This window comes from Clostridium sp. DJ247, from assembly GCF_014231265.1.
The window spans coordinates 1-99868 of record NZ_JABAIW010000009.1; the positions used below are offsets into that span (position 1 = coordinate 1).

The 99868-nt window shown below is 30.9% G+C and carries 92 protein-coding genes, 3 tRNA genes, 1 pseudogene and 1 other annotated feature; of the genes and pseudogenes, 21 read left to right on the top strand and 75 right to left on the bottom strand.

Features of this window, described 5'->3' with window-relative positions:
- Positions 1-251: 251 nt before the first annotated feature.
- Positions 252-467, bottom strand: a binding site (T-box leader).
- Between the two features lie 83 nt (positions 468-550).
- The 20 genes from HGI79_RS05355 to HGI79_RS05445 form a co-directional block, all read right to left on the bottom strand.
- Positions 551-1852: a hemolysin family protein gene (locus HGI79_RS05355; protein WP_185649638.1), complete on the bottom strand. Its 1302-nt coding sequence runs from the start codon at positions 1850-1852 to the stop codon at positions 551-553.
- 304 nt (positions 1853-2156) lie between these two features.
- The gene (locus HGI79_RS23160; RefSeq protein ID WP_278046684.1) at positions 2157-2282 is read right to left on the bottom strand and encodes a hypothetical protein; all 126 of its coding nucleotides are present in this window, start codon (positions 2280-2282) and stop codon (positions 2157-2159) included.
- 208 nt (positions 2283-2490) lie between these two features.
- The gene (gene fliY, locus HGI79_RS05360) at positions 2491-3627 is read right to left on the bottom strand and encodes a flagellar motor switch phosphatase FliY (RefSeq protein WP_185649639.1); all 1137 of its coding nucleotides are present in this window, start codon (positions 3625-3627) and stop codon (positions 2491-2493) included.
- Between the two features lie 2 nt (positions 3628-3629).
- Positions 3630-4580, bottom strand: coding sequence for a flagellar motor switch protein FliM (locus tag HGI79_RS05365; protein ID WP_185649640.1), 951 nt, complete (start codon positions 4578-4580; stop codon positions 3630-3632).
- 43 nt (positions 4581-4623) lie between these two features.
- Positions 4624-4980 carry a response regulator gene (locus tag HGI79_RS05370; protein WP_185649641.1) on the bottom strand — a complete coding sequence of 119 codons (357 nt, stop codon included), beginning with the start codon at positions 4978-4980 and terminating at the stop codon, positions 4624-4626.
- Between the two features lie 400 nt (positions 4981-5380).
- Complete coding sequence (locus HGI79_RS05375; protein WP_185649642.1) at positions 5381-5980, bottom strand: manganese catalase family protein; 600 nt, start codon at positions 5978-5980, stop codon at positions 5381-5383.
- Positions 5981-5998: 18 nt separating this feature from the next.
- Positions 5999-6271 (bottom strand): spore coat protein CotJB, encoded by a 273-nt coding sequence (locus HGI79_RS05380; protein WP_185649643.1) that lies wholly within the window; start codon positions 6269-6271, stop codon positions 5999-6001.
- Between the two features lie 13 nt (positions 6272-6284).
- Positions 6285-6533 carry a spore coat associated protein CotJA gene (locus HGI79_RS05385; RefSeq protein ID WP_207725717.1) on the bottom strand — a complete coding sequence of 83 codons (249 nt, stop codon included), beginning with the start codon at positions 6531-6533 and terminating at the stop codon, positions 6285-6287.
- A gap of 498 nt (positions 6534-7031) precedes the next feature.
- Positions 7032-8279 carry a Zn-dependent hydrolase gene (locus HGI79_RS05390; protein WP_185649644.1) on the bottom strand — a complete coding sequence of 416 codons (1248 nt, stop codon included), beginning with the start codon at positions 8277-8279 and terminating at the stop codon, positions 7032-7034.
- A gap of 20 nt (positions 8280-8299) precedes the next feature.
- Entirely contained in the window at positions 8300-9253 is a 954-nt protein-coding gene (locus tag HGI79_RS05395) for a 2-hydroxyacid dehydrogenase (RefSeq protein ID WP_185649645.1), read from the bottom strand.
- Positions 9254-9320: 67 nt separating this feature from the next.
- The gene (gene allE, locus HGI79_RS05400) at positions 9321-10085 is read right to left on the bottom strand and encodes a (S)-ureidoglycine aminohydrolase (RefSeq protein WP_185649646.1); all 765 of its coding nucleotides are present in this window, start codon (positions 10083-10085) and stop codon (positions 9321-9323) included.
- Positions 10086-10515: 430 nt separating this feature from the next.
- The gene (hydA, locus tag HGI79_RS05405; RefSeq protein ID WP_185649647.1) at positions 10516-11886 is read right to left on the bottom strand and encodes a dihydropyrimidinase; all 1371 of its coding nucleotides are present in this window, start codon (positions 11884-11886) and stop codon (positions 10516-10518) included.
- A gap of 46 nt (positions 11887-11932) precedes the next feature.
- On the bottom strand, positions 11933-13006 hold the full coding sequence (locus HGI79_RS05410) for an ABC transporter substrate-binding protein (protein ID WP_185649648.1): 1074 nt from the start codon (positions 13004-13006) through the stop codon (positions 11933-11935).
- A 44-nt stretch (positions 13007-13050) separates the two neighbouring features.
- Complete coding sequence (gene allB, locus HGI79_RS05415; RefSeq protein ID WP_185649649.1) at positions 13051-14406, bottom strand: allantoinase AllB; 1356 nt, start codon at positions 14404-14406, stop codon at positions 13051-13053.
- 105 nt (positions 14407-14511) lie between these two features.
- A complete protein-coding gene (locus HGI79_RS05420) occupies positions 14512-15561 on the bottom strand; it encodes an ABC transporter substrate-binding protein (protein WP_185649650.1) in 1050 nt (349 codons plus the stop codon).
- 85 nt (positions 15562-15646) lie between these two features.
- Positions 15647-16522 carry an ABC transporter permease gene (locus tag HGI79_RS05425; RefSeq protein WP_185649651.1) on the bottom strand — a complete coding sequence of 292 codons (876 nt, stop codon included), beginning with the start codon at positions 16520-16522 and terminating at the stop codon, positions 15647-15649.
- Between the two features lie 15 nt (positions 16523-16537).
- Positions 16538-17278: an ABC transporter ATP-binding protein gene (locus HGI79_RS05430; RefSeq protein ID WP_185649652.1), complete on the bottom strand. Its 741-nt coding sequence runs from the start codon at positions 17276-17278 to the stop codon at positions 16538-16540.
- A gap of 83 nt (positions 17279-17361) precedes the next feature.
- Positions 17362-18609, bottom strand: coding sequence for a M20 family metallo-hydrolase (locus HGI79_RS05435; RefSeq protein ID WP_185649653.1), 1248 nt, complete (start codon positions 18607-18609; stop codon positions 17362-17364).
- A gap of 602 nt (positions 18610-19211) precedes the next feature.
- On the bottom strand, positions 19212-19994 hold the full coding sequence (locus HGI79_RS05440) for an IclR family transcriptional regulator (RefSeq protein WP_185649654.1): 783 nt from the start codon (positions 19992-19994) through the stop codon (positions 19212-19214).
- Between the two features lie 467 nt (positions 19995-20461).
- Positions 20462-21877 carry a glycoside hydrolase family 68 protein gene (locus HGI79_RS05445; protein ID WP_395939514.1) on the bottom strand — a complete coding sequence of 472 codons (1416 nt, stop codon included), beginning with the start codon at positions 21875-21877 and terminating at the stop codon, positions 20462-20464.
- 417 nt (positions 21878-22294) lie between these two features.
- Here HGI79_RS05445 and HGI79_RS05450 point away from each other — a divergent pair, with 417 nt between their 5' ends.
- The gene (locus HGI79_RS05450; protein ID WP_185649656.1) at positions 22295-22549 is read left to right on the top strand and encodes a hypothetical protein; all 255 of its coding nucleotides are present in this window, start codon (positions 22295-22297) and stop codon (positions 22547-22549) included.
- Between the two features lie 213 nt (positions 22550-22762).
- Here HGI79_RS05450 and HGI79_RS22465 read toward each other — a convergent pair whose 3' ends face one another.
- Positions 22763-23278 (bottom strand): hypothetical protein, encoded by a 516-nt coding sequence (locus HGI79_RS22465; RefSeq protein ID WP_207725718.1) that lies wholly within the window; start codon positions 23276-23278, stop codon positions 22763-22765.
- 257 nt (positions 23279-23535) lie between these two features.
- On the opposite strand from HGI79_RS22465, the gene HGI79_RS05460 reads away from it, so the two are divergent.
- A complete protein-coding gene (locus HGI79_RS05460; RefSeq protein WP_185649657.1) occupies positions 23536-26493 on the top strand; it encodes an HAD-IC family P-type ATPase in 2958 nt (985 codons plus the stop codon).
- Positions 26494-26566: 73 nt separating this feature from the next.
- Here HGI79_RS05460 and HGI79_RS05465 read toward each other — a convergent pair whose 3' ends face one another.
- Positions 26567-26893: a hypothetical protein gene (locus tag HGI79_RS05465; protein WP_185649658.1), complete on the bottom strand. Its 327-nt coding sequence runs from the start codon at positions 26891-26893 to the stop codon at positions 26567-26569.
- A 126-nt stretch (positions 26894-27019) separates the two neighbouring features.
- On the opposite strand from HGI79_RS05465, the gene HGI79_RS05470 reads away from it, so the two are divergent.
- The gene (locus tag HGI79_RS05470; protein ID WP_185649659.1) at positions 27020-28048 is read left to right on the top strand and encodes an ABC transporter substrate-binding protein; all 1029 of its coding nucleotides are present in this window, start codon (positions 27020-27022) and stop codon (positions 28046-28048) included.
- 93 nt (positions 28049-28141) lie between these two features.
- Here HGI79_RS05470 and argJ read toward each other — a convergent pair whose 3' ends face one another.
- Positions 28142-29374: a bifunctional glutamate N-acetyltransferase/amino-acid acetyltransferase ArgJ gene (gene argJ / locus HGI79_RS05475; RefSeq protein ID WP_241428148.1), complete on the bottom strand. Its 1233-nt coding sequence runs from the start codon at positions 29372-29374 to the stop codon at positions 28142-28144.
- 346 nt (positions 29375-29720) lie between these two features.
- Between argJ and HGI79_RS05480 the strand changes: the two genes are divergently transcribed.
- Entirely contained in the window at positions 29721-30263 is a 543-nt protein-coding gene (locus HGI79_RS05480; RefSeq protein ID WP_185649660.1) for a GNAT family N-acetyltransferase, read from the top strand.
- A 127-nt stretch (positions 30264-30390) separates the two neighbouring features.
- On the opposite strand, the gene HGI79_RS05485 is transcribed toward HGI79_RS05480, so the two are convergent.
- The 4 genes from HGI79_RS05485 to HGI79_RS05500 all read right to left on the bottom strand — a co-directional run bounded on the left by HGI79_RS05485 (position 30391) and on the right by HGI79_RS05500 (position 35802).
- Positions 30391-34686 (bottom strand): 2-hydroxyacyl-CoA dehydratase, encoded by a 4296-nt coding sequence (locus tag HGI79_RS05485; protein WP_185649661.1) that lies wholly within the window; start codon positions 34684-34686, stop codon positions 30391-30393.
- A 474-nt stretch (positions 34687-35160) separates the two neighbouring features.
- A complete protein-coding gene (locus HGI79_RS05490) occupies positions 35161-35373 on the bottom strand; it encodes a hypothetical protein (RefSeq protein WP_185649662.1) in 213 nt (70 codons plus the stop codon).
- The gene (locus HGI79_RS05495; protein ID WP_185649663.1) at positions 35357-35494 is read right to left on the bottom strand and encodes a hypothetical protein; all 138 of its coding nucleotides are present in this window, start codon (positions 35492-35494) and stop codon (positions 35357-35359) included. Before HGI79_RS05495 ends, HGI79_RS05490 begins: the two co-directional genes overlap by 17 nt.
- Before the next feature lie 134 nt (positions 35495-35628).
- Positions 35629-35802 carry a hypothetical protein gene (locus HGI79_RS05500; protein WP_185649664.1) on the bottom strand — a complete coding sequence of 58 codons (174 nt, stop codon included), beginning with the start codon at positions 35800-35802 and terminating at the stop codon, positions 35629-35631.
- Between the two features lie 284 nt (positions 35803-36086).
- On the opposite strand from HGI79_RS05500, the gene HGI79_RS05505 reads away from it, so the two are divergent.
- The 3 genes from HGI79_RS05505 (at position 36087) to HGI79_RS05515 (ending at position 38142) form a co-directional block, all read left to right on the top strand.
- A complete protein-coding gene (locus HGI79_RS05505) occupies positions 36087-36842 on the top strand; it encodes an ABC transporter ATP-binding protein (RefSeq protein ID WP_185649665.1) in 756 nt (251 codons plus the stop codon).
- Position 36843: 1 nt separating this feature from the next.
- Complete coding sequence (locus HGI79_RS05510; RefSeq protein WP_185649666.1) at positions 36844-37644, top strand: ABC transporter permease; 801 nt, start codon at positions 36844-36846, stop codon at positions 37642-37644.
- A 138-nt stretch (positions 37645-37782) separates the two neighbouring features.
- Positions 37783-38142 (top strand): tetratricopeptide repeat protein, encoded by a 360-nt coding sequence (locus tag HGI79_RS05515; protein WP_185649667.1) that lies wholly within the window; start codon positions 37783-37785, stop codon positions 38140-38142.
- 76 nt (positions 38143-38218) lie between these two features.
- Here HGI79_RS05515 and HGI79_RS05520 read toward each other — a convergent pair whose 3' ends face one another.
- The 4 genes from HGI79_RS05520 to HGI79_RS05535 all read right to left on the bottom strand — a co-directional run bounded on the left by HGI79_RS05520 (position 38219) and on the right by HGI79_RS05535 (position 42952).
- Positions 38219-39088 carry a polysaccharide deacetylase family protein gene (locus tag HGI79_RS05520; RefSeq protein ID WP_185649668.1) on the bottom strand — a complete coding sequence of 290 codons (870 nt, stop codon included), beginning with the start codon at positions 39086-39088 and terminating at the stop codon, positions 38219-38221.
- A gap of 82 nt (positions 39089-39170) precedes the next feature.
- Positions 39171-40355 carry a transglutaminase family protein gene (locus HGI79_RS05525; RefSeq protein WP_185649669.1) on the bottom strand — a complete coding sequence of 395 codons (1185 nt, stop codon included), beginning with the start codon at positions 40353-40355 and terminating at the stop codon, positions 39171-39173.
- 149 nt (positions 40356-40504) lie between these two features.
- The gene (gene recX, locus HGI79_RS05530) at positions 40505-41365 is read right to left on the bottom strand and encodes a recombination regulator RecX (RefSeq protein ID WP_185649670.1); all 861 of its coding nucleotides are present in this window, start codon (positions 41363-41365) and stop codon (positions 40505-40507) included.
- 354 nt (positions 41366-41719) lie between these two features.
- Positions 41720-42952, bottom strand: a complete 1233-nt coding sequence (locus tag HGI79_RS05535) for a pitrilysin family protein (protein ID WP_185649671.1) — start codon at positions 42950-42952, stop codon at positions 41720-41722.
- A gap of 383 nt (positions 42953-43335) precedes the next feature.
- On the opposite strand from HGI79_RS05535, the gene HGI79_RS05540 reads away from it, so the two are divergent.
- Genes HGI79_RS05540 through HGI79_RS05550 form a run of 3 tightly spaced genes read left to right on the top strand, consistent with a single transcriptional unit; the run spans position 43336 to position 45739 of the window.
- Positions 43336-44910 carry a DEAD/DEAH box helicase gene (locus tag HGI79_RS05540; protein WP_185649672.1) on the top strand — a complete coding sequence of 525 codons (1575 nt, stop codon included), beginning with the start codon at positions 43336-43338 and terminating at the stop codon, positions 44908-44910.
- A gap of 51 nt (positions 44911-44961) precedes the next feature.
- Entirely contained in the window at positions 44962-45549 is a 588-nt protein-coding gene (locus tag HGI79_RS05545; protein ID WP_185649673.1) for a flavin reductase family protein, read from the top strand.
- Positions 45550-45598: 49 nt separating this feature from the next.
- Positions 45599-45739: a hypothetical protein gene (locus HGI79_RS05550; protein ID WP_185649674.1), complete on the top strand. Its 141-nt coding sequence runs from the start codon at positions 45599-45601 to the stop codon at positions 45737-45739.
- 367 nt (positions 45740-46106) lie between these two features.
- Here the strand turns inward: HGI79_RS05550 and HGI79_RS05555 are convergent, their stop codons facing one another.
- From HGI79_RS05555 to HGI79_RS05570, 4 genes are all read right to left on the bottom strand, one after another.
- On the bottom strand, positions 46107-47819 hold the full coding sequence (locus tag HGI79_RS05555) for a diguanylate cyclase (protein WP_185649675.1): 1713 nt from the start codon (positions 47817-47819) through the stop codon (positions 46107-46109).
- 80 nt (positions 47820-47899) lie between these two features.
- On the bottom strand, positions 47900-48037 hold the full coding sequence (locus HGI79_RS05560; RefSeq protein WP_185649676.1) for a cyclic lactone autoinducer peptide: 138 nt from the start codon (positions 48035-48037) through the stop codon (positions 47900-47902).
- Entirely contained in the window at positions 48027-48704 is a 678-nt protein-coding gene (locus HGI79_RS05565; RefSeq protein WP_185649677.1) for an accessory gene regulator ArgB-like protein, read from the bottom strand. The genes HGI79_RS05560 and HGI79_RS05565 overlap by 11 nt, the downstream gene beginning before the upstream one ends.
- On the bottom strand, positions 48691-49167 hold the full coding sequence (locus HGI79_RS05570; protein ID WP_185649678.1) for a hypothetical protein: 477 nt from the start codon (positions 49165-49167) through the stop codon (positions 48691-48693). Before HGI79_RS05570 ends, HGI79_RS05565 begins: the two co-directional genes overlap by 14 nt.
- 300 nt (positions 49168-49467) lie before the next feature.
- On the opposite strand from HGI79_RS05570, the gene greA reads away from it, so the two are divergent.
- The gene (greA, locus tag HGI79_RS05575; RefSeq protein WP_185649679.1) at positions 49468-49935 is read left to right on the top strand and encodes a transcription elongation factor GreA; all 468 of its coding nucleotides are present in this window, start codon (positions 49468-49470) and stop codon (positions 49933-49935) included.
- Between the two features lie 87 nt (positions 49936-50022).
- Here greA and HGI79_RS05580 read toward each other — a convergent pair whose 3' ends face one another.
- The 4 genes from HGI79_RS05580 to HGI79_RS05595 are packed head-to-tail and all read right to left on the bottom strand — an operon-like array spanning position 50023 to position 53790.
- Positions 50023-51156 (bottom strand): ABC transporter permease, encoded by a 1134-nt coding sequence (locus HGI79_RS05580; RefSeq protein WP_185649680.1) that lies wholly within the window; start codon positions 51154-51156, stop codon positions 50023-50025.
- A complete protein-coding gene (locus HGI79_RS05585; protein ID WP_185649681.1) occupies positions 51156-51944 on the bottom strand; it encodes an ABC transporter ATP-binding protein in 789 nt (262 codons plus the stop codon). The genes HGI79_RS05580 and HGI79_RS05585 overlap by 1 nt, the downstream gene beginning before the upstream one ends.
- 12 nt (positions 51945-51956) lie before the next feature.
- Positions 51957-53108 (bottom strand): HlyD family secretion protein, encoded by a 1152-nt coding sequence (locus HGI79_RS05590; protein WP_241428149.1) that lies wholly within the window; start codon positions 53106-53108, stop codon positions 51957-51959.
- Entirely contained in the window at positions 53098-53790 is a 693-nt protein-coding gene (locus tag HGI79_RS05595) for a TetR/AcrR family transcriptional regulator (RefSeq protein ID WP_185649682.1), read from the bottom strand. Before HGI79_RS05595 ends, HGI79_RS05590 begins: the two co-directional genes overlap by 11 nt.
- A 362-nt stretch (positions 53791-54152) precedes the next feature.
- Here HGI79_RS05595 and HGI79_RS05600 point away from each other — a divergent pair, with 362 nt between their 5' ends.
- Positions 54153-54803 carry a hypothetical protein gene (locus tag HGI79_RS05600; protein WP_185649683.1) on the top strand — a complete coding sequence of 217 codons (651 nt, stop codon included), beginning with the start codon at positions 54153-54155 and terminating at the stop codon, positions 54801-54803.
- Between the two features lie 121 nt (positions 54804-54924).
- On the opposite strand, the gene rd is transcribed toward HGI79_RS05600, so the two are convergent.
- Complete coding sequence (gene rd, locus HGI79_RS05605; protein ID WP_185649684.1) at positions 54925-55086, bottom strand: rubredoxin; 162 nt, start codon at positions 55084-55086, stop codon at positions 54925-54927.
- Positions 55087-55308: 222 nt separating this feature from the next.
- Positions 55309-56652, bottom strand: coding sequence for an FMN-binding glutamate synthase family protein (locus HGI79_RS05610; protein WP_185649685.1), 1344 nt, complete (start codon positions 56650-56652; stop codon positions 55309-55311).
- A gap of 263 nt (positions 56653-56915) precedes the next feature.
- Here HGI79_RS05610 and HGI79_RS05615 point away from each other — a divergent pair, with 263 nt between their 5' ends.
- On the top strand, positions 56916-57560 hold the full coding sequence (locus tag HGI79_RS05615) for an undecaprenyl diphosphate synthase family protein (protein ID WP_185649686.1): 645 nt from the start codon (positions 56916-56918) through the stop codon (positions 57558-57560).
- Positions 57561-57656: 96 nt separating this feature from the next.
- Here HGI79_RS05615 and HGI79_RS05620 read toward each other — a convergent pair whose 3' ends face one another.
- Both HGI79_RS05620 and cooS read right to left on the bottom strand, forming a co-directional pair.
- Positions 57657-58010 carry a cupin domain-containing protein gene (locus HGI79_RS05620; protein WP_185649687.1) on the bottom strand — a complete coding sequence of 118 codons (354 nt, stop codon included), beginning with the start codon at positions 58008-58010 and terminating at the stop codon, positions 57657-57659.
- 11 nt (positions 58011-58021) lie between these two features.
- Positions 58022-60151 (bottom strand): anaerobic carbon-monoxide dehydrogenase catalytic subunit, encoded by a 2130-nt coding sequence (cooS, locus tag HGI79_RS05625; protein WP_185649688.1) that lies wholly within the window; start codon positions 60149-60151, stop codon positions 58022-58024.
- Positions 60152-60291: 140 nt separating this feature from the next.
- Here cooS and HGI79_RS05630 point away from each other — a divergent pair, with 140 nt between their 5' ends.
- Complete coding sequence (locus tag HGI79_RS05630; RefSeq protein ID WP_185649689.1) at positions 60292-60459, top strand: DUF3787 domain-containing protein; 168 nt, start codon at positions 60292-60294, stop codon at positions 60457-60459.
- 334 nt (positions 60460-60793) lie between these two features.
- Here HGI79_RS05630 and nifJ read toward each other — a convergent pair whose 3' ends face one another.
- Positions 60794-64321 (bottom strand): pyruvate:ferredoxin (flavodoxin) oxidoreductase, encoded by a 3528-nt coding sequence (gene nifJ, locus HGI79_RS05635; protein ID WP_185649690.1) that lies wholly within the window; start codon positions 64319-64321, stop codon positions 60794-60796.
- A gap of 253 nt (positions 64322-64574) precedes the next feature.
- On the opposite strand from nifJ, the pseudogene HGI79_RS05640 reads away from it, so the two are divergent.
- Positions 64575-64889, top strand: a pseudogene (locus HGI79_RS05640) (cation transporter); the annotation flags it as partial.
- A 113-nt stretch (positions 64890-65002) separates the two neighbouring features.
- Here HGI79_RS05640 and HGI79_RS05645 read toward each other — a convergent pair.
- The 5 genes from HGI79_RS05645 to HGI79_RS05665 all read right to left on the bottom strand — a co-directional run bounded on the left by HGI79_RS05645 (position 65003) and on the right by HGI79_RS05665 (position 68651).
- Positions 65003-65197 carry a DUF1858 domain-containing protein gene (locus HGI79_RS05645; RefSeq protein ID WP_185649691.1) on the bottom strand — a complete coding sequence of 65 codons (195 nt, stop codon included), beginning with the start codon at positions 65195-65197 and terminating at the stop codon, positions 65003-65005.
- 127 nt (positions 65198-65324) lie between these two features.
- Positions 65325-65873, bottom strand: coding sequence for a bifunctional adenosylcobinamide kinase/adenosylcobinamide-phosphate guanylyltransferase (gene cobU / locus HGI79_RS05650; RefSeq protein WP_185649692.1), 549 nt, complete (start codon positions 65871-65873; stop codon positions 65325-65327).
- 363 nt (positions 65874-66236) lie between these two features.
- Positions 66237-66986, bottom strand: a complete 750-nt coding sequence (cobS, locus tag HGI79_RS05655) for an adenosylcobinamide-GDP ribazoletransferase (RefSeq protein ID WP_185649728.1) — start codon at positions 66984-66986, stop codon at positions 66237-66239.
- A 77-nt stretch (positions 66987-67063) separates the two neighbouring features.
- Positions 67064-67651 (bottom strand): alpha-ribazole phosphatase, encoded by a 588-nt coding sequence (gene cobC, locus HGI79_RS05660; RefSeq protein ID WP_185649693.1) that lies wholly within the window; start codon positions 67649-67651, stop codon positions 67064-67066.
- Between the two features lie 454 nt (positions 67652-68105).
- The gene (locus tag HGI79_RS05665) at positions 68106-68651 is read right to left on the bottom strand and encodes an NADH peroxidase (RefSeq protein ID WP_185649694.1); all 546 of its coding nucleotides are present in this window, start codon (positions 68649-68651) and stop codon (positions 68106-68108) included.
- 782 nt (positions 68652-69433) lie between these two features.
- On the opposite strand from HGI79_RS05665, the gene HGI79_RS05670 reads away from it, so the two are divergent.
- Positions 69434-69859: a Fur family transcriptional regulator gene (locus HGI79_RS05670; protein ID WP_185649695.1), complete on the top strand. Its 426-nt coding sequence runs from the start codon at positions 69434-69436 to the stop codon at positions 69857-69859.
- Between the two features lie 37 nt (positions 69860-69896).
- Here the strand turns inward: HGI79_RS05670 and HGI79_RS05675 are convergent, their stop codons facing one another.
- On the bottom strand, positions 69897-71129 hold the full coding sequence (locus HGI79_RS05675; RefSeq protein ID WP_241428150.1) for an ABC transporter substrate-binding protein: 1233 nt from the start codon (positions 71127-71129) through the stop codon (positions 69897-69899).
- A gap of 119 nt (positions 71130-71248) precedes the next feature.
- Between HGI79_RS05675 and HGI79_RS05680 the strand changes: the two genes are divergently transcribed.
- Positions 71249-72187: a VCBS repeat-containing protein gene (locus tag HGI79_RS05680; protein ID WP_185649696.1), complete on the top strand. Its 939-nt coding sequence runs from the start codon at positions 71249-71251 to the stop codon at positions 72185-72187.
- A 151-nt stretch (positions 72188-72338) separates the two neighbouring features.
- On the opposite strand, the gene HGI79_RS05685 is transcribed toward HGI79_RS05680, so the two are convergent.
- Positions 72339-73292 carry a YafY family protein gene (locus tag HGI79_RS05685; RefSeq protein ID WP_185649697.1) on the bottom strand — a complete coding sequence of 318 codons (954 nt, stop codon included), beginning with the start codon at positions 73290-73292 and terminating at the stop codon, positions 72339-72341.
- Positions 73293-73586: 294 nt separating this feature from the next.
- On the opposite strand from HGI79_RS05685, the gene HGI79_RS05690 reads away from it, so the two are divergent.
- The 4 genes from HGI79_RS05690 (at position 73587) to HGI79_RS05705 (ending at position 75268) form a co-directional block, all read left to right on the top strand.
- Positions 73587-73841 (top strand): hypothetical protein, encoded by a 255-nt coding sequence (locus HGI79_RS05690; protein ID WP_185649698.1) that lies wholly within the window; start codon positions 73587-73589, stop codon positions 73839-73841.
- 197 nt (positions 73842-74038) lie between these two features.
- Positions 74039-74242, top strand: coding sequence for a hypothetical protein (locus HGI79_RS05695; RefSeq protein WP_185649699.1), 204 nt, complete (start codon positions 74039-74041; stop codon positions 74240-74242).
- A gap of 200 nt (positions 74243-74442) precedes the next feature.
- On the top strand, positions 74443-74631 hold the full coding sequence (locus HGI79_RS05700; protein WP_185649700.1) for a hypothetical protein: 189 nt from the start codon (positions 74443-74445) through the stop codon (positions 74629-74631).
- A 58-nt stretch (positions 74632-74689) separates the two neighbouring features.
- Positions 74690-75268: a hypothetical protein gene (locus HGI79_RS05705; RefSeq protein ID WP_185649701.1), complete on the top strand. Its 579-nt coding sequence runs from the start codon at positions 74690-74692 to the stop codon at positions 75266-75268.
- Between the two features lie 69 nt (positions 75269-75337).
- Here the strand turns inward: HGI79_RS05705 and HGI79_RS05710 are convergent, their stop codons facing one another.
- The 24 genes from HGI79_RS05710 to HGI79_RS05825 all read right to left on the bottom strand — a co-directional run bounded on the left by HGI79_RS05710 (position 75338) and on the right by HGI79_RS05825 (position 99752).
- Positions 75338-76138 carry a CPBP family intramembrane glutamic endopeptidase gene (locus HGI79_RS05710; RefSeq protein ID WP_185649702.1) on the bottom strand — a complete coding sequence of 267 codons (801 nt, stop codon included), beginning with the start codon at positions 76136-76138 and terminating at the stop codon, positions 75338-75340.
- Between the two features lie 106 nt (positions 76139-76244).
- Entirely contained in the window at positions 76245-76832 is a 588-nt protein-coding gene (gene yihA, locus HGI79_RS05715) for a ribosome biogenesis GTP-binding protein YihA/YsxC (RefSeq protein WP_185649703.1), read from the bottom strand.
- 14 nt (positions 76833-76846) lie between these two features.
- The gene (gene lon, locus HGI79_RS05720) at positions 76847-79168 is read right to left on the bottom strand and encodes an endopeptidase La (protein WP_185649704.1); all 2322 of its coding nucleotides are present in this window, start codon (positions 79166-79168) and stop codon (positions 76847-76849) included.
- A 190-nt stretch (positions 79169-79358) separates the two neighbouring features.
- A complete protein-coding gene (lonB, locus tag HGI79_RS05725) occupies positions 79359-81038 on the bottom strand; it encodes an ATP-dependent protease LonB (RefSeq protein ID WP_185649705.1) in 1680 nt (559 codons plus the stop codon).
- A 153-nt stretch (positions 81039-81191) separates the two neighbouring features.
- Positions 81192-82481, bottom strand: coding sequence for an ATP-dependent Clp protease ATP-binding subunit ClpX (clpX, locus tag HGI79_RS05730; protein WP_185649706.1), 1290 nt, complete (start codon positions 82479-82481; stop codon positions 81192-81194).
- Positions 82482-82501: 20 nt separating this feature from the next.
- Positions 82502-83086, bottom strand: coding sequence for an ATP-dependent Clp endopeptidase proteolytic subunit ClpP (clpP, locus tag HGI79_RS05735; protein WP_185649707.1), 585 nt, complete (start codon positions 83084-83086; stop codon positions 82502-82504).
- 150 nt (positions 83087-83236) lie between these two features.
- The gene (gene tig, locus HGI79_RS05740) at positions 83237-84529 is read right to left on the bottom strand and encodes a trigger factor (protein ID WP_185649708.1); all 1293 of its coding nucleotides are present in this window, start codon (positions 84527-84529) and stop codon (positions 83237-83239) included.
- Between the two features lie 173 nt (positions 84530-84702).
- Positions 84703-85497, bottom strand: a complete 795-nt coding sequence (locus tag HGI79_RS05745) for a sugar phosphate isomerase/epimerase (protein ID WP_185649709.1) — start codon at positions 85495-85497, stop codon at positions 84703-84705.
- A gap of 45 nt (positions 85498-85542) precedes the next feature.
- The gene (locus HGI79_RS05750; RefSeq protein WP_185649710.1) at positions 85543-86352 is read right to left on the bottom strand and encodes a hypothetical protein; all 810 of its coding nucleotides are present in this window, start codon (positions 86350-86352) and stop codon (positions 85543-85545) included.
- A 236-nt stretch (positions 86353-86588) separates the two neighbouring features.
- Positions 86589-89777, bottom strand: a complete 3189-nt coding sequence (gene carB, locus HGI79_RS05755; RefSeq protein WP_185649711.1) for a carbamoyl-phosphate synthase (glutamine-hydrolyzing) large subunit — start codon at positions 89775-89777, stop codon at positions 86589-86591.
- Between the two features lie 529 nt (positions 89778-90306).
- Positions 90307-91368: a glutamine-hydrolyzing carbamoyl-phosphate synthase small subunit gene (gene carA / locus HGI79_RS05760; RefSeq protein WP_185649712.1), complete on the bottom strand. Its 1062-nt coding sequence runs from the start codon at positions 91366-91368 to the stop codon at positions 90307-90309.
- A gap of 256 nt (positions 91369-91624) precedes the next feature.
- Positions 91625-92206: an orotate phosphoribosyltransferase gene (gene pyrE, locus HGI79_RS05765; protein WP_185649713.1), complete on the bottom strand. Its 582-nt coding sequence runs from the start codon at positions 92204-92206 to the stop codon at positions 91625-91627.
- A gap of 110 nt (positions 92207-92316) precedes the next feature.
- Positions 92317-93213 (bottom strand): dihydroorotate dehydrogenase, encoded by an 897-nt coding sequence (locus tag HGI79_RS05770; RefSeq protein WP_185649714.1) that lies wholly within the window; start codon positions 93211-93213, stop codon positions 92317-92319.
- Positions 93214-93247: 34 nt separating this feature from the next.
- Complete coding sequence (locus HGI79_RS05775) at positions 93248-93988, bottom strand: dihydroorotate dehydrogenase electron transfer subunit (protein ID WP_185649715.1); 741 nt, start codon at positions 93986-93988, stop codon at positions 93248-93250.
- Positions 93989-94014: 26 nt separating this feature from the next.
- Entirely contained in the window at positions 94015-94887 is an 873-nt protein-coding gene (pyrF, locus tag HGI79_RS05780; RefSeq protein WP_185649716.1) for an orotidine-5'-phosphate decarboxylase, read from the bottom strand.
- Between the two features lie 20 nt (positions 94888-94907).
- Positions 94908-96089 carry a dihydroorotase gene (locus HGI79_RS05785; RefSeq protein WP_185649717.1) on the bottom strand — a complete coding sequence of 394 codons (1182 nt, stop codon included), beginning with the start codon at positions 96087-96089 and terminating at the stop codon, positions 94908-94910.
- 302 nt (positions 96090-96391) lie between these two features.
- The gene (locus HGI79_RS05790) at positions 96392-96823 is read right to left on the bottom strand and encodes an aspartate carbamoyltransferase regulatory subunit (protein ID WP_185649718.1); all 432 of its coding nucleotides are present in this window, start codon (positions 96821-96823) and stop codon (positions 96392-96394) included.
- Positions 96824-96846: 23 nt separating this feature from the next.
- On the bottom strand, positions 96847-97767 hold the full coding sequence (pyrB, locus tag HGI79_RS05795; protein WP_185649719.1) for an aspartate carbamoyltransferase: 921 nt from the start codon (positions 97765-97767) through the stop codon (positions 96847-96849).
- Between the two features lie 330 nt (positions 97768-98097).
- The gene (locus HGI79_RS05800; RefSeq protein ID WP_185649720.1) at positions 98098-98340 is read right to left on the bottom strand and encodes a DUF3343 domain-containing protein; all 243 of its coding nucleotides are present in this window, start codon (positions 98338-98340) and stop codon (positions 98098-98100) included.
- Between the two features lie 174 nt (positions 98341-98514).
- A complete protein-coding gene (locus HGI79_RS05805) occupies positions 98515-98694 on the bottom strand; it encodes a hypothetical protein (protein WP_185649721.1) in 180 nt (59 codons plus the stop codon).
- A gap of 59 nt (positions 98695-98753) precedes the next feature.
- Positions 98754-99323: a xanthine phosphoribosyltransferase gene (locus tag HGI79_RS05810; protein WP_185649722.1), complete on the bottom strand. Its 570-nt coding sequence runs from the start codon at positions 99321-99323 to the stop codon at positions 98754-98756.
- A 158-nt stretch (positions 99324-99481) separates the two neighbouring features.
- Positions 99482-99558, bottom strand: a tRNA-Arg gene (locus tag HGI79_RS05815).
- A 40-nt stretch (positions 99559-99598) separates the two neighbouring features.
- A tRNA-Gly gene (locus HGI79_RS05820) sits at positions 99599-99672 on the bottom strand.
- A 5-nt stretch (positions 99673-99677) separates the two neighbouring features.
- A tRNA-Gly gene (locus tag HGI79_RS05825) sits at positions 99678-99752 on the bottom strand.
- Positions 99753-99868: the final 116 nt, after the last annotated feature.

Below are 99868 nucleotides of genomic sequence, written 5' to 3' on the forward strand. Positions count from 1 at the left end.
TTTTAATCAGTCTAAAGTTCGTGTTTAAGAAAATCTAAGAACCTTATATAAACTCGCTACGCTCAAACATATATAAGATTCTAAGATTTTCTAAAGCACTTCACTAAGACTGACAAAAAAGTTTTTAAATGTGCTTCAGTTTTGTCAACATATTCCTATGTATAAATTAAATTTAAGTTATGGGTATCTATATATTAGTTAAACATATACTTTAAGTTACTATTTTAAAAAACAAAAAGGGAATCCATCCATAAAAGGACGAATTCCCGCGTTACCACCTTTTTTCCTGCATAACTACAGGCTCTTAATATCCATAACGGTTAAGATAACCGCCTTTACCTACTAAAGTTCAGCAAAGAAGCTCCAAAGCTACCTTCGAAATAACCCGCATAGAAAGTCTTTCAGCTAATAAACTTTCCTCTCTTAATACTTTTATTATTTCTACTCCTCTTTTTCATAGCAATTTAAATAATTATATTTGACATTTAAGTATTATTATATCGTTAATTGGTAAAGTGTCAAGTATATTCTTTACTAAAAATATCTATGTCTATGAGACCTCTTTATCAACCTTCCTTATTAAAACCTGATGTACTCTTTTCCGATCACATTTATCTACTATAAATTCATATTTTTTATACTGAATTTTATATCCAATCTGTGGCGAAGTTCCTATTTTAGAGTAAATCCACCCTCCAATGGTATCGATATTTTCTGCCTTTATATTAATATTTAAGAGATTATTAATATCATCTATAAGCACTTTTCCATTTATAACATAACTTCCATCTTCTAATAGATGAATTTCTTCCGTTCCTTCATCAAATTCATCTTCAATCTCACCAACAATTTCTTCTAGGATATCCTCAATGGTTACTAATCCTGCAGTTCCGCCATACTCATCAATGATTACGGCTATATGTTCCTGCTCTTTCTGAAACTTTTTAAATAATACGCTGATAGACATATGTTCAGGTATAGACATTATGTTTCTAATTATTGTATTTAACTGTTGTTCTGTTCCTTCAATTTTCATTTTATATAGATCTTTTATGTGAACAAATCCTATAATATCATCTTTGCTATTATTACAAACTGGATACCTAGTTAACTGTTCTCTCATTGCAATTTCTAAAATTTTATCAAAATCATCTTTTTTATATATGCAAACCATATCAGTTCTTGGTATCATTATATCTTTTACAGTTTTTTCGGAGAAATCAAAAATATTATCAACCAGGGTTAACTCTGTTTGATCTATCAATCCATGTCTATAGCTTTCTTCCACTAATAATTTAATTTCTTCATCTGTATGTGCTATTTCATGTTCATCAACTAAAGAAATACCAAATATTCTTAATATAAAATTGGTACTATGATTAAATACCCAAATTATCGGATAAGTTATTTTATAAAAAACTAATAAAGGCATGGACGTTATTAGCGCTATCTTTTCAGTGCTTATAATTGCTAAAGACTTAGGAGCTAGCTCACCTAATATAATATGAAACGCTGTTATAATAGTAAAAGCAATTATAACTGATATAGAATGTATAGTAATTTCAGATAGGTTAAAAAAACTAAATAAAGGCATAAGTAGTTTAGCTATAGCAGGCTCACCTATCCATCCTAATCCAAGTGAAGCAAGAGTGATTCCTAATTGACAAGCAGATAGATAAGAATTTAAATCGTTAACAATTTTTCGAGTATATTTAGCTCTTTGATTTCCTTCTGTCATCAAAGTTTCTATTCTTGATTTTCTTATCTTTACCATAGCGAACTCTGCAGCTACAAAAAAACCATTCATAAAGACAAGTAACAGTATAAGAATAATATTAAGTAACACTTGCATGTAAGAATAACTCCTCCTCCAAATAAAAACTTTACTTTTAAAGTTTACTCCTAAGAGTAAAACAACTGTATTATATCACATTTTCTAAAATATTAAAATGTTTTATAATTTTAAATATTTAAAATTTGTAATTATAAAAGACTTAAAATATGTTTAAAGAAATATTTAAACATATTTTAAGTCTTCTATAAAAACATTTATATAATAACAGATAACTATAATACTATAATATTTTTATACTTATATAAAAATATCTTTATTTAATTTTATCTAATTTCTTATGGTTGTACATTTTAATACCTATCTAGAACTTATCACCATGTATGCATAATTCTTTCTTGCTTACCTTTTCTTTGACTATTTCAAGTGCTTGTTTCACCGTATACCCTTTAAAGTATAATTCTACCACCTTATTCACAGACTTATCCAAAATTAAAAGCTCCTTTCTTATGTTATAAATCTATATATTTTATTTTAACATAATATACAATATTTGGATATAGCCATATTTAAAGTTTTATCAATGAGAAAACAATAATTTTTGCTGTATAGTAAAAAGACACTCTATTGAGTGCCTAATTACAAATTTCATCATAATAGTATAATTAAGTGAATATCTTTTAATAGTAAAACAAGTTTTAAATATTATCCTTATTGATATCTATTATATGTATACCTAAGTTACCATTTACCTCCACTACTTCTCCATATGCGATTATCTTCCCATTAACATGTAACTCTACCGGCTGATCTGCTACCTGATTTAACTCAAGTAAAGTTCCATTGTTAAAATTTAAAATTTCTTTTATACTACGTTGAGCATTTCCTAAAACAATTTGTATATTCAAGGGTACATCAAATAAAGAATTAGTGTTTTTAGAGAAATTGTCAGAATCAGCAAACTGTTTATATCCAACTTTTTGAACTTTGTAATCTAAGGAATTATTATCTAAAGAATAACTACTTACTACATTTTCTTCTGATTCTGATTCATTCATTATGATAGCTTGTTCTTTCATCTTTTCCACAGCGTCTTGCTTACTTTCAATTACTATATCAGTAGGTGGATTATCAATAACAGGTTCATCAACAGTTTCCGTACCCATCATTATAGATATTATTTTTTGTGCTGTTTCCATTGACAATACCTGCATAATAACACTGTCTATTAAATTCTCTACATTTAGTTTAAATGCTACTTGAATAACCTCTTCCTCTTCTTGAATATCATCTAACATCTCTGAAGTCATAGAATCCCAAATCTTTGATTTTGGAGGAGAAATATCTACTTTTCTTGCAAACAGGGTTGCCATTGATGTAGCTGCTGAACCTATCATTAGATTCATAGCTTCTGAAACAGCACTTTCTTCTATTTCTGACAGGGTTTCAGAAGAAACCTGTCCAGTACCACCCATCATTAGATTAGCTACTATAGCCGCATCTGAAACTTTCATAAGTAAAACATTCTTTCCCGCAATTCCAGTAACATATTTTATTTCTAAAGCAATATTAGGTATTTTAAAACTCTCCCTCATGTTTTTTAGTGTTGTAACCGAGATAACAGGAGTTGTTATATTTACCTTTTTACCTATCATATCCGATAGTGCTGTAGCAGCGGAACCCATTGATATGTTACCAACTTCACCCAATACATCTTTTCCAATATCTGTTAAAGCAATAGTTTCAGACTTATCATTGCTTGTACTTATTTCTTCATTACTAACATTACCTTCTAATAAAGCATTGATTTCTTCTTGAGAAAGTCCATTACTCATACTTACACATCCTTCTCTAAACAATCTACTATTTTAACTGCCTTACGGTTACGTATTAAACCTACTTCACCATTAAAACAATATTTTTCTTCCACTAATATACTTACTTTATTTTTATACCTTTTATTTGTGCTTAAAATCGTTCCTTTTTGTAAATCCATAATTTCTCCTAAAGATAGCTGTATATTATCTAGTATTACTTTTATATTTAAATTTGCATTACCAAATTTGTTATTTAACTCAAACTCAGAAACTTTATTCTTTAGTTCTAATTTTTCTAAATACTTTTCTATGCTTAAATAAGGAATACATATATTAAAGAAAGTATTTATTTTACCAATACTTATAGAAAATGATGCTAAGGCAACAGATTCATTATTACTAAATAGTTTAATTTTAGCTGGATCAATTTCTAAATACTCGATTTCTGATTTAACTTTTAAAACTTTACTCCATGCTTTTTCTAGATACTCTATAAAGTTTCTTGTTATTTGCATGGAAATATTTTTGTCATTTTCAGAAAACTCTATTAAACTTAGTTTCTTACTCCCATCTCCACCTAGGAAAATATCTACAATTTGAAATACTAAACTAGGACTTGTTTCAAACAGTAAATATCCCTCTAATGGATTTAACTTAAATACAGTTACAACAGTAGGATATGAAATGGAACGCATAAATTCTTCATAACGTATTTCTTGTATAGATTCTAAAAAAACTTTTATCTTTAAATTTTTGAACATGCTGGAAGATATGATCTGAGTATATTCCTTGTGAATATACTCTAATATCTGCATATCTTTATCAGCGAATTTTAAGCTATCCTCTAACACAGTAGAAGTAACACTACTTTCATTAGCAGAATTATTGTTGCCATCTTCCTCAATTGTTTCACCAGCTGCCAAAGCTGCTAACAGAGCATCTATTTCACTTTGAGATAAAACTTCTGCCATATTAAACCCTCATTTCACTATTTTTAAAACAAACTTTAAATAGTTATAATACTTTTTTAATAGCTTCTAATACTCTGTCTCCTTGAAAAGGCTTAACAATAAAATCTTTTGCACCTGCTCGTATAGCTTCCATTACCATATTCTGTTGTCCCATAGCACTACACATTATTATTTTAGCCGTGGAGTCAATAGCTTTAATTTTCTTAGTTGCTTCAATACCATCCATCTCTGGCATTGTGATATCCATTGTTACTATATCTGGTCTTTGATTTTGATATAGTTCAACAGCTTTTACTCCATTTGCCGCCTCACCTATAACTTCAAATCCATTTTTCTCTAATATATCTTTTACCATCATTCGCATAAATGCTGCATCATCCACAATAAGAACTTTATACATTATCTCCCAACCTTTCACCAATTTGATAAGTAGCTAGACCATCTTGATATCTTTACTCTTGTCCAAGGTTTATTAACTAATCTTATTATAACAAAATATTAATACATTATTTTTTAAATTCAATAATTAATTGTAAAAATTTAAAGGTTTCATAGTTTGAACCAAACACATTAATGAAAAAAGGGTTTATTAAATTTTAAACTTATTTATAAATTAGTAAAAATCCCCTAGATCTCTCTAGGGGTAAAACTTTTAATAACTTATTAAATTGTATAATGGTAGCTAAATATTATAAATTAGTAATTCGAATATACTTAAAGCCACTATATACGAAAAACTTAGTTTGGTATATTAAATGCTAAGTATAATAGATCAATACAAAACAGTGGAATACTGAAAGTTATTTCATAAAATCAGGTTTGGGCATTACAAATAAATGTGGCTCTTGTAAGTAATCTTGAACAATTCTGAGAGCTTCACCAAATCTTTGGTAGTGTACAACTTCCCTTTCTCTAAGAAACTTTAAAGGTTCAATTACATCTGGATCATCTGCCATATTAAGCAGCCATTCATAGGTTGCTCTAGCTTTTTGCTCTGCTGCTAAGTCCTCGTTAAGATCAACAATAGGGTTACCCTTTGATTGTATATATGCAGCTGTAAATGGAACGCCATTAGCATCTACGGGATAAATTCCTTTGTCATGATCTGCATAATATGCTGCTAATTCTGTACTTTCAATCTCTTCAACACTTGCATCTCTAGTCAACTGATGAACTATGGACCCAACAATTTCAAGGTGTGCTAATTCTTCCGTACCTATATCGTTTAATGTTGCTATGGCTTGAGGTGTAACCATTGAGAATCTCTGACTTAAATATCTTAAAGATGCAGCTAACTCCCCATCAGGTCCCCCGTATTGTGTAATAATTACTTTAGCCATTCTAGGATCTGGATTTTTTATTTTTACAGGAAACTCAAGTTTTTTTTCGTATAACCACATGTTCTATAGCTCCTTTCATTATAGCCTAAAATTGGCTTCATATTTCCAAGGCCATGGCTCATTTATCCACTGCCATGGTGAATGACTAAATGACTTGTGTTCTGATAACATTCCAAAAAAGTTTTCGTATTGTTGCTTTAAAGCTTGTGATTGCATTACAAATGTATTGTATTTTACAATGGAATCCTGATCTTCTGGATGGGTATTAAGATATAAATGTAAATCCTCTATCATAAAATCTACAGCAGTAATTTGCTTTAAAAGCTCCATTTTGTTCATTGTGTTCTCCATAACAGCTCCCCCTTTACTTGTAACTATCTTCATCTCTTTTATATTTTTTATCTTTTTTCTTATAAGGACTATAAAGCTCTGGAAAAGCAGTTCCCATTTTAAGAGCCTCAATAGGAGGGAAGAGAGTGCAAAGCTTTTGGTAAGGAACATACGCAGCAGCTAATCGGACATTTCTTATCACAGTCTCCTGCGGAATACAGGGATTCACTGGTGAATAAATATTGTTTGCCATATCATATTCTGTTTTTTTAATGTTATCCATAATATTAACTTTATTCTCCTCGTATATTAATGCTACAATTATATTTTATTCCAATCATATATTTTGGTTACAATAAATATAATATTAAGTTGAAATTTTTCTTGATAACTTCTATAGATAACCATGCCCGAAATTTAACTTATACTCCGAGATATATTACCATGTTTCGTCACGTTAAATATTTTTAATTAGTCTAAAGTTCAAATTTGAGAAAAATCTAAGAACTTTGATAAACTCGTACCTCAAACATATCTAAAGTTCTAAGATTTTTTCTCAAATTTTCACTAAGACTAATAAAAAAATATTTAAATGCGACTTCAACATTAGTAATATATCTCTACGTATAAGTTAAATTTAAGTTGTGGTTATCTATGATACAACTATCATAATTATAAACACTACTATATAATAAGACCGTACTGTATTTTCACAGCACGGTCTTAAATAAACTAATCTTCATTAAATTAGTTACTAGTTTTCTATGTAAATTTTCCACTTTTATTCATTAGCAAGTTTTAATAATGCATCTGCAAGTATATCTGTTCCCTTGGCAATATCTTCATAATCACTCCATTCATCAGGATTATGGCTTATACCATCTTTGCTAGGTACAAATATCATTGCTATAGGCGCAAATCTACCAACCATCATAGAATCGTGAAATGCACCGCTTACCATTTTATGATAGGATATATTATTACTACTACAAATTTCTTCTAACATTTTAATAATCTTTTCATCGGAATGGGTAGGAATATCATCGTTAATTTGTTGAATTTCAATAATTACTTCTCTCTTTTTCTCTACTTCTCTAATAAATTCCATCAACTCTTTTATCAACTTACATTTTACTTCATAATCACTATCTCTTACATCAATAGAAAAGTTAACTTCTCCTGATATAACATTTGAAGCGTTTGGCAAAACTTCCACTCTTCCTACTGTTGCCACAGTATCTTCACTAGCGGATGCCTTTGCAAGTTCTTCTAATTTTAATGCAATTTCACAGCAAATCAAAAATGCATCATGTCTTAAATTCATAGGTGTGCTTCCCGCATGTGTTTGTTTACCTTTTACCACTACCTCAAAGTTTGTTGGCGCTGAAATAGTTTTTACAATTCCAATTGGTAATCCTAAAGTTTCTAATACACCACCTTGTTCTACATGTAACTCTACAGCAGCGTGAACATCACCTTTTTTAACAGGAATTTCATTAAATTTAGATAAATCATATCCTAGGCTTTCTAAAACATCTGCTAAAGACTTGCCTTCGTTATCTTTTAGTTCCTGTGCTTCCTCCAGAGACAAGCTGCCTGCCATGGCCCTACTGCCAAGACAACCTAATCCAAATCTTGTAGGTTCCTCTGAAGTATAAACTATTACTTCAATATTACGTTTATGAGATAGTCCTGACTCCTTAATAAGTCTAGCAGCTTCAATGCCCGCTACTACACCTGTCATACCATCAAACATTCCAGCATTAATAACAGTATCAATATGAGAACCTGTCCAAACTGGAGGTAAATCTGGATTACTTCCTTTTAATGTTCCGAAAATATTTCCTATAGAATCCTCTCTTATGCTAAGTCCAACTTTCTTCATCTCTTCTTTAATATAATTTCGAGCATTTACTTCAGGCTCCGTAAAGAGTATTCTAGTTGTACCATTTTCAGGGTCTGAATTGAAGGTATTTAATTTTTCTAAACTCTCTCTTATATTAGATGATGAGGCAGCTTTAAGAATCATATCTTGTGTTCCTTTCTTTATTAGTTAATCAAGTTTTGAGGTGTCCCTTGAAGCCATTTATCAATATTGTCAAATACTATTTGTGCACGAATATAAAGTGCTTCATGAGTTGCAAAGGCAACATGTGGTGTTAAAACAGTATTTTTAGCACCTACAAGAGGATGTGTACTTGCTATTGGTGGTTCAATTTCAAACACATCGATACCTGCACCAGCAATTTTCCCTTCATTTAGTGCTTTTGCCAGCGCTGTATTATCTACAACTGGTCCTCTTGCTGTATTTATTAATATAGCTGAAGGTTTTAAAAGTGATATTCTTTTTTCATCAATTAAGTTTTTAGTACTTTCATTAAGTGGTACATGTAGTGATATAATGTCACTTTCCTTTAGGAGTGTATCCAAATCAACATATTTTATCCCCTTATCAGCTGCTTCTGCCTTTTTGCTTCTGCTGTATGCTAAAACTTCACAGCCAAATGCCTTTGCTATTTCAGCTACTCTTAAACCAATAGCTCCTGTTCCAACAATTCCAAACTTTTTATTAAATAATTCATAACCTACAAGTCCATTTTTAGTTTTTTCAGTTCTTGTTGCATTATCACATGGTACAATATTACGAAGTACTGATATTGCAAGTCCATATACAAGTTCTGCTACTGCATTAGTTGAGTATCCTGCTGCATTACAAACAGTAATTCCTCTTTCTCTGCATATGTCCATATCAACATGGTCAACTCCTGTAAATGCAACAGATATCATTTTTAGGTTAGGACAGTTTTCAATAACTTCTTTTCTGAATGGCAAGTTTGATAGCATAACAATATCAGCTTGTGCTGCTCTTTCAATTAATTCCTTTGTGTCTTCTGTTCTAGTATCATGATAAACAAATTGGTGTCCTTGCCTTTTAAATTTCTTTGCAAGCTCACTAATTTTTTCTTTACTAACTCCTAATGGTTCTATCATAACAATATTCATAAATAAAATCCTCCTAATTTTTTACTTAGTCATTATTTCTTACTAATTATCTTTTTGTATTATATATTTATAAAATTACATCTCTATTACAATCTTTAGAATATATATATGTAAAGTTTTCTCTTCCTACACCGTAAGAGGCTTGTGCAACATATGGTCCAAACCACACAAAATCTCCTTTTTTAATCGTAGTCCATTGATCATCTAGGAAATAAACTCCTTGACCCTCTAGCATATATGCACCATGCTCCTGAACATGAGTTTCAACAAATGGATGACAGCCTCCCGGTGCAAAAGATAAAATATGCATATTCATATCAAAACCTAATTCTGTTGGAAGTAAATCCTTTATAAAAACATTTTCCATATCATCATAATTTCTGTATTCAATGTCATTTACATTACCCCAAACTACTCTTGAACTATATCCTTCAATAGGAATGTAAATCTGCTTATATAATAGTATATTTGCAGTTTGTTCTGATGTATTTTTAAACTCAATACCTGTTCCTGATGGAGAATAAGCATAACCCCCAGTAGTAAGTTCCTTCTCTTCTCCATCAACTGTCACATTAACTTTTCCATCTATACAATAAATAAAGGTTTCAATGTTGTATTCTTCACCAAATTTTTTAGTTGTTTTTGCTCCTGGTGCAGCGCTGATTATATATTGTACAAAACTAGCTCCAATTTTAGGAGAAGATACTATACTAATCCTACAGCCTTCAATTCCAGGTATAACATTATTAACAAGACCTTCTGGCGGAATAACTGCATATACACCATGTTTTACTATTGCTCTAGTTGATAAAATATCCTTAGGGTATCCCATAAAAAACCTCCATCCTGTTTTACATAGCTTTATTGTAAAACATCCTTTTTATTTTTTATTTATATCTAAAATATAGGATTATAAACAACTGTCATTACACTCAAGATGATTTCATATATCGAAATTCAATTTCATAACATTCACATATTCATATATACTTTAGCATACTACAATATAATATCTAAAATTTACATTACATATACAATTAATAATTTCACATATTGAAATTCAATTTCTCTATAATTCAAATAAAAAACCTTAGAATATATTGTATTTTTAATTATATTATATACTTTCTCTTTTCACAATACTAAAGTTATCATTTTTTTCATAACTTTTCTTTTTAACATTTTACTATCCATCTGGGGCTTTAAGAGGAAATCTTGACCCCCCATATAGATATTTGCTATTAGTTCTAAATATTTTATATTTACAAGCTTATTTTATCTCTTTTAATAAATTGTCCATATCCTTTTTTACCTATAAATTTTCCGTCTTCAACTAATATCTGTCCTCTTACTGCTGTAGTTATAGGATAACCCTTTAATTTTTTGCCCTCAAATAAAGTGTAACCACTTTTCATATGCAAATTAGTTGATGTCAATTCCACATCTTTCTTAGGATCAACTATTACAAAATCAGCATCTTTTCCTATTGTAATACTACCTTTATTGGTAAGCCCGAATATTTTCGCAGGGTTAGTACTAAGCACCTTTACCATTTTTTGTAATGATATTTTATTATTTTGTACTCCTTCTGAAAATATCAAAGGCAGTAATAGCTCTATTCCTGGAATTCCTGCTGGTATTTTTGTAAAGTCATTAGCAACTTGATTCTTTTGTTCTTTAGTAAATGGGCAATGATCTGTAGATATAATCTTTATTGTACCTTTGTTTATGCCTTGCCATAAGGCTTGTTTGTCTGCTTCAGAACGCAAAGGCGGGCTCATTAAATAATTATTTGCTTCAGGTTCATTGTAAATACTTTCATCTAGAAGTAAGTAATGAGGACATGTTTCAGTAAATATATTAAATCCTTCTTCCTGTGCTTGCTTTATCTTTAACAATCCCTTTTCTGTAGATAAATGATAAATATATATTGAAGAATCTAGTTCCTTACAAAAATCAATTACTCTTCCTATAGCTTCAGTTTCTGCAATAACAGGTCTGCTATATTTATAAAACTTCATACTAGTTTTACCAGAGTTAACTAATGACGATGAAGCATATTCTATTATACTGTCATTTTCCGCATGAACTCCTACAAGAACTCCATATTCTTTTCCCTTTTTTATCAATTCATATAAATACCCATCTTCTACCATGAGTTTTTCCTTGCTATAAGTCATATATACCTTTATGCTGTTTACACCAAAAGAAAGTATATCAGGTATCTCTGCTATAGTATTAACATTTACATCAGTAAATGCAGCATGAAGACTGTAATCTATATATACATCATTATCTGCAGATTGTTTTTTGTTTTTTAAACACTGGAGAACAGATTCTCCTCTTTCTTGCACCGCAAAGTTAACTATGGTAGTAGTTCCACCAAAAGCTGCTGCCATTGTTCCATCTTCAAAGTTATCACAGGTATATATGTCTCCACATTTTTGCTCTAAATGAGTATGCACATCTATTACTCCTGGCAGTACATATTTCCCCTCAGCATCTATAACCTTTTTTGCATCCTTTTCATTAATAGAACTGAATGTACAAAACTTACCATTATCGATACCTATGTCACTTTTAAATATTTCATCAGCTTTCACTACGACAGCATTTTTTATTAACAAATCCATGCTTATACCTCCACAACGAAATTGCATGATTACCTTTTGTTTTTTTCTACTTAATTGAATCCAGTTTCACCTTATCTGGGCTTACTTCTTTTAATAATGAAAAGTCTGTTAAGTCTTTAAACTCAGGTTTCTTTCGGATATTTTTTTGTTCTAACATAAAGCTGGACATTTCATTTACTCCATTATATATAGTGTTATCCACCTGCATAGTATAAATATTTTCATCCATCATCTTTTTTAGGTCATTTTTATCAATTTTAAACTCTTTTGATAAAATATCTATTGATTCATCTCTGTGTTCATTTATAAACACTGTTGCTTTATCTAAAGCTCTAAGCACTGCTTTTACAGTATTTGGATTTTTCTTTAAGAAATCTTCACTAACTTGGAACGTACTTATAAAGTTTAACCAATCAACATCTCCTTTTTTCTCAGGTAAATATGATTTTTTACCGCTGAAAAGAATCTTACCGCCTACTGCAGATGCTTTTGTAACCCATGGTTCCCAACAAGCCATTGCATCTATATCTTTCTTATCTAAAGCTGCGATTTGATCAGCAGGTTGCAGATAAACAAATTTAATTTTGCTAATATCAACCCCTAATTCATCACACATCTTTTTTATAGCAATATAAACTCCAGAGCCTGGTGCCATACCTATTTTCTTGCCTTCTAAATCCTTTGCACTGTTTATAACTAAATCTTTTCTTATTACAAGTGCTTGTGTTCCTCCTATGTTAGCAACTGGTGCTACAAGCTTTACAGGAATATTACTTGCCACAGATGAAGTAACTGTATAGTTTGTTTCAAAACTTAGTGGTGCACTTCCACCTGCTATCATAGGTCCTATTTCAGGTCCAGATTGAACAAACTTGTTTTCTACATCAATTCCTTCTTCTTTAAAATAACCTTTTTTCTCTGCAATAACCTGTTGTGCTGATATTTGTGGATCAATTACTCCCCATAATGTTATTTTTTTAGTTTCTACCTGATTAGATTTATTCTGTGTATTTTGCTCAGAGACACTACCCTTATCTTTTGCTCCACATCCTGAAAGCAATAAGGTTCCTGTTAATGTTGCTCCTAATAATAATGACATAATCTTTGGCATCTTTTTCATAGTAATTCCTCCTCTTTTCCGCTTAAATAAAATTTATTAAAATTCTACTCAATTCTCTTAATTAATTTTCCATAACCTTGCTTTCCAGTAATCTGTCCTTCTGATGCTATTATTTCTCCCCTTAAAATTGTGCATACTGGGAGTCCTCTGCCTTTAGTACCTATAAATGCAGAAATCTTATTTAAATATTTTAGGTTATCTGCTGTAATTTCCCATTTTATCGTAGGATCTAATAACACCATGTCCGCATCGTAACCTTGTTTTAGCTCTCCTTTTTTACCAGCCATTCCAAAAACCTCAGCAGCATTCTTTGACATTGCACGAGCAATTAAGGAACAATGCAGACCTCTTTTTACTACTGTTTGATCAAACATTATTTGTAGTCCGCTCTGTAATCCGCTTATTCCTCCCCATGCCTTAAAAGCACCTTCTGCTTCAGATTTTTCATACTCTGCGCATGGAGAATGGTCACTTACTATCATGTCAAGAGTTCCATCATATATGTATTGCCAAAGTCTTTCACTATCCTCTGCTGAACGTAATGGTGGAGCACATTTAAGAAGCATTCCTCTTTCTACAAAATCTTCTTCATTAAATATAAGATAATGAGGACAAGTCTCTGCTGTAATCCTTACCCCTTGGGCTTTTGCAATCTTAATTTCTTCAGCTACCTCTGGATGACTTACATGACAAATATGAACTCGAGTTCCCATTTCTCTTGAAAGCTCTATAATATTCTTAACTGCAATTAGTTCAGCCACAAGAGGGCGTGAATTAAGAAAATCTGAGCGAGATACCTTCCCACTTTCTATAGCCTGTTCCTGTTCATAGGATATAATGCTATAATCTTCACAATGAAATCCCGCCACACCATCAAAATTCTTTATTATAGACAGTGCCTTTCTAACTTTCCCCAAATCAAGAGAGGTATAATCGCTGCTCACTGGTGATAAAAAACATTTAAAAGCTGCAGCACCACTATCATTAAGTCCCTGAATATCGGGTAAGTTATAATTTGTAAGACCACCCCAGAAGGCATAATCAATAAAAGCTCTTGATTTAACTGCTTGGTACTTATCGGAGAATATTTTACAGTTTGTTAAGGCAGGCTCATTTTGCAGCGGCATATCTACAACTGTTGTAACACCACCTACAGCCGCAGCCTGGGTTCCATGAGCAAAATCCTCTCGCCAAGTGAAACCTGGCTCATTTAGATGTACATGCACATCAATAACACCTGGGAATAAATATTTTCCACTCCCATCTATAATAGTTTGTGCGTTTTCACTAGTTTCTGCAGGCAAAATTTCTGCTATTTTCCCATCTTTAACTGCAATACTGCCTTTAAAAACATCATCTGACCCTACAATCATAGTGTCTTTAATAAGCAAATCAAACATAATACTCCTCCTATTATACCATTAGCATTTTAATGATTTAGGAAGTAAGCAGAAATAATTGCCTGCTTTTCTCCCTATAAAATTATTGTTATATTTTTTGTCACTTTATTTAGTAACTGTAACTAAATCAGGTTTAGCTGTACGTAGAGCATCTGGAAAACCATAACTATAAAAATCAGGAACAGCTTTTATATTATTCATATCTTTCATAAATTTAGCCATTGTATTTGCACCATCAACAAATTGTTGATCAAATTTCATGGAATATGTATTTTTACTCATAATTCTCTTACAATCTTCTTTAGAAATATTAATCTCCTTAGACACAATTTCAGCAGCCTTGTCTGGATTTTGATTTATATAATCCGTTGCCTTATTCAAAGCCTTTAAGAATTTTACTGTCTCTTCTGGATGCTCGTTATAGAACTTTTCTGTAGCCTGTACTGTCATGTAGAAATCTATCCAATGAACTGGACCCTTTTTCTCAGGTAAATTAGATTCTGTTCCGCTAAATAAAATAGTTCCACCACTAGCTACTGCCTTTCCAACCCAAGGTTCCCAAACAGCCATTGCATCAATATCTCCTTTTTCAAGGGCAGATAACTGATCCGCAGCCTGTAAATTTACAAATTTAATTTTATTGATATCAACATTTAATTCTTTGCACATATTTCTAATTGCAATTAATACCCCTGCACCAGAAGTCATACCAATTTTTTTGCCTTCTAAGTCTTTTGCAGATTTTAATTCAAGTCCTTTACGAGCTACAACAACCTGCGTTCCTCCTGCATTTGCAACTGGGGACAGAACCTTAATTTTAACATTGTTTGCAGCTACAGCAATATTGTTATAAACCGATCCAAAGCAAATTTGTGCAGTACCACTTGCAACTAGCGGAGCATTTTGATCTGGACCAGACATAAGATGATTTTTTACATTTAAGCCTTCCTCTTTGAAATATCCCATTTTATCAGCAATAATTTGTTGTGCAGATACCTGTGGATCTAACTCTCCATATGCATCAATGGTTATAGAATTATTTGCTGACTTTACTGCTTTGTTACCATCCGATGAACAACCAGTAAATATTAGCCCCATTATAGCAACAGACATAATAACAGATAAAGCTTTCTTAGCACTAAAATACTTTTTCATTTACATTCCTCCAAAATATTAATTAATGTATTACATTTATTACCGAAGAACAACTGGCTATAATACTAGTATTAACAAATTATTTTTATTGCTCAACAGCACCTTGCAATCCGTCTTTTTTCCATTTGAATAGTATCCTTTCAGCTACTGTTAAGGCATAATTAAACAATGTATAAAGTAATCCTATTAAAGTAACGGCCATGAACATATCACCCATTTTAAACCAGTTTCTTGCATTTACTATAATAAACCCAAGACCTGCACTGGCACCCATCATTTCTGCAACTACTAAAGCTGAAAAAGTAAGAGCTAAACTAACACGCATACCAACAAAAATATTTGGAAGTGCAGCTTTAAGTATAATTTTTCTAAATATCTGGTGTTCATTTGCTCCTAAACTCATAGCACTACGAATCCACTTAGGATTTACTCCTCTAATACCATCTACAGTGTAGGTAAGCTGTGGCATAAATGTTGCATAAGCAATTAAAGATATTTTTGATATTTCTCCTATTCCAAACCATATAATGAATATTGGAAGAAATGCGTATACTGGAATTGGTCCTATCAAATTGAAGATAGGATTTATCAAGTCATCAAGTAGCTTTGATCTACATATTAGAATACCTAACACTGTTGCTACAATAGTACCTAGGATAAAACCAAGTAAAGCTCTTACTACACTTACAAATAGCTGAGGAAGCAATGTTCCATCTTTAATATATCCTATAGTAGTTTCACAGACAGATATTGGCGAAGGTAGAAACAGCGGATTGAACCATTGAAAATTCTCATTTAACATACTTATAATCTGCCATGTTATAAAAAATAAAACCAAAGAAAATGCCTGAACAAACTTAGACTTATGAAATTTCTTCTTTTTTTTGCCTTTCAACACAGCACTGTTTCCTTTAATTGCAACATCACTCTGACGTTCTTCCTTTAATACATCCTCTTTCATGGTATACCTCCTCAATTAATTTGTATCTAATAAAATATTTTCAAGAAGTTTAGCATAATGAATAAATTTATCATCACTAGCTACTCTCGGCCTATCAATTTCAATTTTTTCGTTAAAACAAATACGTCCTTTTTTCAAAACTATGACTCTATCTGCTAAATAAACAGCTTCTGAAATACTGTGTGTAATCATAATTATTGTCTTTTTTGTTTCTTTCCATATCCTTAATAATTCTGTTCTCATATTTTCTCTAGTCATGGCATCAAGAGCACCTAATGGTTCGTCCATAAGCAGCAGCTTAGGATTGGTTGCCAAAGCTCTAGCAATACCAACACGCTGTGCCATACCTCCTGAAAGACTGCCAGGATAGTTATTTTCATAGCCTTTGAGACCAACCATATCAATTAGCTTCCTAGCAAGTTCCTCTGCATCTTTTTGACCAGCAAGCTTAGGTCCGAAGGCTACATTTTCGAGCACAGTGCACCAAGGAAATAAAGCATGCTCTTGAAACACTACCCCTCTATCAACTGATGGCTTTTCTACTAACTTACCTGCTACATGAATCTCACCTTTATCTGGTTTAATAAACCCTGCAAGTAAATTCAAAAGAGTTGATTTTCCGCAGCCACTCTTACCAAGTATACATATAAACTCATTTTCTTCAGCTTCAAAATTAATATCATCTAAAACATAATTACGGTCAAGATCCTGGTCTTCATAGGATTTATATAAATTTTTAACAACAACACTTGACATAAAATTCACCTCTTAACTATAAAATATTATTGTATTATTTCATAAAAATGTTTATAGGCTTTATCTAATCTATTTACAAGTCATTACTTTTCATTCAAATTCAATAGAAGACTATAAACAACATCCACGGCTTTAGCTAGATATTCGTAGTCTGTCCATTCCTCCTTGCAATGACTTCTTCCTTCTTTACTTGGAACAAATACCATTGCTGTATCCACATGTTTACCCATAACAAGGGAATCATGCCCAGCACCACTATCAATTTTTTGATAATTATAATCTTTCGCTGTACAAATTTTTGATAGTTCATTGATGAAATCATCATTTAGTTTTGTAGGCAGTTCTGATAGTTTTGGTGTTATTATGTATTTGGTATTATGTTCAGCACATAACATTTCAACCTTTTCTCTTATTCTTTTAACAATTGTCTCTATGGATTTGTTATCTTTTGATCGTACATCCAAGCTAAATTCTACTTTCTCAGGAACTATATTTATTGCATTAGGGAAGGTCTTTAAATAACCTACTGTTGCAACTGTTCCATTGCCTTCTTCTCTTGCCCAATCCCCTATATTAGCTATAACCTTAGATGCTATTTCCATGGCATCCACCCTCATATTCATCGGGGTAGTACCCGCATGATCTGATCTCCCAAATATTTCAACAATATATCTCTGCATACCTACAATGTACTCTACAATACCAACGTCTTTTTTGTTATTTTCAAGTATAGGGCCTTGTTCAACATGAATTTCAATAAAGGATTTAATTGAATCAGCTGTTCTAGCCATATCAGTAATTTTTTCTGGCTTTAAACCGTACTCAGTCATAGCCTGGTAAACCGAAATATTATTCTCATCTTTATACTTTAGCAAGTCATCTAAGGTTACCATTCCTAACATTGCTTTAGAACCAAAGAAACCTGTTCCAAATCTTAATCCTTCTTCGTCATTGAGTCCCATTATTTCCAAAGGATACTTAAGTCTTATATTGTTCTCCTTCAACCTACGTGCTATTTCTAATCCACAGACAATTCCAGCAATACCATCAAAATTCCCACCATTTTTTACTGAATCATAATGTGATCCTATTATTATAGAAGGAGCATTAACCTCGGTACCTTTGTATTTTCCAATAATAGAACCTGCATAATCTTCATATACATCAAGACCTATATCTTCCATAGCATCTCTAATATAGGATACAGTTTTTCTTGCTTCCAAAGAAAATGGTAATCTTGTTATCCCCTCTCCAGCAGTAGCTGTAAAACATAACAAATTTTCTAAGTGCTGCTTAACTTTTAACTCAATTGACTTTAAATCACTTATCATTTTCTATTACCCCTAACCTAATTTCGTATATTGAAATTTAATTTCACTGTTTTTACATGATATATATTTTGTCTCCTCTAGTGTAATGCTAGAAATCACATATCAATACATAAAATTAATTTCGTATATTGAAATTTAATTTCTATATAATTCTAATAAAAAAATTATAGCCACATTGTATTTCTAGGTTCATTTTCTATACTCCTAACATTAAATTTCACATATTGAAATTTAATTTCTATATAAACCCGAAATTTATAGCTATATTTTATTTTTAACTTCATAGTTATTGTGTTTTTAATTATATTGCATATTTTCTCTTTTTGCAACAAGAAAATTATTATTTTCTCTCAAATAGATATATTTTTTTAATAATTTATCAATATTACCACTTAATTTATCAAAATAATTCAAAACCCATGATGATTGGCTAAAAGACTTCTTGCAACTATCTCGACTGATCTTTCACCAATTAGCATGGTCCAGCTTTGCTGGACGACAAAATAAAAAAGATTGAAAATACAGTTGTATTTTCAATCTTTTTTATTTCAATCTATTTTTTATTATCATTCTGATAAAAACTATCATGAATATAGTAATATCTAATAACCTAGTGTACTGGAAATACTTTTCGCTACCTCAAAAATATGTTTTATATTATTGTTGACAAAATCGTCAGTAATTTTAAAGATTGAACCAGTAACACTTATTCCAGCAACAGTTTTACCTGTATAATCTTTTATTGGAACCGCCACACATCTAGCACCTATTTCACACTCTTCATTATCAAAAGCATAACCTAATTTTGATATTTCTTTTAGTTCTTCCATCAAGCTTTCTTTAGTTACAAATGTATGCTCAGTAAATTTAGTAAGGCCCTTTTTTTCTATCATTTCATCTATTTCTTGCTCACTTTTGTCTAAGAGCATTAGCTTTCCCACACCCGTACAGTGCATTGGGGCAATATTACCTATTCTTTGCATAGTTTTTAACATTTGATCTGGCCCATCAACAACATCAATATATATCACCGTCATATCCTTTTCTATTGCAAGACATACTGATTCTTTAAGTTTTTTGGATAAAGCTATTAAATACGGCTTGGCAATATATGATATTGGATTATTTGATTTTACTTTATTTGCAATAGCACATATCTTAAAAGTTAAATAGTATTTTAATGTTTCTTGATCTTGTTCCACATATCCACTCTGCATCAATGTATATAAAAATCGCAAAGCTGTAGTTGGATGCATATCAAGTTCTTCTGCTATTTGTTGTAGTCTTATCGGTTCTCTATTTTCTGACATTAACTCTATTATTTTAAAAACTTTTTCCACAGACTGATTACTGCTAACAGATTTATCTAATTTAGCTCTTACCAACTTAGTTTACACTCCTTAATTTATTCTACACAATATAAAATAACAAATTATTTTTAATAAATTATTTCTAATTATATCATTTTTCAGTTATAAATCTACAATTATTTTAAATTCATTTAACTTTTCTGTCAAATAACTTATTTCTATCACTTAGTTCTATCATTAGTAAATAAACTTCCTTTGATACTTTCCTTTCACTTATTTCAATTAATTATAGAATTTAAAAAATATAAAATGTATATTATACTTTAAGAAGTTGTACATAGATATAATCCGTTTTTAAGATAGTTTAATCTACAAAAATAGAGATTTATTTGTAGAAAAATGCCGATATTTATCGGCATCTTTCATAAGTCTCTTAATATTTTTCAATTTTAAATTTTTAATCTTATTTTACCCGATGACTACCCTCTCTAGTACTCTCATCTGATTCAAGTGTCATTTTATAATTTTTTAGATGATGATTATTACTTATCAATTGTAAGTTGTCCTTGTTCAGGTATGCTATTTGGTACAACTGATGTTTTTGATCCTTCAATGTTAAGTAAAAAGCTTGGAGCAAAGGTAGAATGATGTTCTGTATAGAACCCTCTATTTGTCATATAACTTGTTATTACTACGTTATTACCGTCAGCTTGCGGTACAGCAAAGTGAGAGTAAGTAAATGTAGGGTCAGCAGGGTCAAGATTCATATTTAATACAAGACCAGTTTTATTTAATGGTTTGAATGGTCCTGTTAAAGAATCTGAAACGAATCCTAACATGTAGATATCTTTAGCATTTATTCCGTCAATAGTCATTTTAGCTCCTCTTGAATCTGTGAATAAATACCATTTACCATTCATTTTAAACACGTTTGCACGTTCAATTTCATCTGTTACTGTATTTGATGTAATTAATGGTTTCATTACTTTTTTCAATGTATAGTCATCGTTTAATTCAATGATACCTAGTGCTCCATTAGCTAAAGAAGCGTCATGTTTTTTAGATCCAACTAATAATTTATCTTTTTCTGACTGGAAGAACACTTCACTTCCACCATAGAAAGCTTTATTAAATAAAGATTCATCTCCTTGGTATCCATCTTCTGTTCCTGTATTAGCTTCAAAAACAAGGTATTTATGACCATTGTCTTCAACATAGTGAGGATCTCTTAAAGTATGGTTATCACCTGAAAGAAAAGCTCCCTCATCGATAAATTGTTGAACATTTTGATATATTGTACCATCTCCACCATCAAAGATAGATTTGTGATCTGATAAACCATCAATTTTAAGGGTATCAACATCAGGTTGAGATAAATTGATTTGAGCTGTTGTTAATGTTTGCTTGCTATATCCTGTTCCACCATCTTCTGGGGCACCTGAAAAATCCGTATAGAATAAACGAACTTTTCCATCAGATGTCAAGGTTGCAGAACCTGACCACTCTTGTGTCTGATACTTAAGAATAGGGTCATTTGAATCTAGTTTATCACTATCCTTAAATACTCTACCAGCATTTTTCCAATTATCAATGGAATTCTCACCTATCTTTTTATAGAAAAGATATATAGATGTATCATTTCCATTTTTAGGGTCACCTGCTAAAGCAAAAACAATTTCGTATCCATTATAATTTGCCACTGTTTCATCAGCATTTTGTAATGGCCAGCTATCCCATACATCTAAATCTATTAAATTACCATACTTATCATAACCTTTTGCCGAAGATATGTTTTTTATTGTTGATGGATCAAATTTAGGTACACTAAATTGTGCACTATTTTGCTGTTCAGGTATTTTTGACATGTCATAGCGAGTGATATGGGAAATGTCATAAGTGTCTTTGTAATCCATACTGCTGCTTGCAGCAAAACTTTGCTGAGCATTACCTATAAACAACTAGAAATTATAGAACCAATTAAAACATACTTTGCAACTTTTGACTTAATTATTACTTAAACCTCGTGAATAATTGTTTTTTCTTTTTAATAATAAATATAAATTTTGTTTCAAATTTTTTACCCCCCTTTTAATACATTATACATATTCGTATGCTTTAAATCTTTTTTGAGGTAATTTAAAAAATAAATTAAATTTATTTTTTTATTCTTTATAACTATTCGCCTATTTCCAATTATTCCACCATTTCATAATAATAAAAATTTTTATAAAAAGCATTTTAAAAGATTTTATCATAAACCATATACCTTGTCTTATATAATAGTAGTGAAAGCTTATATTATATATGGAGTTAAAAATATTAAGTTGTTTAGATTTATTAAGACAAAACGTTTTATAAAGGAGTGCATATTATATATGAGTAAGAGACTTAACAAGAAAAGAGAAAAGTTTAAGTTAAAAAAATTTCAACTAAAAATGATTGAAGCAGTAAATTTAGGACTTAACACTTTTGATTTTTCTGGTAAAACATATATGTTATCCTACTCTAATAATTTCGCTCAAACACTTATCGATCATAGGATATTATATAGAATTGATATTAACAAGAGACCTCAAATAAAGAGGATTAAATTAGGAGATTTAAAAATTTTAATTAAGTATCTAACTTAATGATCTCTACTGACAACTTCAGTGCTGAATATGTTCTAAGAACTAATGTTTTTAAGGATATATTTAAATTATGTCTAGTAGAATACATGTTATATAACTACTAGACTTTTTTGTTATAAAAGATTGGCTTTATATATCATAAAATACCCATGATATTTTCGCCAATTTTTTATATTAAATCTATATGGTATAAGCATTACTCACATATTTATTCTAAAGGTCATTCATAACAGTCATTCTTTTTTTTGTGCGTTGATATTGAGCCTCCGCAATTATGTCTTCAACACCTTCTTTAAATCCACCTGCTGTTTTTATAGTCTTATCTGTTATAGTTAGAACTGAACTCACCGTTCCTACTGCTAGCTTCCGTAAAGGATTAAATAAAGCCTTTTTTATTGAAAAATTAGCTTTATAATCTTTATTTTTTAATTCTTCACCTTTTATCCCTTTATTGGTATTACCAATGTTTTCGAGTTTAAGAAGTATATTTTTGACATTTGTATTAACTTCCTTAAAGTTTTCATTCATAACTTTAATGCTATCATTTAGCTTAGAATTTTCATCTTTAACTTCCTGTATGCTGTTATTTAAATGCTGATACTTTCCCTGAAGGTTCTTAATATCTTCCTCCATTTTTATATATAATTCTTTATGTTTAGCTCTAGAGTAATCAATATTTTTCTGGAGATTTTTTGTATTGTCTATTTTTGTTTCAATATCTTTATCCATAGTTTTCGCACCTCTTCCTAAAATTAAAAGTATAAATATTATTAGCAAAATTACTTAAACAATACATCAGTATTAATCTATATATTTTTTATTAAACACTTTACAATGAAGGTTTAATAAAAATAATGTTAAATTCAAGTTAAAAATTAAGAATATTTGAATGTTTTTTTGGAAAACATATCTTAGTGTTTTTTTACTAAATTAAGTAGTCTAATATATTATTAGCTTAAAGGAAAGGTGATGGCAGGTTGAAATATATGATTAACCATAGCGCTAAAAATAAAGAATTACAAAAAGATATTTTATATAAAAGAATTAGGATACCCATTAAATCTGTTTATAGAAATCCTGTTATGTCAGAACATATAACTAAATTTATTAAATCCATAGCAGGAATAAAAGAAGCAACAGCCAATCCCATAACTGGAAAAGTGCTTATTATATTTGATGAAAATATAGTATCTGAAGGCAAAATAGAAAAACAAATCAACTTATATTTAAATAAATCTAAAATAACTTATGATTCTAACATAATAGAATTTAATAATTTCCGCCAAGAGATTGCACTACCAATAGCTATTGAAGGCACTAGCCCTTTGGTATTAAACGATAATTCAACATACTGGCATGCTCTTGCAAAAAACGAACTTGAGCCTATGCTTAAAACTAACTTTAGTACCGGTCTAACCAATAAAATAGCTAACAACAAAATTAAAGAATTGGGCTTAAATATACTGTCTGAAAAGAAGAGAAGCTCACTAATATCTAAGTTTCTAGAAAACCTTAATGACTTTTCAGTAAAGTTGCTTTTAGGAGTTAGTACAATCTCTTTCTTCTTAGGTCAGATACCTGATGCTATAGCTATACTTGGAATAGTATTTATAGAAACTATTCTTGGAACTACTCAGCAATATAAGGCTGAAAAATCAATGTATTCTTTAAAAGATATGCTTGTGCATAAAGCAAAAGTCCTCAGAGACGGTAAAGAAATCTATATTGATGCAAAGTATCTCGTTACTGGTGATATAATTCTAATAGAATCAGGTGATAAAGTTCCTGCTGATGCTAGGATAATTGAATGTAATGACTTAAAAACTACAGAGTCATCTCTAACCGGTGAATCTACTCCTGTAATCAAATCCATAGACATGTGTAATAAGTATGCTGAGCTTGGAAGCCGACATAACATGTTATTTATGGGCACTAATGTTATATGCGGAAGAGGAAAAGCTGTAGTAGTAGCTACTGGAATGAATACTGAAATCGGAAAAATTGCAACTATGCTTCAGAATATAAAATCAGAAGCAACACCACTTCAAATTAAGATGCAAAACTTTACTGGAAAACTAACTAAGATATGTTTGATTTCCTGTGCAATTATTGGAGGTACTGCCTTACTAGCAGGCAGTAGTTTTGCTCAAGTGCTAACTACCTCAGTAAGCTTTGCTATAGGTGCTCTTCCAGAGAGTCTTCCTGCTGTTGTTACAGTTGCAATGGCACAAGGTGTTCAAAGAATAACTAAGCAAAATGCAATTGTAAGAAAGCTTACCTCCGTAGAAACCTTAGGCTCTACTAATGTTATTTGTTGTGACAAAACAGGTACACTAACTATGAATGAAATGACAGTAAAAAGAATATATATGGATAAGTGTCTATATTCTGTGACTGGCTCAGGCTATAATCCTAAGGGGCAGATTGACCTTTTGGAAGGTGACCCAACTAAAAGAGCAAGTCTTGAGAAGTTACTAACTGCAGGAATACTCTGCAATAATGCTTCATTATCCAATAATAATGACAAGTGGGTAGCCCATGGGGATCCTACAGAAGGAGCTTTAATAACTGCTGCTGGCAAATTTGAATTGAATGAACATATAATAAAAGAAACTAATCATCGATTAAGAGAAATTCCCTTTGATAGCTGCAGACGTTTTATGACAGTGATTATAGAAAATTCTGATGGTAAGGTGGCTTATTGTAAGGGTGCCTTAGATTGTGTGATAGAAAAATGTAGAACTATTTATGATGACGGAACAGAGAAATTGTTAACATCTACTGATAAAGAAAAGCTGCTATCTATGTGTGATGAAATGAGTAAAGATGCACTTAGAGTATTAGCATTTGCATATAAAAAATTAGATAATAAATCCACTGGGGACATTGAAAATAATTTTGTTTTCCTTGGCCTTGTAGGTATGGAAGATCCACCTAGAGAAGGAGTAAAGAGTTCTATACAGAAATGTCATAACTCCGGAATTAAAGTGGTAATGATTACTGGTGATTATAAGAATACTGCAGCTGCCATTGGAAGAGAGCTAGGTTTACTTACTAATGGAATTGTTATATCCGGGCCTGAGCTAGATAGCATGAATGATGAAGAACTAGATTCTAAAATATCAAAAATACAAATTTTTGCAAGAACTTCTCCTGAACAAAAACATAGAATAGTTAAGGCATTTAAGAGATTTGGATATGTAGTTGCTATGGCAGGTGATGGAGTTAACGATGCACCGGCAATAAAAGAAGCAAACATCGGTATTGCTATGGGAAGCAATGGAAGTGATGTTGCTAAGGATGTGGCATCTATAACTCTTGTTGATGATGATTTTTCTACAATAGTAAAAGCTATTGAAGAAGGTAGAACTGTCACTTATAATATAAAAAATTCTATGAAATATTTGTTAGCAGGCAATCTAGGAGAAATAATTGCTATTGCTCTTGCTTCGGCTATGGGTGGAATCTTACCACTTATTTCTATTCAGATATTATGGATAAATGTAATTTCAGAAAGTATTTTAGGTTCAGCATTGGCTGTAGAGCCTTCAAGTGAAGATGTTATGAGTTACCCTCCAATTAAAAAATATGAACCATTAGTCACCAAGGAACTAGGTACTCAAATTATTAGAAGAGGCGTTGGAATAGGGTTAACTACCTTTGCAATATTTGAAGGATCTATGTTGTTAGGTGCAGGATTAAATAAAGCAAGAACCTTGGCATTTACCAATTTAGTTTGTTCTCAGTTTGCCAATATATATGACAGTAGAAGAAACAAAAGAGCTTTCCCTAGTAAATACATGAATATTGCGGTTGCTTCATCCATGGTTATGTTACTTGGTACAATGTATTTACCTTTCTTAAGTCCATACTTTGGAACACAATCGTTAACATTATTGGATTGGAGTGCTGTAGCAGGAATGACTATGCTTAGTAGAACATAAAACAGTATGTATACTATATAACTATATATGATAAACGGATGTACTACCTAAATGGTTGCACATCCGTTGTTTTTTAAATTTTAAACTTAGCTACAAGTTCATTTAACTTATTCACAATTGTTCTAAGATTTTCTCTGTTCTCTGCTATAGTTTCTATGGCATTTGCTTGTTCTTCCATAGATGCTGAAACTTCTTCAGTAGAAGCTGCTGCCTGTTCAGATATTTCTTGGATTGCTTTTACAACATTCTCTTTATGATTGTTAACTTCGCCGACTCTAGTCATAAGGTCATCAATATGCTCAATCATTTTTGTAATTGAATTTCCAATAGTATTAAATGATTTTTCTGCTTGGTTCATTGATGAGTTAGCTTCTTGACTTACTTTATCAGCATTATCCATATTTATTTTTGCATTGTTAATTTCAATTTGTATGTCCTTAGTGTTAGTTTAAATATAATTTTTTAACATAAGTACTCATGCTTTCATAGTATAAATTAATATTAAATTTTCTATGGAGGAGAATTTATGAAAAAGAAACGATTATGTATCTACTCTATGCTATCTATTTTTGTGCTTATCGTTACTATATTTACTGGTTGTGGACAGGATAATAAGGCTACCCAAAGCTCTGTAACTGTAAAACTTAATGAGGTTACTCGTTCTGTTTTTTATGCACCAATGTATGCTGCAATGAGTCAAGGATTCTTTGAAGAAGAAGACATAAATATAGACTTAACAACTGGAGAAGGTGCAGATAAAACTATGCAACAAGTTTTAAGTAAAAGCGTAGATATAGGTTTTGCTGGACCAGAACAAGTAATATATATATATAATCAAAAAAGAGAAGACTATCCTGTACTATTTGCCCAACTAACTCAAACAGATGGTTCGTTTCTTGTTGGTAGACATGAGGAAAAGGACTTTAACTGGGAATCTCTAAAAGGAAAATCTGTAATTGGCGGAAGACCAGGTGGAGTTCCTGAAATGACTTTTGAATATGTTCTAAAAAAACATGGTTTACAACCTGGCAAAGACTTAAATGTTATAACAAATATTGCATTTGCTGCAGTTACAGGTGCCTTTAAAGGTGGAACAGGAGATTACGCAACTCTATTTGAACCAAATGCAAGTATGCTTAAGAAAGTAAATTCTGGATATGTAGTAGCTTCTGTTGGCAAAGAAGCTGGTGAAATTCCTTATACTTGCTTCTTCTCTACTAAGTCATATATAGAAAAAAATCCTCAAACAATAGAAAAATTTACCCGTGCTATTTATAAGGGACAATTGTGGGTTCAAAAACATAGTGATGAAGAAGTTGCAAAATCTATAAAGCCATTTTTCCCTGGTACTGATGAAGATATATTAGTATCTGTAGTTAAAAACTACAGAACTATAAATGCTTTTGCTGCTGCTCCAGTACTTAAAGAAGAAAATTTAAATAGACTTATGGATATAATACAATCTTATAAAGCAAATTTAATTCCTGAAAGACCAGGCTTTGATAAGATTGTAAATAATACCTTTGGTGAAAAAGCTATAAAAGATATAAAATAAATTTTTTGAATGAATGTTGTTTTTCCAACGTTCATTCAAAACTTAGCATATACACATAGCATACAAATAATATACAAGATTTTTCTTTGCTCTTTATTTAAGGTAAGCATTTGCTCTAACATAATCAACACCTAAATCGCATCCCCATGCTGTAGCACAGCTCTCTCCGTCTTTTAAGTTAACTAATATTTTAATACAATCCGTTGAAAGTATTTTTGTAGCTAAATGCTTATCAAAAGCTGTTCCAATACCATCCTTTACTATTTGCAATTGCTCTACAGTACTCTTTATAAATATATCCAATTTATTCAGCTCGTAGTTTGCTCCAGAATAACCCAATGCACATAATATTCTTGGCCAATTTACAACATTTCCAAATATTGCACTTTTTATAAGGTTTGAAGTAATTATTGCTTTTGCACATTTTATTGCATCATCTAAGCTCTTTCCATTTATGACTTCAACTTCTAGCATCTTAGTAGATCCATCTCCATCCTTAGCAATCATTTTAGCAAGCTCAACATTAACTAAGTCAAGTGCATCACAAAAAACTTCGTAATTTTTCCCTTTGCAATCAATTATCTCATGATGTGAAACTCCATTTGCCAGTACTATTACCATATCATTAGTACTTGTATCCCCATCAACTGAAATCATATTATAAGATTTATCCACACTAGCTTTTAACGCCTTATTAAGTAAATCCTTTGATATTTTTGCATTTGTAACTATAAATGCTAGCATGGTTCCCATATTAGGGTGTATCATAGTTGAACCCTTTGCCATGCCACTAATCATTACTATCTCCCCATCAAGTTCAAATTCAACTGATATAGTCTTTGTAGTTGTGTCTGTGGTTAAAATGGCTTCAGCAGCATCTGTACCTACATTATCAGATAACAACAAACAAGCTTTTTCAATTCCTGGCACTATGCTATTCATAGGGAGAGGGACTCCTAAAATCCCTGTTGAAGCAACTAAAACTTCATCAGTAGATAGCTTAAGACAATTTGCCGCTGTTTCAACCATTTTGTATGCATTTATAAGACCCTCTTCACCAGTACATGAATTAGCATTTCCACTATTAATGACTATTGCTTGTGTGTTATCATTTTTAATATTCTTCATATTAACAATAAGAGGAGCTGCTTTTGCTTTGTTTCTAGTAAATACTGCTGAGGCGGTAGCTTTATGTTTGCTATATATTATACATAGGTCTTTTTTTTCATCTTTTTTGATGCCAGCTGATATACCTGCAGCTAATATTCCAGGTATATCAGTAATTGTTTTCTTATCTAATACCTTCATATAATCATCTCTTTTCATAAAATTTATTATATTAGTATTTGATACTAAAGTTATGGCTATACTACCTAATATTGTAATAATTATTCTTAATATTAAATATAAAGTGAAACTTGAATCAGATGAGGTTTTTGACCTCACCTGATTCTTAGTTGAACGAATCCAGTAACGTAGCCGCTCTTTACTCCCACTTTAGAGAAGATGGGAGTATTAGAGCTAGTAGTCATCGGATAAATGCTTTCTCATTATGAACAGATTTTTTGACTTCACGAGAATTTTTAATAGTATTTTGAAGAATATTAGGTTGTTAGATGTAGCAGTCATGAGATAAAGCGCATTAAAATATATTACTAGAGGAGTCTTAATTATGTACGTTGGAAAAAAGGTAAGATTAAGAGCATATAGAAAAGAAGATATAAATCTACGGCTAAGCTATATAAATAACCCAGAAATTGAGAGACTTTTAGTTGCAGATATACCATACCCCATATCCTTACACGAAGAACAAAAATGGTTTGAATCCATTTCAGCTTTTAATGATACATACAAATTTGCTATTGAAACACTTGAAGATAACCAGTTTATAGGCGGTTGTAGTATTAATGCTGTGGACTGGAAAAATAGTGTTGTTACTGTAGGAATATTTATAGGAAATATAAATTTTTGGGGCAAGGGATATGGAACAGATGCAATGAAAATTCTTCTCTCTTTTATATTTCTGCAAATGAACATAAATAAAGTAAGACTGATTACCTACTCTTTTAATGAGCGTGCAGTTAGGTGCTACAAAAAATGCGGATTTAAAACAGAAGGAATTTTAAGAAAAGAGATGTATAGAGACGGAAAATACCATGATAAGATTGCAATGGGAATTTTAAAAGAAGAATTTTTAACAGTAAATAATTTATAATAATCTTTATTCTTAAGAATAAAGATAGAAAAGAACCTATGGTAAATATTCACTAATAAAATAGTCCTATTAAATAGAAATTTAATTCTATTTAATAGGACTTTCTAAACAATAATATATACTATTTTTAAATTTTCTTTTTGCCATCCTCAGCTGCTATTTGTTCCTTTATCTCACTATGCGTTTCCTCTTCTGATTTTTCTAGTGATTTAAATGCCACAGAAAGCATTAACTTTAATCTATTTAACTGATTTACTTCACTGGCACCTGGATCATAGTCTATAGCTGCTATGTTAGTACCCGGGTATCTCCTTTTTAGTTCTTTTATCATTCCTTTACCTGTTACGTGATTTGGCAGGCACGCAAAAGGCTGCATACATACTATATTAGGAACCTTACTCTCTATCAGTTCTACCATCTCAGCTGTCAAGAACCAACCTTCACCAGTTTGATTTCCTAAAGAAACAATTGCGGATGCACCTTCTGCCAGCTTCTCAATGGTTGATGGGGGTTCAAATCTTTTACTGTTTATTAATGCATTTCTCAGGTGTCTTCTATAATACTCAATAATTTTTATGAATACATCTTTAGTAACCTTACTCATTCTAGTTCCAGATAAATATTCATATTTAAACTTAGCATCGTAAGCACAATACAAGAAAAAGTCTATTAAATCAGGAACTACAGCTTCTGCCCCTTCTTTTTCTATTATATCAACAATATTATTATTGGCTGTTGGATGGAATTTAACTAGAATTTCTCCAACTACACCAACCTTTGGTTTCTGTACAGTATTGATCTCTAAGTTATCAAAATCCTCTACTATGGAATAAATATTTTTCTTAAATTCTTTATGGTTTCCATTTCTAACATTTTCTTTACACTTTTCGATCCATTTTTCGTATAATATATTTGCAGAACCTGGGATTTTTTCATAAGGTCTTATTTTATATAAAACTCTCATAAATAAATCTCCATATAATAAGCCTATTATAGCTTTATTAAGAACACCAGGGGTAATTTTAAATCCTGGATTCTTTTCCATGCCTATTAAATTTAGTGATATTACAGGGATATTAGACATACCTGCATCCTTTAAGGCTTTTCTTAAGAATCCTATATAATTTGTGGCTCTACAACCTCCCCCTGTCTGAGACATGATAACTGAAACATTGTTTACATCATACTTTCCTGATTTTAGTGCTTCAATTAATTGCCCTACAACAATTATAGATGGATAGCAAGCATCATTATTTACATACTTTAATCCTTCATCAACAGCTTTTTTATCCGCAGAAGGAAGAACTTCTAAATTATATCCTGATGCCTGAAAGGCTTCCTGTAGAAATTGAAAATGTATAGGTGACATTTGAGCACAAAGGATAGTATGCCTTTTTTTCATTTCTTTAGTAAATACTACTCTTTTATTTTCTTGTAATATTTTATGTGCTTTAAATCCACTGCTATCTCTTTCCTCTAAAGCAGCCTTCAATGAACGAATCCTTATTTTTACAGCACCTAAATTGCTTCCTTCATCTATCTTCAAAACTGTATATATTTTTTCATAACCATTTAATATTTCCTGTGCTTCATCAGTAGTTACAGCATCTAAACCACAACCGAAGGAATTTAACTGTATAAGTTCTAAGTTATCCTGGGTTGCTACAAAGCTTGCAGCTGCATATAGTCTTGAGTGATATACCCACTGGTCTACCACTCCAAGAGGTCTTTGTACAGTTCCTAAATGTGCTACAGAATCCTCAGTAAGCACCGCCATATCATAAGCTGTAATTATATTAGGTATACCATGATTTATCTCCGGATCTACATGGTATGGTCTTCCTGCCAAGACTATACCTCTTTTCCCAGTACTTTTTAAATATTTAATTACTTCTTCACCCTTGTCTCGTATATCCTTCTTAACCTTGCTGTCCTCTTCATAAGCTTTTCTTACAGCCCTAGCAATTTCTTCTTTAGCTATATTAAAGCTTCTAAATTCATCATAAAGTCTTTCCATAAGTCTACTTTCGTTATCTAAGGGTAAGAATGGATTCATAAATGTAATATTTTCATCTCTTATGACATCCATATTATTTTTTATAACTTCGGGATAGGATGTTACCATAGGACAATTATAGTTGTTATCCGCTTCTTTTTGTTCCTTTTGTTCATATGGAATACATGGATAAAATATAAACTTTATTCCTCTATCTACTAAACTCATTATATGTCCATGCACTATCTTCGCTGGATAGCATGCAGATTCCGAAGGTATAGTTTCTATTCCCAATTCATATATCTTTTTAGATGAGCGGGGAGATAACTCTACTCTAAAGCCTAAATCGCTAAAGAAGGTAAACCAAAACGGATAATTCTCATACATATTAAGTACTCTCGGAATTCCAACAGTTCCTCTTGTGGCTTCTTCCTTCTTTAGAGGTGTATAATATGAAAATGTTCTTTTGTATTTATAGTCATATAAATTAGGTATATCATTAATCTGGTGCTCACTGCCAGCTCCTCTTTCACATCTATTACCTGAAACAAATTCTTTTCCATCTGAGAATTTATTTATAGTCATAAGACAGTTATTGGCACACTTACCACATCTTTTCATAGATACTTCTGTATTAAACTTATCTAATTGATCAGCTCCTAATAAACTAGTATTATAGCCTTCCTTGTATCTTTCTCTAGCTATTAAACTTGCACCGAATGCTCCCATAAGACCAGCTATATCAGGTCTTACTACATGTCTTTCCGAAACTAGTTCAAAAGCTCGCAATACAGCGTTGTTATAAAAGGTTCCACCTTGTACAAGTATCTTTGTACCTAAATTCTTGGGATTTCTTACTTTTATAACTTTAAATAAAGCATTCTTTATTACTGAATAGGATAACCCTGCAGAGATATCCCCTACTGATGCTCCCTCTTTTTGAGACTGCTTAACCTTTGAATTCATAAATACTGTACACCTGGAACCTAGATCTACAGGCTTTTTTGAATATAGAGCTGCTTCTGCAAAATCTCTCACATCCATATTCAATGAATGCGCGAAAGTCTCAATAAATGAACCACAGCCAGATGAACAAGCTTCATTCAGCATTATGCTATCAATTACACCATCTTTTATCTTTAGACATTTCATATCCTGTCCACCAATATCTACGATAGCATCTACTCCTGGTTGAAAGAAATCTGCCGCTTTATAGTGAGCTACAGTTTCTACTTCGCCGATATCTAGAGAAAGGGCAGATTTTATAAGTGCTTCACCATATCCAGTAACTGCAGAATTTATAATCTTAGCTCCTTCTGGAAGTTTGCTATATAAATCTTTTAATATCTTAACAGCTGACTTTAGGGGACTCCCCTCATTACTTCCATAGAAAGAATAAAGTAGATTTCCTTCCTCATCGATGAGCGCAGCTTTAGTTGTTGTAGACCCTGCATCTATTCCTAAAAAACAACGTCCTTCAAATTTACTTAGCTCTCTTTTTTTAACAATATATTTATCATGTCTTTGTGTAAACTCTCGTAATTCATTCTCATCTTTAAAAAGAGGTCTAAGTGTTTCAACTTCATCACTTGATGCACTTTCTAACTCTGGGAGTTTATTCACTAGTAAATTGAAAGACATTACATTTTCTTTTTTAGACGCTAAGGCAGCCCCCATAGCAACAAACAATTGTGGATTCTTTGGGAAAATCACTTGTTTTTCAGTAAGTCCTAGTGTGTCGATAAATCTTTTTCTAAGCTCAGATAAGAAAAATAATGGCCCTCCTAAAAAAGCTACATTACCTTTAATAGATTTACCACAAGCAAGACCACTAATTGTTTGATTTACTACAGATTGAAATATTGAAACAGCAATGTCCTCTTTAGCTGCCCCTTCGTTCAATAATGGTTGAATATCTGTTTTTGCAAAAACTCCGCATCTAGCTGCAATGGGATAAATAACCTTGTATTTTTTTGACATTTCATTTAACCCTTGTGCATCGGTTTGAAGTAGTGCTGCCATCTGATCTATAAAAGCTCCTGTACCACCAGCACAACTTCCGTTCATTCTTTGATCTATTCCATTATCAAAAAAGGTTATCTTAGCATCTTCGCCACCAAGTTCTATTGCAACATCCGTATTTGGAATAAATCTTTCTATGGTGTTGGTACACGCTATTACTTCTTGTATAAAAGATATATTTAGCCACTGGGATACAGATAACCCTCCTGATCCTGTTACCATTATTGTAATATTAGAATCTTTAATACAATCATAAGCTTCTTTTACCACACTTATTATAGTACTTTTTATATCAGAATAATGTCTCTGATACTTACTATATACTACGCTATCTTTGTCATTACAAATCACAATTTTTACAGTAGTCGACCCAACATCAAGACCTATATGAAATAATTCTCTCATAAACCATATCACCTTTTTACAAATTAATAAGTTAATAAAAATTATCCTGTTACTCACAACTACTAATTACTTTTCCTAAGTACTACGTATATATTTTAATACAATTCTTCATATCACTAGATACAATACTAGTATTTTTATAATTGTCTATTTAATTCAAGTATTTATTAATAATATTATATAATATGAAAACAAAAAATAACCATACAATATAAATACACGGTTATTATGGGATTTTCAAAATTTATAAATAGACCTGTTATATTATTAGTTGTGCTTTATATCTTTAAATATTATAACATGTATAATTAAATTCTCACAACTCTTACCTTGAAAAACTGTTGTTTTATATTTTAACACTATGTTAAGTTAACTCATATAATAATCTATAATACTTTTAAATAAGGGTGATTTTTTCAGTAAATTACAAATAAATTTGGCACCTAGTTTCCTAAGTGCCTTTAAACTAAGTATTTAACTCACGTTTTCTACAAAAGCATGTCCTGTTACAAAATCTACCAAACATATGCTTTCTTTATATGTCTTGCTTTTTACAGTTATAAATTTTTCATCTTTATATACAACACTTCCACTTACATATCTATTTGTATTATATGTTACTTTTAATCCTATCTTAACTTCTTGTCCTACTGTAATATCTGATATTCTTTTATATTTTTCTTTCATACTTTTTTACCATTCCTTCCAGTTCTTCACTACTTACACTACTTTTCACCTTATTAATGGCATCTTTTATTCTGTATCCTTTAAAGTATAAAATTATTATTTCTTTTATAGCACTTTCCATTTTGCAATCCCTCCATATCATTGAAGAATATGAACGTTATCAGCACATTAGTACTATAATCTTTTATTTTTTAAATTATTTTTTAATTTTTAATTGTTTGCAATTCCTAAGTATGTTGTTCTATATTTTCTTATCTAGCAGTTATCATTAAATTCGGAGTTTTCGGCCAGGTTTTTTAGCCACCCTGAGTTTTCTGTAAACTTATCCCAAAATATATCTATTAGTACTTTTGTTTTATTAATACTTGCCTGTTCTAATGCTTCAGGATTTATTATTTCCACCTTTATTTTCTCCTTCTTACGCGGCATAATAACTCTCCAAAATTATTGCTTATTAGTGCCTATGCTTCTTAGCGATTATCTTACTCTATATTCTATATGCTTCTTAAACTTAAGCTGTTACTCATTTATATGGTTCCTAACTAAAAATTTAACTTATACGTAGGAATATGCTGCCAAAACTGATAGCACATTTAAAAACTTTTTTATCAGTCTTAGTGAAGTGTTTTTGAAAATCTGTTGTTTTATATTTTAACACTATGTTAAGTTAACTCATATAATAATCTATAATACTTTAAAATAAGGGTGATTTTTTGAGTAAGTTATGTGTCAATCATATTTATATGAACTATCATTCGTTAACAAATTCAACTAAAGCTATAGAAGATGTAACATTTGCCGTAGAAGAAGGTGAATTCTTAAGCATAGTAGGTCCTTCTGGATGTGGAAAATCAACCCTGCTGAATATAATTGCTGGTCTTTTAAAACCATCACACGGTGAAATATATATTGATGGCGAAAAATCAACTTCTATTTCCATTAAAGTTGGTTATATGTTTCAAAGGGACCAATTATTTAATTGGCTAACGGTTTGGGACAATATATTATTAGGCCTAAAAGTTCAACATAAATCCATAAATGATTATAAAGAAAAGATATACACATTACTTTCTGAATACGGGTTACTAGATTTTAAGCTTCATTATCCTAACCAACTGTCTGGTGGAATGAGACAAAAAGTAGCATTGATTAGAACCCTTGCCTTAAACCCCGAAGTTCTTCTCCTAGATGAACCTTTTTCAGCTCTAGATTATCAAACAAGACTTAATATAAGTGATGAAATCTTTAAAATAATAAAGAAAGAAGGAAAAACAGCAATAATGGTAACACATGATATAGCAGAGGCTATTGCTATGTCTGATAGAGTAGCAATTCTAACCCAAAGACCTGCTAAAATAAACGAAATTATTGATATAAAATTTTCAGCTCCCCATAATTCTCCCTTAAAATGTAGAGAAGAACCTGAGTTTAGAATTTATTTTAATAAAATATGGAAGGAGTTGAACTAGAATGATTGATACTTCAAAAGAACATGAGTTGTATATTAGAAGTGTAAAAAAACGTAACAGACTTATAGTAATTACAAGAATACTAATTCTAGTAGTATTCTTTGCTTTATGGGAAATTGCTGGTGATTTAAAATGGATAGACCCCTTTCTAACAAGTACACCATCTAGAATGCTGAAAACATTAGTAAAGCTCTATAATGAAGGAGGTTTATTTACACATATTTTTGTTACTTCTTGGGAAACAATACTAGGATTTCTTCTTGGAACAACATTAGGTACTTTAGTAGCTATTCTTCTATGGTGGTCAGACTTTATTTGTAAGGTTTTAGATCCATATCTTGTTGTTCTTAATGCATTACCCAAAGTAGCTCTTGCACCTATAATTATATTTTGGGTTGGAAATGGAATTCCTGCAATAATTATAGTAGCATTATTAATATCTATAGTTGTAACAATAATTACAGTACTAAACGGTTTTAGAGAAGTAGATGTGGATAAAATAAAGTTACTTAAAACTTTTGGTGCTTCTAAATTACAAATTTTAAGCCATCTTATAATTCCTGCGTCAATTCCAACTCTAGTTTCTGCTTTAAAAATAAATGTAGGGCTTTCATGGGTAGGAGTTATAATGGGTGAGTTTCTTGTGGCAAAAGAAGGACTTGGTTTTCTAATAATATTTGGAGGCCAGATTGCTCAATTGGACACTGTTATGCTTAGTATATTGATACTATCTATTATTGCATACATTATGTACTTAATTGTGGATTTCCTTGAAAAAAAATTTGTGATTAAACAACATTAAAATAATAAAGTAGCTCAATAATTTGTATAAAAAACTCAAACATGGTTATTATTTTTAACGGAATACTTTTCTTAATAAATGAATATAAATTATTACGCAGATATAAGCATTTTTATAATAACCCTAAGGAGGATTAAAATGAGCTACTTCCAAAAAGCTAATGATTATTACAATGCAAAAGAATATAGAAAAGCTTTGGATATGTATGAAAAAGCTATAAAATCTAAGGATAATGAAGCTTCTTCACTATATAATTCTGCAGTTTGTTTTATAAAATTAAAAGAGTATATCAAAGCTATTCCTCTTCTGAAATCAGCTATAAATCTTAAAAGAGAGAGTAAGTACTTTTTCAATCTTGGATATTGTTATACTATGTTAAAAGATACTAAAAAAGCCTTAATATATTTTAATACAGCTTGGAGTCTAAATAATGATGATACTGATTGTGAGAAAGCTATAAATGTCATAATAAAAAACTACTTATCAAAATCAAAATAAAACATATATTATTGACATATCTTAATCAACGTATAAAAAATGCAACATGAATGTTAAAATTCATGCTGCATTTTTACTATTTTAAAGTCTCAAATACATAACCTTTAGACTTTAAATATTCTATAACTTCTGGGAGAGCTTGTACAGTTGTAGCCTTAGCAGGTGCATCATGCATTAATACTACTACATGATCTTGAGTTGTATATTTTTTCAACTCATTTACTAAGCTACTTACAGGTACACTACTATGTTCTGCATCACCAGTTAAGTCATTCCAATCTATATGATGATATCCAGCATTTTTTACAGCTTCTCTAAAAGGTGCAAGCTTGTTGCCAAAGGAACCTCCTGGAAATCTTACAAGTTTCAAATTATAATCATTACCAAGTATGGTTTTAATAACTTTTTCACCCTTGTCCAAATCATTTACAAAGTTACTAGGACTTGAGTATATATATTTCATGTTATGTGAATAAGTATGATTAGCTACAACGTGACCCTCTGATGCTTCTCTCCTTAGTAGTTCACTATTTTGTTCTGCACTTTGTCCAATAACAAAAAAAGTTGCTTTAATATTGTAATTTTTTAATATATCAAGTATTTTTGGTGTATTATTAGGTGATGGTCCATCATCAAAAGTTAGATATGCAACTTTTCTTCCATCAGCTTTATATGGATCAAAAGGAGCTGTATCATTTTTATTTTCACTTTTATTTTCATTATTGACTATACTTTCTCTCTTATTCATTGATTCATCAGCATTTTTCTTCTGTTGATCCTTTTGTGTAGTGTCAGCAGCACTTACTACTACATTCTTTTTATGCGGTACTTTGCTACCTATAAAAAAGCCTAGTGAAAATAAGATAAGCAATGATACTACTGAAAGAACAGCAGTTCTTCTTTTTCTGCGTTTATTCTTTGTGATTCTTTTCCCATATTTTTGCATGTCCACCATCTCCTATATCCTTTGTCAACACAATTATACACCTTTCTTACAAAAATCTATATTAAATTTAAATTAATTCATTTTACCATTCTCCAGCAATCTGCGCATTCTTATGGTCTACCCCAAATCTTTTACTATCAAAGTAGTTTCCACCTTTATAAAAAGTTGTATCAACATTTATCCATTTTCCTTCTTCAGGTACATATACTTGATTCCAAGCATGGCTTACCCAACTTATTCCATTAAAACCTTCACCAGTGATGAGCCTAACTTTAATATTGTTTGCTCTACACATAGCTACATACAAACATGAATAATCAAAACAAATTCCTCTACCAGTATTAAACGTAGGAATAGCTCCAGACTTTACATTAAAATCATTATTTAATACTTTATTTGCTTTTTCATGATCGTAGACTATATTGTTTCCTATCCAATTGTATATAGTCTTGGCTTTATTCTTAGTGGTACTTTCTTTAGCAGCAAGTTCTTTTGCAAATTTATCAATTTCTGCATCTGAACTTATTCCCTCATCTAATGTAACTCCATTATAATATACTATGGACTTACCTTTAATTGTTGCTCTTTCTTTTCCTGGAACGCTTGGCTCACTTTCCCTAACTACGATTCTAAAGGAATTATTTATTATATTAGGTAGTTTTTTAGCTATTGTTGAGTTTGTAACAGGTATTATAATTTGCTTACATATTAAATTATAAGGTTTTGATGTTTCCAAGTACTTGTCTAATATGCTGGTTGTATTAAATATTGATATTATATTTAATACAAAGGCTACTATCATAACATAACATATAGACCTTGGAAATTGGAATATCATTCCAGTTATTCTCTTAAACAAATTACTTTTTGAACTTAAAAACCGCTCTATGCTATCTAAAATAGGATAAAAAGTTACATAACATATAAGGTCAAAAAGTAATTTTATTATCTTATAAAAAACAAATATAATTATAGGCATTACTACAGTATATATTATAAAATTATTATTATCTATATACTGTATAGCAGTGGAAGGTATAGACTTATATATTTGTTCATATATTCCGGCATCGTGTTGTATAAAAATCTTTTTACCATAATAAACTCCTAATACCAGTCCAATTATAAAAGATATACTCCTATTTACTTCATCAATATCATCCTTTAAATCATGTGATGAGAACTTAAATAAAAATCCTTTAAGGAGAGGATATGAAAAAATTATTACTAACATAATGGTTACAGGGTTCATACTCACATCCATCATTAATAATCACCTCTTATCAATACATAATATAATTGTTTTATAAATATATCTAACAAATCATTTTATTCGATAATTACCCGCTCTAATACTCCTGTCTTTATCTGATTCAAATTTCATTTCATGACTACGCTAATTTTAAGAGGTTTTTGTTAAATATAAGAATTCTCCACAATAGACTTTAATACTAATTTTATATCCTCCCAAGAATATCCTCTACGCAGCAGATATTCACTTAGTTTCTTATATGCTTTTTTATTATCACATTCAGATTTCATTATAATTCTATATCTCTTTTCTGCAAGTTCATATAGTGTACCAATTTCCTTATTTATTCTGATAGTAGCTGCTTCATCCTCACTTATACTGCTTATATCCTCATTTATGACTTTATGAAGAACTTTTTCTATTACATCAAAATTATATCCATTTCTAGCTAAATAATCTCCTAGTTTCTTATATATTTTTCTAGAATCTGTCTCGCTCTTAGCTATAATTCGATATTTTTTCTGTGCCAGTTTTAATGCAGCATTTTTTTCAGTATTATAATCTACATTACCTAGGTAACTATTAATTAGCTCTTCACTTATTCCTTTTCTTATTAAATCATATTTTATCTTATTTCTACCATAAGACTTTAACTTATCTTTTACATACATTTCTACATATTTTTCATCATTAAGTAGGTTATATTGCTTTAGAAAATTTATTGCTTTAAATATAGTTTTTTCATCATATTCTTTTTGCACTAATTTATCTAAAACTTGTTTCTCTGTTTTATATGACCTCTCAATAATTTTAAGAGCACTATTTTTGCACTTTATGTAGTTATCCTCATCTACTAATTCTTTCAAATACTCTACATCAACTTTCTTACCTTTTATAAGATTATGTGTATAAACAAGCTCAATACTACATCCTAATAAAAACTCATCATTGACAAATATATTTACCCTATCCTTATTCTTTTTCTGCTGTTCAACCTTAGTAATAACCTTATCTTTATTATTCATATTAACATCATCCTATGCTTTATTTAACTAAACTCAAAACCGACTACAATATAATTCTTACCCTCTCACCACTTTGTATTCCTATATAGATACTCATAGCTTAAATTTAACTTATACGTAGGGATATATTACCAATGTTGAAGTCACATTTAAATATTTTTTTATTAGTCTTAGCGAAAATTTGAGAAAAAATCTTAGAACTTTAGATATGTTTGAGCATAGCGAGTTTATCAAAGTTCTTAGATTTTTCTCAAATTGGAGCTCTAGACTAAATAAAAATATTTAACGTGACGAAACATGGTAATATATCCTGGAGTATAAGTTAAATTTCGGGCATGATTATCTATATGACCTTTATTCATTGCTTTTTAGTATATGTACAGTAGGATTATTGAAAACCTTCCTAGCTACATTATATATATCTTCTTTTTTTATTTTTTCTAAATCTCTCATGTCACTAACGAATTTTAAAATATCTTCCTCATCAATCATTTGATGGAGTACATAATTCCCTGTATCAGTGGAATCTTCTAGAGTAAATGCTACTGCTGTTTTTAGAACTTTTTTCATAAGTCCTATAGTGCTTTCATCAAAAATAACCTGTTCGTTCTTTATTTTTTCAATACACTGATCTATAACTTTAATTGCTTCCTCTACATTTTCTTCAGATACAGCAGTATAAATATACAAAGTCTTAATGTGATTTGTTAAATCTAAATCTGTATAAACATCGTAAGCAAGTCCCCTTTGTTCTCTAAGTTCTCTAAATAAAATAGAGTTAGCGCTTTCTCCAAACTTATGATTTAATATTCTAAGAGCTAACTCTTCATCTTTGGATATATTATGAAAAGTATATAAATAAATAATGGTACTTTGTTCTATATTTTTTTTATATGAAACTTTCTTGCCTGGTATATTATTTTCTACAATTACATTTCTTCTCTCAAATTCTTTTTGTAACCAATCATTAAAATACTTACAAACTATATCAGTGACGTCACTGTGCTCAAAAGGTGATACTATGGATATGCAACAATTATTTGGCAAGTAATACTTATTATAAAAATCTAAAAGTCTTTTTCTTGTAAATTTATTGATAGTTTTTTCACTACCAATTGTCTCATATCTTAATGGACTTTTAGTAAAAGCCATTTCATTTACCTTTTTATAACTATAATCCTCTATATCATCTTTACTTGTCCTTATTTCAGCAAGTATTACATCTCTTTCTTTCTCTAGCTCATCTTCTGGAAAGATAGGATTTATAATCATGTCTGCAAGTAATTCTACTGATTTCTCTAACCCCTCACTCAAGGCTGTAATACTATACACAGTACAATTGTTATCTGTATATGCATTATACTCTCCTCCTAGTTCCTCTAGATTAAAGTTTAGTGTTTCATTGTTTCTAGATCTAGTTCCCTTAAAAAGCATATGTTCAATAAAATGTGATATTCCTTTTTCACTAGTTTCTTCATAAATAGCCCCCATTTTAATTCCTATATGCAAAGACATGATTTGGGTATCTTTCTTAATTGTAGTTAGTCTTATACCATTAGATAAAACCTTTTGTACAGCATCGAACATAAAAGTATCTCCTTCAATCTACTAACATATTATTTAAACAATTATATTCTTAAACATTTACTTATAACCAAAAATAGATAATATTAATATACGTATAAGTAATTTAATTAATAATTGATTTAATAGTAGCCTTTATATTTAAACCTTTCTTCTTAAATAAGTAATGCAAAACTCTTTCTATATACTTATTAATTTTATTATTACATTTAATTTTTATTACTTAATATATTATAAATTATGTACTTAAAAATAAAAAGCCCTCACTATCCTAAAGGAATTTTTTAACTATATGCTAAAAATTTATAATTAAAATTTGCTAATAACCCAATACTATGTTATGATAGAATTTGTTTTTGTATTATAAGATAGAAAGAGGAATTTCAATGGAAAACTTAAAATTTAGTAACTTAAATCTTGATAATAAGGTACTTCAAGCTATAGATTCTATGGGATTTGAAGAGCCATCTCAAATTCAAGCTGAAGCAATACCTGTGGTTCTAGATGGTCACGATCTAATAGGTCAAGCACAAACTGGAACTGGTAAAACTTTAGCATTTGGTGCTCCTTTAATAAGTAAAATTCAAAAAAATGGAACTATTTCAGCTTTAATTCTTGCACCAACTAGAGAACTTGCAATTCAGGTCAATGATGAATTAGGCCGTATTTCAAAATTCAAAAAACTTCATTTACTCCCTGTGTATGGTGGTCAGCCTATTGAAAGACAAATTAAATCTTTAAAAAATGGAGTAGACATAGTAGTTGGAACACCTGGAAGAATATTAGACCATATAAAAAGAAATACTATTGATCTTAGTAATGTAGAATTTTTAGTTATGGATGAAGCTGATGAAATGCTTAATATGGGTTTCATAGACGATATTGAAGAAATTATAAAAATGTTAGGTCCAGATAGACAGACCCTTCTTTTTTCAGCTACAATGCCTGATCAGATAAAAAGATTAGCGACTAAATATATGAAAAAAGAAGCTAAACACATTAAAATAGCTAAAAGTTCTCTAACTGTAGAAAGAATAAAGCAATATTATTATGAAATAAAAGCCAGAGATAGATTTGAATCATTATGTAGAGTTTTAGATGTTGATGAGCCTTCAAGTGCTATAATCTTCTGCAAAACTAAAAGAGGTGTAGATGAGTTAGTGGAATCTATGCAATCTAGAGGTTATAACGTTGAAGGAATGCATGGTGATATGGGGCAAAATCAAAGACTTAATACTCTTAGAAAGTTTAAAGAAAACACATTAGATTTCTTAGTTGCCACTGACGTAGCCGCAAGAGGTATTGATGTTGAATCTGTAACTCATGTTATAAATTATGACTTACCTCAGGATATAGAGTCTTATGTTCACAGAATAGGCAGAACAGGAAGAGCAAATAAGGAAGGTACTGCTTATTCACTAGTAACTCCTAGAGAATACATATTATTAAAACAAATTGAAAAATTTACAAAAAGTAAAATTAAAAGAAAAGAAATACCTACAATAGATGAAATTTTTGAGACAAAATATAAACATATTATAAGAGATATAAAGAAAACTTTAGAGGAGAATAACTACAATAACTTTATTCCTGTTGCTACACAGCTAGATGAGGATTATAATCTTGTAGATGTAGCTGCTGCTTTAATGAAAATAACCTTTGATAAACAAATTAGTTTCGACTACACTGAAAATTCTATAAGCAGTGAAGATAATGTAAGATTATTTTTCTCCGTTGGCAGAAAAGACAAACTTAATCCAAAAACTTTACTTAAGTTTCTTGATGAAAGCTCAGATATCGACACAAGAGAGGTTGGAGATATTGATATCCTTGAAAACTTTACCTTCATCAATATTCCTGAAAGACTTGTGGATGTAATTATGAAGAAAAGCAGTGGTAAGAGACTTCTAGGTAGAAAAGTTAACGTAGAAATAGCAAAAAGTAAGAAAAACCACAAATAAATATTTGTGGTTTCTTTACTATATAAACTTATGAAGAGAGGAAGAAAGTATATGCCTAAAATATCTTTTAAGGGTAGTTCTATGTTGAATCCAGTCCCATCAGTGCTTATAACATCTAAAAATACTGATGGTAAAGTAAATGTATTCACTGTAGGTTGGATAGGAACTGCATGCACAAGGCCACCTATGATAACTGTTGCAATACGCCCTGAAAGACTATCATATGAATATATAAAGAATACTGGTGAGTTTGTTGTAAACCTGCCTACCAAAGACTTAGTTCGTATTGTTGATTTTTGTGGAGTGAGATCTGGAAAAAATATTGATAAGATAAGTCATTGCAATTTAACTCTGGAAGAAAGTAAAAAAATAGATGTTCCTTCAATAAAACAATGCCCTGTAACAATGGAATGTAAAGTAAAAAACATTACACCCTTAGGAAGTCATGACCTCTTTTTAGCTGAAGTTTTATCAATAAATGTAGAAGATAACTTAATAGACGAAAATGGAAAAATTCATCTAGAGAAGGCTAATTTAATCTGTTATTCTCATGGCGAATATTTTTCACTTTTGCCTAAGCCATTAGGTAAATTCGGGTATTCTGTTCAAAAAAAGAAAAGTAATAAAAATAAAAAATAATGCTATAACTTATCCCACCTACATAAAATTATGTTAGGGGGGATGCTTAATGTCAAATTTCAAAAAGCTATTAATAACTTTAATAATTATACTAATTGTTGAAATTATATTTATATACACAAGATATAAAATGTCTCAAGATATTAACGAACTTAATATAGTTAACACTCCCCTAAACTGTAGAATATAAAAATAAATATAGATAACCACGCCCGAAATTCAACTTATACTACGTAATATGCTGCCAAACTTCGGCACGTTAAAAACTTTTAATCAGTCTAAAGTTCGTGTTTTAAGCAGAGAGCCAAAATCTGTGATTTTGTGCGAATCGCTTACTCATCTGACGTAAGGAAGAGGAGTTTCATATAAAATAAGAAGCTTTGATAAACTCGTACCTCAAACATATCAAAGCTTCTAAGATTTTCAAAAAACACTTCACTAAGACTAGTAGAAAAGTTTTTAAATGTGCCTTCAGTTTTGGCATCATATTCCTACGTATAAGTTAAATTGTTTTCACAAATTATTTTATTTAAAAAGTAAATACATTTATAATTTTTCTAATTTTTATCAAAGGAAGTTATACTATCAAATTTATCTTTATTTTCACTAACAACTTCTATAAATTTCTCTGTAATGCTAGGATCAAATTGAGTTCCACTACACTTTTTTAATTCCACAATGGCCTCTTCGTAGGTCTTTCGAATATTATACGGCCTATTTGAAGTCATAGCGTCAAAACTATCTACTACAGTTAACACTCGGGCAAGATAAGGTATTTTATCTCCCTTTAGTTTACAAGGATATCCGGTTCCATCATATCGCTCATGATGATGCAAAATAAGAGGTTTTATATTTTTTAAGGATTCCACCGGCTCTATAAGTTCTACCCCATTAGCAGGATGCTGCTTTAGTATCTCCCATTCTTCGTAGTCTAAACGCATTCTTTTATTAAGAATCTCCTTAGAAATATTAATTTTACCTATATCATGTAAATAAGCACCGTATTTCAATATTTGTTTATCTTCTTCACTTAATCCCAACTTCTTAGCTAATAATTTTGCAAACATGACCACTCTTTCAATATGTCCATAAGTATACCTATCTTTGGCATTAATTATACTAACTAATGTTTTTATGGATGTTATAAGATCTATATGTTCTTCCTCTATATCCTTTTTCAATTCTTCTAAAACTGAATAGTAAGTTTCAACTCTATTTTTATTAAAAAACTTAGCTCTATACAGGGCATCATCAGCACTATTAACTAAATCTATTTCATTTTTAGCCTTAGACGGAAATGTGGAAACTCCTACTGAAACTGTAATCTTTCCATTTGGTTGATTCTCTTCTCCTTCAAATTTCCATTGTTCCACTGCTAATCTTATTCTTTCTGCAATAATCAGAGCATCACTTTCACTAGTATTTGGAAGGACAACAGTAAACTCTTCTCCTCCATATCTAGCAACAATATCATCTTTTCTTACATTACTTTTTAGTATAAAACCAATTGTCTTTAAAATTTCATCACCTTTTTGATGTCCATATAAATCATTATAGTGCTTAAAATAATCTATATCCATTAACATCAGCGAAGTTGAGATATTTCTTTCCTTTGATTTAATAATTTCATTCTTTAACGAATCTTGAAAAAACCTGTGATTATAAACATTGGTTAATCCATCTATATTTGCTAGTCTAGATAAACTCTCTGCATATTCACTTTCTGTTTTTACATAATACCCCAGTATCCATGCCATAATAACAAATACTCCACATAAAATCAAATCATTTTCAAAATACTGATTTACATTGGAGTTATTACCAAAAAATAAGTCTATAGATAATACTATTGCTGATGATATTGTAGAAATCATAGTTCCATACTTTAAACCAGACTGTATTGTAGAGGTGATGATAAGAAATAGGAAAAGAAATTTATATTGACTTTTATGTGCTTCTGATATAACAATAAATACTGTGAAAATTAACATAAAAACAAAATCTTCAGAGATTCTTAAAAATTTATGATTTTTTAATTGAATTTTTTTTACAGAAAATATAAACCATATTAAATAAATTAATGCAAGTATACATGCTGATACTCCTAATGGTATTATGCTAAGAAGGTATCTACTGTCTATTTCAGAAAACTTTTTAACTGTAAAAAAACCATTAAAAATTATTATTCCACAAAAAAGTAATGAAATTAATTTCACGATAGATATAATTTCGTATATTCTTATTTGTCTACTATTTAGTATCTTATTCATATCTTCACCCCCCAATATTTTATAATCTTTTAGATAAATAACAAAAGGTAAAGATTGAAAAATCAACCTTTACCTTTATGTTATTTATCTCTTAAACATTTTGGTTCTTTTGGTTGATAGAAACTATATCCGCATGCTGATGCAGATGTTGCAACAGCAAAGAAAGTAAAGATTGAAGCTCCTAACATAAGTATGGTTTTAACTGCTTTATTTCTCATTTTTTTCACCTCCCCAAGTATAGCTAATATTATTTAAAAATGTATCTATTTTTAATAACACTTTATGTCCTTTAGGAATAAGCGTTATGATTTGCCATAATATCCCAAAATATATACAAAAAATTGTTGATAAATATAAATTAATCTTAAATTTAAAATAAAACATTGTTAGCATTATAATAATTAAATTTAAAATAATAAGTACATATATAGAGTTTCTTCTCATTAACCTTCTTTTTTCGGGTTTTGTAATAGGTTTTGCTTCACTATCAACTGGTGCCAACTTCCATACGCTATAATAAGCAAATATAAAGACTATAATACCTATAATTATAGTAACATTTATGCTTATACCATAAATAGCATTTTGTATAACTAATGCTAGTCCTACTGATACTAATGTTCCTATTAGTGCACATCTATTAGGTGAACTAGAATGAGCACCACCTGAGTATTTTCGCAAAAAACCAATTGTTATAGAGATAACTATAGCTTTTATTGTTACACCAAAAATAGTACCAAATAAAATTACTAATAGAATACACCATAGTGTTTGAATTAAATTAAAAACTCCATATGCGATGACTTCCTCTTGATCCTTATCTAAATTTAAAGGATAAGAAATTTTATTAGCGATATTGTTTGATAATTTCTCAATTAGAAACATTTTTAGGAACCTTTCTTAAATATACATTTTTAGTATATATAAATATTATAATTATAGCAAATAGTAACAGAGAAGGAGAAAAATATAATAGCTTCATTAAATGATTTTTCATTATTGTATCTAAATTTTTTTTAAATATATCTGTTATAATAAATGCGTTAACCCATTCACAAGTATACATCAAAATTGCTGAAATTAATCCTGCTGATAAACTTTTAATGATATCAATTTTATTTATAGTAACAGTTGTCAACATATATATTATAAGAAGTATAATTGTATGTACCCCAAAGTGAATTGGCAACATTCTAACTAAGTATGTTATTACTGATAAAACAATTGAAGATATACAAAAGCTTTTCTTATCAATAACCTTACTAGAAAAAGCGTATCCTGCAAAAATTAATGTAAATGATTCCGGAATAACCCTAAATAAAAATTCCAATATTGATAATTTTAACATAAAGTACCTCATTCATATATTTTTCAGCTTATTTATACAATATAATAATTATATCACTGTTTTTTTAATATGAACATAATATAATTGAAATTTAACATTTTTTTTGTGATTAAATAGTTTTCTTATGGCAAATATTAGAATTAGACATTTAGAAAAGATATACTATGTAATTTTTTCATTATTTATAACCATTCTTGTATTATCTCATTACTGATATTATAATTATCTAGTAATGCAGACAATGAGTAAAAATTATTCAGATAAACATTATAAAACTAATATATGAATAGGTGGTTTAATATGCGTAACTTGATGTTAACTGAAGCAGGAAAGAAAAAGTTAGAAGAAGAATTAGAATATTTAAAAACAGTGAAAAGAGTAGAAATCAAAGCTGCTTTAAAAGCTGCCCGTGCACAAGGCGACTTAAGCGAAAATGCTGACTATAGTGCTGCTAAAGATGATCAATCTTTAACAGAAACAAGAATTATGGAACTTGAAGAACAGATAAAAAGTGCCGTAATAATAGAAAGTTCTGAAGAAGAAGGTTTATTCGACATTAATAAAACAGCCTTAGTAAAATTTTATGATATGGATGATACAGAGGAAGTTACACTTGTTAGCTCCGTTGAAGCTGACGCCAAAAACATGAAAATAAGTATAGAATCTCCGCTAGGCAGTGTATTATATAAGTTAAAAGTAGGGCAAAAAGCTACTGTTACTTCACCAGATGGTGATTATGACGTAGAAGTTATAGAACTATTGTCATAAAAATAAGATTCACCCCGCTGTAAATATAGAGCTGGAACTTTTAAATTTAAAAGTTCCGTATCTATATCCTAGGAGTGAATCTTATTTTTAATCTAAAGTTTTACTAAACTTTTTCAAAGTGACTGCAACAATAACAAATATTAATATTGATAAGGATATTATCTGAGGTATTAGATAACTAAAACCTACACCTTTAACCATTATGCTTCTCAATATCTCTAAAAAATACGTCATTGGTATAATGTTACTAATATAATATATCAGCTTAGGCATAGCCTCTCTCGGAAACATAAATCCCGAGAGAAGTACACTTGGCAATATCATAGCTAACGACGCTTGCATAGCTTGGAGTTGAGTTTTTGCAACTGTTGATATAAGCATCCCCATAGCTAGTGAACATATTAAGAATAATGTTCCTAATAAAATTAGTAAAGCTAGACTACCTTTTACTACTACTCCGAATATTATATATCCTAATATTAGTGTCAATATCATATCTAGAAATCCAATAACTGTATAAGGAATGAGCTTTCCAAGAATTAACTCCAACGGTGTAACTGGTGTCATTATAAGTTGTTCCATGGTTCCTTTTTCTCTTTCTCTTACCATAGCAAAAGCTGTTAGTATAACCGTTATATTTTGTAAAATTAATCCTATTACTCCTGGTATATTAAATTTACTGCTTTCCATAGTTGGATTATAAAGCACAAGGGGTTTTAAGTTAACTCCTATATTGCTCTGTTTATCTAGCCCTGATCTAGTAATTTCTATTTGCTTTAAATTAACTGAATAATTATTTCCAATCAGTATGGAGTATGATGTGGCCGTTCTGGCTATGGTTGGATCTGAACCATCAACAAGTACTTGAACTTCTGCAGTAGTATTACGTCTTAAATCTCTAGAGTAATTTGGTGGTATTACTAGTCCAACTTTTACTTTTCCTAAGCTTATATATTTTTCTACATCTTCAGGAGAATCTACCGCACCATAGATTTTAAAATAGTCTGAATTGGTAAATTTGCTTATAAGTTCTCTACTCTCTATAGTTTTGCTGCCATCATATACGGCTAAGCTAACATCGTTAACATCAGTATTAACAGCAAATCCAAACAACAAGAGCATCATTATGGGCATTACTATTGCAATTGCAAGACTAGCCTTATCTCTTCTTATGTGTATAAATTCTTTTTTTGTTATTGCTATTAGCCTCTTTAGTTTCATTATCCTTCACCTCTATCTTTTGATAGTTTTAAATCATTGAATGAGGATATGATTTCTTTATTTGAAAGTTCTTTAACATAATTTATAAATATATCTTCTAGATTATCTGTCTTATGTTGCGCATAAAGATTACTTGGAGTATCTATAGTAATAAGCTTGCTATTATATATAAAACCTATAATATCACATACTGATGCCTCGTCCATATAATGGGTAGTTACCAAAACTGTCATACCTTCAGTTACTAGATTAGTGATAGTATGCCAAAACTCTCTTCTTGAAACTGGATCAACCCCCGCTGTAGGTTCATCTAGTATTAAAAGACTTGGGTTATGAATAAGAGAGCATCCTAATGCCAGCCTTTGTTTCCATCCTCCTGATAAAGTACCTGCCAAGCTCTTTTCTTTTCCTTGAAGATTTGCCATTTGAATTAATTCTTTTTTTCTTTTTTCCAATGTATCTTTTGACAGCATATATATATCCCCATAAAAGTCCAAATTTTCTTCTACTGTTAAATCTTCATATAAGCTAAATTTTTGAGACATATACCCTATATTTTGCTTAATATTTTCTGATTCCTTTACTAGATTATAGCCTAGAACCTTACCCTCTCCCGAGGTTGGTCTAAGTACACCACATATCATTCTAACAGTGGTTGACTTTCCTGATCCATTAGGTCCTAAAAATCCGAAAATTTTTCCTTTTGGTATATCAAAAGATACGTTATCTACTGCTGTAAAGCTCCCAAATTGTTTTGTAAGATTTTTTATAGAAATGGCATATTCCATAATAGGCCTCCATTATTTTAAATTTACATCAAAAAGCATACCAGGTTTTATAACATCTAAGTTATCTAGTATTTTTATCTTTACTTCATATACAAGTTTCATTCTATCCTTCTTCGTAACTATATTCATAGGCGTAAATTCTGCTTCTGGAGAAATATATGTTATTTTACCTTTTATGTTTTTGTCCTTTAAGAAATCACTTTTTAAACTCACTTCTTTATCTAGCTTGATTTTAGGAAGAATACTTTCTGGAACATAAATTTTAATCCATATATTATTATTATCTAAAAGTGTGACTACTGAACTTCCAGGTGTTATATACTCTCCAGCCTTAAAGTTAACAGTTTCTATAACCCCACCTGTTGATGCTGTAATATTGTTCTTACCTAAGGTAAGTTTAGATAGCTCATAATTATTTTTAGACTTTTCTAGGCTATATTGTGCTGTATTTTTCTCTCTTTCAGTTGCCCCATTAACTAATAGATTTAACTTTTGGCTAACCTGATTAAGTTGAGCAATATAGCTATTTGCCTGGGCTTGTGAACTATCTACAGAACTTTTAGCATTATTCAGTGCACTATAGGTGTTATCTAGGTCATTTTTAGCTGCATCCACGTTATACTTAGATTCTGCTCCACTTTCATAAAGTTTTAGAGTATCATCATATTTTTTCTTCTTATATTCATAATTTGTTTGTGCAGTACTAAGATTATTTTGAGCTGTTTGTAATGCAGCTTTACTTTGATCAATTAGAGCTTGGATCTGTTTCACTTGTGCCTCCTGAGCTTTTATTTCTTCAGCTCTGTTGCCTTCTTGTATTTTAGCTAATTCATTTTCTGCATTTTTTATAGAAGTTTCAGCATCTTGTAGTCTTAAAGAATCTTCATTAGAATCAATAGTTGCTATTAAATCTCCAGACTTTACTACATTTCCTTCCTTTAGCTTAATATCTTTTATCTTTCCTGCTATTTCTGCTGATATATTTATTTTATCAGCTTCAGCTGTACCATAATATATAAATTCATTAAAGTTTTTATTTTTCATTGAATTTATTAAGAATAATGCTGAAACTATAACTCCCGCTAATATAAGAAGTATTATTGGTTTAAAAACTTTTTTGTTACCCAAAGTTCTCACTTCCTTTTTAGAAATTTCAGTTTTCATGATTTAGAACCCCATTTAAGAGCACATCCACAATTTTTTTTATTTCTTCCTCATCATCACCTCCAACTTTTAAGTGGTCGGGAAAAGCATTTGTTAAAATTATATATCCTAAAAGTAAACTTAACATTGTTCTTGTAATTAATGCTGGTTCTAAGTTTCTAAATGTTTTCTTTTCTATATTTTCCTCAACAAAAGAATTAATAAATGGAAATAATTTAGGTGCTATGTTATTCCTAATTGTTTCTAATAATTCTGGATGATATAACGACTCAACAAATACAGTTTTAATTAAGGATGAATTTTTTTCTACTAAATGCAATCTATCTATATATAGATTTTTAATAACCTCATCAATTGGTTTATTCTCCTTGTTCTTTACAATAGATTCAGCTGATTTAATAACTAAAGGTCTTAAAAACTTTGTAATTAATGGTATTAAAAGACCCATAAGTATATGTTTTTTGGTCTTATAGTATCTAAATATAGTTCCTTCTGCCACCTCTGCTTCCTTTGCAATTTCACTTGTTCTGCTGCCATCAAATCCTTTTTCTGCAAATACTTTTGTAGCGGCTTCTAATATTCTCCATTGTCTTTTAGTCATTTCTTCTTCTGATACATCTTCTGACAAGAATAGTTTTTCTATAGAATCTTTATTATTTTGATTTTCGTTATCTGGCTTCATATTATTCCTCCTGAGTAATAACATTCACATATATGAGTACTCACTTTATAAAAATGAGTACTCACTCATTTCAAATTTATTACATTATTTAGACTTTGTCAACTAGTTTTTCGCATTATAATAAAGTGAAACTTGAATCAAATGGAGTTTTAACTCCACCTGATTCTTAAATGTTAAAAGTATACACACTGCCTTCTGCTCATACCATGAAAGTATTAAAGATAACGGATAATTTTAACTGTCGGTAACCTATGTTACGGAAAAAAATAAATGTTTATAATATAATAAATTTCATAAAATAAACTTTAGAAAAATATATAGTTAAACCTATTTTAATTTCATATTACGAAAGGGGTAAATAAATGAGTAGATTTTTAGCACCTATTCACACATGGTTATTTAATAAAATAAAATTACATGAGGATTTAGAACTTACATTAGTTAACGCTTATAAAGAGAAATACGGAGAAGAAATTTATACTATTTATAATAGTATAAAATCAAAATACGGAGCTCCTACAGAAAATAAACCTATAGAAGATTTGATTGATGTAGATAACATCCATGGATGGCTTCAAAACAAGATATCCTTGACAGAAACAAGAGCAGCTGCACTTTTAACTGAAATCTCTAACAAAAACAATGAAGATAACATTAGCTTAGCTGTTGAAATTTACTCTGAGCAAGGACGTAAATGTGCTGAAGAAGCAAAAGAAAAATATGAAATTAATAATGCATCTGAAATATATCAAGCATTAAATAATTATGTTATAGAAGGTATGCCTTGCGATAGGGTAAATGTAGTCACTGTAGATTCAGAAGAAAAACTACAATGGGAAACTGAGAGATGTTTACACAAAAATTATTGGGAATCTATTAACGGAGATGTAAGCTTATTCTATAAATTAAGAGATGCATGGATTAAGTCCTTCGTAGAAAATGTAAACAGTCGTTTCTCATACAAAGCATCTCGTTCAGAATCAGAGATGATACATGAAATATTCAAAAAATAATCTGAAAGTTATTACCTAGCTCCGTCTAAACTTTAAGTGCCAGAGTACTTCTGAATTATAATATAAAATATAATTTTAAAAATAAACCCTCTAGATTTATTCCTAGAGGGTTTAAAGTATTCTATTCTTGAACTTCAAATTGATCTTTACCTACTCCACATAGAGGGCATACCCAATCATCAGGTATATCTTCGAAAGCTGTACCTGCTGCTACTCCGTTATCAGGATCTCCTTCCTCTGGATCATAAATATATCCACAAGCTACACATAAATACTTTTTCATTATATCCTCTCCTATCTAATTTAAAATTTTCATATAATATTAATAGTTAAGTTAACTATGTTTTATACTTATATTCTAATACTTTTAAGTATTTATCTCAATATTATAATCATAATAATACTCTTTTAATAGATATTATCTGTAGAACCCCTTTATCTTTTACATTTAGTAATAACTTTTGTGGCATTCAAATATTAATTATGATACGCAAAATTTTAAATGTTATACATTTTCAGGATAACTTGAATATCCTGCATATCCTACACCTAAACATTGAGATAAGTCTTTATCAACTGTTACCAAGTCGTTAGTTGATAATTGTGTAAAGCTTGTTTTTCCCATTGCTATAAGAGCATATTTCATTTCTTCTAAACAAGAATTTAAAAAGTTAGATAGAGTTTTTGAACCTTTATCTATATCTAATTCATCAGTTAACTTTCCATTATATACAACAAGCTGTGGTGTAGGCTCATTTGGAGTTGCTTTTACAGCTTGAGCTTGAAGCATTGCTACTAATGCTATAGACCCAATATATACAGCACTTGCACCTAAAGCTAACGCTTTTGTAAAATGCCCTGGTGTACTTAGCCCTCCAGCTAGTATGATGTCATATTTATCTTTTACACCCTTTTTTTCTAGATATCTAACTGTCCTAGATATAGCATATAGAGTAGGAAGACCCATATCATCTTGAAGAATTGTAGGTGAGCCAGCTGTTCCTCCTTCAGCACCATCGATAGTAATGAAATCTGCATTGGTTTGAATTATAACATCTAAATCTCTTTCAATAAAATGAGAAGCTGCAATTTTTATTCCTATAGGTACTTCATAATCTTTTTTTAGTTTGTTAACTAGATCTATAATCTCATTTGGAGAATTTATCTCTTCAAATCTTGATCCTCTATAAGCAGGTGAATGCTTACCCAAGTGCCATGTATCTCTCATATGTTTTCCTATCTTGTTTGCTGGTATAGTTTTATGTACTGCACCTCCCCAAGCGCCCTGTCCTAACTGCACCTCTATGGCATCCAGCTGTGATAACTGTTCAATGGTGCATAAAGCCTTATATCTATTAAATTGGCCTATTAAAAGTTTAGCTGTCTCTCTTTCTTCATGGGATAGTGCTGCTTCACCAGTATTGGTAGCAGTTCCTGAAAGACTTGCACCCTTGGCTAATGCAATTTTTGCCTCTAAACTAAGTGACGCTCCATAAGACATTCCAGTAATTAAAATAGGCATTGAAAGCTCCAATGGCTTTTTTGCATTTTTCCCAATTATAGTTTTTGTATCTATAGCTCCTTCATCTTTAGTTGGAAGAGAAAATAGTTGAGTTGGGTTTAGAAATAGTTTATTCCAAGGGGATTGGACATTAGGACTGCCATAAGACCTATCTAATGATTTTCCTGTTTCTCCTCTTATAGATGCTTCTATAATAGATTGAATTGATAACTTTTGAGCTGCAGTGATCATCACATAAAGATTCTCACTATACTGATCTGTTAACATTTTTTTTAATATGTTATCAGTAGTTTCGTTGGTAATAGTTCTAATCAAGCTTTGCAACATAATACTCTCTCCTTCTTATGCTTTACTCTGAATTCGCTCAGCTAAGAACCAGGTTAGGTTAAAACCCCGTCTGACTCAAGTTTCACTTTATAATTATTTTGCTTTAATCTATGGTGAAATATGTAACTCTAAACGAGAAGTTCATAAAAAATCTTTTATATCTACTTCATTTACTTATTACAGGATATAAATGGTTTTTTAGAATAATTCTTCGTACTATTGGTAATACTTTCATTAGTATTTCATATGGAGGTGGATATTTTATGAGAATCCCAAACCACATTGGCATAATACCAGATGGAAATAGACGATGGGCTACTGAAAACGGATTAACCAAAGAACAAGGTTATGGACCTGGACTTAGACCTGGAATGGAACTTTTTAAAATTTGCAAAGAACTTGGTATAAAGGAACTAACTTACTATGGTTTTACTACAGATAACACTAAAAGACCTTCAATACAAACTAAGGCATTTACACTAGCATGTATAAAAGCAGTACAAATGCTTACCAAAGAAGATGCTTGTTTACTTGTTGTTGGCAATACTAGCTCTCCTATGTTCCCTAAAGAACTGCTACCCTTTACCACACGAAAACAGTTTGGTAAAGGAGGTATAAAAGTTAATTTTTTAGTTAACTATGGATGGGAATGGGATTTAGGCGAAGTTAACAATATGGATACCCGTAATAGAAACACAATAACAGGATATTTAAAATCATTTGATATAACTAGAGTAGATTTAATAATAAGGTGGGGAGGTCGCAGAAGACTTAGTGGTTTTCTTCCTGTTCAATCTGTTTATTCTGATTTTTATATTATAGATGATTACTGGCCAGACTTTAAGCCTTCTCATTTCTTCGATGCGCTTAGTTGGTATGATAAACAAGATGTTACACTTGGTGGTTAAATAGCTCTTAATTTATATTTATACCTAATTCTTGCTTTAAAAAGAAACACTATAAAATTTATTGAATTCAAATAAATTTTACAGTGTTTCTTTTAATCATACATTTCCTATTTCTTTTGCATAGGCACTAGGAGAAGGTCTAGGAGCTAATACAACAAAGCAAGACATATTTTCATCTGTATTACTCTTGAGACTAAAAGTCTCCTTTCCTTCACAGTATACTACGTCTCCGGAAGTTATACTGCTTACTTCCCCATCTACAGTTAACTCTCCTTTTCCTGTTAGTACATGTAATACTAGATCACTTTTTTCATGTTGATGCGGAGGTATCTCCTGCCCGCTTTTAAGATTTAAAATAAAAGATAGTATCTTTTCTTCATTAAACAAGGTTCTTTTAGTAAATGTATTATCTAAGAAAGCCACTTTGTCAGCTATTTTTTCAAGTTTCACTAACCTTCACCTCAACTTAACCCTAATTCTTTACGCTTCTTCTCAATGTGATCAACATATATTTGAATAGTTTTTTCTGCATCTAATTCTACTACAACTTTTCCTAATCCTAGAGTTTCAGTAGTCTCAGTAAGAGTTTTTACTACTACATCACTACCTGTAATAGATGGAACAGGGGCAACATGCACTAGCCAACCTAACGCTACTGCAGTACATGCATCAGCTACAGCCTTCTGCTCTAAATATTCTGGAGCACCTATAACTAATGGTAACATATTTGTATCTACATCTAATTCATCAGCAATTTCCTTTGCAGTATGAGTCATTTTACCTATATCAACGCATGCACCATAGCTTAATACTGGTGGTATTCCTAATTGCTTGCAAACTGCTTTTAGCCCTTCTCCTGCTTCATCTGCTGCTTTTGGATCAGTTAGCCCAGTGTACTGCATAACGCTGGAAGTACATCCACCAGAAAGTACTAGTATATTATTTTCGATTAATCCTTTGGTTATTTTAAATATGTTACTTCCACCCTGACCATATCTTGCAGTGGTACAACCTACAATAGTTGCAATACCTCTGATATTACCATTAACAATTTGCTCTATTAGCGGCTTAAAGCTTCCTCCAAGTGCCCCTTTTACTGACTCTGTGCTGAATCCAACCATACAATCTGAAACATATGGTGGAATATGAGTTTTTCTATTCTCAGCTTTACGAGCTTTAAAGGCATCTAGAGCTTTATCTAAAGCTTTTGCTGCTTGCTCCTTCATCTTTTCAGGTACAAAATCTAAAGTTTCGGTTCCTTGAAGCTTTATTACTGGGTGTACACTTAGTAATTTAGTTCCAAAGCGTTTTGCATATATAGGCAGTGTTGGTACTGTACAATTATAATCGAACATAAATAAATCAACTACCCCTGTGGCAAGCAAATACTCTTCTGATAACCACTCACCTTCTTGCCCTGTATATGCCTTTTGATTATGAGTACCTTCATAATTCATTAGCTGTTGACCTTCACAAACATGACCGAGTATCTGTATACCATCTGCTCCAGCCTCCTTAGCTTTTTGTTGCCATTCATCACTAGAAGCTAAGTCAATAGCTACATGAGCAAGTAAAGGCATATGTCCATTAGCAATAACATTTATCATATTTGTCTTTAATAATCCCATATTTTGTTGTTTCTTAGCTATCTCCTGAGTTCCCATTAGTATTTCTTGTAGGATATCAAGCATAAATAATCCTTGATACTCGTTTGCTATACCAAGTCTTACGCTATTTAATAAAAACTCAACTGGATCTGAAGTAAAGTTTGTCATACATCTTGTTTGTGCAAAGGCTACTTCACTATAGCCTCCACCTGGAAATAAGCCTAACTTATTCCACAATTCTTTACGTCTTGTTGGGGCAAAAGCTTCAACAGTTTTTGAAGGAACGTGAAATGGAGCGTGTATATCGTTTATAACCCACTCTGCAAATTCTACTGCCAATTTTTCTATAGGTTGATTAGCATCAAGACCTGCCATATCAGCATACTTTTTCAATTTTTCTGCATCCCTTATTTTTAATCCACTCTCTGGGTGTTCTCCAGCAGCCTTAAGAGTTCTTGCAGCCTGATGGGCATGAAAAATATTTGCAGAGGTTCCTATGGTAACATGCCTATACATGAAGTTTCTTGCAACCATTGTATGTCTGTCTACACCACAAGTTCCTCTAGGAACCTTCTCACTAATACGACAAGGTCCATTAGCGCATAATTGACATGATAATCCTTCTATACAAAATTTACATTGAATAGGCTGCTGTTGTGAAAAACGATCAAAAACATTAGTCATTCCAGCTTTATGTACAACTTTATACATATCTCTCATAGCAGGGTCAATTATAACATTAAGAGGATATCCATCTTTTCCTTGATCATCTTTATTCTTTATCTGCTCTCTCTGTAATCTATGAACCTCTTCCATAGATGTTGACTTTTCAATAACACCGTAGTCAACCTTCACTGTATCATGTAAATCATCATGTTCATTGGGATCATTTGAGTCTTTTACTTTAGTTGCAATGGTATGATTTTCACCACTCATAGTTTCTGCGCTTCTTTGATAAGAATCTTTAATATCTTTGTCTGACATTTATACTCCTCCTTATATTTGTTTCTAATGTAGTTTTTTCATAATAAGTAATGAATATACGTTAAATTAATTTTATAAATTTATATTTTTACTTATATCATTATTATTATTTGAAAATAATAGTATAAAGGAGGGATAGTATGGCAAAAAATGATATAAAACAACGTTTTATGGGAATACCAGTAGAAAGTCATGATACTGCTGCTTGGGCTAATATGGAAAATACCAAACCAGTATCAAATGTAAATTTACCTAGTGAAACTGAGGTTAGAAATGCAAAAGAATACGTAGACACAAATGAGAAGTAAGTAGTAAAAGGTTGGTGATTTGCTCACCAACCTTTTTTATAATTATTTCTATATTGAAATATATAGATACCTATAGCTTAAATTTAATTTATACTTAGGTATATATTTCCAATGCTGAAGTCACATTTAAATATTTTTTTATTAGTCTTAGCGAAAATTTGAGAAAAATCTTAGAACTTTAGATATGTTTGAGGTACGAGTTTATCAAAGTTCTTTGTTTTTTCTCAAATTTGAGCTTTAGACTAATTAAAAATATTTAACGTGACGAAACATGGCAATATATACCGGAGTATAAATTAAATTTCGGGCATCGGTATCTATATACTTATAGTATCTAATAGTTCATTTCTGCTAAACGCCTATAGAAATCATATCTTTCCTTAGCATTTTTCTCAGCTTCATCAAACATTTGGTCTGCAACTTCTGGGAATACATTCATTAATGAAGAATATCTTATTTCTCCGTGTATGAAATCCTTAAATGGTTTTGTAGGTTCTTTTGAATCTAAAGTAAATGGATTCTTTCCTTGTTCCTTAAGCATTGGATTATATCTATACAAATGCCAATATCCAGATTCCACTGCTTTCTTTTCTTCAGCTATACTAGTTCCCATACCAGATTTTATTCCATGACTTATACATGGAGCATAGGCTATAATAAGAGAAGGTCCCTTATACTTTTCAGCTTCTGTTATAGCTTTTATAGTATGATTCATATTTGCCCCCATTGATATTTGAGCAACATATACATATCCATATGTCATGGCCATAGCACCAAGGTCTTTCTTTCTTACCTTCTTTCCTGCAGCTGTAAATTTAGCTACTGCTCCAGTTTGTGTAGATTTTGAAGATTGACCTCCAGTGTTTGAGTAAATTTCTGTATCCATAACAAATAGATTTACGTCGTCTCCCATGGCAAGTACTTGATCCACACCACCAAATCCAATATCGTATGCCCAACCATCTCCACCAATTATCCATTGAGATTTTTTGATTAGATAGTCTTTTCTATCCATTATTTGTTTTATTAAATCATTTTTGCTAAGATCATATCCTTTTAATAATTCTAAAATATTTTTTGAGGCTTTTCTAGATTCATCTCCATCCTCTATAGCATTTAACCATATATTAAAGGCTTCAATTATTTTATCTTCACCTTCTAGCGAAGTTATATATTGCTTCATTAGGTCTGCTATCTTTTCTCTTATTTGTTTAACGCCTAAGTACATACCATATCCATACTCTGCATTATCTTCAAATAATGAATTTGACCATGCTGGCCCTTTTCCTTCAGCGTTAGTGGTATATGCTATTGATGGTGCACTAGCTCCCCAAATTGATGAACAACCTGTAGCATTTGCAATCATCATTCTATCTCCATATAACTGAGTCAAAAGCCTTATGTAAGGTGTTTCACCGCATCCTGGACAAGCCCCATTAAACTCTAATAACGGTCTTACAAATTGGCTTCCTTTTAATGTCTTTGGATCCATTACATCATCTTTAGCTGTAACAGTCATTGCAAATTCCCAATTTTCTGCTTCCATTTCGATTTCTTGATCTGCTGGTTTCATTATAAGGGCTTTACCTGGAGCAGGACATACATCTGCACAGTTACCACATCCAGTACAATCTAGTGGGGCTACTTGAATACGGAATCCATAGTTCTCCAAACCTTTTCCAGCTGCCTTTTTTGTTTTAAATGTATCTGGAGCTCTTTTAATTTCATCTTCATCTAATAAAAATGCTCTTACTGTAGCATGAGGACATATATATGCACACTGATTACATTGAATGCATTTATCTATCTGCCATTCAGGTACCATCACAGCGATTCCTCTTTTTTCATATGCTGTAGTACCCAGTGGATATGTTCCATCTTCCATACCTACAAAGGCACTTACAGGTAGTTCATCCCCTTCATGTTTTGCCATTGGTATTTGAATATCCTTTATAAAATCTGGTACTTCTTTTGTTGGTCTAGCCTCGTCTTTTGCATCTGCCCAAGAAGCTGGTACATTAACTTTAACTAAAGAATCTATACCACTATCTACAGCTGCTTTATTCATTTCAACAATTTTCTCACCCTTTTTACCATAGGTTTTTTCTATAGATTTTTTTAAATATTCAACAGCATCTTCTATAGGTATTACGTTGGTTAGCTTGAAAAAGGCAGATTGCATAATCATATTTATTCTTCCACCTAAACCAATTTTACCTGCAATTGATATGGCATCTATAACATAAAAATTGATATTATTCTTAGCAATATAATTTTTTAATGTTGCTGGTAATTTATCTTCTAAATCCTGCTCATTCCAAGGGCAGTTAAGTACAAAAGTTCCACCTTTTTTTAATCCTTTTAATAAATCAAAATTATATACAAAGGATTTATTGTGACAAGCAATGTAATCAGCGTTATATACTAAGTAAGGTGACTTTATAGGTTTCTTTCCGAATCTTAAATGAGATACTGTTGATCCTCCAGATTTTTTACTATCATAAGAAAAATACGCTTGAGCATACAGATCTGTATTGTCACCAATGATTTTAACAGCAGATTTATTAGCTCCTACTGTACCATCAGAACCTAGTCCCCAGAACTTACAGCTTATAGTTCCTTCCGGTGTTGTTTGGATGATGTCTTCTTCAGGAAGAGATGTATTTGTAACATCATCAACTATACCAATAGTGAAATTATCTTTTGGAGTATCTTGCTTTAAGTTTTTATAAACAGCTAATATTTGTGATGGTCTTGTATCTTTTGAACCTAATCCATATCTACCACCTATAATTAAAGGTTTATTTTCAGATTTATCAAATACTTTGACTACATCTAAATATAATGGTTCTGCTAAAGAACCTGATTCTTTAGTTCTATCTAATACAGCTATTTTTTTTACAGTCTTAGGCAATACATCAAAGAAATACTTAGTTGAAAATGGTCTATATAGATGTACTCTAATAACACCTACCTTTTCTCCTTTTTCTGATAAATAATCTACAGTTTCATCTATAGTATCACACACAGATCCCATTGCAACAATTATGTATTCAGCATCTTGAGCACCATAATAATCAAAAGGATGGTATACTCTTCCCGTAACTTTTTCTATTTCTCTCATATAGTTTTCAACTATATCTGGTACTGCTAAATAAAATGGATTTGAAACCTCTCTCCCTTGGAAATAGATATCAGGGTTTTGGGCTGTTCCTCTAGCTACTGGATGTTCAGGATTTATAGCTCTATCCCTAAATTGTCTTATAGCTTCATAATCTACAAGTTTACTAAGTTCTTCATACTCTATAGTCTCTATTTTTTGATATTCATGTGAGGTTCTAAATCCATCAAAAAAATGTAAAAATGGAACTCTTGATTTTATAGCACTTAAATGTGCTATGCATCCCAAATCCATGGCTTCTTGAACACTAGAAGATGCTAAAAACGCAAATCCTGTTTGTCTTGTAGCCATAACATCCTGATGGTCTCCAAAAATTGATAACGCATGTGTTGCAATAGCACGTGCAGTTACATGGAATACCCCAGGAAGATGCTCTCCAGCAATTTTATACATATTAGGTATCATTAATAGTAGACCTTGTGATGCCGTATATGTAGTTGTTAACGCGCCTGCTTGTAATGAACCATGAACAGCACCAGCAGCTCCTGCTTCTGATTGCATTTCAACAACTTTAACTGATTGACCAAATATATTTTTTTTACCATGTGCTGACCATTCATCCACACCTTCCGCCATGGGAGTTGATGGAGTTATTGGGTAAATGGCCGCCACATCTGTAAATGCATAGGATGCATAAGCTGCAGCTTGATTTCCGTCCATAGTCTGCATATTTTTCTTCATAAAATTAATCCTCCTAATCTCTTTAGTGTATCATTCATTCTTTCTTCTAATTTATTATTTGATACTAGAGGATTCTCATACATAAAAATTAAAAATAATGTAAAATCTTATTTCAAATTACTTTATTATTTAGATTACTTTATAATACTTCATAAATATATTTGAAACTTTAGTTAAAAATAATAGTACTTCTATAACCAGTTATTCATTATCAATTGATAAAAAGGAGGAATTTCATTTGAACGCTAAAGTAAAAGTTGCAAAACAGGAAGATTCCATAGCATTAGAAGCTGATGCTCTCCACTTGAAAGTAGATATCTATACTTCTCTTGGTGTTGGTAGTGGACTACTTCTTATATGGATTACAGGTTTAACCTTCCTAGACCCAATAGTTGCTATAGTAGTTGCATTGTTTATTCTAAAAGAAGCCCATGATATTTGTGATAACATAGAAAATGAATTGGAGAGCTCATTAAGAAATACCCATGTTATGATTCACATAGAATCCTGCACAAGAGAATGTAATTTAGAAGGATGTAATAATAGGCAATTTTATAAAAATAATTAAAAATATATAACGTGACGAAACATGGTAATATATCTGGTGGTATAAGTTAAATTTCGGGCATGAATATCTATAAAAAAACCACAGCATAACACTGCGGTTTTTTTATGTATTAATTATTCTACTGAGTTTAAAGCATTTACTAATCTATCAAGATCTAATGCGTGAACCTGTGCTGCCTGCTCAAGTGTTTCTGCTTGAGATGAAGGACAACCAACACATCCCATACCAAAGCTCATTAAAACTTCGGCATACTTTGTATTTATTCTGATTATTTCCCCTATTGTCATATCCTTTGTTATCTTTGCCATATTCTATACCTCGCTTCATTATTATTTATTGTATATTTTTATTATATACTAATTATATATTTTTATTATATTGCAATTCTTTATTAAGTGCAACAAAGCACTTTTTAGTTAAATAGTAACTTTTATGTTACTTTAACTTTAGAGGAAATCCACAAGAAACCAAGTAGACCTCATCACTTTGCAAACCAATATACTGATTTATACTTCCTAATATATCACTAAATATTCTTCCAAGCTTATACTCGGGCACTAAACTCCATCCAACTTCATTAGTTACAATTATCAAATTTTTATCTTCTTTTCTTGCTGCCTGTATCAGCTTTTCAATCTCACTCTTTACATAATTACTAAGCTTTTCTACATCTTCCGAACACATATTTTCAAAATCATAATTTTTATCAAACATCAAATTTGTAATCATAGTACCTATACATTCTAACATCACATATTTATGTTTGTCTTTTTCTAACATATAATTTAATTCTCTATAACCTTCAACTGTTCCCCACTTAGGGTTTCTTCTTATCTTGTGTTTTTCAATTCTTTTTTCCATTTCTTTATCTGTTACTATTGCTGTAGCAATATAAAGCACATCATCCGTATCTTCTAATAACTTCTCCGCAAAAGTACTTTTACCACTTCTACTTCCACCAGTTACTAATATTACTTTTCCCATTTTCATTCTCCTAACATATATATTGTCCTTAACACATAAACACCCACATCTTAAATTTAACTTATACGTAGGGACATATTACCAATATTGAAGTCACATTTAAATATTTTTTTATTAGTCTTAGCGAAAATTTGAGAAAAAATCTTAGAACTTTAGATATGTTTGAGGTACGAGTTTATCAAAGTTCTTTTATATTATGAAACTCCTCTTCCTTTCGTCAGAGGAGTAAGCGATTCGCACAAAATCATAGATTTTGGCTCTCTGCTTAAATTTGAGCCTTAGACTAATTAAAAATATTTAACGTGACGAAATACGGTAATATATCCCAGAGTATAAGTTAAATTTCGGGCGTGGTTATCCATATCAACCTAACATTATAGCAATTAAAATTAGTGTTAATATTTCTACTAACTCATTATTTGCCCCAAGAGTATCTCCAGTTAACCCATTAATTTTTATATTGCAATAAAAATTAAACAAGAAGCTTAGAGCTAATGCTGATATGGTCAGAATTATTACGTGCCTTGGATTCATTATTAATATTAAAATCCCTATGGTAATTACAATACCAATAACAAACTGCATTTTTCCAAAATTCCCTACAAAAAAGTTTCCTGTACCATTACTTTTTGCACTTTTGCCAACTGAAGCTAAAAATAGAATTGAAAGCCTGGCTATTATAGGTACTACGATTATTGCTATTGAAAAATTTGGAACTATAAATACCAAAAGTGTATACCTTAGGAGAAAATCTATTACTATTACAATACAAGCATAAGTTCCTATTCTACTATCTTTCATTATTTCAATTATCCTACCACTACCCTTAAATGCAAAAAATCCATCACAGGTATCCCCTAATCCGTCTATATGCATGGCACCTGTAACTATAACTCCAACTAGTAAAATAAGTACTATAGATGTGCTTACAGGCAAAACCTTTATAAGCATTTTATATATTAACCATTGTATAATACCCACTATAAACCCTATGATTGGAAGAAACACAGATCCTCTTCTAAAATTATGTTTCTCACAAGGTAAATTTATGTTAACTGGTATTCTAGTAAAAAACTGAAGCATCAATAAAAAGTTACATATAGTTTCTTTTATTACTAATAAAAATTTACATTTAGTCTTTTTCATTTAACTATGTACCTCTCTTGTAGTTGTTATATATTTATAGAGTTCTACACATGCGTAATACTATCTATGTAAAGATTATCATACTCATATTTAATTATAGTTATATCCCCAGTTTCAGAACCAAATTTCCAAAAAAAATCTAAGTTATCACCTAAAATATAACAGTATATAGATCTGATCACTCCTCCGTGAGTTACAATAAGCACATTTTCCTGATTTAGTTTTAATATATCATTCATAAATTCTTTTACTCTCTTATAAAGCTGTATATAGCTTTCCCCCCCCGGTGGAGAAAGTTTTTTCCAATCATCACACCACTGCTTACACTGACTAGGATAAAGTGTTTTTATCTGTTCGTAGCTCTTACCCTCAAACACTCCAAAGTTTGTCTCATTTATCCTTTTATCTTTAATAAAGTTATATTTTTTATCCCTCAACAATATTTTAGCTGTGTTTTCTGTTCTTTTTTTTTCACTTATGTATACACTACTAAAATTAACATCTTTAATAAGTTGCCTTGCTTTTTCTGCCTGTATTATTCCATTTTCCGTAAGCTCTACATCTAAACTTCCATAGTAGCATTTGTTCTTATTATATTCTGTTTCTCCATGCCTTACAAAATACAAATTCATGGCATATCTCCTTATTTGTAGAATTAGCTTATGTAATAAATATAATTTTAACCTATAGCTTAAATTATACAAGAAAAATTTATATTACTCAAACTTTATAAAGTGAAACTTGAATCAGATGGAATTTTGACACCACCTAATTCTTAGTTGAACGAATCCATGGACGTAGCCGCTCTTTACTCCCAGTTAAGCAGACATACAAAATCTGTGATTTTCATATGGTCGCTTACTCTGTGAGTACTCCTCTGACCATAGGAAGAGAAGTTTCATATAAAGATGGGAGTATTAGAGCGGGTAGTCATCGGATAAACATAGTTCTTGATTTTAGTCAGAGCTTATCTATGACCACAGGACAAATTACCGATTATTTCCAACAAATGAGGTGAAAATTTTTTTATTACAAAAATAAAAAACACCCGTTAACAATAAAATAACGGGTTGTCCTATTTTAATTTTATTTAAAATATCTGTTTAATAAACCTTTAAATGCAGCACCATGTCTTGCTTCATCTTTACACATTTCATGTACTGTATCATGTATTGCATCATAGTTTAGTTTCTTAGCTAATGTAGCTAAATCTTTTTTGCCTTGACAAGCTCCATGTTCTGCTTCTACTCTCACCTCTAAGTTTTTCTTTGTGTCAGCAGTTACAACTTCTCCAAGTAGTTCTGCAAACTTAGCTGCATGTTCAGCCTCTTCGAAAGCTATTCTCTTGTATGCTTCAGCTACTTCTGGATATCCTTCTCTATCTGCTTGACGGCTCATTGCAAGATACATTCCTACTTCTGTGCATTCACCTACAAAGTTTGCTTTTAATCCTTCTATTACTTGTGGATCTATATCTTTTGCTACTCCTATTTTATGTTCATCAGCCCAAGCTAACTCACCTTCAACTTTTTCTATAAACTTATCACTTGGAGCGTTACATTGTGGGCACTTCTCTGGTGCAGCTTCCCCTTCATGAACATATCCACATATTGTACAGACAAATTTTTTCATTTTTATTTCCTCCCCATTAAAATTAAAATTTTTAATTTTATTCACTAAATACCAGCCTACTAGAGCTCTCTAGCTTTACCTAAGTAAGTGCTCTTATACTCTGTATAACGGCTTCTGCCAACGAATTTGATTTAACTAATAGTGGGTTTCATAATCAAAATCCCATAAAAGTGGAATTTCACTTTATTTTTTTAAATATATGTAATACTCATTGACAATAATTATTATATAATACTTATTTGGTTTTTGCAAGTCATTTCCAAAAGTAATTTTCCTTATGAATTTAAAGCTCTACAAAAAATTCATTTAGAGCTAACTTGAGTATTAATTAAGCTATATGGCACGTATCAACCGTTAACTTATGATTTGTAGAAATGATAGTAAATGAATAAAAAAAAAGAACAGAAAACCTGTCCTTAAATAAATGAAAAACGAACATGAACTATTGTTAATTTCTTAACACTTACATATTCATTCTATCATAATATTATTAAAAATCAACAATTTTATTTCAAAAAATAAAAGAATACCAAGTATTTTAGTTACTTTTTTTTACATTTTTTTAAAAATAAGTTGCTTACTTTTTAACAATTACCATTTTCACAAAATATATTATTAAATTTTTTTAATAATATATTTTTCAGATTTAATTTTTATATTTTATTCAAAATGACTTATATGTGACTTATCTCAAATAAAACAAGATTTCCTATAAAATTACTTTTGACAATTAATAATTTTTATTATATAGTATAATTAATTATATAGTAAGGATGGTGTATATGAATAACTTATCTGGTATTTTTAGGGAAAAAAAGTTAAAGCTTACTCCTCAACGTATAGCTGTATATAAGTATTTACAATCAACATGCGAACACCCATCTGCCGAAACTATTTATAAAGCTCTTCAACCTGAATACCCTACTATGAGTTTAGCTACAGTGTATAAAGCTCTAAAAACTCTTGTAGAAGTAGATTTAATACAGGAGATTAATGTAGGTGAAGGCAATTTTAGATATGATGGCAATGTGCATCCTCATCCACATATTCAATGTTTAGATTGTGGTAGAGTTGAAGATATTATAGGAATAAACTTTTCTGATCTAAATGATAAAGTTAAAGATTTTACTGATTACGATATTTTAACTAGCAAAGTATATTTTTACGGCATATGTAAAACTTGTAAAGAAAGTGCTAATAATAACTAATTATATCACAAAAATAAAAGAGCAGTTAACAGCTCTTTTATTTATATGCATCATCTACAGCTTCCTCCCATTCTTTTTTAGTAATCTTTCCATTTATCATTTGCTCTAGTTTAGATGCTATACTACTTTTTAATCTTTCAGGCATATTATAAACAAAAATTACACTATCCTCTGTACTATTCTCAAGATGTTTTACAATACTAGTTTTAAGTTTGTCATTTATACTACTATTAGCTTTCTTGTTTCCAGATATAAATCCTTTCTTTACAAGCTTTTTTTGCAGTTCTTCTCCAAATATATATTTTATAAAATTACTTACTTCTTCTCCATTCTTATCATTTATATGAGTACAAATTATAGCATTACAAATAATAGGTACATTTATTCTCAATGCTGGGTTATCTACATTTTCTTCAATAATTTTTAAGTTATCACCTTTCAGACTATTGGCATAATATGATGAACAAACAATTAAGGGTATATCTCCTTTGACAAACTTATTTATGCTAGTTTCATTTCCGATTTCAAAAGTATTTTTATTGATACCAGCACCTTTTATCCAATCTCCGATGGTATCGAAAGCTTGCTGCATTTCCTTTAAAGATTTATAAGCATCTGCTCCGCTGTCGTATTTACTCTCAAGCTTTCTCATACTTACTCTATTTACAAATATATATGAAGACAATCCAATATTTACATCTAAGTCTTCCGTAAGCAGCACTGGAATACTAGAAGAGCTAACATTTATTTTCTTTAATACATCCTTCAAATCATTCATAGAAGATGGTATTTTTACATTTAATTTATCTAAAGCATTTTTATTATACAAAATTTCTATAGTATATGGTATCAGTGCCATTCCATAGTATTTATCTTCAACTCTGCCATAAGCACTAATTATTCTGTAATATTTATCATTTATTTTAGTATCCTCATAATAATTTCCCATATCACTGAGGAATCCTTTTCTGCTCAGTTTTAACATATTATTTCTTGAGGTGATTATTATATCATTTTCATTACTCTTCCCTATATCTTCTTCTATATTTCCACCTAATGCATTGGTAATATTAATTTTCGATTCTGGATTATCTTTTTTATATTCATCAGTTATAAACTTAATTATGCTTGTGGATTCTTTATCCTTAAGATCCATATATATATTTAATTGCTTGCCCTTTGCTGCCTCTTTATTCATGCCACAACCATTTATACTTGTAATAAACACTATTAACAGGAAAGTTATAAAGCTTTTTTTATAATAAAGCATATTTTTCTCCTTCCTTCATTTACTTATTTATGAATTCTATATAAAATAATTCTGAATTTATTTTGTGCATAATAATTAAATATATAATAGCTTCATATAATTAAGTGGGGGTGAAATGTATGAAATTTAGGGTAATATTTCTAAAGAAAAAATATATCTATTTTGTTTTATTGACATTTATTCTTATAATATTGTTGGTTATTTTACAACTTTCTAAAAGATATTCTTCAACCTTTAATAATGTTTCTGAAAATAAAATTATAAAGGCTGACTTTAACGGTGATGGAAAGGATGACACGTTATACGTAAGAAGAAATAATGATAAATATGACTTAGCCGTTAAGATTAAGGATAGAAACTTTCCCATTAATGCTGATAAAAGTTCTCCGCCTATAGGTCCATATTCCTCTTATTGGCCAATGAGAATTACTCTTATGGATGTGTCCAGAGATAAAATTCCTGAAATTTTTATACAATCTTCGAGTAAAGATAACTCTCTTCAACACATATTTATTTGGAATGATGGAAAATTTGAAAATATATTTTCTAATTCTAATAATATACTAGGTTTTATAGATTGTAAAAATAATAAAACTCCAAAGGTCATCTCTGGGAAGCTACAAAATGATACCATGTGGTTATCAAACTATATATTTTTAAATTATAAATTTAAAAATTATAACTATAATAGTACAAATACCTTTATGGGAAAGGATAGCATATGCAGCTTTATAAAGTTTATTCAAGGTCTACCACATAGCGAGGAATATAAACCAACAGATATATTTTCTCCTAATATATCTAGTAAAAATTTATCTATAATAGGTAAATTGTCTGGAGAGAATAATACTTACTCATTTCAGGATGCACTATTTATGGAGAACAAATGTAACGAAAATGGAGATGTAACAGAAGTGCTTTGGACATTAAATTTTAGAGGTATATCTAATACTGATAAAAACATAGTAAAAAATTATGTGCTAAATCTTTTGTTAACACCAGATGAAAATACCAAAGATAACTACTATTTTAAAATTTCATCCATATCATTAAAGTAAAAAGGGACCGTTTTACGGTCCCAAGGGGGATGGGGGGTTATTGTATCAAGTAAAGGTTTTATTACTTGATACTTTTAGGAGATCATATCTCCAAATTACATTATTTATATTATCCCGTTATCTACAACTTATACATATAAAAATAAAATTTTTAATATATTTTATATAATTCCTGTATTTCTTGCTTTATTTCTTCTCTCAACTCCTGAGGTTCAATAACTTCTACACCTTTTCCAAATCCCATAATCCATCTCTTTACCTCAGAAATATCATCTAAATACATATTAAGTATAATAAATTCGTCTCTATGATTTTCTACCTGTTGGCTAGCGTGCCAATTTACATCCTTAATCATTTCAAATATTTCTTTATTAAATTTTATACTAACTTTGGTCTTTTCTCCCCTAAATACTCCCCAATGGTCTTTGAAATAGTCTCTTAATAAAAATGTATGTGGCCTCATATATATTTCATCAGTTATCTTTATACTTCTAATTCTCGACAGCCTAAAAGCATCCACTTGGTTGCTCATATGACAATAACCAATTATATGCCATGCTCCTTCTTTAAATATTAAGTTATATGGATCTACCTTTTTCACTGTTAAATTATTCTTATTTATAGAATAATAGTTTATACTTATAGTTCTTCCCCTACTCATAGCATAATTAATTTTAGATATTTTGTCATCCAGGTTTTGCAAATTTCCAATTTCGTCTATATTAAAATTTCCATTATAATTTAAACTCTTTAGACTAGTATCATTATTCATACACAAGCTCTTTATCTTTCCTACTGCTCTTTGTAAATCTTTTTCTTGTATAAACCCATTTTCTTCAGTAAGAATTCTAGTAGCCATTAGTAATGATTGCAATTCTTCCTCAGTAAGTTTTGATGGTTTCATATAAAATTCCTCATCCATATAGAAACCACCGTATCTTCCTTTCTTTGTATGAACAGGTATGTTAGCCTTATTTAAACTATTTACATATCTATATATAGTTTTTTTATCAACTTCTAAAGTTTCTGCTAATTCAGATGCAGTAGTTAATCCTTTATATTGCAGCGTAATTATCATTTCTAGCAGGTGAGAAATTTTAGACATATTATTTTACCCCCATTGCACTTAAAACTACTCTTTATTTATATCGTCAGCTTTTATATTTTTTTTAGTAATTTTATATAAATTAAAAAATGTATTATATTCCTGTTACATAAAGATTATTACTTAAAGCTAATAAAATTTTTTCCGTTTTAGTATCAATTAATATATGGTTGAATAGTATATACTATAAAACTTAAGATAAGCGAAGTTAAATACAAAAGAAGCATATAAAAAACTAAGGATATAAAGTAATAAAATTCAAATAAAACCAAGGCCCAGGAGGGAGGTATAATTATGTTAAACAGTTCTCAATTATTAAGATTAATAGCTATAGTAGCAATATTACTTCTAGTATTTGGTAGAGATTGTGGTGCTCGCCGTGCTATACTTGTAGTTCTTGCTGTAATTATAGTTTGCGGTGCTTGCGTTTCTGGTTACGGTGCTGCTGCTCCAATAGCAACAGGTGCTGCTTACGGTGCTGGTTACGGTGCTCCAATGGCAGGTGCTGGTTACGGTGCTGGTTACGGTGCTGGTTACGACGGATTCTAATACCAAATAATAGCTTACGAATAAAAAAAGCCTTATTACTAAATTACAGTGGCAAATCCTGAAAAGCTGAATAGTATATAGTAGAAGCACTTAAAGATAAATAAAATTTATCAACGTAGGATTAGCAACAGTTTAAACAAAGGATATAAAGTAATAAGACTAAAATAAAACCATAGCCCAGAGAGGGGGGTAAGCGTATGTTAAATAGTGGTCAATTGCTAAGATTAATCGCTGTAATAGCTGTATTATTACTTGTTTGGGGTAGAGACGTTGGTGCTTGCCGTGCTATACTTGTATTCCTTGCTGTAATTATAGTTTGCGGTTGCGTAAATGGTTATACTGCTCCACCAATTGCTCCAGTAGCTACTGCACCATATTATGGTGGAAGATGTCACTGCTAATTTCACCTTAATATTATAACAGCTTAATCTTACAAATTATTTTTAATAGTGTGAAATTTCACAAAAGTGAATAGTGTACACACTATGAAAAACAAATAGAAAAAATATCTAAAAAAACTCCAGTAAGGAATAACTTTCCAACAAAGGGTATAAAGTAATAAGATTAAAATAAAACCACAGCCCAGAAAGGGGGGTATAAAATGTTATCTAGCGGACAACTTTTAACATTAGTATCTATTATAGCATTATTCCTATTAATATTCGGTAGAGATGTAGGAGCTCGTCGTGCTATACTAATCGTATTTGCTGTTCTAATAGTTTGTGGTGCTTGCCATTATGCAACTCCTGCTCCAGTTGCACCAATTGCACCATATAGATACCACTGCTAATACAAGAACTAAAGTGGGAGAGCTTCATAAGCTCTCCTTTATATAAAGGAGTGATATGATGGGAAAACATCATCGTGACCGTGATCGTGATTATGATTATGAATATAACATGAGAGATCCTCGCGATATGGGAGACTCCCGCATGAGAGACCCTCGTGCAAGAGATCCTCGAATGGGCGATCCTCGAATGGGCGATCCTCGAATGAATGCTCCTCGTGGTAATGCTGGTAATGCTGGTAATGCTAATAATGTAGTGAATGCTGCAGGTAATACAATAAGAAACATTGCTAGTAGTATTAACTTTGCTGAGTTGTTAAGAGGTATCGACATAAATCAAATTATATCATTGGTTACTACTTTAGCCGGTGTAAATAATATGACTACTAATCAACTAGGTTCTATGTTAAGAAACCTAGATTTAAGCGAAATAAATAAAGCTCCAGCTTCAGGCAATTTAAGCCCTGATGAAATGAAAAATCAACTTTCAGCTTTAGCAGATAAATTAGACCAAATGGGAAATGGAACAGTACCTGAAGAGTTATTAAAATCAATAAAATCCTTACAACAATCACCTGAACTTATGAATATGTTCACTAGCTTTTTCAACTCCAGTATACCTAAGCAAAATAAAGATTAGAAAGTTGTTTCTTATCCATACAAAAAAGACATGTCTTAATGGACATGTCTTTCTCATTCTATATTATATTTAAAATTTTACTATACCTAACTTTTCAAGCAACAAAGCTAAGGTAGTGATGGAATTAAAGGTAAAATGGTTGAAAACTGAATACCAGTAGCCTTTTTTATGGATTAGGTAACAGTTGTATAATCCTATAAATAATAATACTGGAAAGGCTCTTAAGTTAAAATGAACAAATGCAAAGGTTATACTGCTTAATATAGCTGATAGATACACTCCTATTCTAGGTTTAAATATCCTTTCAAATAGTAACCACCTGAACACAAATTCTTCAAGAACTGGTGCAAAAATCGTAACTACAGGAATTACTAATAAGAATGCTTTTAGGGGCATATCTGTCATTATAGTAACTATCTCTTGTTGTTGTACTTGAATATTAAATTTTGTAATCACTGAAGTTTCAACAATAGACATTAAAATTATTATAATGTAAGATATAAACACAAATATAATAGCATAAATAATATTGAATTTTTTTAGACTAAAGTTATACCTATCATAATCTCCTGCAATTCTGTTACTTATACTATCTCCACTGTAACTTATGCCATACTGTAATGCCTGGTTATTTCTTGAAAAGTTACTTATACACCCCGATAACCTTATATATCTAATATTTAATAATACAAAGATAAAAGGAATTAAGTTTTGAGTAATTAGAGAAAGAATTATATATATTATACTAATTAATATTAACAGTATATAACTTCTATCTCTTTCCTTCCAAAATCTCCAAAATAGTAATAATGGAGGCATATAAACAAATAAAAATACAAGAGCATCTTTTAAAATATCAATTCCAGTCATTTAGGTTTCTCCTTGTTTACAGTTTTATCCATTAAACTACTAGCCCTAAGACTCTCGCTTTTACAAGCTGAGAGTTAAGGGCTGGTACACGCTGGATTGGTTCAACTTAACTATTCAAGGTTTGTTCAATAACATCTAATAGCTCCTCTTTTCCATATTTTTTAAGAGAAGAAAATGTTAATAACTGATCTTCTGGATCTATATTAAGGGTTTCTCGTATTACTTTTAAATTCCTTTGTAACTCATTCTTTGTTAACTTATCAATTTTAGTAGCTACTATAACAGTTCTATAGTTATAGTATTTTATCCAATTATACATAGTTACATCATCTGCTGTAGGTTTATGTCTGCAGTCCACAAGAAGGATTATTTTTTTCAGCTGTTCCCTTTTCAATAGATATGTTTCTATTACCTTTCCCCAGCTTTCTTTTTCTACTTTTGAAACCTTCGCATATCCATACCCAGGTAAATCAACAAAATAAAAGCCATTGTTAATTAAAAAAAAGTTCACTAATCTTGTTTTTCCCGGAGTCCCACTAACCTTAACTAACTTTCTTCTGTTGGTCAAGGTATTAATTAAAGATGACTTTCCTACATTGGATCTTCCTACAAAAGCTATTTCATCTCTATTATCAGTAGGGTATTGCGAGGCAACCACTGCTGAGGTTATAAATTCTGCTTGTTTTATTTCCATAAATTCATCTCCATCTAATCTTCTTTCACTAAAGCGTTTTGTAAAACTATATCTATGTTATCAGCCATTATATACTTTATTTTATTTTTTACCATCTTTGGTATCTTAAATAAATCCTTTTCGTTATCTTTTGGCATAATTACTGTATCAATACCAGCTCTGTAAGCTGCAAGACTTTTCTCTTTTAATCCACCAATAGGTAAAACCCTTCCAGTTAAAGTTATTTCTCCTGTCATAGCTACACTTCTCTTTACTTTTTTGTCACTTAAAGCTGATATCATAGCAGTTATCATAGTAACTCCAGCTGATGGACCGTCTTTTGGAACAGCTCCCTCAGGTACATGTATATGTAAATCCTTGTTCTTATAGAACTCTCCTTCTATTCCATATTTGCTGGCATTAGCTCTCACATAACTATATCCTGCTCTAGCAGATTCCTTCATAACATCTCCTAGTTGACCTGTTAACTCTAATTTTCCTGTTCCAGGCATAACAGTTACTTCTACCGGCAATGTATCTCCACCGTATCCAGTCCATGCCATACCCATTACTACACCAACTTTATCTTCTTCATTTGCAGTATCATAACTAAATACTTCTGGTCCCAAATAAGCTTTAATTTTATTAGGTGTAATAACAACCTTTTCCTTATCCTTTTCAAGCATTTCAGCTATAGATTTTCTTATGATGGATGCTATCTTTCGCTCAAGGTTTCTAACACCTGATTCTCTTGTATATCTATCTATTATGTAATATATAGAAGCATCAGAAAACTTAATTTTATCTTCATCTATTTCATGCTCTTTGAGTTTCTTTGGAACAAAATGATCTTTCGCTATATGAAACTTTTCTTCACTTGTATATCCAGAAACCTCTATAACCTCCATCCTGTCAAGTAGAGGTCTTGGTATGGTTTCTAAACTGTTAGCAGTTGTTATAAACATTACATTAGATAAGTCAAATTCTAATTCTAGATAGTGATCTCTAAAAGTATTATTTTGCTCTGCATCTAACACTTCTAATAATGCATCTGCTGGATCACCCCTAAAATCATTACTCATTTTATCTATTTCATCTAATAAGAACAAAGGGTTTTTAGATTTTGCTTGTTTCATTCCATATATTATTCTTCCTGGAATTGCTCCAATGTAAGTTTTTCTATGCCCTCTTATTTCAGCCTCATCTCTTACACCACCTAAGGACATTCGTACAAACTTTCTATTTAGAGCATTTGCTATAGATCTAACTATTGATGTTTTACCAACTCCTGGAGGTCCTACAAGACATAATATAGGCCCTTTCAATGATTTGCTTACTTTTCTAACTGCTAGATATTCTATTATTCTGTCTTTTACATCTTCAAGTCCATAATGTTCTTTCTCTAAGATCTGTCTAGCTTTCTTTATATCTAAATTATCTTCAGTTTCAACATTCCAAGGTAAGCTTAATATCCAATCTAAATAAGATCTTATTACTCCTCCCTCAGAAGAATAAGCTCCACTATTTTTTAGCCTATCTAGCTCATATAAAGCCTTTTCTTTTACTTGCTTAGGAAGTTTTAGCTTATTTATTTTATTCTTATATTTAGTTATTTCCTTTTTATCTTCATCATCTTCTCCAAGCTCTTCTTGTATAGCCTTTAACTGCTCTCTTAAATAGTATTCTTTTTGTACTTTATCTATTTTATTTTTTACTTTTACCCCTATTTTTCTTTCTAATTTTAGTATATCTATCTCATTTACTAATATATCAAGGAGTTTTTGTAATCTATCTTGAACATTATTCATATCCAAAAGTTCTTGTTTACTTTCCTGTTTTAGCATTAAATATGAGCTTACAATGTCTGCTAGTCTTCCTGGGCTCTCTATTTCTTCTAGTGTTACTAATGTTTCTACTGGTATATTCCCTGATAATTTTATATAATCATCGAAACTTTTTCTTACCGAGCGAACCAAAGCTTCACATTTTTTATCTTCAATAGTTTCTTCATCTTCTAAAATTTCAACCTCTACTTTAAAAAAAGGTTCCTTGTCAAGGTAATTATTTAATCTTGCCCTACTTTTTCCTTCAACTAATACACGAACAGTATCACCTGGCAACTTTAGTATTTGCTTTATATTACAAATAGTTCCCATTTCATAAATATCATCTTCATCTGGTTCTTCTATTTTGGCATCTTTTTGTGCTGATAAGAATACTATTTGATCTTCAATCATAGCTTCTTCAAGTGCAAGAATAGATTTTTCTCTTCCTACATCAAAATGTAGAACCATGTATGGAAATATAGTAATACCTCTCAAGGGAATTAGAGGAAGAACTTTTAAATTTTTGTCCATATTTCTCCCCTCACTTCAAACAAATTTAGTATGTTAAATTTAATTTATATATAGTTAGACTAATATATTATAACCATAAAACATGTTTTTTTCAATTATTCAATAAAAATTACCATATTTTTTTGCATTTACATAACTTATCTCCTGTTTTATATAAAACAGGAGATAAGTTATAATTTACATATTGAACTTAACCCTCTATTGATTCAGCTGATAACACATTTATATTGCTTTTAATATTAATGGATGTATTTTCCATAATTTCTTTTAATATTGAGATATCAATTACCTCCTGTATATTTTCAACAGCTACAACTTTAATGTCTTGTAAGTTTACAAAACTATCCTGCCAATTTTCTTTAGGAATTATTACAGTTTTTGCTCCTGCTTTTTTAGCAGCTTGAATTTTTGCAGTCACTCCACCTATTGGTTTTACTTCTCCATGTATAGATATCTCTCCTGTCATTGCTATTTCATTATTAACAGGAACATTATTTATAGCACTATATACCGCTGTAGCAATACTTATTCCTGCAGAAGGACCATCTACTGGAGCCCCACCTGAAAAATTTATATGTATATCGTAGCCATCACAATCTAAATCAAAAATTCTTTCAATTACCGTTATAACATTCTCCACAGAACATCTAGCAGTGCTTTTTCTCTTCATTTTCCTATCTCTAGCATTTATTTCTTCTTCTTCTATTATTCCAGTAATCTTCAATATTCCTTTTCGCAATGTAACTTTCTTTGCTGTAGCCTCTACAGACATGACAGCTCCAATGTTAGCTCCATATACAGCTAACCCATTAACATATCCAACAGTTGGTTTATCTATTATTTTTTTATCTGGTCTTGGTGAATATTGTCCATTTTCAATTACCCATTCTATATCACTTACTGCAATTGTTTTTCTGTCTTCGTTTAACGCCGTACCTGATGCAAGTTGAATTAAATTTACAACATCTCTACCATTTTGAGCATACTTTCCGATCAACTCACTAGCTTTATCATCTATTAAAAATCCAATTTTACTGACAGCATTTTTTGCTATAACCTCTATTTCAACCTGAAGCAAAGGTCTAAAAAATATTTCTACACACCTAGATCTTAGTGCAGGAGTAATTTCTTCTGGATTTCTAGTAGTTGCTCCCACTAATCTAAAATCTGCTGGTAATCCGTTATCAAATATATCTTTTATGTAGGATGGCATGTTGTCATCTGAAGAATTATAGTATGCGCTATCTAAGAACACTTTTCTATCCTCTAGTACTTTAAGCAATTTATTCATTTCTATAGGATGTAATTCCCCAATTTCATCAATGAATAAAATACCTCCGTGTGCTTTCGTAACAGCACCCGGTTTAGGTTGTGGTATTCCTGCAACTCCTAAAGGGCCTGCACCTTGGTATATAGGATCATGCACAGATCCAATTAGTGGGTCAGCTATTCCTCTATCATCAAATCTTACAGTAGTAGCATCAATTTCTACAAACTTTGATTTTTCATTAAAGGGTGAATAGTCTTTTTTCTTTGCATAGTCTAAAACTAATCTGGCAGCTGCAGTTTTTCCGATACCTGGAGGACCATATATAATTACATGTTGTGGGTTAGGTCCACATAGTGCTGCTTGAAGAGCTTTTATACCTTTCTCTTGACCGATTATTTCGTCAAAAGATGATGGCCTGCTTTTTTCTGTAAGTGGCTCTGTTAAGTTTATATCTCTTAACTTTTTTAAGTTCTCCATCTCTTTCCTGTTCTCTTTATCAATAACAATTCTTTTAGATTGCTGTCCTTTTAGTGCATTAAAAAAGTAAAGCCCCATAATTATAGTAAATATCAGTTGGATACTCATTAAAATATAAGTCATATTATAAAACTCCCTCCAAAATTCCCAGTAAATTTTAATAATATTTTGTTATTATTATGTGCATCTTTTCTTTAGTATATTCTATATTAAATTAATTAAAGGAATTTACTGGAGGAAATAAAGAGAGTACTGTATATCACAGTACTCTCTAAACTATGCTGTTTCTGGCCCTTTTCTGTTTCTTGTCTTTTTTACTTTTATAGGTGTTCTTTTACCATCTTCAGCATTAATGAGTTCAGGTTGTTTTGTTGTAATAGTTTCCTTGTTTACAACTACCTTAGCTATCTCTTCTCTTGAAGGTATGTCAAACATTACGTTTTTCATTGTATCTTCAATGATAGCTCTAAGCCCTCTTGCACCAGTGTTCCTCTTTAAAGCTTCCGCAGCTATAGCCTCTAATGCTTCATCTAAAAATTCAAGTTCAACGTTATCTAGCTCAAAAAGCTTTTTATATTGTTTAACAAGTGCATTTTTAGGTTCTTTTAATATACTAATTAATGCTTTTTCATCTAGAGCCTCAAGAGTTACAACTATTGGCAACCTTCCCACAAATTCAGGAATAAGCCCGAACTTTAATAAATCTCCAGGCATAATGTCTTGTAGAAGTCTTCCAATATCCTTTTCTTTTTTAGATTGTATATCTGCACCAAATCCTAATGTGCTAACTCTTGTTCTATTTTCAATTATCTTATCTATTCCATCAAAGGCGCCACCACAAATAAACAATATATTAGTAGTGTTTATTTGTATAAATTCCTGATGAGGATGTTTTCTTCCTCCCTGTGGTGGCACTGAAGCTACTGTACCTTCAAGTATTTTTAATAATGCTTGTTGTACCCCTTCTCCAGAAACGTCTCTTGTTATTGATGGATTTTCTGATTTTCTAGCTATCTTATCAATTTCATCAATATATACTATTCCTCTTTCAGCTTTTTCTATATCATAATCAGCATTTTGAATAAGTTTTAATAGTATATTTTCAACATCTTCGCCCACATAACCTGCTTCTGTTAAAGTTGTAGCATCTGCAATAGCAAATGGAACATTTAAAAATTTAGCTAAGGTTTGAGCTAAAAGGGTTTTTCCTGATCCTGTAGGTCCTAAAAGAAGTATATTACTTTTTTGAAGTTCTACATCATCACTATTTGCATTTGAATTAATTCTTTTGTAGTGATTATATACTGCTACAGATAAGGATTTTTTTGCATCGTCTTGACCTATTACATATTGATCAAGATAATTTTTTATTTCTATAGGCTTAGGAAGAGAACTCATATCTACCTGAACATCCTCTTCAAACTCATCACTTATTATTTCTGAACAAAGTTCTATACATTCATCACAAATATATACTCCAGGACCTGCAATCAATCTTCTAACCTGATCCTGTGTCTTGCCGCAGAATGAACATTTAAGTTGTTTTTTTTCATCAATTTTGGCCATTTTTACACCTCACCTAAAGGTTATTTCCTCTTTATAATAACTTCATCTACTAACCCATAATTCTTAGCTTCTTCTGCTGACATAAAGTTATCTCGTTCTGTATCCGCTTCAACTTTTTCAAGTGGCTGACCAGTTCTTTCACTCAATATAGTATTTAACTTTTTCTTGATTTTTAGTATTCTTTCTGCATGGATTCCTATATCTGTTGCTTGACCTTGGAATCCACCCAATGGTTGATGTATCATTATTTCTGCATTTGGCAGTGCGAATCTTTTTCCTTTTGCTCCTGCTGCAAGCAAGAATGCTCCCATAGAAGCTGCCATACCAACACAGATTGTAGACACATCTGGTTTAATATGCTGCATAGTATCATAAATAGCCATTCCTGATGTAATAGATCCTCCTGGGCTATTTATGTATAGAGATATATCTTTATCAGGATCTTCTGCTTCTAAAAACAATAGTTGTGCTACTACAAGACTTGCAGTAACATCATTAACCTCTTCACTTAACATTATTATTCTATCTTTTAAAAGTCTAGAATAAATATCATAAGATCTTTCTCCTCTATTAGTCTGCTCAACAACTATTGGTACTAAACCCATAAATCTCTCCTCCTTTAAATAATCATACTAGATGATTTTACCCATTTTTAAATTATTTATATCAACCTATAAAGGATGAAAATTAATTATTATTAGTTAAAATTAATTGCCAGAAAGAATCCTGGCAATTAACCACCTAAATTTATAATACTATGCTACAGCTTTACTACTATCTACAAGCAACTTTATAACTTTTTCGTTAACCACATCTACCTTGATATAATTCTTTTGAGTATCAAGGATTAGCTTAGCAGTTTTTTCAACTTCTTTGCTTCCGTATTGTTTTGCCATTTCTGTTGCTCTTTCTAAAAGTTCTTCATCTGTTACGTCTATATTTTCAACTTTTGCTATTTCTTCAATGACTAAATCAGTCTTTACTCTTTTTTCTGCTGTTTCTCTCATATATTCTTTAACTTTTTCTTCAGTATTATTTGTATATTGGTAATAAGTTTCAAGATCTAATCCTTGATATTTTAATCTCATTTCTAGATCTTTAAGCATATTATCTATTTCTTTATCAATCATAACAGCTGGAATATCTATTTTAGCGTTTGAACAAACAGTATCAATAACCGCTTCTTCATATTCTCTCTTTATTCTTAATTCATTAGCCTCTTCCATTTTTTTCTTTATATCTGCTTTAACTTCATCTAAAGTATCAAATTCAGAAACTTCTTTTGCAAAGTCATCATCTAATGCTGGTAGTTCTTTAACTTTGATATCTTTAATTGTAACCTTAAATAAAGCTTCTTTACCATTTAATTCTTCTTTACCATATTCTTGTGGGAAAGTAACTATAACATCTTTCTCATGGTTTTTCTTTAATCCTATTAATTGATTTTCAAAGTTATCTATAAATGAACCTGAGCCTATTTCTAGCTCATAATCCTTTCCTTCTCCACCTTCAAAAGCTTCATCGCCAACAAAACCTTTAAAATCTATTACAGCAATATCACCTTTCTCAACTGTTCCTTCTTCTTTTACTTCAACTCTAGCATTTTTTTGTTGCATTGCTTTTAATTCGTTTTCTATTTCTTCTTCTTTTACTTCATATACTGGTTTCTTTACTTCTAATTCTTTATAATCTCCAAGTTGTACTTCCGGCATTACAGTAATTTTTGCAGTATATACAAAATCTTTTCCTTCTCCTATTTCCACTATGTCAATTTCAGGATAATCAACAGGTTTTATATTATGTTCTTTTATAACTTCTGGATATGTACTATCACAGCAGAAATTTATAGCATCTTCATAAAATACTCCTTCACCATAATACTTCTTTATGATATTCATAGGAGCTTTACCTTTTCTAAATCCTGGTATGTTAAACTTTTTAGCATTTTTAGCAAATGCTTTTTTCATTGCCTCATTAAACTTTTCTGCTTCTACAGTTATTTCTAATTTTAAAACATTGTTTTCTATTTTTTCAATTTTAGCGTTCATTACATTATTCCTCCTAATTATCTACGCACTTATGTTAACCATAATATTATAACATATATTTAAAAGTATTAATATATGCCAATGTATATCCATATATCGATATAACTTATATGGTTATACGACTACAAATTCTTGTATTAATAATTATATACCAAAAAACATAATTTTTACAATTATTTTTTGTTTTTATGATAACTACACAACATTTCTTTAGATTTAATAATTTCATTAAAATTTAAATAGTTATCACTATAAACTTCTATGATTCCTATTCCATTATAACCTATTTCCTTTAATTTACAAAACATTTTTTTATAGTCCACTTCTCCCTTGCCAGGTAGTAGACATGAATTATTCATATCCCTGTCATTTATATGAAAATTAACCATACTTTTTCCCATTAAGTTTATGTATTTTTCAGGATCTATGTTAGCCTTATAAGCCTGCTTTATATCTAAAGTAAAATGCAAAGGATATTTACATTTTTCCTTTATGCTATATAAGAAGTTCAAATCAGAAGACATGCACCATGACACATTTTCTTGTGCCAACACTACATTTTCTTCCATAGCAGTATAAATTAGTTTATTGTATATATCTATTATATGATCTATGTTAACAAATTTTAAATCTTGAAACCTCATACCATGAAAAGTGTAGCATTTAGCTCCAAGTATTCTAGCCGCTTTACAAACCTGCTTAAAGTATACAAACATATCATCTCTTCTTCTCTTATAACTATCAAATAGAAAAGGTTCAAAAGATGATGAAAAACCATGAACAGAGTTAATGTTAAAACCATGTTTATGTTTTTCTTCAAGGAGCTTCATTATAAAATCTTCTTGATATTCCCTTTGACTATTTAAAAATATTTCTCCAGCTTCAAAACCTAAACTCTTAATTAATCCAATACTATCTTCTGTATTTACATTAGGATAAAAACTAGCTGATGACAACCCTATTTCCATTAAACCCTCCAAAATCTACGTTTATATTACACATCAATCTCATAGCTAACTGTCACTTACACTGCCGTCTGATTTTAAGAACACAGTTTTACCATCCTCAATGACTGTAATACCTTTATCTGTTAGCTTATCTAATTTTAAATCTTCTCCTTGAATTTCCTGTATGAAAGTGTGTGTTTTACTACTAGTATTTTCAATCCACACATATTTAGACGTCTTACCAATCCATGGCAGTTGGCTTATATAAGCAATGTTATCTTCATCAATAAATCTCGGAGATAAACACCATATGTAGCTAGGTTGATTAGATAAATGTTGACTTTTTGTTATAACTGACCCATCTGTTGCTACATATTTTGGATTAGTTATATCTTCGCTTTTCCCACTGATATCTAACAGTATAATTTTTTGAACTTTATCATCAAATATAACAATTTTTTTACCTGATGGACTTATACTATAATCCACATTACTTTCAGCTGGTGATATATATTTAAATATCTTATCGTTATTCTTAGTGTCGTAAACTGCTTTTATATTATCTCCATTACTTAACTGTATAGGATATTCCTCTAGTTTCTCTTCTTTATTTTTTTCTGCTAAGGATGAGTCTGTGTTATTTGAACTTTTTTTCTGATCTTTAGAAACTACTACATCATTTTTTGCATTACCTGCCTCTTGGTTTGTATGCTTAAATATTTTCTTAATGTTAACTGTATTCCCAAATGGCCCTTTCATATAGACAGCCATAGAAATAACTATTCCAATGGTTAAAATAATAATAACTATTATATTTTGTTTTCTTCTTTTCATTTTCTTTTCATAATTCTTGCTAAATATGCTTGGCTTTACCAATATTAATTCCTCCTAAGCAGTTCTTAATATTATATGAAAACTGGTTACAATTATTGATTTATAAAAATTGAAATCTTTAATTTATTTTAGTGCTATTTTTCAGCAATTCATAAATATTATAACTCAAAACTATAAAAAATAGTAATAATTTTTTGTTAATCTTAACTTGACAAACCCTAGTATTAATGTATAAAGTAAAAGAGTTACTCTTCATTAATCAATGAAGAGTAACTTTTTTATTTTAGGTATTCATACATAGTTTTATACTCTACTTCTTTATTCTTTATTTTAACGTCTATTGCAGTTAAAAATACTCTTGCAGTATCTACACATGTGAAAACCGGCACTTTGTATTCTGCAGCCTTTCTTCTTAGCTTAAATCCCTTACTATCAAGGTTATTTCCTTTTGTAGGTGTATTTATAACTAATTTTATAGAACCATTTGTTATCATATCTGGCATATCATCCATAGCCACAACTTTACAGGTTACTCCATTTTCACTTAAATACTTGCCTGTACCTTCTGAAGCATATATATCAAATCCTAACTTCATATATTCTTTTGTTATATATAATCCTTCTTCTTTGTCCACATCCTTAAGTGACACATATAAATTACCTGATGTAACTATATTTATTCCGGCAGCATTAAAGCCCTTAAATATGGCCTTATCTAATTCCTTATCTACACCTAGAACTTCACCAGTTGACTTCATTTCTGGTCCAAGATAAGTATCCACATCCGCTAATTTTTCCCCTGAAAATACAGGAACTTTTACAGCAAATAAATTCTTTTTCTCCATCAATCCTATACCATAATCAAGGTCTTTTAGTTTTTTACCTAGCATCAATTCTACTGCTATCTTTACCATTGGAACGCCTGTTACTTTACTTAGTATAGGTACTGTTCTTGATGCTCTTGGATTTACTTCTATTACATATACATTATTTCCATCAAACACATATTGTATATTTATAAGTCCGACTACATTCAAGCCCTTAACTATATTTTTAGTATAGTTAACAAGGGTTTTTACTGTTTCTTCATTTAAACTTACATAAGGATATACGGTTATGCTATCTCCAGAGTGAACTCCCGTTCTTTCTATATGCTCCATTATGCCTGGTATTAATATATCTTCACCATCTGCTATAGCATCAACTTCTATTTCTGTACCTCTTATATATCTATCTATTAGTATTGGATGTTCATTAGATAGTTGAACTGCTTCATTCATATATTTTGTAAGCCCTACCTTGTCATAAACAACTTCCATAGCACGTCCCCCTATTACATAAGAAGGTCTTACTACTACTGGATATCCTAACTGCTCTACTGCTTCGTAGGATTCTTCTATACTTGTAACTGCCACTCCTTTAGGACATGGTATATCTAGCTTTTCTAAGAAGCTTCTAAATTTATCTCTGTCTTCTGCTAAGTCTATTGAATTAAATGATGTACCTAATATTTTTACACCCTTTTCATGAAGCTTTTGTGCAATATTTATGGATGTCTGTCCTCCTAACTGAACTATAACACCCTCAGGCTTTTCATTGTTTATAACATTCATAATATCATCTATATGAATCGGTTCAAAATACAACTTATCTGCGGTGTCAAAATCTGTACTTACTGTTTCTGGATTATTATTTATTATTATAGCCTTATATCCTGCTTCTTTTATGGCCCACACCCCATGAACACAAGAATAATCAAATTCTATTCCTTGACCTATTCTTATCGGCCCTGAGCCTATAACTAACACTTTTTTATCATCAGTTATTATATTTTCGTCTTCATTTTCAAAGCAAGAGTAATAGTATGGGGTTTGTGCATCAAATTCACCACTGCATGTATCAACCATTTTATATACTGGGTATATATTATTTTCTTTTCTGATGTTATCAATTTTCTCTTTTGTTGCTCTTGTAAACTTAGAGATTTCTTCTTCAATAAATCCCATAGCTTCAGCTTCATACAATAATTCACCTGTTAAAGTCTCTTCTTTAAGCCTTTTTTCCATAGAAATAATATTGCTAATTCCATTTAAAAACCACTTATCTATTTTTGTGATTTTATGAATTTCATCTACTGTAGTTCCTTTTCTGAAAACTTCTGCTATAGCAAAAATTCTTTGGTCATCTTGAACCTTTATTTTCTCTATTAATTGATCTATGGTCATTTCTTCCATTTTATTAATTTTAAGTCCAGTAAACTTTCCATCTAGAGATGTAACAGCTTTTAAGAGTGAACTTTCAAAGGTTCTACTTATAGCCATAACTTCTCCAGTAGCCTTCATTTGTGTTCCTAAGCTTCTTTCTGCCTTGCCAAATTTATCAAAAGGCCACTTAGGTATCTTAGTTACTATATAGTCTAAGGTTGGTTCAAAACAAGCACTGGAAGTTCCCGTAACGTAATTTTTCAGCTCATCAAGACTGTATCCAATAGCTATTTTCGCTGCTATCTTGGCTATAGGATAACCTGTAGCTTTAGAAGCTAATGCACTGGAACGGCTTACCCTTGGGTTTACTTCTATAACCACATAATTACTGCTGTCAGTATCTAAGGCAAACTGAATATTACATCCTCCTTCAATTTTTAAACTTCTTATAATATCAATAGCTGCCTTTCTTAACATATGGTATTCTTTATCTCTTAAAGTCTGAGATGGTGCAACTACTATACTGTCACCAGTATGTATTCCTACTGGATCAATATTTTCCATGTTACATATAATAATACAGTTATCTTTACCATCTCTCACAACTTCATACTCTAGTTCTTTCCAACCCGCAACACTTTGTTCAAGTAGTATTTGCCCTATAGGACTTAACTTTATTCCTAAGTCACATATTTCTAGTAATTCTTCCATATTACCAGCTATTCCACCACCAGTTCCTCCTAGTGTATAAGCTGGTCTTATAATAACAGGAAATCCATACTTACCTACAAATTCAACACATTCATCAACTGTTGTAGCTATAATACTCATAGGAATTGGCTGGTTTGTTTCTATCATTAACTTTTTAAACTCTTCTCTGTCTTCCGCTTTCTTTATTGCCTCACTATTTATTCCTAAAAGCCTTGTATTATACTTATCTAGCACTCCATCCTGCTTTAGTTTCATTGCTAAATTTAATGCTGTTTGGCCTCCAAAGCCAGCCAGTATACCATCTGGTTTTTCCTGTTCAATTATTTTTGATACACATTCTACATTTAAAGGTTCAATATAAACTTTATCTGCTATATTACTATCTGTCATTATAGTAGCTGGATTACTATTTATAAGAATAGTCTCTATTCCTTCTTCCTTTATTGCTTTACAAGCCTGTGTTCCTGAGTAATCGAATTCCGCTGCTTGCCCTATTATAATTGGTCCCGATCCAAGTATCAAAACTTTTTTCAACGTTTTATCTAAAGCCATTACACTTCCTCCTATTTTATCGCTCCACAATTTAAAATCTATTTTAAACTTAACTATTGTTCAACTTATTGTATAGTACTCCAAAAAATATATACCTATAGCTTAAATTTAACTTATACGGAGGGATATGCTGCCAAAACTGAAGTCACTTTTAAAAACTTTTTTATAAGTCTTAGTGAAGTGTTTTTAGAAAATCTTAGAAGCTTTGATATGGTTGAAAGCCTGGATGGCTTTCAACGAGCGACTTATCAATGGTAATTGATAAGTTGGTCCGGACTGAGGTACGAGTTTATCAAAGTTTCTTATAAATTTATTATGAAACTACTCTTCCTTTCGTCAGAGTAGTACTCACAGAGTAAGCGACCATATCAAAATCACAGATTTTGTATGTCTGCTTAACCGATTCGCACAAAATCACAGATTTTGGCTCTCTGCTTAAAACACGAGCTTTAGACTGATTAAAAGTTTTTAACGTGCCGAAGTTTGGCATCATATTCCGGAGTATAAGTTAAATTTCGGGCATGATTATCTATGACTCCATTGATTTTATAAATTTATCGAATAAATATGCAGAATCCTCTGGTCCTGGTGCACCTTCTGGATGAAACTGAACTGAAAATACAGGTAAGTCTTTATGTCTTATTCCCTCAACAGTGTTGTCATTTAAATTTATATGGGTTATTACCATTTTATCTTTTATACTTTCTGAATCCACTGCGTATCCATGGTTTTGAGCAGTTATATATGCTTTGTCTTTTTCAATGTCATAAACTCCATGATTTCCGCCTCTGTGTCCAAACTTCATCTTATAGGTATCTCCGCCCATAGCCAATGCAAGTATCTGATGCCCTAAACAAATACCAAAGGTAGGATACTTGTTAACTATTTTCTTTACGGTATTAATAGCTACATCTACTGACTTTGGATCTCCAGGTCCATTACTTAATAATACCCCTTCAGGATTAAGCTTTCCTATTTCGTCAAAGGATGTGTTATAAGGTAATATTGTTATATCACAATCTTTACGCCTTAAATTGTTAACTATATTTGCTTTAACTCCGAAATCTAACACTACAACCCTATGACCTTTACCCTCTATGTGAATAGGTTCTTTTGTACTAACCTCATCCATATAGTATTCTTGTAAATCTGTGCCATCAAAATATTGTTTCAATTGTTCTTTATTTAATTCCTCTGTTGATATAACACATTTCATAGCACCAACGTTTCTTACCTTTTTAGTTATGCTTCTAGTATCTAATCCGTATATTCCAACCACATTCATTTTTTTTAGCATATGATCAACAGTATTTTCGCTTAGATAATTAGATGGGTTGTTTGAAATAGACTTAACAATAAAACCTTTAGCATGAATTTTGGTAGATTCATCTTCAGAACTATTTACTCCGTAGTTTCCGATTAATGGATAGGTCATTGTGATTATCTGCCCTGCATAAGATGGGTCTGTAAGTATTTCTTGATACCCTGTTATTGATGTATTAAAAACTAATTCTCCAACGGATGTACCTTTTTTACCAAAACCTTTGCCTTCATATATAGTTCCATCCGACAAATATAATAGCCCCTTCATGTTATCCACCTCTATTTAAATTTTTATAAACTCTATTTTCAAGAAACTTCCTATTTTAAACATTTTGTAATTTTTATTCAACAAAACTCATATTTATACACATAATATCATAAGGTCTAACTTTTGTCAATGACTATGATATTAGGTATTACGCCATATATGTATAAAAACAGCCTACTAAGATTAATAATTAGCAGGCTGCTTTTATGCATATTTTATAAAACTATTATTTCATATTATAACCATGAAATAATTATTATTTTATATTTCTGCTTCCTGGTTTTATGTAAGGTTTCCCCTCCACACACATAGGGCAACTTTCTTTTTCATAACTTTTTATATCTAATTGAATAGCACTGTATATAGGATATGGCATATCTACTGCTTCCGCTCTTCTATCAACTATACAGCAAAGTCCTACTACTTCTCCGCCTAAGCTTTTTATAACCTCAGCTACTTCTAGAGAAGATTTTCCTGTAGTTATTACATCCTCTGATATTATAACCTTTTGACCTTCAGTTATTTCAAAGCCTCTTCTTATTGTCATTACTCCATCCTGTCTCTCTGCAAATATTCCTGGCTTTTTAGTTTGTCTAGCTAATTCATAAGAAACAACTACTCCTCCCATAGCAGGCCCAACTATGATATCGAAATCTACATCTTTAATCTTATCAGCAACCACTGCCAAAACCTTCTCCGCTTTATCTGGATATTGTAGAAGCTTTGCACATTGACAATATCTATCGCTGTGTCTTCCTGAAGATAACAAGAAATGTCCTTCCAACAAAGCACCAGCCTCTTTTAATGTATCTATAATCATTTCATCCTTATTTCCCATATTACTTTCCTCCAAATCTATTTTTATCTTTATTATTTTGTTCTTTATATAGGTTCGAGACTTGAAATTTAAAATATCCGGTCGTATAAGTTAAATTTCGCCCCTAGCCCCTATATAATGCCTCTAATTTCTTCTAGGTTTTTTATGTTTTCTTTTTTCATATATTGCTCTATGCCATCAATGATATCCACGCAGATATCTGGTTTAATAAAGTTAGCTGTTCCTACTTGAACTGCATGTGCTCCTACCATTATAAATTCTATAGCATCCTGCCAAGAGCTTATGCCTCCCATGCCAATTACAGGGATGTTAACTGCTTTGCATACTTCATACACCATTCTAAGTGCTATAGGTTTTATAGCTGGACCTGATAATCCTGCTGTTATGTTATCAAATATAGGTTTTCTTCTTCTTATATCTACTGCCATTCCTTTAAATGTATTTACTAAGGATAGTGCGTCAGCTCCTGCTTCACAGCATTTATATGCCATATCTACAATATCTTCTGCATTAGGTGAAAGCTTAACAATTAAAGGCTTTGAACATATATTTTTTACTTCTTTTACAATTTCATAAGCTACCTCAGATTTTATTCCAAAAGCCATTCCTCCACATTTTACATTAGGACAAGATATATTAAGCTCTAACATATCTATCTTTGAAGAATTTAGTTTTTCCACTCCACTGATGTAATCTTCAGTAGTTCCACCACCTAAATTAGCTATTACCACAGTATCAAATTCTCTCATCTTACCTAGCTCATATTCTATAAAATGATCTACACCTGGATTCTGAAGTCCTACACTATTTAACATTCCGCCTCTTGTTTCGAATACTCTAATTCCGTCATTTCCTTCTTTTGGGTTTATTGTAAGTCCCTTGGAACTTATTCCCCCAAGCTTTGATACATCATAAAACTCATTGTATTCTTCTCCAAAACCAAAGGTTCCAGAGGCAGCAATTATAGGATTTTTAAATTCTACTCCACATATGTTAACTTTTTGCATTTTATAATCCTCCTCTTTTATAGCTTTAACTCTACTATAATAATTCGCTGCCTAGGAATACAGGACCATCTTTGCAGGTTCTTTTGTTTCCACTTTTAGTTTTACAGGTACAAACAAGGCAAGCACCAACTCCACAGGCCATGTGTTTTTCTAAAGATACATAAACAGGTACTCCGCTGCTTTCACATATCTTAACTACTTTCTCCATCATTACTTCTGGTCCACAACATAAAACCACATCATAGTCTTTTGGGTTAAATATTTCTGTTATATATCCTTTATGACCCACTACTCCATTTTCTGTAGCTACGTTAACTGTATTAACATATGCTTTAAATCCATCTAAAGCATATGGCATATCTCTAAAGCCTGCATAAACATCTATCTTACAATTACTAAGCTTTTCTGCTACATAGTACATAGGGGCAACTCCAATTCCCCCAGATACTATAGCTACATTTCCTTTTATTTTGTCTAAATCAAACCCGTTTCCAAAGGGTCCCATAACTTGCATTTTATCTCCGCTCTTCAGCTGGCTTAGTGCTATAGTGCCCTGTCCAACTACTTGATACAGGAAAACCAAAGATTCTTCATCAATATGATATATACTTATTGGTCTAGATAGTATAGGTTCTTTATCCCAAGATCTAACCATATAAAACTGTCCAGGCCTACCCTGAAAGCTGCCCTTTATGGTAAGTTCAAATATGCCTTGAGATATTTCCATATTTTTGTATACTTCTACAGAAGAATAGCGTACATTTAGCTTTTCCATTAATTTTACCATCCTTACACTAAAAATTAATATGTTTTTTCAACAGCACTTAATATATCTTCCCTCATACGTATAGCTTCTTCTCTAGCATATTCTCCATATTTCTTTTCTCCGTCTTCAAATTTCTTATATGCAAGAAGTATACCTCGGGATGAGTTAACAACTCCACCATTTCCTTTATTTAAGTAAAGTGCTACATCTTCAGCTTTTCCACCTTGAGCTCCGTACCCAGGTACCAAGAAAAAAGTTTTATCTAAACTTTTTCTTATCTCTATTCCTTCTTCCACGTGAGTACAACCTACTACACCACCTATAGAACTATATCCACAGCTTCCTAAGTATTTCTCACCAAGCTGCTGTATTTTTTCCCCCACAATATTATAAACTCTTCTATTAGCACTAGTTTTTATGTACTGTATATCTTCAGCTCCACTATTAGATGTTCTTATTAGTAAAAATACACCCTTTTCTTCATTTTTTATATATGGTAAGTATGGTTCCACACCATCTAATCCCATGTAAGGGTTTAACGTTACAAAATCACTTTCAAAATCTCCACTAAAGTGAGCTTTAGCATACATCTCTGCAGTTTTAGCTATATCTCCTCTTTTTATATCTGCAATAGCTAATGCATTTTTTTCTCTTATATAATCTAGAGTTTTTTTGTAAACTCTTAATCCAGACAACCCCAACGCTTCGTAATAGGCTATCTGAAGTTTATAACATGCAGCTAAGTCTATAGTATAATCTATAATAGTTTTGTTATACTCAAAAATTGCATCCTCTATGGAAGTATATTTATTCAGTATTTCCTGCGGTATATACTCTACTGCAGTATCCATTCCAACACATACATGTCCTTTATCTCTTACAGATTCATACAATCTATCTATTATCATAAAAGTCCCACTCCATTCATTTATAAGTCGAAAACTACTTTACCATTTTTTATTGTTTTTAAAATCTGTCCAAACACCCTTTTCCCATTAAAAGGTGTATTCTTCCCTTTTGATTGAAAATCTTCAGATGATATTACATATTCTTTTTCAGTATCTACCAATACTAAATCTCCATTATATCCTATTTCTATTTTTCCCTTTCTAGCTTCTAGCAATGCTGCTGGTCTTCTTGACATAATATCTGAAAGCTCATTCAAAGTTATATGTCCCTGCTTCACTAAAGCTGTATAGCATATAGAAAAAGCTGTCTCTATTCCAGATATTCCTGGAGCTCCATTTTCCTTATCTTCCTTAGTATGTGGAGCATGATCTGTGCTTATAGCATCTACCCATCCATCTTTTATGGCATTTATCAAATAGTCTACATCTTCTTTTTCCCTTATAGGTGGGTTTACCCTGTAATCACTGTTACAAAGAGCTATGTGATGAGGAGCTACTTCGCAAGTAATCTTATAGCCTTTCTTTTTAGCTTCTATTATATATTCCATAGATCCCTTAGTACTTACATGGGCTATATGTGCGGCACACCCTGCAAACTGTGCTAAAGCTATGTTTCTCCAAGTCATAGTATCTTCTGCTAGTCTAGTGCTTATTTCTGTTAGATTATGCTCTTCTGAATGGCACATCACTATTTTATTACTTTCCTTAGCCTTCATCATAGCTTCAAGCATTACCTTACTATCCATAACATCTTTTCCATCTTCGGACAATACCTTTACAGATTCATGAAGCTTATCTATATGAGATGTAGTTTTTCCATCAAAGTTATCTGTTATAGAAACTGTTTGATGAACATCTATAAGTCCTATATCTTTAGCCTTATCTAATACATAATTAACTGTATCCATGGTACTGCATACTGGGTTTGTATTTGCCATTAAGTTAACTAATGTATAACCACCTCTGACAGCTGCAAGACTTCCACTTTCAATATCTTCTTTATAGGTTAACCCCGGATCCCTAAAGTGTACATGAAGATCTACGAAGGATGGCATAAGAGTAAGTCCTTTGGCATCTATAATACTACAATTCTTATTTAAGTTTTCTCCGATTTCAGAAATTATACCATTATTTATATATACATCTCCAATAAAGTTGTGGCAATAATCAATTACTCTTGCTCCTTTAATTAATAGCTCCATATTTTTATCATCCTTTCAACCCATGTATAATTATAAGTATTAGTTAAATATAAATATATATACAGATAAAGTGAAACTTGAATCAGATGGGGTCTTAATTCCAGCTGATTCTTAGTTGAACGAATCCAGGGACGTAGCCGCTCTTTACTCCCAGTTAAGCAAAGAGGCAAAATCTGTGATTTTGATATGGTCGCTTACTCTGTGAGTACTCCTCTAAAGAGGAGTTTCCTATAAAAATAAGAGTATTAGAGCGGGTAGTCATCGGATAAACTTCTCAATTGTATATGTGACTGCGTATTTTATTAAATATCTGAAACCTTATATATATCGTCACAATATTTACACTTATATTCTCCAGTTTCACCGTCAACTAGGTAGAACACATGAGCTATATTTTCTTCAATTGAAGTTATACACCTTGGATTTTTGCATTTTATTATATTTTCAACCTTACTAGGTAGTTCTAACTTAATTTTTTTCTTTATTGTTTCATTTTCTATAATATCTATGGTTATGTTAGGATCTATAAATCCTAATACAGTAAAATCTAATTCTATATTATTCTCTATTTTTATTATATCTTTCCTTTTAAGCTTTGGGCTTTCCGCATTCATAATAAGGGCAACAGAATAATCTACTTTATCTAATCCTAAATAGTTAAATATCTTTATCCCATATCCAGATTTTATATGATCAATTACTATACCATTTTTTATACTATTTACTGTAAGCATCTTTTCTCCCCCTTTTAATTTCCTTATTTCATTCCAAGTAATTTTGCAATTAAAGCCATTCTTACATACATTCCGTACTTAGCCTGTTCAAAATAGAATGCTCTAGGATCTGAGTCCACCTCACAAGCAATTTCATTAACTCTTGGCAGTGGATGAAGTACAATGGTATCAGGAGATGCTTTTTTCATCTTATTTTCATCTAATATATAACTGTCTTTAAGTCTTATATAGTCTTCTTCATTGAAGAATCTTTCTTTTTGAACTCTTGTCATATATAGTATATCCAATTTACCTATAACATCATCTAGTTCTTCTACTTCCTCATATTGTATGTTATTTCTATTCAACTCTGACTTTATATAGTCTGGAATTTTCAATTCATTAGGAGATATTAAGAGAAACTTATTATTTTCAAATCTTGACATGGTTTTTATTAGAGAATGCACTGTTCTTCCAAACTTTAAATCTCCACAACATCCTATAGTTAAATTAGATAAGGTTCCTTTTACAGATTTAATTGTTAGAAGATCTGTGAGTGTCTGTGTTGGGTGTTGATGACCACCATCTCCGGCATTTATTATTGGTACGCTTGAATACATAGATGCAACCTTTGGTGCTCCTTCCTTTGGATGTCTCATAACTATAATATCAGCATAGCTTCCAACTACTCTTACTGTATCAGCTATACTTTCGCCTTTTGCTGCTGAACTTGAATTTGGTTCGGAAAATCCTATAGTTTTTCCTCCAAGTCTTAACATTGCAGCTTCGAAGCTAAATCTTGTTCTAGTGCTTGGTTCGTAGAATAATGTAGCAAGTAATTTACCTTCACAAATATGCAGATATTCCTCTGGATTTGAAGCAATTTGATGTGCTAATTCAAGAATTTCTTTTATTTCTTCTACATTAAAATCTAAAGAATCTATTAAATGTCTTCCTTTTAACATGTATATTTCCTCCTTCTTAGCCTCTCTGTGCTAAATTTAAAGGTATAAAAAATGCCTTCCTAACGGAAGGCATACTTATACTATACTCTAAAATCAAATTATCTATGTATAATTTGACTTATTAATTACTAATTTTATGGCCTTCCCGGCCTCACAGGACCAGTCTTAAAGGTTATTTATAATATTAACTTTTATCTAATTTAGGATAACACAAATTATATATAAAGTCAATATATTGCTTCAAGCTGCCAGTCCTTTATCAATAGTAGTGCCCATATGACGCTATATCTATACCTTACAAAACATATTGGTTCATTTTTGTTGTACAAATTAATGTTTACCTTTTTTATCTAGAGAATAAAACCCTAAAATTTTTACTCCATATTTATCTGCTAGTTTCTTTATCTTCTCTTCATCCTTCTTATTATACATGATAGATATATTACAGGCTGATCCAATCTTACTAGGCACTGATACTATATCGTACTTAAGCCTTTCTTTTTGTAGTAAGGTTTCTAATTTCATCCCTTCAGTCAAAGAAGGAAAAAGAATATAATTTTTAGCCTTGCCCATTTCATCACCTATATTAAAATTATTATACCATCAATTTCCTGCTTATAGATGTGGAACTTTTAAATTTAATTTAAAAGTTCCGTATCTACAGCTGAAGCTAATTCTAAAACTTAATGTATCTTACAATAATATATTACTATAGGTTATTTAACTTTGTTACTCATTATTTTTATACTATCTATCTTCTCTAAAGTAAGGTACAGTTAATCCCTTAGGTGGTGCATTTTTTTGCTTTTTTAGTGAAACTACTACTAAGATAGCTACAGTAACTACATAAAGCAACATATCTATTAAATACTGAGACACTTGAAGTGAGATTCCTTGAAAGTCTAAACCTAATAATGTCTGATCCACCAAAGATATATGCCCCTATAAGTCCACACAATGACACACCTATTAATATATGAATATATTTATCTAAATTTAACCTGACCATCTTTCATATCGTCGATTACAGCCAAAGATTCAAGTTGTATCCCTCTTTCAGTCATAAAATCTTTACCGCGTTGAAAAGATTTTTCGATAACTATTCCTACTCCTGCAACTTCAGCATTAGCATTGTCCAATATTTCAATAAGTCCTGATATTGCACTACCACTAGCAAGAAAATCATCTATTACTAGAACTTTATCTTCAGGTTGTATGTATTCCTTAGACACCTTTATTTTATATTCTTTGTTTTTAGTAAAGGAATATACATTTGCTTCATAAATGTCCTCACCTATATTGCTTCCAGCGTTTTTCTTTGCAAATACTACTGGCACATTAAAATATTGAGCAGTTATACAAGCTATAGCTATTCCTGAAGTTTCTATAGTTAATATTTTTGATACTTCCTTATCTTTAAATCTTTTCTTAAATTCTTTACCTATTTCATTAAATAAATCAACATCCAACTGATGGTTTAAAAAACTATCAACCTTTAATATTTTATTTTCTATTACTTTTCCATCATTTATAATCTTATTCTTAAGAAGTTCCATATTTATCTCCTTTATAAAGTTATTGTTAATCAAAGAATTTTGTTGTTTTTTGTCAAATTATAAAGTAAAACAAAAGCTTCTAGATATAATCTAGAAGCTATAATTATTATGATATAAGGTAAAAACCTACGCAATGCCAATATTATAAAATTTATTTTTGGCGCGCCCAGCAGGAGTCGAACCTGCGACCTCTGGATTCGAAGTCCATCACTCTATCCAGCTGAGCTATGGGCGCCTACAGCCTTCATTATAATTCTTTATCTTAAGTTTTAAATTGGAGCGGGTGAAGGGAATCGAACCCTCGTAACCAGCTTGGAAGGCTGGCACTCTACCATTGAGTTACACCCGCATGTTTGGAGCGGAAGATGGGATTCGAACCCACGACGTTCACCTTGGCAAGGTGACGCTCTACCACTGAGCCACTCCCGCAAATATTAATTTTTGTACTATTATTAATAAACTGTAGTTTATTAAATGGTGCAGGTGAAGGGAGTCGAACCCCCACGCCGTTGGCGCTAGATCCTAAGTCTAGTGCGTCTGCCAAT

What these genes read in the sequence shown, in the direction of transcription:
- clpX (WP_185649706.1), bottom strand. Translation starts at nt 82,481, where the DNA reads ATGGCCAAAATTGATGAAAAAAAACAACTTAAATGTTCATTCTGCGGC.
- recX (WP_185649670.1), bottom strand. Translation starts at nt 41,365, where the DNA reads ATGAATAATAAAGATAAGGTTATTACTAAGGTTGAACAGCAGAAAAAG.
- HGI79_RS05645 (WP_185649691.1), bottom strand. Translation starts at nt 65,197, where the DNA reads ATGGCAAAGATAACAAAGGATATGACAATAGGGGAAATAATCAGAATA.
- carB (WP_185649711.1), bottom strand. Translation starts at nt 89,777, where the DNA reads ATGGCTTTAGATAAAACGTTGAAAAAAGTTTTGATACTTGGATCGGGA.
- HGI79_RS05705 (WP_185649701.1), top strand. Translation starts at nt 74,690, where the DNA reads ATGGGAAAACATCATCGTGACCGTGATCGTGATTATGATTATGAATAT.
- HGI79_RS05615 (WP_185649686.1), top strand. Translation starts at nt 56,916, where the DNA reads ATGAGAATCCCAAACCACATTGGCATAATACCAGATGGAAATAGACGA.
- HGI79_RS05485 (WP_185649661.1), bottom strand. Translation starts at nt 34,686, where the DNA reads ATGAGAGAATTATTTCATATAGGTCTTGATGTTGGGTCGACTACTGTA.
- cooS (WP_185649688.1), bottom strand. Translation starts at nt 60,151, where the DNA reads ATGTCAGACAAAGATATTAAAGATTCTTATCAAAGAAGCGCAGAAACT.
- HGI79_RS05565 (WP_185649677.1), bottom strand. Translation starts at nt 48,704, where the DNA reads ATGTTTCTAATTGAGAAATTATCAAACAATATCGCTAATAAAATTTCT.
- HGI79_RS05480 (WP_185649660.1), top strand. Translation starts at nt 29,721, where the DNA reads ATGTACGTTGGAAAAAAGGTAAGATTAAGAGCATATAGAAAAGAAGAT.
- HGI79_RS05580 (WP_185649680.1), bottom strand. Translation starts at nt 51,156, where the DNA reads ATGAAACTAAAGAGGCTAATAGCAATAACAAAAAAAGAATTTATACAC.
- HGI79_RS05540 (WP_185649672.1), top strand. Translation starts at nt 43,336, where the DNA reads ATGGAAAACTTAAAATTTAGTAACTTAAATCTTGATAATAAGGTACTT.
- lonB (WP_185649705.1), bottom strand. Translation starts at nt 81,038, where the DNA reads ATGACTTATATTTTAATGAGTATCCAACTGATATTTACTATAATTATG.
- HGI79_RS05525 (WP_185649669.1), bottom strand. Translation starts at nt 40,355, where the DNA reads ATGATGGATGTGAGTATGAACCCTGTAACCATTATGTTAGTAATAATT.
- HGI79_RS05435 (WP_185649653.1), bottom strand. Translation starts at nt 18,609, where the DNA reads ATGATAAGTGATTTAAAGTCAATTGAGTTAAAAGTTAAGCAGCACTTA.
- HGI79_RS05675 (WP_241428150.1), bottom strand. Translation starts at nt 71,129, where the DNA reads ATGCTTTATTATAAAAAAAGCTTTATAACTTTCCTGTTAATAGTGTTT.
- HGI79_RS05665 (WP_185649694.1), bottom strand. Translation starts at nt 68,651, where the DNA reads ATGAAAAAATTTGTCTGTACAATATGTGGATATGTTCATGAAGGGGAA.
- HGI79_RS05490 (WP_185649662.1), bottom strand. Translation starts at nt 35,373, where the DNA reads ATGAAAGAAAAATATAAAAGAATATCAGATATTACAGTAGGACAAGAA.
- nifJ (WP_185649690.1), bottom strand. Translation starts at nt 64,321, where the DNA reads ATGAAGAAAAATATGCAGACTATGGACGGAAATCAAGCTGCAGCTTAT.
- HGI79_RS05590 (WP_241428149.1), bottom strand. Translation starts at nt 53,108, where the DNA reads ATGAAAACTGAAATTTCTAAAAAGGAAGTGAGAACTTTGGGTAACAAA.
- HGI79_RS05600 (WP_185649683.1), top strand. Translation starts at nt 54,153, where the DNA reads ATGAGTAGATTTTTAGCACCTATTCACACATGGTTATTTAATAAAATA.
- HGI79_RS05380 (WP_185649643.1), bottom strand. Translation starts at nt 6,271, where the DNA reads ATGGAGAACACAATGAACAAAATGGAGCTTTTAAAGCAAATTACTGCT.
- HGI79_RS05785 (WP_185649717.1), bottom strand. Translation starts at nt 96,089, where the DNA reads ATGGAGCTATTAATTAAAGGAGCAAGAGTAATTGATTATTGCCACAAC.
- HGI79_RS05395 (WP_185649645.1), bottom strand. Translation starts at nt 9,253, where the DNA reads ATGAATATTGTTATGATAGAACCATTAGGAGTTAGTAAAGAAAAAATT.
- HGI79_RS05420 (WP_185649650.1), bottom strand. Translation starts at nt 15,561, where the DNA reads ATGAAAAAGTATTTTAGTGCTAAGAAAGCTTTATCTGTTATTATGTCT.
- HGI79_RS05515 (WP_185649667.1), top strand. Translation starts at nt 37,783, where the DNA reads ATGAGCTACTTCCAAAAAGCTAATGATTATTACAATGCAAAAGAATAT.
- pyrF (WP_185649716.1), bottom strand. Translation starts at nt 94,887, where the DNA reads ATGATAATAGATAGATTGTATGAATCTGTAAGAGATAAAGGACATGTA.
- HGI79_RS05770 (WP_185649714.1), bottom strand. Translation starts at nt 93,213, where the DNA reads ATGCAAAAAGTTAACATATGTGGAGTAGAATTTAAAAATCCTATAATT.
- HGI79_RS05775 (WP_185649715.1), bottom strand. Translation starts at nt 93,988, where the DNA reads ATGGAAAAGCTAAATGTACGCTATTCTTCTGTAGAAGTATACAAAAAT.
- HGI79_RS05375 (WP_185649642.1), bottom strand. Translation starts at nt 5,980, where the DNA reads ATGTGGTTATACGAAAAAAAACTTGAGTTTCCTGTAAAAATAAAAAAT.
- HGI79_RS05385 (WP_207725717.1), bottom strand. Translation starts at nt 6,533, where the DNA reads ATGGATAACATTAAAAAAACAGAATATGATATGGCAAACAATATTTAT.
- argJ (WP_241428148.1), bottom strand. Translation starts at nt 29,374, where the DNA reads ATGAAAAGAGATGATTATATGAAGGTATTAGATAAGAAAACAATTACT.
- HGI79_RS05810 (WP_185649722.1), bottom strand. Translation starts at nt 99,323, where the DNA reads ATGGAACTTCTTAAGAATAAGATTATAAATGATGGAAAAGTAATAGAA.
- HGI79_RS05460 (WP_185649657.1), top strand. Translation starts at nt 23,536, where the DNA reads ATGATTAACCATAGCGCTAAAAATAAAGAATTACAAAAAGATATTTTA.
- HGI79_RS05550 (WP_185649674.1), top strand. Translation starts at nt 45,599, where the DNA reads ATGTCAAATTTCAAAAAGCTATTAATAACTTTAATAATTATACTAATT.
- HGI79_RS05790 (WP_185649718.1), bottom strand. Translation starts at nt 96,823, where the DNA reads ATGCTTACAGTAAATAGTATAAAAAATGGTATAGTAATTGATCATATA.
- HGI79_RS05670 (WP_185649695.1), top strand. Translation starts at nt 69,434, where the DNA reads ATGAATAACTTATCTGGTATTTTTAGGGAAAAAAAGTTAAAGCTTACT.
- HGI79_RS05495 (WP_185649663.1), bottom strand. Translation starts at nt 35,494, where the DNA reads ATGGAAAGTGCTATAAAAGAAATAATAATTTTATACTTTAAAGGATAC.
- HGI79_RS22465 (WP_207725718.1), bottom strand. Translation starts at nt 23,278, where the DNA reads ATGGATAAAGATATTGAAACAAAAATAGACAATACAAAAAATCTCCAG.
- HGI79_RS05695 (WP_185649699.1), top strand. Translation starts at nt 74,039, where the DNA reads ATGTTAAATAGTGGTCAATTGCTAAGATTAATCGCTGTAATAGCTGTA.
- HGI79_RS05410 (WP_185649648.1), bottom strand. Translation starts at nt 13,006, where the DNA reads ATGAAAAAGATGCCAAAGATTATGTCATTATTATTAGGAGCAACATTA.
- cobC (WP_185649693.1), bottom strand. Translation starts at nt 67,651, where the DNA reads ATGAATTTGTATTTTGTAAGGCATGGAGAAACAGAATATAATAAGAAC.
- HGI79_RS05610 (WP_185649685.1), bottom strand. Translation starts at nt 56,652, where the DNA reads ATGTTGCAAAGCTTGATTAGAACTATTACCAACGAAACTACTGATAAC.
- HGI79_RS05570 (WP_185649678.1), bottom strand. Translation starts at nt 49,167, where the DNA reads ATGTTAAAATTATCAATATTGGAATTTTTATTTAGGGTTATTCCGGAA.
- HGI79_RS05465 (WP_185649658.1), bottom strand. Translation starts at nt 26,893, where the DNA reads ATGGATAATGCTGATAAAGTAAGTCAAGAAGCTAACTCATCAATGAAC.
- HGI79_RS05520 (WP_185649668.1), bottom strand. Translation starts at nt 39,088, where the DNA reads ATGCAAAAATATGGGAAAAGAATCACAAAGAATAAACGCAGAAAAAGA.
- HGI79_RS05365 (WP_185649640.1), bottom strand. Translation starts at nt 4,580, where the DNA reads ATGGCAGAAGTTTTATCTCAAAGTGAAATAGATGCTCTGTTAGCAGCT.
- HGI79_RS05355 (WP_185649638.1), bottom strand. Translation starts at nt 1,852, where the DNA reads ATGCAAGTGTTACTTAATATTATTCTTATACTGTTACTTGTCTTTATG.
- HGI79_RS05680 (WP_185649696.1), top strand. Translation starts at nt 71,249, where the DNA reads ATGAAATTTAGGGTAATATTTCTAAAGAAAAAATATATCTATTTTGTT.
- HGI79_RS05595 (WP_185649682.1), bottom strand. Translation starts at nt 53,790, where the DNA reads ATGAAGCCAGATAACGAAAATCAAAATAATAAAGATTCTATAGAAAAA.
- HGI79_RS05555 (WP_185649675.1), bottom strand. Translation starts at nt 47,819, where the DNA reads ATGAATAAGATACTAAATAGTAGACAAATAAGAATATACGAAATTATA.
- greA (WP_185649679.1), top strand. Translation starts at nt 49,468, where the DNA reads ATGCGTAACTTGATGTTAACTGAAGCAGGAAAGAAAAAGTTAGAAGAA.
- HGI79_RS05700 (WP_185649700.1), top strand. Translation starts at nt 74,443, where the DNA reads ATGTTATCTAGCGGACAACTTTTAACATTAGTATCTATTATAGCATTA.
- hydA (WP_185649647.1), bottom strand. Translation starts at nt 11,886, where the DNA reads ATGGATTTGTTAATAAAAAATGCTGTCGTAGTGAAAGCTGATGAAATA.
- yihA (WP_185649703.1), bottom strand. Translation starts at nt 76,832, where the DNA reads ATGGAAATAAAACAAGCAGAATTTATAACCTCAGCAGTGGTTGCCTCG.
- HGI79_RS05685 (WP_185649697.1), bottom strand. Translation starts at nt 73,292, where the DNA reads ATGTCTAAAATTTCTCACCTGCTAGAAATGATAATTACGCTGCAATAT.
- HGI79_RS05800 (WP_185649720.1), bottom strand. Translation starts at nt 98,340, where the DNA reads ATGGGCAAGGCTAAAAATTATATTCTTTTTCCTTCTTTGACTGAAGGG.
- HGI79_RS05430 (WP_185649652.1), bottom strand. Translation starts at nt 17,278, where the DNA reads ATGTCAAGTGTTGTTGTTAAAAATTTATATAAATCCTATGAAGACCAG.
- HGI79_RS05745 (WP_185649709.1), bottom strand. Translation starts at nt 85,497, where the DNA reads ATGGAAATAGGGTTGTCATCAGCTAGTTTTTATCCTAATGTAAATACA.
- pyrB (WP_185649719.1), bottom strand. Translation starts at nt 97,767, where the DNA reads ATGTTAAAAGGAAGACATTTAATAGATTCTTTAGATTTTAATGTAGAA.
- HGI79_RS05500 (WP_185649664.1), bottom strand. Translation starts at nt 35,802, where the DNA reads ATGCCGCGTAAGAAGGAGAAAATAAAGGTGGAAATAATAAATCCTGAA.
- HGI79_RS05425 (WP_185649651.1), bottom strand. Translation starts at nt 16,522, where the DNA reads ATGAAAGAGGATGTATTAAAGGAAGAACGTCAGAGTGATGTTGCAATT.
- allB (WP_185649649.1), bottom strand. Translation starts at nt 14,406, where the DNA reads ATGTTTGATTTGCTTATTAAAGACACTATGATTGTAGGGTCAGATGAT.
- allE (WP_185649646.1), bottom strand. Translation starts at nt 10,085, where the DNA reads ATGGGATACCCTAAGGATATTTTATCAACTAGAGCAATAGTAAAACAT.
- pyrE (WP_185649713.1), bottom strand. Translation starts at nt 92,206, where the DNA reads ATGGGAAATAAGGATGAAATGATTATAGATACATTAAAAGAGGCTGGT.
- HGI79_RS05690 (WP_185649698.1), top strand. Translation starts at nt 73,587, where the DNA reads ATGTTAAACAGTTCTCAATTATTAAGATTAATAGCTATAGTAGCAATA.
- rd (WP_185649684.1), bottom strand. Translation starts at nt 55,086, where the DNA reads ATGAAAAAGTATTTATGTGTAGCTTGTGGATATATTTATGATCCAGAG.
- fliY (WP_185649639.1), bottom strand. Translation starts at nt 3,627, where the DNA reads ATGAGTAATGGACTTTCTCAAGAAGAAATCAATGCTTTATTAGAAGGT.
- HGI79_RS05630 (WP_185649689.1), top strand. Translation starts at nt 60,292, where the DNA reads ATGGCAAAAAATGATATAAAACAACGTTTTATGGGAATACCAGTAGAA.
- HGI79_RS05535 (WP_185649671.1), bottom strand. Translation starts at nt 42,952, where the DNA reads ATGTTCGATGCTGTACAAAAGGTTTTATCTAATGGTATAAGACTAACT.
- tig (WP_185649708.1), bottom strand. Translation starts at nt 84,529, where the DNA reads ATGAACGCTAAAATTGAAAAAATAGAAAACAATGTTTTAAAATTAGAA.
- HGI79_RS05450 (WP_185649656.1), top strand. Translation starts at nt 22,295, where the DNA reads ATGAGTAAGAGACTTAACAAGAAAAGAGAAAAGTTTAAGTTAAAAAAA.
- HGI79_RS05370 (WP_185649641.1), bottom strand. Translation starts at nt 4,980, where the DNA reads ATGTATAAAGTTCTTATTGTGGATGATGCAGCATTTATGCGAATGATG.
- HGI79_RS05470 (WP_185649659.1), top strand. Translation starts at nt 27,020, where the DNA reads ATGAAAAAGAAACGATTATGTATCTACTCTATGCTATCTATTTTTGTG.
- carA (WP_185649712.1), bottom strand. Translation starts at nt 91,368, where the DNA reads ATGAAGGGGCTATTATATTTGTCGGATGGAACTATATATGAAGGCAAA.
- HGI79_RS05390 (WP_185649644.1), bottom strand. Translation starts at nt 8,279, where the DNA reads ATGATTCTTAAAGCTGCCTCATCATCTAATATAAGAGAGAGTTTAGAA.
- HGI79_RS05560 (WP_185649676.1), bottom strand. Translation starts at nt 48,037, where the DNA reads ATGAGAAATAAAGCAGTTAAAACCATACTTATGTTAGGAGCTTCAATC.
- HGI79_RS05545 (WP_185649673.1), top strand. Translation starts at nt 44,962, where the DNA reads ATGCCTAAAATATCTTTTAAGGGTAGTTCTATGTTGAATCCAGTCCCA.
- clpP (WP_185649707.1), bottom strand. Translation starts at nt 83,086, where the DNA reads ATGGGTTTAGTACCAATAGTTGTTGAGCAGACTAATAGAGGAGAAAGA.
- HGI79_RS05585 (WP_185649681.1), bottom strand. Translation starts at nt 51,944, where the DNA reads ATGGAATATGCCATTTCTATAAAAAATCTTACAAAACAATTTGGGAGC.
- lon (WP_185649704.1), bottom strand. Translation starts at nt 79,168, where the DNA reads ATGGACAAAAATTTAAAAGTTCTTCCTCTAATTCCCTTGAGAGGTATT.
- HGI79_RS05710 (WP_185649702.1), bottom strand. Translation starts at nt 76,138, where the DNA reads ATGACTGGAATTGATATTTTAAAAGATGCTCTTGTATTTTTATTTGTT.
- cobU (WP_185649692.1), bottom strand. Translation starts at nt 65,873, where the DNA reads ATGGGAAAAGTAATATTAGTAACTGGTGGAAGTAGAAGTGGTAAAAGT.
- HGI79_RS05510 (WP_185649666.1), top strand. Translation starts at nt 36,844, where the DNA reads ATGATTGATACTTCAAAAGAACATGAGTTGTATATTAGAAGTGTAAAA.